122 protein-coding genes and 2 tRNA genes (2 of these 124 only partly in view) are annotated in these 111,286 nt (G+C 58.1%); 46 read left to right on the plus strand and 78 right to left on the minus strand.

The genetic code is table 11. From position 1 onward, the window contains the following. From HUO12_RS04635 to HUO12_RS04665, 7 genes are all read left to right on the plus strand, one after another. Positions 1–212 carry the 3' end of an AAA family ATPase gene (locus tag HUO12_RS04635; protein ID WP_176272487.1) on the plus strand. 973 nt of this gene lie to the left of the window's left edge, so the window shows 212 of its 1,185 coding nt (coding positions 974–1,185); its start codon lies beyond the left edge, outside the window; the stop codon is at positions 210–212. A 6-nt stretch (positions 213–218) separates the two neighbouring features. Beyond that, positions 219–1,616 carry a CpaF family protein gene (locus HUO12_RS04640; RefSeq protein ID WP_232367306.1) on the plus strand — a complete coding sequence of 466 codons (1,398 nt, stop codon included), beginning with the start codon at positions 219–221 and terminating at the stop codon, positions 1,614–1,616. 5 nt (positions 1,617–1,621) lie between these two features. Beyond that, positions 1,622–2,623, plus strand: a complete 1,002-nt coding sequence (locus HUO12_RS04645; protein WP_176272488.1) for a type II secretion system F family protein — start codon at positions 1,622–1,624, stop codon at positions 2,621–2,623. Position 2,624: 1 nt separating this feature from the next. Further along, complete coding sequence (locus HUO12_RS04650; RefSeq protein ID WP_176272489.1) at positions 2,625–3,590, plus strand: type II secretion system F family protein; 966 nt, start codon at positions 2,625–2,627, stop codon at positions 3,588–3,590. Positions 3,591–3,600: 10 nt separating this feature from the next. Then, a complete protein-coding gene (locus HUO12_RS04655; RefSeq protein WP_176272490.1) occupies positions 3,601–4,464 on the plus strand; it encodes a tetratricopeptide repeat protein in 864 nt (287 codons plus the stop codon). A gap of 9 nt (positions 4,465–4,473) precedes the next feature. Further along, entirely contained in the window at positions 4,474–4,944 is a 471-nt protein-coding gene (locus HUO12_RS04660) for an A24 family peptidase (protein WP_176272491.1), read from the plus strand. A gap of 79 nt (positions 4,945–5,023) precedes the next feature. Then, on the plus strand, positions 5,024–5,710 hold the full coding sequence (locus tag HUO12_RS04665; RefSeq protein ID WP_176272492.1) for a hypothetical protein: 687 nt from the start codon (positions 5,024–5,026) through the stop codon (positions 5,708–5,710). On the opposite strand, the gene HUO12_RS04670 is transcribed toward HUO12_RS04665, so the two are convergent. From HUO12_RS04670 to HUO12_RS04695, 6 genes are all read right to left on the minus strand, one after another. Further along, on the minus strand, positions 5,694–6,284 hold the full coding sequence (locus HUO12_RS04670; RefSeq protein ID WP_176272493.1) for a GNAT family N-acetyltransferase: 591 nt from the start codon (positions 6,282–6,284) through the stop codon (positions 5,694–5,696). The two genes, HUO12_RS04665 and HUO12_RS04670, sit on opposite strands and share 17 nt — an antisense overlap. Continuing rightward, on the minus strand, positions 6,236–7,024 hold the full coding sequence (locus HUO12_RS04675; protein WP_176272494.1) for a LysR family transcriptional regulator: 789 nt from the start codon (positions 7,022–7,024) through the stop codon (positions 6,236–6,238). The genes HUO12_RS04670 and HUO12_RS04675 overlap by 49 nt, the downstream gene beginning before the upstream one ends. Before the next feature lie 55 nt (positions 7,025–7,079). Continuing rightward, positions 7,080–7,478 carry a Co2+/Mg2+ efflux protein ApaG gene (gene apaG / locus HUO12_RS04680; RefSeq protein WP_176272495.1) on the minus strand — a complete coding sequence of 133 codons (399 nt, stop codon included), beginning with the start codon at positions 7,476–7,478 and terminating at the stop codon, positions 7,080–7,082. Between the two features lie 156 nt (positions 7,479–7,634). After that, positions 7,635–8,240, minus strand: a complete 606-nt coding sequence (locus HUO12_RS04685; protein ID WP_176272496.1) for a 2-hydroxychromene-2-carboxylate isomerase — start codon at positions 8,238–8,240, stop codon at positions 7,635–7,637. 49 nt (positions 8,241–8,289) lie between these two features. Continuing rightward, entirely contained in the window at positions 8,290–9,495 is a 1,206-nt protein-coding gene (locus HUO12_RS04690) for a trans-sulfuration enzyme family protein (protein ID WP_176272497.1), read from the minus strand. 43 nt (positions 9,496–9,538) lie between these two features. After that, positions 9,539–10,090 carry a TetR/AcrR family transcriptional regulator gene (locus HUO12_RS04695; RefSeq protein ID WP_232367307.1) on the minus strand — a complete coding sequence of 184 codons (552 nt, stop codon included), beginning with the start codon at positions 10,088–10,090 and terminating at the stop codon, positions 9,539–9,541. A 74-nt stretch (positions 10,091–10,164) separates the two neighbouring features. Here HUO12_RS04695 and HUO12_RS04700 point away from each other — a divergent pair, with 74 nt between their 5' ends. Further along, positions 10,165–10,557, plus strand: a complete 393-nt coding sequence (locus tag HUO12_RS04700) for a hypothetical protein (RefSeq protein ID WP_332310369.1) — start codon at positions 10,165–10,167, stop codon at positions 10,555–10,557. A 58-nt stretch (positions 10,558–10,615) separates the two neighbouring features. After that, positions 10,616–11,923 carry a phospholipid carrier-dependent glycosyltransferase gene (locus HUO12_RS04705; protein WP_176272498.1) on the plus strand — a complete coding sequence of 436 codons (1,308 nt, stop codon included), beginning with the start codon at positions 10,616–10,618 and terminating at the stop codon, positions 11,921–11,923. A 9-nt stretch (positions 11,924–11,932) separates the two neighbouring features. Here HUO12_RS04705 and HUO12_RS04710 read toward each other — a convergent pair whose 3' ends face one another. From HUO12_RS04710 to HUO12_RS04735, 6 genes are all read right to left on the minus strand, one after another. Then, a complete protein-coding gene (locus tag HUO12_RS04710; protein ID WP_176272499.1) occupies positions 11,933–13,072 on the minus strand; it encodes a glycosyltransferase family 2 protein in 1,140 nt (379 codons plus the stop codon). 25 nt (positions 13,073–13,097) lie between these two features. Further along, positions 13,098–14,168, minus strand: a complete 1,071-nt coding sequence (leuB, locus tag HUO12_RS04715) for a 3-isopropylmalate dehydrogenase (protein WP_176272500.1) — start codon at positions 14,166–14,168, stop codon at positions 13,098–13,100. 10 nt (positions 14,169–14,178) lie between these two features. Next, on the minus strand, positions 14,179–14,781 hold the full coding sequence (gene recO, locus HUO12_RS04720; protein WP_176272501.1) for a DNA repair protein RecO: 603 nt from the start codon (positions 14,779–14,781) through the stop codon (positions 14,179–14,181). An 18-nt stretch (positions 14,782–14,799) separates the two neighbouring features. Beyond that, a complete protein-coding gene (locus tag HUO12_RS04725) occupies positions 14,800–15,051 on the minus strand; it encodes an accessory factor UbiK family protein (protein ID WP_176272502.1) in 252 nt (83 codons plus the stop codon). A gap of 170 nt (positions 15,052–15,221) precedes the next feature. Beyond that, entirely contained in the window at positions 15,222–15,770 is a 549-nt protein-coding gene (locus HUO12_RS04730; RefSeq protein WP_176272503.1) for a TspO/MBR family protein, read from the minus strand. Positions 15,771–15,898: 128 nt separating this feature from the next. Beyond that, on the minus strand, positions 15,899–16,645 hold the full coding sequence (locus HUO12_RS04735; RefSeq protein WP_176272504.1) for a TlyA family RNA methyltransferase: 747 nt from the start codon (positions 16,643–16,645) through the stop codon (positions 15,899–15,901). A 34-nt stretch (positions 16,646–16,679) separates the two neighbouring features. Between HUO12_RS04735 and HUO12_RS04740 the strand changes: the two genes are divergently transcribed. The 4 genes from HUO12_RS04740 to HUO12_RS04755 all read left to right on the plus strand — a co-directional run bounded on the left by HUO12_RS04740 (position 16,680) and on the right by HUO12_RS04755 (position 20,721). Next, positions 16,680–17,309: a hypothetical protein gene (locus tag HUO12_RS04740; RefSeq protein WP_176272505.1), complete on the plus strand. Its 630-nt coding sequence runs from the start codon at positions 16,680–16,682 to the stop codon at positions 17,307–17,309. Positions 17,310–17,686: 377 nt separating this feature from the next. After that, positions 17,687–18,766: a branched-chain amino acid aminotransferase gene (locus HUO12_RS04745; protein WP_176272506.1), complete on the plus strand. Its 1,080-nt coding sequence runs from the start codon at positions 17,687–17,689 to the stop codon at positions 18,764–18,766. A 367-nt stretch (positions 18,767–19,133) separates the two neighbouring features. Further along, positions 19,134–20,075 carry an oxygen-dependent tRNA uridine(34) hydroxylase TrhO gene (trhO, locus tag HUO12_RS04750; RefSeq protein ID WP_176272507.1) on the plus strand — a complete coding sequence of 314 codons (942 nt, stop codon included), beginning with the start codon at positions 19,134–19,136 and terminating at the stop codon, positions 20,073–20,075. Continuing rightward, entirely contained in the window at positions 20,068–20,721 is a 654-nt protein-coding gene (locus tag HUO12_RS04755; RefSeq protein WP_176272508.1) for a glutathione S-transferase, read from the plus strand. Before trhO ends, HUO12_RS04755 begins: the two co-directional genes overlap by 8 nt. Here the strand turns inward: HUO12_RS04755 and HUO12_RS04760 are convergent. Then, positions 20,718–21,620: a LysR family transcriptional regulator gene (locus tag HUO12_RS04760; protein WP_176272509.1), complete on the minus strand. Its 903-nt coding sequence runs from the start codon at positions 21,618–21,620 to the stop codon at positions 20,718–20,720. The two genes, HUO12_RS04755 and HUO12_RS04760, sit on opposite strands and share 4 nt — an antisense overlap. A 106-nt stretch (positions 21,621–21,726) precedes the next feature. Here HUO12_RS04760 and HUO12_RS04765 point away from each other — a divergent pair, with 106 nt between their 5' ends. The 3 genes from HUO12_RS04765 to HUO12_RS04775 all read left to right on the plus strand — a co-directional run bounded on the left by HUO12_RS04765 (position 21,727) and on the right by HUO12_RS04775 (position 23,542). After that, on the plus strand, positions 21,727–22,440 hold the full coding sequence (locus tag HUO12_RS04765; RefSeq protein ID WP_176272510.1) for a pirin family protein: 714 nt from the start codon (positions 21,727–21,729) through the stop codon (positions 22,438–22,440). A gap of 76 nt (positions 22,441–22,516) precedes the next feature. Beyond that, positions 22,517–23,110 carry an FMN-dependent NADH-azoreductase gene (locus HUO12_RS04770; protein WP_176272511.1) on the plus strand — a complete coding sequence of 198 codons (594 nt, stop codon included), beginning with the start codon at positions 22,517–22,519 and terminating at the stop codon, positions 23,108–23,110. 36 nt (positions 23,111–23,146) lie between these two features. After that, entirely contained in the window at positions 23,147–23,542 is a 396-nt protein-coding gene (locus tag HUO12_RS04775; protein WP_176272512.1) for a DoxX family protein, read from the plus strand. A gap of 212 nt (positions 23,543–23,754) precedes the next feature. Here the strand turns inward: HUO12_RS04775 and HUO12_RS04780 are convergent, their stop codons facing one another. Together HUO12_RS04780 and HUO12_RS04785 are read right to left on the minus strand one after the other, a co-directional pair. Continuing rightward, positions 23,755–23,949: a hypothetical protein gene (locus HUO12_RS04780; protein ID WP_176272513.1), complete on the minus strand. Its 195-nt coding sequence runs from the start codon at positions 23,947–23,949 to the stop codon at positions 23,755–23,757. A 192-nt stretch (positions 23,950–24,141) separates the two neighbouring features. Further along, complete coding sequence (locus HUO12_RS04785) at positions 24,142–26,469, minus strand: NAD(+) synthase (RefSeq protein ID WP_176272514.1); 2,328 nt, start codon at positions 26,467–26,469, stop codon at positions 24,142–24,144. Positions 26,470–26,656: 187 nt separating this feature from the next. On the opposite strand from HUO12_RS04785, the gene yghU reads away from it, so the two are divergent. The 3 genes from yghU (at position 26,657) to HUO12_RS04800 (ending at position 29,098) form a co-directional block, all read left to right on the plus strand. Beyond that, positions 26,657–27,511 (plus strand): glutathione-dependent disulfide-bond oxidoreductase, encoded by an 855-nt coding sequence (gene yghU / locus HUO12_RS04790; protein ID WP_176272515.1) that lies wholly within the window; start codon positions 26,657–26,659, stop codon positions 27,509–27,511. Between the two features lie 72 nt (positions 27,512–27,583). Further along, positions 27,584–28,969: an MFS transporter gene (locus HUO12_RS04795; protein ID WP_176272516.1), complete on the plus strand. Its 1,386-nt coding sequence runs from the start codon at positions 27,584–27,586 to the stop codon at positions 28,967–28,969. A 54-nt stretch (positions 28,970–29,023) separates the two neighbouring features. Then, positions 29,024–29,098, plus strand: a tRNA-Gln gene (locus tag HUO12_RS04800). A 146-nt stretch (positions 29,099–29,244) separates the two neighbouring features. On the opposite strand, the gene HUO12_RS04805 is transcribed toward HUO12_RS04800, so the two are convergent. The 8 genes from HUO12_RS04805 to HUO12_RS04840 form a co-directional block, all read right to left on the minus strand. Beyond that, a complete protein-coding gene (locus HUO12_RS04805; RefSeq protein ID WP_176272517.1) occupies positions 29,245–30,273 on the minus strand; it encodes an acyltransferase family protein in 1,029 nt (342 codons plus the stop codon). Between the two features lie 207 nt (positions 30,274–30,480). Further along, a complete protein-coding gene (locus tag HUO12_RS04810) occupies positions 30,481–31,191 on the minus strand; it encodes a retropepsin-like aspartic protease family protein (RefSeq protein WP_232367309.1) in 711 nt (236 codons plus the stop codon). 9 nt (positions 31,192–31,200) lie between these two features. Beyond that, entirely contained in the window at positions 31,201–32,160 is a 960-nt protein-coding gene (locus tag HUO12_RS04815; RefSeq protein ID WP_176272518.1) for an NAD(P)/FAD-dependent oxidoreductase, read from the minus strand. A 42-nt stretch (positions 32,161–32,202) separates the two neighbouring features. After that, positions 32,203–33,189, minus strand: coding sequence for an L-histidine N(alpha)-methyltransferase (gene egtD, locus HUO12_RS04820; protein WP_176272519.1), 987 nt, complete (start codon positions 33,187–33,189; stop codon positions 32,203–32,205). Next, positions 33,189–34,502: an ergothioneine biosynthesis protein EgtB gene (egtB, locus tag HUO12_RS04825; protein WP_176272520.1), complete on the minus strand. Its 1,314-nt coding sequence runs from the start codon at positions 34,500–34,502 to the stop codon at positions 33,189–33,191. The genes egtD and egtB overlap by 1 nt, the downstream gene beginning before the upstream one ends. An 81-nt stretch (positions 34,503–34,583) precedes the next feature. Further along, positions 34,584–35,681, minus strand: a complete 1,098-nt coding sequence (locus HUO12_RS04830) for a GGDEF domain-containing protein (protein ID WP_176272521.1) — start codon at positions 35,679–35,681, stop codon at positions 34,584–34,586. A 114-nt stretch (positions 35,682–35,795) separates the two neighbouring features. Then, entirely contained in the window at positions 35,796–37,172 is a 1,377-nt protein-coding gene (locus HUO12_RS04835; protein ID WP_176272522.1) for a class II 3-deoxy-7-phosphoheptulonate synthase, read from the minus strand. A 133-nt stretch (positions 37,173–37,305) separates the two neighbouring features. After that, a complete protein-coding gene (locus HUO12_RS04840) occupies positions 37,306–40,263 on the minus strand; it encodes a M16 family metallopeptidase (protein ID WP_176272523.1) in 2,958 nt (985 codons plus the stop codon). A 131-nt stretch (positions 40,264–40,394) separates the two neighbouring features. Between HUO12_RS04840 and HUO12_RS04845 the strand changes: the two genes are divergently transcribed. From HUO12_RS04845 to HUO12_RS04875, 7 genes are all read left to right on the plus strand, one after another. After that, positions 40,395–40,976, plus strand: a complete 582-nt coding sequence (locus HUO12_RS04845) for a NifU family protein (RefSeq protein ID WP_176272524.1) — start codon at positions 40,395–40,397, stop codon at positions 40,974–40,976. A gap of 28 nt (positions 40,977–41,004) precedes the next feature. Next, a complete protein-coding gene (locus HUO12_RS04850; RefSeq protein WP_176272525.1) occupies positions 41,005–41,613 on the plus strand; it encodes a malonic semialdehyde reductase in 609 nt (202 codons plus the stop codon). Positions 41,614–41,651: 38 nt separating this feature from the next. Further along, positions 41,652–42,275: a tRNA (adenosine(37)-N6)-threonylcarbamoyltransferase complex dimerization subunit type 1 TsaB gene (tsaB, locus tag HUO12_RS04855; RefSeq protein WP_176272526.1), complete on the plus strand. Its 624-nt coding sequence runs from the start codon at positions 41,652–41,654 to the stop codon at positions 42,273–42,275. Further along, positions 42,275–42,736 (plus strand): GNAT family N-acetyltransferase, encoded by a 462-nt coding sequence (locus tag HUO12_RS04860; protein ID WP_232367310.1) that lies wholly within the window; start codon positions 42,275–42,277, stop codon positions 42,734–42,736. Before tsaB ends, HUO12_RS04860 begins: the two co-directional genes overlap by 1 nt. A gap of 121 nt (positions 42,737–42,857) precedes the next feature. Next, positions 42,858–43,298 (plus strand): MucR family transcriptional regulator, encoded by a 441-nt coding sequence (locus HUO12_RS04865; protein WP_176274292.1) that lies wholly within the window; start codon positions 42,858–42,860, stop codon positions 43,296–43,298. Between the two features lie 95 nt (positions 43,299–43,393). After that, entirely contained in the window at positions 43,394–43,816 is a 423-nt protein-coding gene (locus HUO12_RS04870; RefSeq protein WP_176272527.1) for a Fur family transcriptional regulator, read from the plus strand. Continuing rightward, the gene (locus HUO12_RS04875) at positions 43,788–44,705 is read left to right on the plus strand and encodes a lysophospholipid acyltransferase family protein (RefSeq protein WP_176272528.1); all 918 of its coding nucleotides are present in this window, start codon (positions 43,788–43,790) and stop codon (positions 44,703–44,705) included. Before HUO12_RS04870 ends, HUO12_RS04875 begins: the two co-directional genes overlap by 29 nt. A 13-nt stretch (positions 44,706–44,718) precedes the next feature. Here the strand turns inward: HUO12_RS04875 and HUO12_RS04880 are convergent, their stop codons facing one another. The 7 genes from HUO12_RS04880 to HUO12_RS04910 all read right to left on the minus strand — a co-directional run bounded on the left by HUO12_RS04880 (position 44,719) and on the right by HUO12_RS04910 (position 50,517). Then, the gene (locus HUO12_RS04880) at positions 44,719–45,603 is read right to left on the minus strand and encodes a LysR substrate-binding domain-containing protein (RefSeq protein WP_176272529.1); all 885 of its coding nucleotides are present in this window, start codon (positions 45,601–45,603) and stop codon (positions 44,719–44,721) included. A gap of 78 nt (positions 45,604–45,681) precedes the next feature. Beyond that, positions 45,682–46,605 carry a hemolysin family protein gene (locus HUO12_RS04885; RefSeq protein WP_176272530.1) on the minus strand — a complete coding sequence of 308 codons (924 nt, stop codon included), beginning with the start codon at positions 46,603–46,605 and terminating at the stop codon, positions 45,682–45,684. A gap of 20 nt (positions 46,606–46,625) precedes the next feature. Continuing rightward, positions 46,626–47,111 carry an rRNA maturation RNase YbeY gene (gene ybeY / locus HUO12_RS04890; protein WP_176272531.1) on the minus strand — a complete coding sequence of 162 codons (486 nt, stop codon included), beginning with the start codon at positions 47,109–47,111 and terminating at the stop codon, positions 46,626–46,628. Beyond that, entirely contained in the window at positions 47,112–48,143 is a 1,032-nt protein-coding gene (locus HUO12_RS04895; RefSeq protein ID WP_176272532.1) for a PhoH family protein, read from the minus strand. It abuts the gene before it with no gap. A gap of 102 nt (positions 48,144–48,245) precedes the next feature. Beyond that, the gene (gene miaB, locus HUO12_RS04900) at positions 48,246–49,589 is read right to left on the minus strand and encodes a tRNA (N6-isopentenyl adenosine(37)-C2)-methylthiotransferase MiaB (protein WP_176272533.1); all 1,344 of its coding nucleotides are present in this window, start codon (positions 49,587–49,589) and stop codon (positions 48,246–48,248) included. 42 nt (positions 49,590–49,631) lie between these two features. After that, positions 49,632–50,027 (minus strand): hypothetical protein, encoded by a 396-nt coding sequence (locus tag HUO12_RS04905; protein ID WP_176272534.1) that lies wholly within the window; start codon positions 50,025–50,027, stop codon positions 49,632–49,634. Between the two features lie 43 nt (positions 50,028–50,070). Then, positions 50,071–50,517, minus strand: coding sequence for a peptidylprolyl isomerase (locus HUO12_RS04910; RefSeq protein WP_176272535.1), 447 nt, complete (start codon positions 50,515–50,517; stop codon positions 50,071–50,073). A gap of 112 nt (positions 50,518–50,629) precedes the next feature. On the opposite strand from HUO12_RS04910, the gene mgtE reads away from it, so the two are divergent. Then, on the plus strand, positions 50,630–52,090 hold the full coding sequence (mgtE, locus tag HUO12_RS04915; protein ID WP_176274293.1) for a magnesium transporter: 1,461 nt from the start codon (positions 50,630–50,632) through the stop codon (positions 52,088–52,090). Positions 52,091–52,121: 31 nt separating this feature from the next. Here mgtE and HUO12_RS04920 read toward each other — a convergent pair whose 3' ends face one another. Beyond that, the gene (locus HUO12_RS04920; RefSeq protein WP_232367311.1) at positions 52,122–53,057 is read right to left on the minus strand and encodes a cyclase family protein; all 936 of its coding nucleotides are present in this window, start codon (positions 53,055–53,057) and stop codon (positions 52,122–52,124) included. A 68-nt stretch (positions 53,058–53,125) separates the two neighbouring features. Here HUO12_RS04920 and HUO12_RS04925 point away from each other — a divergent pair, with 68 nt between their 5' ends. After that, positions 53,126–53,515: a DUF1489 family protein gene (locus HUO12_RS04925; RefSeq protein ID WP_176272536.1), complete on the plus strand. Its 390-nt coding sequence runs from the start codon at positions 53,126–53,128 to the stop codon at positions 53,513–53,515. Between the two features lie 433 nt (positions 53,516–53,948). On the opposite strand, the gene HUO12_RS04930 is transcribed toward HUO12_RS04925, so the two are convergent. From HUO12_RS04930 to HUO12_RS04955, 6 genes are all read right to left on the minus strand, one after another. Beyond that, positions 53,949–54,509, minus strand: a complete 561-nt coding sequence (locus HUO12_RS04930; protein WP_232367312.1) for a nucleotidyltransferase family protein — start codon at positions 54,507–54,509, stop codon at positions 53,949–53,951. Between the two features lie 33 nt (positions 54,510–54,542). Further along, complete coding sequence (locus tag HUO12_RS04935) at positions 54,543–55,094, minus strand: AAA family ATPase (protein ID WP_176272537.1); 552 nt, start codon at positions 55,092–55,094, stop codon at positions 54,543–54,545. A gap of 94 nt (positions 55,095–55,188) precedes the next feature. After that, entirely contained in the window at positions 55,189–55,719 is a 531-nt protein-coding gene (locus HUO12_RS04940) for a DUF7282 domain-containing protein (RefSeq protein WP_176272538.1), read from the minus strand. A gap of 39 nt (positions 55,720–55,758) precedes the next feature. Beyond that, positions 55,759–56,454 (minus strand): DsbA family oxidoreductase, encoded by a 696-nt coding sequence (locus HUO12_RS04945; RefSeq protein WP_176272539.1) that lies wholly within the window; start codon positions 56,452–56,454, stop codon positions 55,759–55,761. Continuing rightward, positions 56,451–57,335 (minus strand): NAD(+) diphosphatase, encoded by an 885-nt coding sequence (gene nudC, locus HUO12_RS04950; protein WP_176272540.1) that lies wholly within the window; start codon positions 57,333–57,335, stop codon positions 56,451–56,453. The genes HUO12_RS04945 and nudC overlap by 4 nt, the downstream gene beginning before the upstream one ends. Before the next feature lie 13 nt (positions 57,336–57,348). Then, entirely contained in the window at positions 57,349–58,656 is a 1,308-nt protein-coding gene (locus tag HUO12_RS04955; protein ID WP_176272541.1) for a serine hydrolase domain-containing protein, read from the minus strand. A 136-nt stretch (positions 58,657–58,792) separates the two neighbouring features. Between HUO12_RS04955 and HUO12_RS04960 the strand changes: the two genes are divergently transcribed. After that, positions 58,793–59,014 (plus strand): hypothetical protein, encoded by a 222-nt coding sequence (locus HUO12_RS04960; protein ID WP_176272542.1) that lies wholly within the window; start codon positions 58,793–58,795, stop codon positions 59,012–59,014. On the opposite strand, the gene HUO12_RS04965 is transcribed toward HUO12_RS04960, so the two are convergent. Beyond that, positions 59,011–60,108, minus strand: a complete 1,098-nt coding sequence (locus tag HUO12_RS04965) for an A/G-specific adenine glycosylase (protein ID WP_176272543.1) — start codon at positions 60,106–60,108, stop codon at positions 59,011–59,013. The two genes, HUO12_RS04960 and HUO12_RS04965, sit on opposite strands and share 4 nt — an antisense overlap. Between HUO12_RS04965 and HUO12_RS04970 the strand changes: the two genes are divergently transcribed. The 4 genes from HUO12_RS04970 (at position 60,090) to HUO12_RS04985 (ending at position 65,657) form a co-directional block, all read left to right on the plus strand. Beyond that, complete coding sequence (locus HUO12_RS04970) at positions 60,090–60,629, plus strand: DUF721 domain-containing protein (RefSeq protein WP_176274296.1); 540 nt, start codon at positions 60,090–60,092, stop codon at positions 60,627–60,629. The two genes, HUO12_RS04965 and HUO12_RS04970, sit on opposite strands and share 19 nt — an antisense overlap. Before the next feature lie 7 nt (positions 60,630–60,636). Continuing rightward, positions 60,637–61,347, plus strand: a complete 711-nt coding sequence (locus HUO12_RS04975) for a thioredoxin domain-containing protein (RefSeq protein WP_176272544.1) — start codon at positions 60,637–60,639, stop codon at positions 61,345–61,347. A 117-nt stretch (positions 61,348–61,464) separates the two neighbouring features. Then, positions 61,465–62,211, plus strand: a complete 747-nt coding sequence (locus HUO12_RS04980) for a thioredoxin domain-containing protein (RefSeq protein ID WP_176272545.1) — start codon at positions 61,465–61,467, stop codon at positions 62,209–62,211. Between the two features lie 29 nt (positions 62,212–62,240). Beyond that, on the plus strand, positions 62,241–65,657 hold the full coding sequence (locus HUO12_RS04985; protein WP_176272546.1) for a chromosome segregation SMC family protein: 3,417 nt from the start codon (positions 62,241–62,243) through the stop codon (positions 65,655–65,657). Positions 65,658–65,706: 49 nt separating this feature from the next. Here the strand turns inward: HUO12_RS04985 and HUO12_RS04990 are convergent, their stop codons facing one another. The 6 genes from HUO12_RS04990 to rpmF form a co-directional block, all read right to left on the minus strand. Next, entirely contained in the window at positions 65,707–66,366 is a 660-nt protein-coding gene (locus HUO12_RS04990) for an NAD(P)H-dependent oxidoreductase (RefSeq protein ID WP_176272547.1), read from the minus strand. 140 nt (positions 66,367–66,506) lie between these two features. Continuing rightward, on the minus strand, positions 66,507–66,902 hold the full coding sequence (locus HUO12_RS04995) for a MerR family transcriptional regulator (RefSeq protein ID WP_176272548.1): 396 nt from the start codon (positions 66,900–66,902) through the stop codon (positions 66,507–66,509). A gap of 3 nt (positions 66,903–66,905) precedes the next feature. Beyond that, entirely contained in the window at positions 66,906–67,196 is a 291-nt protein-coding gene (locus HUO12_RS05000) for an integration host factor subunit alpha (protein ID WP_332310372.1), read from the minus strand. Between the two features lie 124 nt (positions 67,197–67,320). Then, complete coding sequence (locus HUO12_RS05005) at positions 67,321–68,295, minus strand: beta-ketoacyl-ACP synthase III (protein ID WP_176272549.1); 975 nt, start codon at positions 68,293–68,295, stop codon at positions 67,321–67,323. After that, positions 68,292–69,365 (minus strand): phosphate acyltransferase PlsX, encoded by a 1,074-nt coding sequence (gene plsX, locus HUO12_RS05010; RefSeq protein ID WP_176272550.1) that lies wholly within the window; start codon positions 69,363–69,365, stop codon positions 68,292–68,294. The genes HUO12_RS05005 and plsX overlap by 4 nt, the downstream gene beginning before the upstream one ends. Before the next feature lie 31 nt (positions 69,366–69,396). Then, positions 69,397–69,576, minus strand: a complete 180-nt coding sequence (rpmF, locus tag HUO12_RS05015; RefSeq protein WP_086436252.1) for a 50S ribosomal protein L32 — start codon at positions 69,574–69,576, stop codon at positions 69,397–69,399. A 197-nt stretch (positions 69,577–69,773) separates the two neighbouring features. On the opposite strand from rpmF, the gene HUO12_RS05020 reads away from it, so the two are divergent. Then, entirely contained in the window at positions 69,774–70,172 is a 399-nt protein-coding gene (locus HUO12_RS05020) for an MAPEG family protein (protein ID WP_176272551.1), read from the plus strand. 104 nt (positions 70,173–70,276) lie between these two features. Here the strand turns inward: HUO12_RS05020 and HUO12_RS05025 are convergent, their stop codons facing one another. Continuing rightward, positions 70,277–70,918, minus strand: coding sequence for an MBL fold metallo-hydrolase (locus tag HUO12_RS05025; RefSeq protein ID WP_176274298.1), 642 nt, complete (start codon positions 70,916–70,918; stop codon positions 70,277–70,279). A 118-nt stretch (positions 70,919–71,036) separates the two neighbouring features. On the opposite strand from HUO12_RS05025, the gene HUO12_RS05030 reads away from it, so the two are divergent. Beyond that, a complete protein-coding gene (locus HUO12_RS05030) occupies positions 71,037–71,498 on the plus strand; it encodes a GNAT family N-acetyltransferase (RefSeq protein ID WP_176272552.1) in 462 nt (153 codons plus the stop codon). A gap of 48 nt (positions 71,499–71,546) precedes the next feature. On the opposite strand, the gene HUO12_RS05035 is transcribed toward HUO12_RS05030, so the two are convergent. The 3 genes from HUO12_RS05035 to HUO12_RS05045 all read right to left on the minus strand — a co-directional run bounded on the left by HUO12_RS05035 (position 71,547) and on the right by HUO12_RS05045 (position 73,345). Next, the gene (locus HUO12_RS05035) at positions 71,547–72,317 is read right to left on the minus strand and encodes a hypothetical protein (protein WP_176272553.1); all 771 of its coding nucleotides are present in this window, start codon (positions 72,315–72,317) and stop codon (positions 71,547–71,549) included. Positions 72,318–72,347: 30 nt separating this feature from the next. After that, positions 72,348–72,590 carry a hypothetical protein gene (locus HUO12_RS05040; protein WP_176272554.1) on the minus strand — a complete coding sequence of 81 codons (243 nt, stop codon included), beginning with the start codon at positions 72,588–72,590 and terminating at the stop codon, positions 72,348–72,350. Positions 72,591–72,682: 92 nt separating this feature from the next. Then, the gene (locus tag HUO12_RS05045; RefSeq protein WP_176272555.1) at positions 72,683–73,345 is read right to left on the minus strand and encodes a S24 family peptidase; all 663 of its coding nucleotides are present in this window, start codon (positions 73,343–73,345) and stop codon (positions 72,683–72,685) included. Positions 73,346–73,500: 155 nt separating this feature from the next. On the opposite strand from HUO12_RS05045, the gene HUO12_RS05050 reads away from it, so the two are divergent. Next, positions 73,501–73,797, plus strand: a complete 297-nt coding sequence (locus tag HUO12_RS05050) for a hypothetical protein (RefSeq protein ID WP_176271648.1) — start codon at positions 73,501–73,503, stop codon at positions 73,795–73,797. Continuing rightward, positions 73,787–74,146 carry a hypothetical protein gene (locus HUO12_RS05055; RefSeq protein WP_176272556.1) on the plus strand — a complete coding sequence of 120 codons (360 nt, stop codon included), beginning with the start codon at positions 73,787–73,789 and terminating at the stop codon, positions 74,144–74,146. The genes HUO12_RS05050 and HUO12_RS05055 overlap by 11 nt, the downstream gene beginning before the upstream one ends. Here the strand turns inward: HUO12_RS05055 and HUO12_RS05060 are convergent. The 8 genes from HUO12_RS05060 to HUO12_RS05095 all read right to left on the minus strand — a co-directional run bounded on the left by HUO12_RS05060 (position 74,143) and on the right by HUO12_RS05095 (position 82,004). Further along, positions 74,143–75,081 (minus strand): D-2-hydroxyacid dehydrogenase, encoded by a 939-nt coding sequence (locus HUO12_RS05060; protein ID WP_176272557.1) that lies wholly within the window; start codon positions 75,079–75,081, stop codon positions 74,143–74,145. The two genes, HUO12_RS05055 and HUO12_RS05060, sit on opposite strands and share 4 nt — an antisense overlap. Continuing rightward, positions 75,078–76,568 (minus strand): cysteine--tRNA ligase, encoded by a 1,491-nt coding sequence (gene cysS / locus HUO12_RS05065; protein WP_176272558.1) that lies wholly within the window; start codon positions 76,566–76,568, stop codon positions 75,078–75,080. The genes HUO12_RS05060 and cysS overlap by 4 nt, the downstream gene beginning before the upstream one ends. Positions 76,569–76,673: 105 nt before the next feature. Next, entirely contained in the window at positions 76,674–77,312 is a 639-nt protein-coding gene (locus HUO12_RS05070; protein WP_176272559.1) for a hypothetical protein, read from the minus strand. 1 nt (position 77,313) lies between these two features. Continuing rightward, positions 77,314–77,937, minus strand: coding sequence for a hypothetical protein (locus HUO12_RS05075; protein WP_176272560.1), 624 nt, complete (start codon positions 77,935–77,937; stop codon positions 77,314–77,316). Between the two features lie 135 nt (positions 77,938–78,072). Further along, positions 78,073–78,744, minus strand: coding sequence for a nitroreductase (locus tag HUO12_RS05080; protein ID WP_176272561.1), 672 nt, complete (start codon positions 78,742–78,744; stop codon positions 78,073–78,075). Next, complete coding sequence (gene cobT / locus HUO12_RS05085; RefSeq protein ID WP_176272562.1) at positions 78,741–80,576, minus strand: cobaltochelatase subunit CobT; 1,836 nt, start codon at positions 80,574–80,576, stop codon at positions 78,741–78,743. The genes HUO12_RS05080 and cobT overlap by 4 nt, the downstream gene beginning before the upstream one ends. A 19-nt stretch (positions 80,577–80,595) precedes the next feature. Then, positions 80,596–81,249, minus strand: coding sequence for a fructose-6-phosphate aldolase (fsa, locus tag HUO12_RS05090; RefSeq protein ID WP_176272563.1), 654 nt, complete (start codon positions 81,247–81,249; stop codon positions 80,596–80,598). Positions 81,250–81,308: 59 nt separating this feature from the next. Then, positions 81,309–82,004, minus strand: a complete 696-nt coding sequence (locus HUO12_RS05095; RefSeq protein ID WP_176272564.1) for a DUF4197 domain-containing protein — start codon at positions 82,002–82,004, stop codon at positions 81,309–81,311. Positions 82,005–82,059: 55 nt separating this feature from the next. Between HUO12_RS05095 and HUO12_RS05100 the strand changes: the two genes are divergently transcribed. Both HUO12_RS05100 and HUO12_RS05105 read left to right on the plus strand, forming a co-directional pair. Beyond that, positions 82,060–84,225 carry a primosomal protein N' gene (locus HUO12_RS05100; RefSeq protein ID WP_176272565.1) on the plus strand — a complete coding sequence of 722 codons (2,166 nt, stop codon included), beginning with the start codon at positions 82,060–82,062 and terminating at the stop codon, positions 84,223–84,225. A 33-nt stretch (positions 84,226–84,258) separates the two neighbouring features. Continuing rightward, positions 84,259–85,824 (plus strand): cryptochrome/photolyase family protein, encoded by a 1,566-nt coding sequence (locus tag HUO12_RS05105; protein ID WP_176272566.1) that lies wholly within the window; start codon positions 84,259–84,261, stop codon positions 85,822–85,824. On the opposite strand, the gene HUO12_RS05110 is transcribed toward HUO12_RS05105, so the two are convergent. Further along, positions 85,821–86,201, minus strand: a complete 381-nt coding sequence (locus tag HUO12_RS05110; protein ID WP_176272567.1) for a nuclear transport factor 2 family protein — start codon at positions 86,199–86,201, stop codon at positions 85,821–85,823. The two genes, HUO12_RS05105 and HUO12_RS05110, sit on opposite strands and share 4 nt — an antisense overlap. An 89-nt stretch (positions 86,202–86,290) precedes the next feature. On the opposite strand from HUO12_RS05110, the gene HUO12_RS05115 reads away from it, so the two are divergent. Next, positions 86,291–86,923 carry a glutathione S-transferase family protein gene (locus tag HUO12_RS05115; protein WP_176272568.1) on the plus strand — a complete coding sequence of 211 codons (633 nt, stop codon included), beginning with the start codon at positions 86,291–86,293 and terminating at the stop codon, positions 86,921–86,923. Positions 86,924–86,925: 2 nt separating this feature from the next. Here the strand turns inward: HUO12_RS05115 and HUO12_RS05120 are convergent, their stop codons facing one another. The 5 genes from HUO12_RS05120 to HUO12_RS05140 all read right to left on the minus strand — a co-directional run bounded on the left by HUO12_RS05120 (position 86,926) and on the right by HUO12_RS05140 (position 90,029). Next, positions 86,926–87,834 carry a CPBP family intramembrane glutamic endopeptidase gene (locus HUO12_RS05120; RefSeq protein WP_176272569.1) on the minus strand — a complete coding sequence of 303 codons (909 nt, stop codon included), beginning with the start codon at positions 87,832–87,834 and terminating at the stop codon, positions 86,926–86,928. Positions 87,835–87,893: 59 nt separating this feature from the next. Beyond that, positions 87,894–88,520, minus strand: coding sequence for a GTP cyclohydrolase I FolE (folE, locus tag HUO12_RS05125; protein WP_176272570.1), 627 nt, complete (start codon positions 88,518–88,520; stop codon positions 87,894–87,896). Positions 88,521–88,761: 241 nt separating this feature from the next. After that, the gene (locus tag HUO12_RS05130) at positions 88,762–89,268 is read right to left on the minus strand and encodes a hemerythrin domain-containing protein (RefSeq protein WP_176272571.1); all 507 of its coding nucleotides are present in this window, start codon (positions 89,266–89,268) and stop codon (positions 88,762–88,764) included. Between the two features lie 216 nt (positions 89,269–89,484). Continuing rightward, positions 89,485–89,561, minus strand: a tRNA-Arg gene (locus HUO12_RS05135). Between the two features lie 45 nt (positions 89,562–89,606). Further along, the gene (locus HUO12_RS05140) at positions 89,607–90,029 is read right to left on the minus strand and encodes a (deoxy)nucleoside triphosphate pyrophosphohydrolase (RefSeq protein ID WP_269748034.1); all 423 of its coding nucleotides are present in this window, start codon (positions 90,027–90,029) and stop codon (positions 89,607–89,609) included. An 80-nt stretch (positions 90,030–90,109) separates the two neighbouring features. Between HUO12_RS05140 and HUO12_RS05145 the strand changes: the two genes are divergently transcribed. Together HUO12_RS05145 and HUO12_RS05150 are read left to right on the plus strand one after the other, a co-directional pair. Continuing rightward, complete coding sequence (locus HUO12_RS05145) at positions 90,110–90,295, plus strand: Flp family type IVb pilin (RefSeq protein WP_176272572.1); 186 nt, start codon at positions 90,110–90,112, stop codon at positions 90,293–90,295. Between the two features lie 118 nt (positions 90,296–90,413). Next, complete coding sequence (locus tag HUO12_RS05150; RefSeq protein WP_176272573.1) at positions 90,414–90,596, plus strand: Flp family type IVb pilin; 183 nt, start codon at positions 90,414–90,416, stop codon at positions 90,594–90,596. Between the two features lie 105 nt (positions 90,597–90,701). Here the strand turns inward: HUO12_RS05150 and HUO12_RS05155 are convergent, their stop codons facing one another. From HUO12_RS05155 to HUO12_RS05175, 5 genes are all read right to left on the minus strand, one after another. After that, positions 90,702–92,192, minus strand: coding sequence for a M48 family metalloprotease (locus HUO12_RS05155; RefSeq protein ID WP_176272574.1), 1,491 nt, complete (start codon positions 92,190–92,192; stop codon positions 90,702–90,704). Between the two features lie 100 nt (positions 92,193–92,292). After that, a complete protein-coding gene (locus HUO12_RS05160; protein WP_176272575.1) occupies positions 92,293–93,240 on the minus strand; it encodes an acetyl-CoA carboxylase carboxyltransferase subunit alpha in 948 nt (315 codons plus the stop codon). Between the two features lie 10 nt (positions 93,241–93,250). Beyond that, positions 93,251–94,132, minus strand: a complete 882-nt coding sequence (locus HUO12_RS05165) for a tyrosine recombinase (RefSeq protein WP_176272576.1) — start codon at positions 94,130–94,132, stop codon at positions 93,251–93,253. An 18-nt stretch (positions 94,133–94,150) separates the two neighbouring features. Then, complete coding sequence (locus HUO12_RS05170; protein ID WP_232367313.1) at positions 94,151–95,995, minus strand: hypothetical protein; 1,845 nt, start codon at positions 95,993–95,995, stop codon at positions 94,151–94,153. Continuing rightward, complete coding sequence (locus HUO12_RS05175) at positions 95,992–96,180, minus strand: hypothetical protein (protein ID WP_176272577.1); 189 nt, start codon at positions 96,178–96,180, stop codon at positions 95,992–95,994. Before HUO12_RS05175 ends, HUO12_RS05170 begins: the two co-directional genes overlap by 4 nt. A 38-nt stretch (positions 96,181–96,218) precedes the next feature. Here HUO12_RS05175 and HUO12_RS05180 point away from each other — a divergent pair, with 38 nt between their 5' ends. From HUO12_RS05180 to HUO12_RS05190, 3 genes are read left to right on the plus strand one after another with little or no spacing between them, the layout of a single operon-like run. Beyond that, the gene (locus tag HUO12_RS05180; RefSeq protein ID WP_176272578.1) at positions 96,219–96,788 is read left to right on the plus strand and encodes a shikimate kinase; all 570 of its coding nucleotides are present in this window, start codon (positions 96,219–96,221) and stop codon (positions 96,786–96,788) included. Then, positions 96,779–97,882, plus strand: coding sequence for a 3-dehydroquinate synthase (aroB, locus tag HUO12_RS05185; RefSeq protein WP_176272579.1), 1,104 nt, complete (start codon positions 96,779–96,781; stop codon positions 97,880–97,882). Before HUO12_RS05180 ends, aroB begins: the two co-directional genes overlap by 10 nt. Then, entirely contained in the window at positions 97,879–98,649 is a 771-nt protein-coding gene (locus HUO12_RS05190; RefSeq protein WP_176272580.1) for a cyclase family protein, read from the plus strand. Before aroB ends, HUO12_RS05190 begins: the two co-directional genes overlap by 4 nt. Here HUO12_RS05190 and HUO12_RS05195 read toward each other — a convergent pair. Next, a complete protein-coding gene (locus HUO12_RS05195) occupies positions 98,646–99,446 on the minus strand; it encodes a LytTR family DNA-binding domain-containing protein (protein ID WP_176272581.1) in 801 nt (266 codons plus the stop codon). The genes HUO12_RS05190 and HUO12_RS05195 overlap by 4 nt on opposite strands. Positions 99,447–99,512: 66 nt before the next feature. Between HUO12_RS05195 and HUO12_RS05200 the strand changes: the two genes are divergently transcribed. Continuing rightward, entirely contained in the window at positions 99,513–100,304 is a 792-nt protein-coding gene (locus HUO12_RS05200; protein ID WP_176272582.1) for a cupin domain-containing protein, read from the plus strand. Between the two features lie 23 nt (positions 100,305–100,327). Here the strand turns inward: HUO12_RS05200 and HUO12_RS05205 are convergent, their stop codons facing one another. From HUO12_RS05205 to HUO12_RS05250, 10 genes are all read right to left on the minus strand, one after another. Beyond that, positions 100,328–102,364, minus strand: a complete 2,037-nt coding sequence (locus HUO12_RS05205; protein WP_176272583.1) for an acetyl-CoA carboxylase biotin carboxylase subunit — start codon at positions 102,362–102,364, stop codon at positions 100,328–100,330. A gap of 115 nt (positions 102,365–102,479) precedes the next feature. Next, positions 102,480–102,932 (minus strand): hypothetical protein, encoded by a 453-nt coding sequence (locus tag HUO12_RS05210; RefSeq protein ID WP_176272584.1) that lies wholly within the window; start codon positions 102,930–102,932, stop codon positions 102,480–102,482. Positions 102,933–103,060: 128 nt separating this feature from the next. Further along, positions 103,061–104,353, minus strand: a complete 1,293-nt coding sequence (locus HUO12_RS05215; RefSeq protein WP_176272585.1) for an O-acetylhomoserine aminocarboxypropyltransferase — start codon at positions 104,351–104,353, stop codon at positions 103,061–103,063. Continuing rightward, entirely contained in the window at positions 104,350–105,141 is a 792-nt protein-coding gene (locus tag HUO12_RS05220) for a heme-dependent oxidative N-demethylase family protein (RefSeq protein ID WP_176272586.1), read from the minus strand. The genes HUO12_RS05215 and HUO12_RS05220 overlap by 4 nt, the downstream gene beginning before the upstream one ends. Positions 105,142–105,416: 275 nt before the next feature. Continuing rightward, positions 105,417–105,797 carry a hypothetical protein gene (locus tag HUO12_RS05225; protein ID WP_176272587.1) on the minus strand — a complete coding sequence of 127 codons (381 nt, stop codon included), beginning with the start codon at positions 105,795–105,797 and terminating at the stop codon, positions 105,417–105,419. Further along, positions 105,794–108,043 (minus strand): methylmalonyl-CoA mutase, encoded by a 2,250-nt coding sequence (gene scpA, locus HUO12_RS05230; protein ID WP_176272588.1) that lies wholly within the window; start codon positions 108,041–108,043, stop codon positions 105,794–105,796. Before scpA ends, HUO12_RS05225 begins: the two co-directional genes overlap by 4 nt. Positions 108,044–108,151: 108 nt before the next feature. Beyond that, complete coding sequence (gene mce, locus HUO12_RS05235) at positions 108,152–108,586, minus strand: methylmalonyl-CoA epimerase (protein ID WP_176272589.1); 435 nt, start codon at positions 108,584–108,586, stop codon at positions 108,152–108,154. Beyond that, positions 108,583–108,927 (minus strand): hypothetical protein, encoded by a 345-nt coding sequence (locus HUO12_RS05240; RefSeq protein WP_176272590.1) that lies wholly within the window; start codon positions 108,925–108,927, stop codon positions 108,583–108,585. Before HUO12_RS05240 ends, mce begins: the two co-directional genes overlap by 4 nt. Next, complete coding sequence (locus HUO12_RS05245) at positions 108,924–110,456, minus strand: acyl-CoA carboxylase subunit beta (protein WP_176272591.1); 1,533 nt, start codon at positions 110,454–110,456, stop codon at positions 108,924–108,926. Before HUO12_RS05245 ends, HUO12_RS05240 begins: the two co-directional genes overlap by 4 nt. Before the next feature lie 117 nt (positions 110,457–110,573). Further along, positions 110,574–111,286: the 3' portion of an NAD-dependent epimerase/dehydratase family protein gene (locus HUO12_RS05250; protein WP_176272592.1), read on the minus strand. 313 nt of this gene lie beyond the right edge of the window; only the last 713 of its 1,026 coding nucleotides appear in the window; the start codon falls outside the window, past its right edge; it ends in the stop codon at positions 110,574–110,576.

Here is a 111,286-nt window from a genome sequence, read left to right on the forward strand (position 1 = left end):
TCGAGAAGAAACTCTTCAAGACAATCAGCGCGTCTGACGCAGAAGACGCGCTCAAGCACCCGATCCTTGCGACAATTCACGAAGAGGGAGCCCTTCCCCGCACAGCGCAGGATCAAGGCGTTCTGATCAATGCGATCCAGAAACGCAGCAAATTCATGAAAGACATCAACGAGCTGGCTGACCGGTTGATAGAAAAGCTAGCAGAGGAATAAGCAGTCATGTGGAAGATCAAACGTCCTGACGCAGCGCTCCGCGAGGAAACCGCACCGCAGATTTTTGACGGCGAAGAAGACAATTACGAAGCAGAAGTTGTCACCCTTCACCCGCAGATCTCCGAGCGTGAAGGCCATTTACTGCAGATCCGCATGGCGATCCACCAGTCGCTGCTGGACAAAATCAATCTGTCGATGCTCGACAAGCTCCCTGAAGAGCAAATCAAGGCTGAGATCAGCGCGATTGTTCCTGAGCTGCTTGCGACATTCGATTCTCCGCTCAACCGCGAAGAGCGCGCAAACCTCGTTGATGAAGTTCTGGACGAATTGCTCGGGCTTGGGCCTATCGAGCCGCTTCTCAAAGACGAGAGCATCACCGATATTCTCGTGAACGGCGCGGATACCGTGTTTGTCGAGCGCGGCGGTGTGCTTGAGCGTGTCTCAACCCGCTTCCAAGATGAAAAGCACTTGATGCGCATCATCCAGAAGGTTGTGAGCGCGGTCGGCCGCCGGATCGATGAAAGTTCGCCATTCGTCGATGCGCGTCTCAGCGACGGCAGCCGTGTTAACGCGATCATCGCGCCGCTTGCGCTCGATGGGTCGCTTCTCTCCATTCGTAAATTCGCAAAGATCCCGATCAGCATGCAAAAGCTGGTCGATCTGGGCTCCGTGCCTGAGCCCATGGCCGAAGTGCTCCGCGCTGTCGTGAAATCGCGCCGTAACGTGCTGATTTCCGGTGGTACGGGCTCTGGTAAGACGACCATGCTCAACGCGCTTTCGAGCTTTATTGATGAGCGTGAGCGGATCGTAACGATTGAAGACTCTGCGGAACTTCAGCTGCAGCAAAGCCATGTTGCGCGTCTTGAAACGAGGCCGCCGAACATTGAAGGACGCGGCGAAGTCAACCAGCGAGACCTCGTTAAGAACGCTCTGCGTATGCGTCCGGACCGGATCATCGTCGGTGAGGTTCGTGCAGGTGAAGCCTTCGACATGCTTCAAGCGATGAACACCGGCCACGATGGCTCCATGACGACCGTACACGCCAACAATTCGCGCGATTCCTTGAGCCGTGTTGAGCAGATGATCGGTATGAGCGGCATTGATATGCCGGTTCGCGCAGCACGCAATCAGATCGCGTCTGCGATCCACGTCGTAGTGCAGGTCTCTCGCCTCAGCGATGGTCGGCGTAAGGTCACCAGCCTCTCCGAGCTAACCGGCATGGAAGGCGACACCATCACTATGCAGGAGATCTTCCGCTTTAAGATTGAAGGCGTCGATGACAATCGACAGGTTATCGGCCACTTCGAAGCGACTGGTATCAGGCCGAAATTCCTGCTCGATGCGGAAGCGCACGGCATCAAACTGCCTGCGGACCTTTTCCGCCCAGAGACGCGACTGGACTGATCGATATGACCTTAGAGATCACCCGCATCCTCATCATGGTCGCCGTTTTCGCGGCAGTGTTCCTCATCGCTCAGGCTGTTGCGACGAGCTATGCGGCAAACCGCTCTTACCGCGGAGCCGTCAATAAACGTCTGCGCATGATCGGCTCTGGCGAGAACCGCGAGGTTGTCGTCGGCAAGCTCATTAAGAACCGGCCGCGCGACCGTGCAGAACTGCCCGAAGGCGTCGAGGCCTTGATCGCCAAATTCGAGAAGATGGTGTTCGCTGCGGCGGTGCCCTTCTCCGCCGGACAGATCATGGTCTTCATGGCATTGGGCTTCGTGGCCGTCTTCCTGATCGGAGTCCTCTTTTCAGCCGCCAGCGGCGCAGGTGTCGGTATCGGCAGTATTTTTCTGGTTCTGCTATTCGCAGCGGCGGTAACGATCTTCATTCCGTGGCTGGTCATCAGCAGCCTCGCGCAATCGCGCCGTAACAAGATGGAAAAGCAATTCCCAGTTGCACTCGACATCTTCGTTCGCGCGCTTCGTTCAGGCCACCCCATCGCTTCTGCCATCGACTTGCTTACAAAGGAAATGGAAGATCCGATCGGATCGGAGTTCGGCCTCATCAGCGATGAAGTCGCTTATGGTGCAGACTTGATCGGCGCCTTGGAGCATATGGCGGAGCGCTGGGACCTTGAGGACATGCGGATGTTCGTGGTCTCGCTTTCAGTACAAAGCCAGACCGGCGGCAATCTGGCGGAGATCCTTGAGAACATCGCCAAGGTTATTCGAGATAGGCATCAGATGTTCATGAAGGTTCGCGCATTGAGTTCAGAAGGCCGCATGACTGGCTGGATGCTGACCGGCCTTCCTGTAGTCACCTTTGTCATGATCTTCATGATGGCGCCGCAATATTATCTCGATCCCTCTGAAGACCCAATCTTCATTTACAGCGCGATCACGCTGGTCACGATGTATTTCCTGGGTGTCTATGTCATCCGTCGCTTGATCGATCTCAAGGTGTGACATGATTGAACTTGCTTCTTCCAACTGGATCATCCGAGCGCTGCTGCTGGTCGTTATCTTCGGCCTCGTTGCACTTGTCGTATTTGTCATTTCAAACCTGACTTCGCGCAGGCTACAAGTGACGCGCGAGCTTGCTGCAATGTCTTCAGATACGACATCGCCAACCGCTGAATCGCTGACTCGCAAGCGCAATGACGGCGCTTGGGCAAAGCTCGCCAAGCAGATCGAGAATGCAGGACTCAACCTCGGCGATACCGCTGAAACGGAGATTTCCAAGCAGTTGAAGGCCGCTGGCTACATGTCACCGACCGCACCGCGTGTTTACACGCTGGTCCGGCTGCTGATGATCTTTGTCTTCCCGTGTCTGTACTTGCTCGCGGCGTTCAACTCGGCTGAGCCGCCGAGCGTCACGCGCATGTATTTCACTTGCGGGATTCTGATGGTTCTGGGGCTCTATGTCCCTAACCTCTTCATCCGCGCGAAGGCCGAGCGGCGTCGCCAGGAAATCGTCAATGGCTTCCCCGATGCGCTCGACCTCATGTTGGTCTGCGTGGAAGCCGGACTTGGCCTGGAATCTACGCTCGACCGCGTAGGCCGTGAAGTCGTCACCAGCCACCCGCGCATCGCCTCAATGCTCACGCAGACAACCTTGCGTATGCGCGCTGGTGCAACGCGCGAAGATTCCTTGCGCAAGATGGGCGACGAAGCTGGTGTCGATGAAATCCGCTCTTTCTCGACCTTGCTTGTCCAGTCAGACAAACTCGGCACGAGCCTCGCACAAACGCTGCGCGTTTATGCCGCAGAGATGCGCGAAGCGCGCCGTTTACGCGCAGAGGAGAAAGCGCACCGTTTGCCTGTGCTTATCTCGATACCACTGGTACTGTTCATGCTACCATCCATGATTGGCGTGCTGACATTGCCTGCGATTGTCCGCGCTATCCGCGAAATTATGCCGGCACTTTCTTGAGGGGGAAATCATGAAAACTGCATTCCGCATCACAACAATAGCACTGGCCGCCACTGCATTGTCAGGCTGTCAGGGCTTTAACGAGCTGTTCTCCTTCAAACAAACACGTGCTGAAACGCCGGTTGCAATGGCATCGGTTTTCGGCATGGAAGAGCTTGAGCAAGGCCGCGCCGCCCTCAAGGCTGGTCACGTCGCCCGCGCTATTGATCTGTTTCGTTTGGCGGCAATGAACGAGGAGACCGCTCCAGCCGCCTTCAACGGAATGGCTGTTGCGTATACCAAGCTGGGGCGCGCTGATCTTGCGGAACGGTATTTCAACACCGCGATTACGCTGGATTCAAGCAATGCCAAATTCGCGGCTAATCTTGCGCGCTTCTACAGCTCCGATCTGGGTCAAAGCCAGCGCGCGCTCGCGATGCGCGAAGCCGAAGCAAAAGCCAAGCTTGCGTCAGCTGAGAAAGCTGCTGTGTCTCAAGGCCTGCTCAATCAAACTGCATCCGAGCGCAGGCTCGGCGCTGTGACGATCGAAACGGCAAAGCCACTCGCAGTGACGCGCACGGATCGCCGCGAGCTGATGCTTGCGACTAGCAGCAGTGTTGCTGAGAATGGCGGCAATCTCGCTGCAGTATCGTCGCGCAAGACAAGCGCGAAGGGCTCTGGTTCCGACGTCGAGGCAGCGGTTGAAGACGCAACAGCTAACGCTGTCACCAAGAAGCGCAATCCTACAGTTATCAGCATGTTGGGTATCGGCCGTGAGACGACCGGTCGGCCTGCGCGCATCAGTGTTGCAAAGCCTGGTTCGCAAGGCGTGACCCGCCCACGCGCTCGCAATTACCCGGTTCGCGTTGAGCTGACCCGCCGACCCAACAGATAAGGGCTTTCCATGATAGCTGAACTGTTGTGGCCCGCGGGCCTCACACTGCTGCTTGCCATCGGTGCGCTGAGCGACATCAAGGATCGACGCTTGCCCAACTGGCTGTCCTTGCTGCTGTTGATCTATGGCCTCGCGCACGGTTTCTATCTCGACCAATGGGCTGGTTTGGGCTGGCACGGTCTGCACGCGCTCATCGCCTTGCTCGTGGGTATGCCGCTCTTTGCGATGAAGTGGTTCGGTGGAGGCGACGTAAAGTTCTACACCGGAGCCGCTGCATTTTTTGCCGTAAGTGACGGTGTACAAATGCTTTTATGGGTGTCGCTGCTGGGTGTTGCGCTCATGCTTGGCTGGATTGTTTTGCGACGTCTCATCCGCAAAGCGAAAAGCGCTCCAACAGGAAATCACGCTCTGTTTCCCTATGGAGTGGCAATCATGGCAGGTGCAGCCGCACTCGCCTGGTCGAAGTCACCTATTATCTAATTCGGGCTTCGCGCTCCCATTTTCTGACAGAACCGCCAATTGCTTTGCGATTAGCGACTACCGTGGCAATACGTAATGCATGTCGGTGCAGCCACACCTTGCAACGCAGAACTCTGCTCCAGGCCCTTTGATCAAAGGGGCTATATATCTCGTGGCTGCAGTGGCAGGCATAGCCACCGGTTTGGCAGTTTCAGTTGCTTTAACCGGAGGCAAGGCAACGGCCGCAACAACTTCGGAATACCCGCTACGTATTGCTCTTCCTGAAGTGGAGATCATTGCGCCATCAATCGATGTGCAGCGTACCGATAGGCCAAGCTCGGTTATACCTGCTGATGCTCTGGCTGCGCGCACCCCATTGGACAATGCACCGCAATTAAACACCGCTTCTCTCGCAGCGCCCAGTGAACCAATCTCAATCGGACCCGCTGGGATGATGACGCTCGATTATGATCTGGCGCAATTCGCATCAGCCAATCAGGGCGGCGGTACCAGCGATGGCAGCGTCCAAACCAGCATGGCCTTGCAAGTTAACGGGGTTGCGCGCGGCTCGGCTCAGATCCGTGTCGCAGACAGCGCACAGATCCTCATTGCAACAGGCTCGCTTGCGAGCGCAATCGGGGAACAAGCCTCTTCATTGCCCCCTCGCCTGAAAACAGCTTTAGATGATGGCACAGGCTTCCTGCCGTTCTACGAGCTTCGCGCGGCTGGTATCGATGTTCAGTACGACCCAGTGAACGACCGGATAGCGCTTACCCTGCCTGGCTAGACCACTCGCTGCGAAGCAGCGCCCAGTAATACTCATCACACCACCCCAAATGAGTCTTCGCGTTCTTCAGGAAGTGCGCTTCCCGCCGAAAGCCGAGCTTTTCGAGCACGCGGTTAGACGCGATATTGCGAGGGTCTGTGCTGGCTGTGATGCGGTGGTGATCCTCGTCTTCGAACAGGTATTGGACAAGGCGATTGGTGCATTCCGAAGCAATGCCGCCACGCTGGATCTCTTTCACTACGGTGTAGCCAATTTCAGACTGCAGTTCACTCGTGGGAATTGCAACAATGCGCGCGACTAGCGCCCCGCTATCTCGCGACACAGCAGTCCAGCTTCGTCCCTCCCAATCAGGATCGCACAGCCAGTCTGCAAGTGTACCGACATCTTCAAAAGCCGCATCCCAAAGATAACGGCACTGGTCAGGATCAGAAAAAGTCGGGAAAAGCGCTGCAGCATCATCACGAACTAGCGGCCGCATGATGAAGCGCTCGGTCTCAAGCGTGGGAATGGACATGTCGCTTGGCATCAGGCTGTCAATTGCGCGACCAGCGCCTTCACCTTTTTCTGCCGCCATTGAGGCAGCGGAGCGATCAACCAGTAAGCGCGCTGGCTGGGCTCTGGCTCGCCCACAGCAATAAGCTTGCCACTCGCAAGCGCCTCAGCAGCCAACGGCAGCGGCAAAACTGTTTTCCCGAGCCCGGCGAGAGCGGAAGACAAGGCTTGGCCGGGATTGCCAACTTGAACGCTTGCCTGCGCGCCCTCCGGCAGGTTCGCAGTCGGATAGCCGATCCAGGTTTCTGCCGCACCCGGCGCATGAACCGTCACTCGCTCCCCCGGGGCGAGTTGAACACCTTCCAGATCGCCCGGCCCGTCCACGAGCCGTATCGCAATGTCGAGATTGGCTTCAGTAAAATCTGCGTTTTCGTCCGCCACAAGCTGGTATTGAATACCGGCGTTCTCAGCACTGAATGCTGCGAGCTTTGGCGCGAGCCATTGCGCATAGAATTCGCGCGGGGCAGCAATCGTGTACCGATCAGAAGCTTGGCCGGCCTGCATTGCCTGCACGCTTTCTTCAAACCGCAGGAAACCTTCGCGCAACGCATCGAGGCCAGCACAGCCCTCTTCAGTCAGTTCCAGACCTTTGGACGTTCTGCGAAACAGGACTACGCCCAAATGATCTTCCAACGCGCGGATCTGCTGACCCACAGCAGCAGGCGTCACAGCAAGCTCATCGGCGGCCCGCGTAAAGCTGAGATGCCGCGCCGCTGCATCGTAAACGCGCAAAGCATTCAAAGGCAGGTGTGTGCGTTTCATGTCCGCGCGGCTCTAGTGCGCGGTTTCAATCGCTGCAAGCACCGAGAATGTGGTGTCAGTCTGCTGTCGCAGGTGCTGCAAGCGGGAAGAACGGGATCCGGACTTCCAATGGCTCGCCGTCATCGCGGTTGAAGGTGTAGAACCCTTCCATCGAACCATGCGGCGTTGCGAGCGGACACCCGGAGACATAATCATGGCTTTGACCAGGCTCCAGGCGCGGCTGTTCGCCGACAACCCCTTCCCCATCGACATGGCTTACACCGCCTCGTGCGTCGGTAATGCGCCAGTGACGGGTGCGCAGCTTAAGCGCCTCGTGCGAGCCATTTTCAATCCGGATGTGATACACCCAGAACCACTTGCCCGCATCGGGATGGCTCTGCTCAGGCAGGAAGTTGACTGCAACCCGTACAGTCACGCCTTCAGTGGTGGCGGAATGGTCAAACAGCTCTTTCATCAGGTCAAAGGTAGCGATTCATTATTCGCGCTCAAGAGGGTAAAAGCGAATAATCCACTTTGAATTGCGCAGCTGTGACCTGATTGCACACCTTTGATGCGAGCGGTGCAACAATCACGCGCGGAATCTTGACTGAAGAGCCTGGTTGCTTGTTGCTCAGCTTTTAGCGAGTTCTTCGCGGATTTGCTCCAGGCGTTCCTTACCGAAGAACATTTCCTCACCGACCCAGATTGTCGGAATGCCGAAAGCCCCGCGTTCGACCACCTTATCGGTACTTTCCACCAGCTTCTGTTTCACTTCGTCACTACCGGCCCGAGCGATCATGTCACCCGCGTCGAACCCATTCCGGGTGAGAGCTTCTGCAACTGCATCACCATCCGTCACATCGAGGCCTTTCTCCCAGATTTCAGGGAGCATGGCGTCGATGAACTGGACCGCGCGTCCATCCTCGTCCGCGGCCACCAGCAAGCGCTGCAACAGGATTGAATTGAACGGGAATTTGGGATTCATCTTGAAGCGATCGAGCTGATGCTTGGCGATAAAGCGCTGGAACTCCAGCATGCCGTACTCGACCTTGCCCTTCACATCCTTGTCGCGGATCATCGGCGGCGCGTTACCGGTCAAGCGGTGCATCCCCGCAAGGAAAGCGGGTAGAATATCGAGCCCGGTATTGGTCTCGCGCAGCAAGTCTCGCAGCGGGTACCAGATGAGATAGGCATTCGGGCTCACAAAATCGAACACCAGTTCCACACGTTGAGACATTCTATTTCCTCCCCTGTCGCTGCGACTTCGCGACCAGCGGCCCGTTAACTCAAAAGCCGGCTGCTTTTAGCGCCTGGTCCATATCTTCCTTGAGGTCTTCTAGGTCCTCAAGCCCCACATTGATGCGCAGCAAGCCTTCCGTGACGCCCATGTCCGCACGTCCGTCCTCGCTCATCCCGGCATGCGTGCTGCTTGCCGGGTGACACATCAGGCTGCGGGAATCGCCGATATTGTTCGAGATGTCGATGAGCTTAAGCGCATCGAGCAGTGCGAAAGCTTTTTCGCGGCTCCCCACATCAAAAGCAAAAATTGGCCCAGTCGCGCTCATCTGCTGTGTCGCGAGTGCATGGCGCGGGTGGCTTGGCAAACCGGGATGCAACATCTGCGGCACACGCGCCTCGATAAACGTTCCTAACTCGACTGCGCTCGCGCTTTGATGATGCGCGCGCATGGAAAGCGTCTCCAGCCCCTTCAGCACCACCCAGGCATTGAACGGAGCGAGATTCGGTCCGGTATTGCGCTGGAATGGCAGCAAGACTTCATTGATCCACTCCTCGCTCCCGCACACAGCGCCGGCGAGCACTCTGCCCTGCCCGTCCATGAGCTTGGTGGCGGAGTAAGCGACAACATCCGCGCCAAAGTCCATCGGCTTTTGAAGCGCCGCTGTAGCAAATGCATTATCGACGACAGTCGTGATGCCGTGCGCTTTGGCAAGGTCGCAGACATGTCTCAGATCGACGATATCGAGCGTCGGATTGGCAGGGGTTTCAAAGAAAAAGGCCTTGGTATTGGGCTTGATCGCCGCTTCCCATGCCGCATCATCCGCGCTGTCGATAACCGTCGTATCGATCCCCCATTTGGGGAGCAAATTGTCGACAAGCCAGCGGCACGAGCCAAAGGCCGCTTTCGCCGCGACAACATGATCGCCGGTTTCAAGCTGGCAAAGCAATGCGGTTGTCATCGCTGCCATACCGGAGGCTTGCGCCCGGCAAGCCTCTGCTCCTTCCATGAGAGCAATCCGCTCCTCCAGCATCGCAACCGTAGGGTTCTGCAGCCGCGAATAGGTCATGCCGTCAGCTTCACCGGCAAAGCGGTCAGCCACGGTCTGAGCGTTGTCGTAAGTATAGCCCGAGGTGAGGAACAACGCCTCGCTCGTCTCGCCATGTTCGCTGCGCCATGTGCCGCCGCGAACGGCCTGCGTTGCGGGGCGCCAATTGCGGGTCTCAGCCCTGTCGGTTCCGGTCGTCTTTTTCATCTTGAGGCCCGTCTAGGCGGCTCGGATGTATGGAGCAAGAAAGTTAGAGCCCGCTGGCATCGATACCATCATGAGCAATCTTAGCCCTGCCGATTGCGGTCAGCATTTGTGTGCCTTCGATCAGCGTTAGAAGGTACTGCGCCCCACCCTTGGGATCGGGATCGTCCGCGGGCATATGCTCTTCCAGCCAACCTAACAGCCGATCCATTATCGCCTGGGCCGGCTCGCGGTACCCATTGTAGTTCCTCGCGCTTCCGGCAACGATTTCCCACCATAAAGCCAGAAACGGCTCCATCGACGAGTCGCCTGTCATGGCCAGAATTCGTTGCAGACATTCTTCACGGGTTTGTGGGGGCTCGCCTCCAAAACTCTTATCAAGCTCTGCCGCGTAGATCTCTGCGATATATGCGAGCGTATCGGCAATAAGCCGCTCCTTGTTACCGAAATGATAGATCAGCATCCGGTCGCTGGTTTGCGCGGCCTTCGCGAGCGGTCGCAGGCTGGCGGCTTGCAATCCATTATCCAAAACGAATTTTGCGAGTTTGGGCAGCAGGCTTTCACGAGACATTTCAGTGCTTTTCAGCGTTTCGTCCATGTCGCCCTTGTAGCAGTCGCTACATGGCGCTACAAGTGATGTAGCGACTGCTACAAAAAAGGAGGGAACAGATCGTGTCATCTTATGAAATCCTCGCACTGAGCGGCCTTGTGATTACGATGCTGGCGCTTGTGATGATCGTGCTAAGCAAGCAGCAAACTGGCTCGTATCTCCTTGCCTCCATGCTTTCGGCAGGCTTCGGCGCCTACAGCGTTGTCACTGTGTATCGAGAGGGACTGCTGACTGTCTGGACCAACCACACACAGAACCTTTGGGGTATCCAAGTCTGGTGGGATCTGCTGTTCGCAGTTGCTATCGCATTCGTTTTCATCGTCCCGCGGGCACGGCAAGTCGGCATGAGTATACCGGTTTGGGCACTCCTAGTGGCTTCTACCGCCAGCATTGCATTACTCGCCATGATTGCGCGTCTATTCTGGCTTGAGCATCAGCTCGATGCGCCTGAATAGAGCCGAGACAACGCTCCATCTTGCCGAGGCAATAGGACCGCACTAAGCCCTCACAGGCATGGACAACGCGACCACATCAACCGAGGCAAATCAGAGTGATGTGGCCGCGCGCGAACGTGATCCGGTAATGGTCAGCGGCATTCTTGCTGTCGCATTCGCGGCCCTCGCAGCAATCCGCCTGACTGTCCCTGAAAGCTTCTATTTCGATGAAGTGCATTACGTGCCCGCCGCGCGCGAGATGCTCCAAGACGGCGTGTACCGCAATCAAGAGCACCCGATATTTGGCAAGCAAATGATCGCCTTGGGCATGGTGATCTTTGGCGATGGCGCATTGGGCTGGCGAATCATGTCGCTGTTCGCGGGAACACTCGCGCTGTTTGCCAGCATGCGCGCGCTGTGGTTTGCAAGCCAGTCGCGCTTTGCCAGCATCGCCTTCGGGATACTGCTTACGAGCGGGTTTATCCTGTTCGTGCAGTCGCGCATTGCGATGCTGGATATCTTCATGGTGAGCGCTTTGGCCGTCGCTGCGTGGCAATTCGCAGCAGCAATACGCGAACCTGAAAGCGGCCGATGGCGGCTTGCCGTTACCGGTGTCGCGCTCGGTCTTGCGATAGCCAGCAAATGGAACGCGGTCCCGCTTGCGATCCTGCCGGGCCTCGCTTTCCTTGTTGCCCGTATTGCCGCGCACCGGCGCAGGCTCATCATGAGCTCCAGAGGCATTCCTGTGCCGGGCATTTCCCTATGGGAAGCTACAATCTGGTTGGGAGTGATTCCACTCGCTGTCTACGCGGCCACGTTCTTGCCGGTCTGGACAATGAACGGCTCGCCTTTGGCGGCGGGCGGCCTCTTCGCAATGCATGTTCACATGCTCGAGTTGCAAACCCAGATCCTGAAAGCGCACCCCTATCAGAGCACACTTGCCGACTGGATCGTGAACTGGAGGGCGATCTGGTATCTCTATGAGCCGGTCGACGGGACCCAGCGTGGCATCATGCTTATCGGCAATCCGCTGACGATGCTGCTCGGTTTGCCCGCGCTGTTCTGGTGTGCGCTCAGCGGGATTCGCACGAACAACTGGACAAAGCTGGCAGTCGTAGTCGGATATCTCGCGAGCATCAGCCTGTGGGTCTTCGCGGAGAAATCCGTCCAGTTCTACTATCATTACTTTGCGCCGAGCTGCTTTCTGCTCGCCGCGTTATCGCTCGCACTCGACGCCTTGTGGCAAAGCAGCAGGCGCGCCATCGCGGGCGGCGTCCTGCTTGCAAGCATCGCGGTGTTCGCTTGGTTCTATCCGATCCTGTCCGCCGCGCCTCTTGAAGACAAGAGCAGCTTTGGGACTTACACCTGGCTCGATAGCTGGCGCTAAGCCCTGGCCTTAGAAACGGCCCCAGACAAAGCGGCTCGAAAGCGCGTAGTTCCAGACTGAACCAACCAGGATCCCGGCAAGCGCTGCGAAGACCCACAACAGGCCCTGCGATTCAAGGAAAGTTGCAATGGCGACGTTTGCAAAGCCTCCAACAGCGCAGGTCAGACAGAAGCCGATCCAGCCTTTGAACATGGCGCCTGCGCCTTTGATGCGTTGATCGCGGTAAGTCAGCCAATTGTTAAGCAGAAAGTTGAAGCTCATCGCACTGATCACAGCAATGGCCTGGCCAATAGTGAAGGCCTTGTCGAAGACGAACAACACGCTCGCAAGCACAGCCATGTGGACGAGGACGCCCATCGCGCCGACTGTACCGAACAGTGCGAAGCGCGTGGGAATAACCTTGCCGAAGGTCTTGTCGTAAAGCCCTGCCAGAAAATCGAACGCAATCGCACGGTCCAGCTTACTTTCGCCTTCGCGGCGCGCAGAAAAGTTCAAGGGAAATTCCTTCACAGACAGTGTCTCTTCTGAAGTCGCCAGCAGGTCGAGCAGGATCTTGAAACCGATCCCGGACAAACGCGGGACAAGCTGGCGTGCGCGAGCCGATTCCAGCATGAAATAGCCGCTCATCGGATCGCTCAGCTCAACGCCGGTCATCTTGCGCGCGATGGAGTTCGCCATACCGGAGAGCTTCTCGCGCTCGGGCTGCGCCCAGTCTTCCGTGCTCGCACCCGGAGCAAATCGCGAAGCGACTGCCACTTGCGCTTCGCCGCCTTTTAGCGCTGCGAGCATCTTGGGCAGCAAGTTGGGATCGTGTTGGTGGTCTGCGTCCATCACTGCAACAAAGGGAGCAGCGGTCGCGCAAAATCCTTCGATAGCGGCGCTGGCCAGACCTCTGCGTCCGATCCGCTGAATGACGCGCACCCGGCCGTCGGACAAAGCAATGCGACGCGCTTCATCCGCTGTGCCGTCAGCAGAATTATCGTCAACGATCAGCACTTCCCAACCGGAAACACCAAGCGCATTTTCGATACGTTCGACCAAAGGCTCCAGATTGCCCCGCTCGTTCAGAGTGGGTAAAATGATTGCCAGCTCAAGGGCTTGCTCTGCTTTTCGTGCGGCTTCGCTTAGCGTTGACTGCGTCATTTCCATGACAAACGCCATTACGGCGAAAATCTCAAGATGTGGTTACCAGTCTGCTAACCACAGCATCGCCGATTTCGCTTGTTCGAGCGTTGCCGCCCAAGTCCCCGCCGAGCACGCCGTCGACCAGAGCGGAGGCAACTGCAGTTTCAATACGATCCGCTTCCGCGTCGAGACCAAAGGAATGCCGCAGCATCATCGCCGCCGATAGGATTGTTGCCATCGGGTTGGCTTTGCCTTGTCCGGCAATGTCGGGCGCGCTGCCATGGATTGGCTCATACAGGCCAAAAGTTCCGTATTGCGTGGTCCGTTCGCCCAATGAAGCGCTGGCCAGCAAACCAATCGAGCCAACGCACATGCTCGCTTGATCAGACAGAATATCGCCGAACAGATTGCCGGTAAGTACGACGTCGAGCGCGCCTGGAGCCTTCACAAGCTGCATAGCGGCATTGTCGACATACATGTGCTCTAACGCGATATCGGGATACTTAGTCGCCACCTCTTCGACGACTTCCCGCCACAAGCGGCTGGTTTCCAGCACATTGGCCTTGTCGACGCTGGTTACATGCTTGGCGCGCCCCGCTGCCGTCTGGAAAGCGATGTGAGCGATCCTGCGTACTTCATCCTCTGCGTAGTTCATGCGGTCCCAGCCCTCGCGGCGACCATCGGGCAGGATTTCGCGGCTTTTTTCGCCGAAATAGACATCGCCGGTCAGCTCGCGCACGATAACCATGTCGATATCGCGCGCGACATCAGGCTTCAGCGCAGACATGTCCTCCAGGCCGGCAAAGGCTTTCGCAGGGCGCAAATTGGCAAAGAGGCCGAGCTCTTTGCGCAGCCCAAGCACGGCCTGTTCAGGGCGCAAATGCCTCTCGATGTCGTCGCAGGATGGATCACCAACTGCACCAAAGAGAATGGCATCTGATGAACGCGCAAGCTCAAGCGTTTCAGGCGGAAGCGGGTGGCCCTTCGCGCGATAACCGGCAGCGCCAACTTCGCCATGCACCAGCTCGATACCGTCAAGGCCGAGCGCATCGAGCACTTTCAAAGCTTCTGCGGTGACTTCGGTACCGATCCCGTCACCGGGCAGGACTGCTATCTTCATGCGATTTGTCTCACGTCATCATGCGGGCGAGCCGCTCTTCCAGCATTGTCCGCGCCGCCATAACATCGCCGCGCCTGTCAGCAAGCAGGTACTGCGCAAGCGGCCCGCGAAGTTGTTGGACCGCCCCAAGCAAATCTTCGAGTGTGTCGGACACTTCAGGCCGGTCGCTGCCATAGCCAAGCTCTCGCAGGAGCAGACTTTCATAGCCGATCAGCCCCGGAAGCCATTGTCTGGCCGACGGCGCATTGCACAGCGCATCGAGCAGCGCGCCGAGAGCTGAATAAAGCGAAGGATAGGGATTGCGTTCGGGCAGTGCGGTGGCAGTCAGCGCACAAACCCATTGGATCGCCGCTGCAGTAAGGGGCTCGCTGAGCCACGGCCCGCGACTTTCAACCAGTTCGACTTTCAGGAACGGCAGCTGGCTGTGCGAGCGAGCGCGCAGGTCTGCTTCGACAAGATTGCCGGGTATCAAGACAGGGCGGAGCGTCCGCCCTCGCCCGCCAGCAACATAGCCAGCGACCAATCCGTACTCTTCGGTCAGCAGCCGCGCGATGGACGCGGTTTCGCCATGCGCTCTGCTTGCAAGAAGAATGGCAGGCGCGCGCAGCTGCACCGCCTTACCCTACCGCGACTATTTGCTTGCGAGTTTGGCTTCGAGCTCGGCAATCCGCTCAGCCAGCGCTTCGTTCTCTTCGCGTGCTTTGGCAGCCATGGCCTTGACGGTGTCGAACTCTTCACGCGTTACAAAATCCATACCGCCCATCGCTTCTTTCAAGCGGTCGCGCGCGCTCTCGCGAGCTTCGCGCGTCATGCCGGCAAAGGTACCAGCCGCGCTGTTAGCGAGTTTGACGAAATCGGCGATCATTGGGTTCTGACTTTGCATGGTGTTCAAATGGCGATGCAAGGCCGGAATAGCAAGAGGGTTGAAACAATCGGCGAGCGACCAGCGAGCCGCAAGGGTGACAGCCCGCCCGCAGGTGCCCAGCAGCTCAAACTCGTTTCGAGCGGAGGGATCAGCACCGAGGACGCGCGCCCGGATGGGCGTTCGAAATACTAAAGCTCTATACGCTGAGTTTCAGCGGGCCGATCCTGCATGCCACCATCCGGGTTCGCGCGCAGGAACTCGTAATTGAGGAATGTCGCAAACAGCACCCAAGCAAGATAAGGCAGCATAAGGAGCGCAGCCGCGCGGCGCACGCGCCAGAAAGCTATGACCGTCGCGATCAGAAAACCGCAAAGCGTTCCGATCACAATCAAGCCGTTTTCAATGCTCTGCATGCCAAAGAAGGCATAGGTCCAAGAGAGATTGAGGACGAGCTGGATAGCAAAAAGAATCAACGCGATCGCGCGGCCCTTTGCCCCCCATGCAGACGCGACCAGCGCCAGTGCAAAGCCAATCATCACGTAAAGGATCGTCCACACGATCCCGAAGGCCGCTGGTGGCGGAAAAATGTCAGGTTTCACAAGCGAGCGGAACCAGAACGTGTCAGGCGAGCCAGCTTGCCCGCCAAAATATCCCAGCAGCACGATCAGCGGGACTGTAAACAGCGACCACCGCATGAAGCTGGCTCTAAGCTGACCTTTTGAGGCGATGACGTTCATTGAGGCTCCCGCGGGAAATACGATTCGGCAGTTAACCTGTTAGTTGAACGCGCGATACACGGTGCGCAATGGCGCGCCAAATCGCTGTGCCGGATCGGGCCAGAGGAATGTGGAAACTATGGGGATGGTTAGCCGCGCGAGGCGGAAATCAGAAATTCGACATTGCCTTCAGGCCCGGTAATGGGGCTTTGCACGATGCCTTGGATCTTCCATCCAGATTTTTCGAGCCATTCGCGCACTCCGCTGCAAACACGGGAATGAAGTGCAGGATCGCTCACGACACCTTTCTTGCCGACTTCATCACGGCCGACTTCAAATTGAGGCTTGATCAGCGCGACAAGCTGACATTGCGGCGCGGCAAGCTGGAGCGGGCGCTCCAGCACTTTTGCAAGACCGATAAAGCTCGCATCGCACACTACCCAATTGCATGGCTTGTCGATCTGCTGCGCTGTAAGAATACGCGCGCTCGTTTGTTCAAGGACCGTCACGCGCTTATCCTGCCTCATCTTCCAGGCAAGCTGGTTCGTGCCTGAATCAACCGCGAAGACATGAGCCGCCCCGTGCTGCAAAAGCACATCGGTAAAGCCGCCGGTCGAACTTCCGATATCCATTGCAATTGCGCCTGCCGGATCGAGATCGAAATGCTCGATTGCATGGGCAAGCTTGATTCCGCCACGGCTTACCCAAGGATGGTCGCGGCCTCGCACATCTAGCGGAGCATCCTCGGCCAATTGTTGTCCTGGCTTAGCAAGCTTGGTCTCGCCGGAGAACACTAGCCCTGCCATAATCAGAGCCTGCGCACGTGTCCGGCTCTCCGCCAGACCGCGTTCTACAAGCATTTGGTCGATTCGTTGCTTTTCGGGCTTTTTTGCCATGGACGATTAAGGCGTTAGCGCGCATTGATGCTGCATGAAACCAATTGTGTTGCAGTTCACCGGATCGATCGCACTATCTCTTGGCCTTTCCGGCTGCATTCCTGCGGTCGATGCCCCGTCATCTTCGCCGACCTCGTCCACAACAGCGCAGACCGCGGCGACCACACCTGCAGCTCAACCCGCTGCGCAGGTCCCACCGCGTCCGGCTCCAACACCATCGCCGACAGTAGCGCCGGTCACCATGCCTCCGCCCATCATGGAACAGCTTCCAGAGAACTGGATGGATCAACCGCGCGCTCCGGGTGACTGGACGTATGAACGCGAATCGAGCGAGACCTTCGCGCTTTACGGTCAAGGCCGTGAAGACATGCTCGCGATTATTCGCTGCGACTTGCGAACACGCCAGGTCGGCATCGGTATGTTCGGTATGCGAAGCGCCTCTGCGCGCATGCAAATCCACACAGAAACCATGAGCCGAACGCTTGAAGCCACGCAGCGCGAAAGCGCAATGCCGCTGGTTGCCGCTGAAGTCGACGCCAACAACCGCTTGCTCGATGCAATGGCCATCACCAAAGGGAACTTCGCGATGCAAGTTGATGGGGCACGGATTCTCTACCTGCCCGGCTGGGCCGAAGTCACACGCGTTATTGAAGACTGCAGATAGGTGCGGTTGGCTTGCCCATCAGGCGACCCAAGCCACAAACAACTATTCTGACGTGGGATAAGTATTTTTCAAGCCTTGTTTTCGAGCGCGAATCAACCAAATTGAGAAGTGAGTTCAGCGGCGAACGCAGTACTCGGCCCCCCAATGAAACGGCAGGGTCTTGGCTTAATAGCGCGAAAGGAGGTGATCCGATGTCTCATGGTTCAGTAGCGAGGTCGGTGAAGATCCCTACGGAGCATATTCGGTAAATTTCCTTGCCGAGTAAGGCTACGTGAGCGGCACTTCCGGCCGCTGACCATGCAAAGGGCGGTTCTCCTACGGGCGAGAGCCGCCCTTTTCATTTGAACATTCCGCCGGCTCGCATTAACCGCATCCCCATGGAATTCACGCAAATCCCCCATCCCTCGCCGACCCCGGCCGAGGCGCGCGAAGAAGCTCTCAAAACCCCCGGTTTCGGAATGCTGTTTTCTGACCACATGGTCACTATCGACTATGACGAAGCGAAAGGCGGATGGCATTCAGCGAGCGTCGGCCCGCGCGAGGCTTTGAGCCTAGATCCTGCCGCAAGCGTGCTCCACTATGCGCAGGAAATCTTCGAAGGGATGAAAGCCTACAAGCAGGCGGATGGCGGCATTGCTTTGTTCCGTCCGGAGGAGAATGCGAAGCGCTTTAACCGCTCGGCTGATCGGCTCGCCATGCCGAACCTGCCTGAAGAGTTGTTCCTCGAAGCGGTCAAACAACTGGTCGCTATCGACCGTGACTGGTTCCCCAGCGTTGATGGCGGCTCGCTCTATTTGCGCCCCTTCATGATCGCGACTGAGGCTTTTCTCGGCGTGCGGCCTGCCAAGCAATACAAGTTCCTCGTGATCGCCAGCCCTGCAGGAAGCTATTTCAAAGGCGGCGTGAAGCCGGTTTCGATCTGGCAATCCGAATACACCCGCGCGGCCCCCGGCGGCACCGGCGCAGCGAAATGCGGCGGCAATTATGCGGCGAGCCTTGTCCCTACCGGACAGGCCTTTGCCAAGGGGCATGACCAGGTGCTGTTCCTCGACGCGGTCGAGCGCAAATGGATCGAGGAATTGGGCGGCATGAACCTGTTCTTCGTGTTCGACGACGGGCGCGTCATCACGCCTCCGCTGACCGGCACGATCCTACCTGGAATCACACGTGAGAGCCTGATTGCATTACTGCGCGAAGAAGGGCTGACTGTGTCCGAGGAGATGTATTCGATTGACCAGTGGCGCGAAGACTCCGCCTCAGGCAAATTGCTCGAGACTATGGCTTGCGGCACGGCCGCTGTCGTCACGCCGGTCGGAAAAGTCGCAAGCGCCGATGGCGAATTCGAGATCGGCTCAGGCGGACCAGGGCAAATGACCATGAAAATCCGCGAGAAGCTGGTCGGCATTCAGAACGGCACAATCGAAGACACCCATGGCTGGGTGATGAAGCTGGATTGATGGTGAGGCCCAACGGGTACAGGGCTCCTTTTTGGCGCTCGCCGATATTCTTCCTATGCACTGTTTTCGCTGTGCTAGGCAGTGTGTTCTTTTTGATGGACTCCTATTGGCGTCCCACATTCTCAAAGAAGCCAAATGAGATTGAGGGAACAATCATAGGCATTGTGGCCAATGGATTTACGGCCGGATTGACGAGCGAAACACGCCAAACTGTATTTCGGGTGAGACTTCCAGACGGTTCGCTACGACGCGTCAGATCACAGTATTCCGACGTTTCAAGCTGCAAAATTGGCGGAAGAATTCTACTGCTCGAGCAGAAACCTTTTCTAAGGCTCCCACCGGACGCATGTCCAAATGAGAGTTCCCAATGACCTTCCCGTCCATCACTGTCGCGGCGCTCTACCAGTTCACGCCATTTGACGACCTAGAGTCGATCAAGGTACCGTTGCTTGCCCTGTGCGAGAAAGTCGGCACGAAGGGCACGCTCCTGCTCGCGAAGGAAGGGATCAACGGCACCATTGCGGGCGGCGAAAACGCCATCGCGCAAGTGATCGAGCACATTCGAACCCTGCCCGGCTGCGCGGACCTTGAAGTGAAGTATTCGCACGCGAGCGAGATGCCATTCAACCGCATGAAAGTGCGACTGAAGCGCGAAATTGTGACGATGGGCGAGCCCGACATCGACCCCACAGCCAGCGTCGGGCGCTATGTCGACCCGCATGACTGGAACGCGCTGATTTCCGACCCCGACGTAGTCGTGATCGACACACGCAACGACTACGAGGTTGGCGTCGGGACTTTTCAGGGCGCGGTCGACCCGCACACAACCTCTTTCCGCGAATTTCCCGCTTGGTTCCGCGAGCACCGCGAGGAATTGCTCGAAGGGAAAAAGAAAGTCGCAATGTTCTGCACCGGTGGCATTCGTTGCGAGAAGTCCACCAGCTTTCTACGCCAGGAAGGCGTGGACGAGGTCTATCACTTGAAAGGCGGTATTCTTAAGTACCTCGAAGAAGTCCCTGAAAAAGATAGCCTTTGGGAAGGCGACTGCTTCGTGTTCGACGAGCGTGTCACGGTCAAACACGGACTTGAGGAAGGCGATTATTCGCTTTGCTTTGCTTGCCGCCGCCCGGTGACTGAAGAGGACAAAGCCTCCCCCGCATGGGAGGAAGGCGTGAGCTGCCCCTATTGCATCGAGGAGCGCAGCGAAGCGCAGCGCGCGCGCTATGCCGAGAGGCAGCGTCAGCAACAGCTCGCAAAGAAGCGCGGAACCACGCATGTGGGCGCTGAGTTGTCAGAGGAAAATGACTGAAATTCCAATCCTTTATTCCTTCCGCCGGTGCCCCTACGCGATGCGCGCGAGGATGGCACTCTGCAGCGCTCAAATCGCTTGCGAGCTGCGTGAAGTGAAGCTTGCCGACAAGCCCCCGGAACTCCTCCAAGCCTCTGAAAAGGCGACAGTTCCTGTGCTGGTCCTGCCCGATGGAAATGTGCTGGACGAGAGCCTCGACATCATGCGCTGGGCGCTTCAGCAAAACGATCCGGAAGGCTGGCTCACAGGCGATGATAAGTCATTTATAACGCGCAATGACGGCCCGTTTAAGCATCACCTGGACCGCTACAAATACCCGACCCGCTACCCCGAAGAGACCGGTGGAGATGAGGAGGCATTCCGCTTGAGACACAGGGCAGATGGGTATGAGATCTTGCGAGATCTCGACGCAAGGCTCTCAGATCACAAGCAACTTTGCGGAGACAAACGCACGATGGCGGACATCGCGCTTTTTCCGTTTATCCGCCAATTTGCCAACACCGATCGCGGCTGGTTTGATGCTTTAGACCTGCCCAACCTTCAAGCGTGGCTGGAAGGCCACTTGCAATCAGACCTGTTCAAAGCAATCATGCCGAAATATGCCTTCTGGCAAGCGGGCGACGAGCCCGTCCGCTTCGCCGCTTAAGCTGGACACTGCGCTAGCCTTTCGCGCATAGCATCGATCAGCCAGCTTGTGGCAGGGCCAAGCCGCGTGTCGCGCCGCCAAAGGGCCGCAAGCTCGTAAATCGTGCCTGGCTTTTCCGGCAGATCCAGTTCCACCAATTTACCACTCGCGAGATCGTCTAGCACCATAGGACGCGGCATGTTCCCCCAGCCAATGCCTTCCTTGAGCAGAGCATGCTTCGCGCCCAAGTCTCCCAAGCGCCAGGTTTCCGGACTGAGAACGGCGAATTCCCGACCCTCTGTTAGCGAGGATCTATCCGCCAAGACGATCTGCAAATGCTTGCGGCTTTCGCCCGGTGCAATGCCAGGAGCCGCTAATGGATGTTCAGGCGAGGCCACAGGAATAAGTTCGGTTGAGCCTACAACTTGGCGTTCAAGTTGAGGATGGAAACGGATCTCAGGGCCGCTGATCGCCAAGTCTGCTCGGCTCTCCAGAACGCAAGCCGGGACTGCGCCCAATCCTTCAATCTGCAACCGCAAGCCAACGCTTGGAAACATCGCGCGGAATTCTCGCAAGACATCGGCTGTCACGTCCGCCGAAATCATGACATCGACCGCAAGCGAGACTTCGCTTTCCTGCCCCGCATGCAATGACTGCGTCTTCGCGAGCAAGGCATCGGCTCTGTCCGCAACTGCGCGTGCTTCAACCAGCAGCCCTTCGCCGGCTTCCGTCAGAACAGGTTTGCGCGATCCCTCCCGCTCGAACAAAGTCACGCCAAGCTGCGCTTCCATCTGCGCGATGCCATAGCTGATGGCTGAAACCGCCCGCCCCATTGTGCGCGCCGCACCGCCGAAGCTCCCTTCCTCTGCCACCGCTAGGAAGATGCGCAACTGGTCGAGGCTTGGCTCTCCAATCTTCATCGTTCAAATAATCCGAACATTTTGAGACATTTTATCGCACTTATCGGAATGGACAACAAGGCCTATCTCACGTTTCAACAGCAACCCGAAACCGGGAGTGAAACACATGATTGAACTTCGTCCCTTCAACAGCCTTGGCGCAGCCAACCACGGATGGCTCGACGCGCATCACCACTTTTCCTTTGCGAGCTATCATGATCCATCGCGGGTTCACTGGGGCGCGCTGCGGGTCTGGAATGATGACACGATCGCGCCGGGAACCGGCTTTCCCACCCATCCGCATAACGACATGGAAATCATCACCTATGTTCGCAAAGGCGCCATCACGCACCGCGACAGCATGGGCAATGAAGGCCGTACCGAAGCCGGCGATGTCCAGGTGATGAGCGCTGGTAACGGCGTTCAGCATTCGGAATACAATCTGGAAGATGAGGAAACGACGCTCTTCCAGATCTGGATCATCCCTGATGAACGCGGCGGCACCCCAAGCTGGGGCGCGCGTCAGTTTCCCAAGGATGACCGGGCCGGAGCGTTCGTACCGCTCGCCAGCAGCGCTGCCAATGATGACGATGCGCAGGAAGGTGCGCTACCCATCCGCACCGACGCCCGCGTTCTGGGCGCAACTGTGAAGGCGGGCGAGAGGGTCACTTACACGACCCGCGATGCTTCGCGTCACCTTTACCTCGTACCCGCCACCGGCAAGGTCCGGGTGGAGGACGTGGAAGCAAACGCTCGTGACGGCGTCGCAATCACTCAGCGCGATAGCGTGACCATCACTGCGCTGGAAGACAGCGAGCTGGTGCTCGTCGACGCAGCCTGAGACCCCTCGGGGCCGCCTCTGTCCCCCCAATCGGGCGGCCCCACCCCTCTCTCAAACGCATAGAAGGAATTTCCCCATGTCTACTGTCCTGCACATCACCGCCTCCATCCGCAGCGAAGAGTCCGTTTCGCGGAACCTCAGCTCGACAATCGTCGACGGTCTGCGCGACAAGTTCGGCGCGGATGTCATCACCCGCAATCTGTCAGCGAATGATTTGCCCTATGTCTCTGCAGAACGCTTTGCCGCTAATGGCACTCCGCCCGCTGAGCGCACGGCCGAACAACAGCAACTCGCCGCCATTGCAGATGAACTGATCGAAGAGCTGCAGCGTGCAGACACCATCGTGATGGGCATTCCGATCTACAATTTCGGCGTCCCAGCAACGGTCAAAGCCTGGGCCGATCTGGTTGCGCGTGCAGGCACAACGTTTAAATACACTGAGAACGGTCCTGTCGGCTTGCTTGAAGGCAAGAAAGTCTATCTCGCGGTCGCATCAGGCGGCACAGCTGTCGGAAGCGAGATCGACTTCATGACCCCATGGCTGAAGCAGTTCCTTGGCTTCCTCGGCCTCACCGATGTCGAGATAGTGGCGGCTGACGGAATTATGGGCGCTGGTGGCGAAGAGAAAATCGCTGAAGCCAACGCCGAAGCAGAGCGGCTGGCGGCGTAGTCGCTGCCGCCGAACAGGTTTACAAAGGAACTTCGAATGACGAATGAAAACAATACAGTGCAGGATAGCGTTGCACTTGTAGCCCGCCTTCTTCTTGCGACTCTCTTCATCCTCGCGGGCGTGAACAAGATTGGCGGAATGGAAGGAACGGTCGGCTATATCGCCTCGGTTGGCCTGCCCTTCCCCGAGCTGGTTTACTTCGGCACTGTTGCTCTTGAAATCGGTGCGGGCCTGCTGCTCGCCATCGGCTTCAAGGCCCGCTACGCAGCCGGAGCGCTCGGCATCTTCAGCTTGCTGACGGCCATCATCTTTCACAACGACTTTGCACAGCAGAGCGAAGTCACCGCCTTATTGAAGAATTTCGCGATCGGCGGAGGGATGCTTGCAGTCGCTGCCTTCGGACCGGGCCGCTTCAGCCTAGATCGCGGTTAAGCTTCTCGATCCCTTGGAAGTCTGAGCAAGTGCCGGGGAGCCTTAGCCGCTCTCCGGCCCAATTTGTGCCGGCTCGTAAGTTATCAGGGCGCTCGTGGACAGGGCAAACATCTAGTCGTCGGGCCCGTTTCCAATGCTGCGCTGTTCGCTCATCGACACCTGATCATTGAGGACCCCATTGCGGAACTCGATCTCCCGCACTTCATCAGCGCTCAGTCGTCCTGTGCGTAGCGTTCTGCGAGATCGCCAACCAGGCCGTTCTGACGCCGCAAGCCGCGTGCATCGCGGCGGGAGATAGCGTCACTGGCGCGTGCATCATCAATCCGGTCATCGATGTGGGTGAGTTCTCGCGAGATGGCGACAGCATTGGGATCAATGGGTATAGGTGCAGCTTGAGCAGGCTCCATGCCTGTCGTTGAAAGAACCGGCGCCGAGGCGAACCCCTGCCCACCGATATTTGCACAAGCTGAAACTACAGTGCAGCAACCAACCAGAAACAGAGCGCGCTTCATCATGTAATTCCTCGCTTCAGCCGAAACGAAGTTGTGCGAAGAAGTGACTGAATAGGTGGTGAATTACATCAGCCTTCCGCTGACACGCTAGGCTTTGGGCACATTGCGTTCAAGCTCATCCAGCCACAAGTCAGCAACCGCATCGGAGGGCGCGCGCCAGTCGCCGCGCGGGGACAGCGCCCCGCCCGCGCTCACTTTAGGCCCGTTGGGCAAAGCGCTACGCTTGAACTGGCTGAAGCCGAAGAAACGCTTGAGGAAGTTTTCCAGCCATTTCGAGATCGTCGCGAGGTCATATTCGTTCTTGGCTTCGTCAGGAAAGTCGATTGGCCATTGCCCTGCGCTTGCATCTTTCCACGCGTGATAAGCGAGGAATGCGACATGGCTCGGCTTCTGTCCCCAGCGGATGATGTGGTGCAAGAAAAAGTCATTGAGCTCGTAAGGTCCGATAATGTCCTGCGTGCTCTGAATCTTCCCGTCCGCACCTGCGGGCACAAGTTCAGGGCTGATTTCAGTGTCGAGCACATCGGCAAGGACCGCATCGACGCCTTTGTCGAACTGCCCGGTCGCGATCGTCCAGCGGATGAGATACTGGATAAGCGTTTTCGGCACGCCTGCATTGACACCGTAATGGCTCATGTGATCACCAACGCCGTAAGTGCACCAGCCCAGCGCCAGCTCTGACAGATCGCCTGTGCCGACCACCCATCCGCCGTGCTGGCCCGCCAGCCGGAAGAGATAGTCCGTGCGAAGGCCTGCCTGCACATTCTCGAATGTCACGTCATAGACAGGCTCGCCATCCGCGAAGGCATGCCCGATATTCTTCAGCATCGTGCGCGCTGTGGGGCGAATGTCGATTTCTTCCGCTGTTGTTCCAAAGGCTTCCATCAAGCGCCAAGCGTTTGACTTAGTCCCTTCCGACGTCGCGAAGCCCGGCATGGTGTAGGCGCGGATATCGCTGCGCGGTCGTGCAAGCCGGTCCATCGCTTTAGCGGCAACGATCAGCGCATGGGTGCTGTCGAGCCCGCCGGAGATACCGATGGTGAGGCATTTGGGCCTGGTCGCCTGAATACGCCGCATGAGCGCATCGACCTGAATGTTGAAAGCTTCGTAGCAATCCTCGTCGAGCTTCTCGCGCCGGTTGGGCACGAAAGGAAAGCGCCGGATCGCGCGCTCCAGCCCGATATCTCCGCCTTGCGGCTGATGGTCGAACATGATGTTACGATAGCTGTCTTCGGGACGCCCCGCTGCCTCTGCCGCATCATTCCAAGTCTGCATGCGCAGACGTTCGGCGAGCAAGCGCGGCGTATCGATATCCGCCACGCAAAGCTCAGGATGCAGATCGAAGCGCGTGCTTTCCGCCATCAGATCGCCAAGCTCGTAGATCATGCCCTGCCCGTCCCAAGCTAGATCCGTGGTGCTCTCGCCATGACCGCTGGCGGAATAGGCATAGGCGCAGATAGAACGAGCGGAACTTGCGCGGCAAAGCATGTGCCTCTCATCAGACTTGCCAATCGTGATGTTGGACGCCGACGGGTTCAGCAGGATCGTCGCGCCGGCGAGCGCCGCTTTGGTGCCGGGCGGCTCCGGCGCCCAGACATCCTCGCAAATCTCTATCCCGAACGTGAATCCGGGCTGGCCCCTTGCAAAGAAAATCAGGTCCGTTCCGAATGGGACGTCCTCGCCCGCAACCGTCATAGTCAGGCCAATGCAATTGCGGCCATGCGCAAAGTACCGCTTCTCGTAATATTCGCGGTAATTGGGCAGGAAGCTCTTTGGCACGACGCCAAGGATCGCTCCGCGTGCGATCGCAACCGCGCAATTGTAGATCCGGCCACTGCGGCGCAGCGGTGCGCCTATGACAAGCACCGGAGCAAGTCTGCAGCTTTCTTCAACGATACGCGCGAGCTGCTCTTCCACTGCATCGAGCAAGGCCGTCTGCAAATGCAGGTCATCAAGCGCGTAGGAGGACAGCGACAATTCGGGATAGAGCAGCAGATCGACATGACGCTCCTGAGCGACTTTCGCCTGTTCGAGTATCCCTTTGGCATTATACACGACATCGGCGGTGCGCACTCGCGGGGTGCTGGTCGCGACACGGACAAAGCCATGCTTGTGAATATCGAAGAAGGCTTGCGAAGGATCGCCCCTCCTCTTGCCAGTAACTGTTCGCTTAGGTGATGCCTCGGCATCCACCTCCTTGGAGGGCGTAACCCAATCTTTTGGCTCGCAAATTCCGAGGTTAGCCAAGCGTTGCTGTACCGGTGCGCGCGCAACCTTACCCTTCGCTTCCCAGCCATAGACTGTGCGGCTTGGCCATGGCTTGGGATAACCATATTGCGCGCCAAACTCCTCTGCCGATAGTGGGGGATCCTGCGCTTCACGCCAGGTGCGAATTTTCAGTCCAGCCTTATGCATACTCCGGCAGTATCCTAAAGGGATACCAAGCGCAAGTCCATTTCGCGAGGCAGACAAAGCGCCCGTTTGCTCCGCCAAAGCAATCCTTGCTCATCCAAATCGGGCTATTGCTCTTGTGCCCGTAACCACCAGACGCCACTTAGCGAACACGTCAAGCGAGCCCAAAGAGACAAGGAGCCTGCCCAGTATGTCTGACACAACCTACACCCCGCCCAAAGTCTGGACCCCCGAGAATGACGAGGCGGGACGCTTTACCGGCATCAACCGCCCGACCGCGGGCGCGCGCACCGAGAAGGAATTGCCCGTCGGCGACAATCCGTTCCAGCTCTATTCGCTCGCGACGCCCAACGGCGTCAAAGTGACGATCATGCTGGAAGAGCTCATCGAAGCCGGTCACACCGGTGCTGAATATGACGCCTACACGATCAACATCATGGATCAGGACCAGTTCACCAGCGGCTTTGTTGGCATCAACCCTAACTCCAAGATCCCGGCCCTAGTCGACCGCAGCGGCGACACGCCTATCCGCGTATTCGAATCGGGCGCAATCCTGATGCACCTCGCTGAAAAGTTCGGCGTCTTTCTGCCGACCGATCCTGCTGCCCGCGCTGAGACGCTGAGCTGGCTGTTCTGGCAAGTCGGCAGCGCGCCATTCATCGGCGGCGGCTTCGGCCACTTCTACGCCTACGCACCGGAGAAGTACGAATACCCCATCAACCGTTATTCCATGGAAACCAAGCGGCTGTTCGATGTGGCTGACCAACGCCTTGCAGAAACACGCTTCCTTGCAGGCGAGGATTACACCATTGCGGATATGGCAGCATTCCCGTGGCTTGCACCATTCACCACCGGCCAGATGTACAATGACGCCAACACCTTCCTGTCGATTGACGAATACACAAACGTGAAGCGCTGGGTCGACGAGATCATGGAACGTCCCGGTGTACGCCGCGGCCGGATCGTCAACAAGACATGGGGCGAAGACGACGAGAAACTGATTGAACGTCACTCACCGGCAGACTTTGAAGGCAAGAAGTATTAAAGACCTTGGACGAGCAACCCCCTCACGCCACAATGCAGCGGAACTCCTTCGCCACGCAAAGGTAGCCTAAGCATGCAACCAGACCCATCCGAGCCCGTCAAACTGCGCGAGAAGCTCGGCTATGGTGTGGGGGATTTGGCCTCTGGCCTGATCCTTCCCTTTTTCGGTTATTACCTGCTTTATTACTTCGTCGATCTGGGCGGGCTCGCGCCTGCCGCGATCGGACTGATGTTGCTCGTCACAAAACTGATCGATGCCGTAACCGATCCGATGATGGGAGCGATATCCGATCGCACCCGCACACGTTGGGGACGCTACAGGCCATATCTCCTGTTCGGGCCGATCCCGCTCGCGCTCAGCATTGTGTTGATCTTCAACGCGCCGGACGATTGGGGCGACACTGCCCTGCTCGCATGGGCCTATGCGACATATTCGCTGTCGATGCTCGCTTTCACAGCGGTCAATGTCCCTTATGGCGGGCTGCTAGGCGTCATTTCCCCCTCCTCGAAAGTCCGCGCCAATGTGACCGGCTTTCGTATGTTCTTTTCAGCCGCCGGCGGCATTCTGTTCGGCGCGCTCGGCACAACGCTGGTCCGCGAGCTAGGCGGCGGAGACGAGAAGCTCGGTATATTGCTCACGATCAGCTGCATTGGCGCAGTGTCGGTCGCATGCTTGCTGATTACCTTTGCGACAACCAAAGAGCGTATTCCGCCTGCTGAAACGAATGGTTCGATAGCAGGAGATTTGAGTGTGCTGGTGCGGACAGGTCCCTGGATCGCTGTCGCCATTGCCGCGATCCTCGGCGTGACAGCCATCGCTTCACGCGCAGGCAGCGCGCCGTTCTTCTTCCGCTATGTTGCAGGCGATGACGGAACGCCGGTTTTCCTGTTCCTCGATCGGCCTGCCCTGTTCCTGACATCGCTCGCGATTGGCCAGGTCAGCGGTGTGATCATCGGCATTTTTCTCCAGCGGTGGTTTGAGAAGTCGCATTTGCTGATTTCCGCTGGGTTGCTGAAGTCAGTCATGATCGCAGCCTTCTGTTTCCTGCCGCTCGATGCGGTCTGGACACAGACAGCAGTGCAATATGGTGTCGGGATCGGATTTGGCATGCTGATGGTGCTGAGCTTTGCGATGTTCACGGATATCGCCGAATTCATCGACTGGAAATCGAACCGACAGATGACAGCGCTGGTGATCGCCGCATCCGTTTTCGGCGTAAAAGCCGGCATCGGGTTTGGATCGGCGATACCCGGCTTCGTCCTTGGACTGACCGGCTTCGTGACGGACCAGGCGCAATCGGAAAGCGCGCTAATGGGAATCCAGCTCGCGTTTGCGATCATTCCGGCTGCGATCATGATACCCGCCGCAATGGCGCTGGGATTCTACAGCATCAACAAGCGCACAATTGCGCAAATTGAAGAGGATTTGTCGGCTAGACGCACTCCTACACGAATTTAGGTGCACAAGGCCCTTCACATCCGCGCCCAAGGCGCTATATCCGCGCGCTCTTGCTGGGGTGTAGCCAAGCGGTAAGGCACCGGTTTTTGGTACCGGCATGCGCAGGTTCGAATCCTGCCACCCCAGCCATTAATTCTCAAACCAACATGCATTTAGGATCGACCCTGCTAGCCTTAGCGATGGCAGGTTTGGAAGCGGAGCGCCTTGACGCGCGCACGTCCAAAGAACATTCCTGCGAGCCTGGCCATTTCCACGAAGGTAAAGCCAGTTGAAGCTCAGGCGTTTGCCCTGCCTGCCGATCTGCTTGTAACTTCGGTGTTTCGCATCTTGCGCCGCCGACGGAAGTAATTCGTGACCGGGCGTTCCACGATCCAATAGCTGATGACACCGCCGATAATGCCGCCTATAATCGCCAACACAAAGCCCGGCAGAGAAGGCAATCCAAGTTTGCTGACGATCATTGCAGCAATTGATACGGCCAGCCCGTGCCACAAATAGACCGAATAACTCGCATCACCCAGAAGTTCGAGACCGGGGATGACGCGTGGCTCTCTCTGCGTTTCTAGCGCGAGAACTCCGGCAAGCATCAGAACCGCCGGTATGCCGTAAAGGAGGCTACGCGGCAAATCCCAGGGCGCAAAGGAGGCCGCGATAAACAGGATGGCACCCAACAGTAGTGTCGGATAGGCAGGCAGCCGGTTCCAACCAGTCTGCATGATCCAGGCGAGACCGATCCAAGCACCGAATACAAATTCGAGAATTATACTGTCCGAATAGAATGCCAGCGCGGGCGACGCGACGCCCGTCAGCGGCGCAATGACCACGAGGCTAACGAGGATTACGGAGAGCAAAATCACTCTCAACATCGCACCGCGAACGAACAGAAGCGCGGCGAAGATAGTGTAGAAAAACATCTCGTAGTTGAGGGTCCAGCCCGGGATTAGCACCGGCCAGGTCTGGTCAATCACGGGAGATGGTGCGGGCAAGAACAAATAAGACGCAATCGTATGCCACCATTCAAGCCGCATATTCGGGAATAGCCCGGCAAGGCCGCCTACGACCATGACGCTGGTGGCAAGCCAGTAAATTGGCACAATTCGCTGAATGCGATCCTGAACAAACCTCTCCGGTCGCGTTTCATCGTTAGTTATGGCAACCATCAGAAACCCACTGAGGACAAAGAACAGATCGACGCCGTAGGCGCCTGCGGCAAAGGGATAGCCAAACCGCTCACCAGCGTGGAAGATCAGAACGCCTGTCGCAGCAACTGCGCGAAGATATTGTATTGTAACAAGTTTACGCATGACGGTTATCGCGAGTTGCTGCCCCTCATTCCCCGGATAGCAACGCTTATCCTCTAAGCTGCGTACAAGTGAAAGGCCGCACAGGCCACACTGTCTCAAAATGCGTCGCACAACAGGGCATAGTCTTACCAGTAAGGGAGTAATTTGGCGCGATAATGCCTACGCCGGATACTTGCAGAACGGGCTGCAGCCTCTCCCCGGCTTTCCCTACTTTTGCACAGTAAGCGGCTCTTGCGGGTTGTTGGGCACGAGGATCATCGTGTTGCCTTCCACTCTCCACGAGGCGAGCCGTGTAAGCAGGTTCATCCCGATGACATTGGTGTCGCCAAGCGTTGGCGCAATGACCACATCGAGGCCACGTGCCGCGACATTGCCGAACCGGATTTCATCAGCTGTCGCAAGTTGCGCCGCAACAGGTCCGTTTGCGGTTCCAACGGTCACAGGAAGCCCGCCTCGACGCGGTTCAAGCCCTGCGCGCTGAGCCAATCCGCTCGACACAGCGGTTAGCGTCGCACCTGTATCGACAAGGAAATTGGCTGGCGCCCCATTGAGCTCTGCGCGCAGCCAGAAATGACCATCTCGAGCCAGCGGGATGCGCGTTTCCCCGCCCTCGACCACTTGCTCCGGCAAGCCGATCTGAGGAACAGCGACTTCCAGCCTTGGGTCAAGCCGCGACAATTGCAACACAACCACCACCAGAATACCGACCAATGCCAGCGTGCTGCCCGTGCGGATGAAGCCGCCGAAGCGAACACCTCTGCGTGCCATCACAGCGCCGATCCACCCGATCAGGACCGCTGCAAGCGCGGCTATGAGCAATTCGGAACGCGGGATCGCAGCGATCGCCGCTGCTACGTTGTTCCAGAGGTTCTCGATGCTCATGAGCTCAATATAGGAATGCTGGGCGGCAGCGTCCATGGAGTGGAGCTATTTGGCTCCTAGCACCGCGTTTGCAAGCGCTGCACCGGAGAGCCATGCGCCTTCAACGCGCGGGCTATGCAGCCAATCACCGGCAAGGCCAATGCTCTGGCTGTCATCCCAGATCGCCCCTTGCGAATTCTCCACAACAGGCATGGCATATCGCCAGCGATGCGCCGTCAGGTAATCAGGTTTTTGCGACGCGGCGCCGGTTTGGTTGAAGAAACCGGCAAGCAGAATGTCGGCCGCGTCCTCTTTCTCCAATTCGAGCAGCTCTTGCGATTTTTCCGGAGACGCATGGATGACCCAGCTCTCACCGCCTTTGCGCGAAGGCTTGGCCCCATTGCGGGCAGCCCAGGAAATCGGGCCATCTTCGCTGCGAATAGTGTCCGGCAGACTGTTCAGCGGCTTGTCGAAATGCGCGAGCACTGCCCAACACGGCAAAGAGCGAGTTGCGCGCGCTTGCGCAGCCAATTGCGGCGCCGCGTCTTTGAGCAACTCCGCGACCTGCTCTGGCGGGATGGCGACCAGCAGCTTGGCGCAATTATATTGCTCGCCAGCTACGCTCACTCGCCAACCTTCACCGTTATATTCGGCAGCTTCGACCCGCGCGCCCCAAATCACATCGAGCTGTTCTGCCATATGTTTGATCGGGCCGTTCATCCCCGGCGTTCCGACCCATGCATCATCGCCTGCAACAAGCCATCGCGCAGCAGCGCCCGCCTCTGCCCATATCGCGACAGCTTCGCGAAAAGCGGGATCGCGCGCAGTGAAATATTGCGCGCCGTGATCGAAGTGAAGCTGGCCTTCTGGCAGATCAGCCCGCCGCGTCGCCATGCGGCCGCCCGGCCCGCGCCCTTTGTCGAACAGCCGCACGCTCAGGCCAGCGGTTTGCAAAGCGCTCGCGCAGGAAAGTCCAGCCATGCCTGCGCCGATTATGATGATGTCAGTTGAATTGCTCGCGTTCATGATGCGCTCAACGCCTCGAACGCGAGCAGGTTTCCGCAGAACTCAGGGAGCGTTACGCGCGATACTCGCTTTCGCAAGGATCAGCGAGAAGCGTTCCTTCTTATCCAGCCAACGGGTCACCGGAGTCCACCCTCCAGCCAGCAGCAATGTGTTCGCGCTGCGCCGGTCGAACTTGTGGCTGTTTTCGGTATGAATTGTCTCACCAGCAGCCATCTCGAATGCCACGCCGGAAACTTCGAAAGCCAGCGCCTTCTGCGCCACCAGATGCATTTCGACGCGGGCATAGTCGTCGTTCCAGCGCGCTTCATGGCGAAGCTCGTCAACCGGAATAGTCCCATCCAACTCACGATTGATCCGGCGCGCCAGATTGAGGTTGAATTCCGCCGTTACGCCAGCCGCATCGTCATAGGCGGCTTCAAGCACATCGACCGGTTTGATGAGGTCCATCCCGATGAGAAGTTGCGACTTCTCGCCAAGCGTCGCGCGCATCGTCCGCAGCAAGTCCACCGCAGTGCGCGGCACCATATTACCAATCGTAGAGCCTGGGAAAAAGCCGAGTTTCGGAAACTCAGCAATCTCGCCTGGCAATTCGACCTGCCGCATGAAATCGGCTTCAACAGGATAAACAGGAAGGCCGGGAAACTTAGCTCTCAAATCTTCAGCGGCAGCGCGTAGAAAATCGCCTGAAATATCAAGCGGTACATAGGCCGCAGGACTAATTGCGTCGAGGAGCAGCGGCGTCTTCACAGAGCTGCCAGAGCCAAATTCGACAACCGCGCGCCCCGGACCGATCTGATCGGCAAAGGTCCCTGCCCGCTCAGTCAGGATCTGTGTCTCTGCCCGTGTCGGATAATACTCCGCCAACTGCGTGATATCTTCAAACAGCTGTGAACCCGCGTCATCGTATAGCCACCGCGCAGGGATAGCCTTCTGCTGCTGGCGCAGGCCAGCCAGAACGTCCGCGCGGAATGCACGGTCCACGCCATCCGCATCCAGATCAACCAGTTTCATGCCTTTGGCTTGTGCCATTACGTGTCCTTTGCGAGCCTCAGGCCAGTGAACTGCCAACGCTGATGCGGGTAAAAGAAATTGCGATAGGACGCCCGTGAGTGGCCGCGAACCGTCGCACAGCTTGCCCCTTTCAAGACGAACTGCCCGCTCATGAACTTGCCATTATATTCGCCCACTGCACCTGATGCAGGCTCGAACCGCGGATAGGGCAAATAGGCAGAGCGAGTGAATTGCCAGCAATCGCCGAACAGCCCTTCGCTTGCCTGTGGCAATGGCGGAGCAGCCGCATCAAGCTGATTGCCTTCCGATGGTTCGTGTGCTGGCGCGAGGCTCGTGCTGTCCTGACCACGAGCGATTGCTTCCCATTCGAATTCCGTTGGCAAGCGCTTTCCGCTCCACGTCGCGAACGCATCGGCTTCAAAATAGGAGACGTGCGTTACCGGCGCGTCCGGGAAGCGCGCTTGCAGTCCTTGATGGGTGAAATGCGCGTCGCCCTCCCAGTAAAGCGGTGCGGCTATTTCGTTCTCGCCCACCGATGCCCAGCCATCTGACAGCCAGAGCCGCGCATCCCGATACCCGCCATCGTCGATAAATTCTTGCCATTCCCGATTGGTGACAAGCCGCTTTGCGAGCGCAAATGGTTCCAGCAGCACACGATGCTGCGGGCCTTCGTTGTCGAATGCGAAACCAACCCCGTCATGACCGATCAGCGCAATCCCGCCGGGATGCTGATACCAGCCTTCCTCCTGAGGACCCCGCATAGTCGGCACTCCACCCCAGATCGCTGGGCGACAAGGGTTTTGGAAAAGAGCGTGCTTGATATCGGTCAGCAACAACTCGATGTGCTGCTGCTCATGCGCGATGCCAAGCGCAATGAGATCGCGAAGATCCTCGCGCTCCAGCAAGGCTTCCATCGCCGCATCCACATGATGCCGCCAAGCGACTATCTCATCGAGCGTCGGGCGGGACAGCATCCCGCGAGAAAAACGCGCGATCCGCTCGCCTTCAGCCTCGTAATAGGAGTTGAAGAGAAACGGATATTGCTCGTTGAAAAGAGTGTAATCAGCTGCGTGGTCGCGCAGCAGGAATGTTTCCCAAAACCACGTCGTATGCGCTAAATGCCATTTGGCAGGTGACGCATCTTCCATGGACTGGATAGTTGCATCGGCATCGCTCAATGGGGCTACAAGTGCTTCTGAAAGAGCGCGTGTCTTCGCAAACTCTTGAGCGAGCTGATGCGGTTCATGAACTGAATGACGCGCGAGCCTGTCGGGCACGGAAATTCTCCTTCCAGCTTCCGACCTTGCGTCAGGCTCATGCCGGAAAGGCATTTGAATTGAAAGGGAATGCGCGAAATATTTTACACGGAGGCCCGACAGGCCAGATTGACATTCCAGCGCAAATTCGAAGCGCTAAGCCGCCATGCGCACTGCATTTCGCCCGCTATTCTTCGCTTCGTAAAGAGCCTCATCCGCACGCGCGAACAGCGACAGTCCGGTATCGCCTTCATCGGCTGTCACACAGCCTATGCTGATCGTAACCGGAGGGACAGACGCCATGGCACTTCCCAGCGCGATCGCCTTTCTCAAGCGTTCGCTGATGACTTGAACGAAATTCCGGTCCGCGCCGGAAACGATCCAGACAAACTCTTCGCCGCCAATTCTCCCGACAACATCGCCTTCGCGGGCCTGTTCGTTGGCGATACGCGCAATGCGTTTGAGCACTGCATCGCCAGCCAGGTGGCCGTGCTCGTCATTGACGCGCTTAAAGTGATCGACGTCGAACAGGACCAGCGATAAGGGCGCACCTGTGTCGCTCTGGTCGGAAAGCATCCGGTCCAACTCGTTCATAACATAGCGGCGGTTTGCCAGATTAGTCAGCGGATCACGATTGGCTTCGTCGCGCGCGTGACGCGCCTCTGCCATGGCGATACGTTGAGAACGCTGCAGACGTTCTTCGCGTTCAACAAGGTGCGTTACATCAAGGAACACCGCGAAAATCCGCGGCGCCCCGCTTTGTTCATGGCGCATCCGCGTCATCCGCATCTGGAGGAAACGTTCGGTCTGATCGAGCCCATGAACTTTCAGCTCAGCTGAGATGATGCGGTCATGCCTGCTCGCTTTGCGGGCAAGCGCCACGAGATCGATATGGTTCGCTTCAAGAAGAGTTTCCGCGTCCCCCTCTTGGAACGGCTCATTATCATCAACGCCGAACAGATCTCTTAGACCGCGCGACCATTCCTGGCGCTGTTCGGCGGGGCAATATTGCCAGACACCAAAATCACCGAGTTCCTCTGTCATGCGCAGGACGCGAGAGAGATTGCCAAACTGCTCGCGTCGACGGCGCAAAAGTGCGTTCTTGCGGTCGATTACTCGCCCGAGGCGCGCCGTCTGGAAGGTCTGGAATGCGGCAAAAGTGATCGCTGCCCAAAACAAGCTGAGCATGATCTCATTGGCAAAGGCATTCCATGTTTCCATCTCGCGGCCCGGGTTCGCTTTCTTGCGCTCCAAAAAACTCTAAACAGAGCATTAGGCACAAATCGTCACGATAAAGGCGCGCGGGCGCAGGGATGGCTCCCTAGAACCGGGAAAGAACGGAATTAACGATACTATCCGAGCTGGCGTTTAAGCGGCGTCAGCAGCGCGGCGCTCAACAACCTCATCATTGAGCATTTCCGCTAGCAGGAATGCAAGCTCAAGCGATTGCGCTGCATTTAACCGCGGGTCGCAATGCGTGTGATAGCGATCACCCAGCGCATCGTCTGTGATTGCCACAGCACCGCCTACGCATTCGGTCACATCCTGTCCGGTCATCTCGATATGAATGCCGCCAGGGTGCGTACCTTCCGCGCGATGAACAGCAAAGAAGCCCTTCACTTCAGTGAGGATGCGATCGAACGGCCGCGTTTTATATCCGCTATCTGATTTGATCACATTGCCGTGCATCGGATCGCAGCTCCACACGACGGGGTGCCCTTCGTTTTTGACAGCGCGCACGAGACGCGGAAGGCCTTCTTCAACCTTGTCATGACCGAAGCGGCTGATGAGCGTCATGCGGCCTGCTTCACGTGCAGGATTGAGAGTATCGAGCAGACGCAGCAGATCATCGGTTTCAAGGCTAGGGCCGCACTTCATCCCAAGCGGATTGCTTATTCCGCGAGCGAATTCGACGTGTGCGCTGCCGGGAAAGCGGGTGCGATCCCCGATCCAAACCATATGCGCGCTTGTGTCATACCAGTCGCCGGTCAGCGAATCCTGACGCGTCAGAGCTTGCTCATAGGGCAGTAGAAGCGCTTCATGGCTGGTGTAAAAGCTTGTACCTTGTAACTGGGGGACAGACGCAGGATCGATTCCGCACGCTTCCATGAAGTCCAGCGCTTCACCAATCCGGTCTGCTGTTTCGGCGAATCTCTCTGACCAAGGAGAGCGGCCCATAAAATCAAGCGTCCACTGGTGCACTCGCCTGAGTGTGGCATAGCCGCCCCCCGCAAATGCGCGCAGGAGGTTGAGCGTCGCTGCCGCTTGCGAATAGGCCTTGACCATGCGCATCGGGTCATTGCGTCGCTGCTCGGGATCAAAATCGATCCCGTTGATGTTGTCGCCGAAATAGCTCGGCAAAGTCACATCGCCCTTGGTTTCCGTCGCCGAACTGCGCGGCTTCGCGAATTGCCCTGCCATCCGGCCGACCTTCACAACCGGACGCTTGCTGGCGAACGTCATAACGACAGCCATCTGCAGCAATACGCGGAAGGTATCCCGAATATTGTTCGGATGAAACTCAGCGAAGCTTTCCGCACAGTCGCCGCCTTGGAGCAGAAAGGCATGTCCGTTTGCAACGTCTGCAAGATCTGCTTTCAGCGCGCGCGCTTCACCTGCAAAAACAAGCGGGGGATAGGCCGCAAGCGTGGCTTCGGCTTCGGCGAGCTCGTTCGCATCTTCATACACGGGCAAGTGCCGCGCTTCGTGCGATTTCCAGCCTTCAGGATTCCAGTCTTGAGCCACATCGAATCTCGTTCTTCGGTTTGCTATGCAGTGTTAATCGGTGCGCGCGCCTACACGGCCTGCGGTAGAAATGCAAAGCCGCAGCGCTCAATCCGCAAATAATATTTCAAGCCGCTGTGATCGCCAAATCCGCTTATCTTCCCATCATGGCAGGCGCTGAACGCACTGGAATGCGGTTTTCCGGCACACCCTCTGCCAATGTCTGGCCTTCAGGAATGATAGCCAGTTTGAAGCCCGGCCTTGCTGCAAGATAACGCTGCGCGAGTATTTGCATGATCCTTGGCGTGGTGTTGGAGTAATCACCAAGCAGGGTCGGCATGGCTGTCACACGCCGGCGATCAAAGCTCGCACCTTGCAAGTTGAACAGCCAGAAGCCGTGGCCGGTTGTCGCGCGGCTGATCAGATTGCGAAGCGGCTCCGTCACGCGGTTGATCTCGTCCGCTTCAACCGGCTGAGTGGCGAGGTCATTCGCAATCCGGTTTGCTTCAGCAAAAAACACCGGGACATCCTCGGGCTGCAACTGAGCGATCGCCAAGATCTTCCCGCCGCTATTCAGATCAACCGGCCAGTCGGATATGACTTGCGGCGCATAGCTTGCCCCTGCCCGCTCGCGCATGGCGTCCATCAAGCGATTGTTGAACAGCTGAGCGAGGATTTCAATCTGGCGCGACTCCCTAATCCGCTCCATGCCGCCCCCGGTCGGCCACGCAATTGCTACGGCAGCTTGATTGGCATCGCCGCGGTGGGTCAGTACCTGGGTGTCAGCATCGGCTCCCGGGAATTCGGGCACACGCATGGCCACCTCTGTCGCGATCCCTTGGCGCGGCGGCAATGCGCCAAACGTCTTGCGCAGCGCCTCGACGGTTGCATCCCTGTCGATGTCGCCGAAGACCATGACTTCCAACGGACCTTGCGAGAGCAGCGGCTCCCACACTTCGCGGAAACCCTCAGGCGTGACCTGATCCATCATAGCCGGGTCAGGGGTCGCGAAGCGCGGATCGTTTGATGTCAGGAAGTATTCCAGATCGCGATTGAGAACCCCGCCGGGGCTCGTCGCATACGTATCATAAGCAAGCTTTGCCGCAGCCTTAGCGCGGAGCACCGGATTCTCATCCCAACGCGGCATGCCCAGCTTCGCTGCAAACAAGTAGAGCTGGTCTGCAACGTCAGCAGAGCGCGTTTGTGCAGTGAAGCTGAATACCGCGTCTTCGATGGCAAAGTCGAAGCCCATCTTTCGGCCAGTCGCCAACCGGTCGAGCTCTTCTTGGCCAAGCTCGCCCAATCCGGAGCTTACCAGCGCCATTTCGCCCAATGCGACGTAAGGCGCATCTTCCGGCCCGAACGCACGATAGCCAGAGCCAAAGCGAACTTTCACCGTCACGCGGCCCGGCTCGTCGGCTGTGGTCCACAATACGGAGCGCACTCCATTGGCGAAATGCACGCGCTCGATGTCGAGCAGACCAAGTGGCTCGTCGAGCACAATTTCGCCCGGCTCACCAAGTGGAGGCAGCTCATCGAAGGAGATCGTCTTGGCGGCCAGCCGCGCGCTGGAATCAGGCGCAACATCGCGCGCCATCGCCATACGCAGAGCGGCTTCGCTCGCATTGTCGGCCTTGGGCGTAACTAGCACGCCGCGGATGACATCGCCTTCGAACAGTTTGCGCGTGCGGGTGAGCACTTCTTCCGGCGTGAAGCGGGTGCGCATGTTGCGGAACACGTCAAGCACGGTCTGCGGAGAGGCGACAGTCTCGCGAATGTCGACGGCTTGCACCAATTGATCGGCCACGCTTGATCCGGAGAGCACAGCCGCCTGTTCAACTTCACTGGCAAACGCGATGTCGAATTCTGCAACCTCGCGGTCGATCTCCTCCTGTGTAGGCGCAGCGCTCAATGCATCGGCTATCACACTGCGAACATCATCAAGCGCAGCTTCCCAGTCCTCGCCCAATGGCGCGAAGCTGACAAAGGTCGCATCGGTTGAGCGCGAGACATCGTCCTGGCTGACTTGGGCATACAGATAGGACCCGCCGCCGCGTGCTCGCGCTTCCAGCCGTCTATTGATGATCGCTTGTCCGATTGCATCGAGAAGCAGGCCTTCGTTGTAGACAATGGTATCCTGAACTGGCCGCCATGGACGCATGACCGCGTAAGTCAGCGTACGCGGCAAGTCCGGCTCGACAACCACGGCCATCTCGCCAATCGGATTGGCCGGGTCTGCGCCCGCAGGCGCAACCGGATCGCCGAAATCCGGTGCTGGTTCGCGAACGCCCTTGCCTTCCCAATCGCCAAACCATTGTTCGACTAGTCGCGCGAGCTCGACAGGATCGGCATCTCCTGCGATCACGATCACTGTGTTTTCAGGTCGATACCAGCGATTATAGAACGCTTGGACGGTCTTGTCTCTCGCAGCACTGAGGGTCTCATCAATCCCGATAGGGTTACGTTCCGCCAGCCGTTGACCGGCAAACAGCGTCCGCCGCGTTGCGTCATTGACGCGTTGGCCAGCACCGCCACGCTCTCGCTTTTCAGCCATGACGATAGGCACTTCTGCATCGACATTGGCTTGGCTCAAAACTGGCTCGCGGATCATGCCCGAAAGTAGCTTGAAGCTCTCTTCAAGCTTTGCGCGCGTTACGCCGGGTAGATCAAGCTTGTAGACTGTGTGCGTAGGGCTGGTTTCCGCATTGGTATCGCTGCCGAACGTCGCGCCGAGCCGCTGCCAGGTCGGGATCGCTTCAGCAGGTCCGAGATATTTGCTTTCACGGAAAAGCAAATGCTCCAGCAAGTGCGCATAGCCTTGTTCGCTGTCTTGCTCGTGCAATGAGCCAGCATCAACCCTTACCCGGATGGAAACTTGACCGGGCGGCACGCCGTTTCTGCGCACAGCGTAACGCAGCCCGTTTTCCATCTCGCCGAATAGCCATTCCTTGTCCTGCGGGACATCGCTGCCTTCATAAAGCCAGGGCGTTTTTTCACCTGTCTGAAGGCTGGCGGGTGCTGTGGGAACAGCGGTCTCTTGCGCCGAAGCAGCAACAGCAATCGGAACAGCGAGAACGGAAAGAGCGCAGAGCGCGCGAAAAATCGATTTCATGGTTGCAAATATAGGGCGCGAAGGTCTGAAGGGATAGTGAACGCGGCCGCTTTTTTGCCGAGGGCTCGGCTGATCGCAAATTCCGTCGCGTTCACCTTGTCGGCATGCGCTTCGCCTCCTACATCTGGTTCATGTTTATCGAGACAGAAACCACTCCGAACCCCGCTAGCTTGAAATTCCTGCCGGGCCGCGAAGTCATGACCGGCGGAACGCGCGAATTCGCGACTCCAGAAGCGGCAGAAGCAAGCCCGTTGGCGCAAGCGATTTTCGACACTGGAGAAGTTGTGAATGTCTTCTTTGGTGGTGATTTCGTCTCAGTCACAGCAGCGCCCGGAGTCAATTGGTCAGACTTGAAGCCGCAGGTCGTTGCGATCCTGCTCGACCACTTCGTTTCTGAAGCACCACTGTTTGCAGGCGGTGACGCCTCGGGCATAGCGGTTCCTGCTGATGACACCGCACTGATGGTTGAAGAAGACCCAGCAGACGCAGACATCGTCAGCCAGATAAATGAATTGTTGGAATCTCGCGTGCGCCCAGCGGTTGCAGGCGATGGAGGCGACATCGCCTATCGCGGGTTCAAGGACGGGATTGTCTATCTCACCCTGCAAGGCGCATGCTCCGGCTGCCCGTCGTCGACCGCGACATTGAAGCACGGGATCGAAGGTCTGTTGAAACATTATGTCCCGGAGGTTGTTGAAGTCAGAGCAGCCTGACTATTCGAAAAAGACTCTCGGGGACTTCATGACCAAACAATTCCACGACCACACACTTTCTTCCGACGCGCTCGACCAGATTTTCAACGAAGCGCGCACTTACAACGATTGGCTGGACAAGCCTGTTTCGGATGAGCAGCTCCACGCCATTTGGGACCTGACCAAGATGGCGCCGACCTCTGCCAATATGCAGCCGGCGCGGATTGTCTGGGTGAAATCGGAAGAGCAGAAAGCAAAGCTCGCTGAGTGTGCGTCAGATGGAAACAAGGACAAGATCAAGGCGGCGCCTGTCACCGCAATCATCGGCTACGATATCGACTTCCACGAGGAGCTGCCTTGGCTGTTCCCGCATACCGACGCGAAAAGCTGGTTTGAAGGCGATGAAGAAGGTCGCAAGGAAGGCGCATTCCGCAACTCGTCTTTGCAGGGAGCATATCTGATCCTTGCTGCACGCGCTGTTGGTCTCGATTGCGGACCTATGTCCGGCTTTGACGCGGACAAAGTCAACGCGACATTCTTTGCTGACGAACCGCGTCACCGCGTCAATTTCATCTGTTCCATCGGCTATGGCGATCCGGACAGCATCTTTGACCGCTCCCCTCGCCCCGACTTTGACAAGTTCAACCGCATAATCTGACTTGCGAGCTATGATTTGGTCAGGCAGTGCGCTTGGCCATGCGAACGCTCGCCATCGAGACCGCCACAGAGGCTTGTTCCGTCGCCTTGTTCGACGGATCGATGATCATCGGCGAGTATCATGAAATGCTCGGTCGCGGCCATGCGGAGCGTTTGATCCCGGCGATTGCGGGGCTTCCTGACAAAGGCCGTGCGGAGCGTATTCTCGTATCGCTGGGGCCGGGAAGCTTTACCGGCGTGCGCATCGGTATTGCTGCAGCAAGAGCGCTAGGCTTTGCCTGGAATGCCGAAGTGCTCGGTTACCCAACCTTGGCGCTTGTCGCCGCTCGCTCATGGCAACCTGATCCGCGGCCGGTGACAGTCTGCATGCATGCAGGACACGGCGAATGGTTCGTCCAGAATTTTGCGAATAGCGTTCGCGCAGAGGATGGGGTTCGATCGCTTTCGCCCGATGCGGCCAAACGGGCTTGCAGGCACGATGTCATCGCAGGCAATCGCGCGCAGGCTCTTTCCGACATGTTCGAGGACAAGAAGCTCGTGCTCGATCTATTGCCCGATTCGCGCAAGACTTACCTGCTTCACGAGACGCAGCTGTCGAGCGATCTCACACCGATCTACGGCCGCGCGCCCGATGCGAAGCTCCCCGCAGGCGCTCAAAAGTAATGGATCAAGTCGATCACATCATGGCGATCATGGAAGTCGCGTTCGATCCGCAATGGGGTGAAGCGTGGAACCGCAGGCAAGTAAGCGATGCCCTGGTCATGCCTCACACACATGCAATCTTGCTCGCAAATGACCACGCAATCTGGTCTGGAAAAGGCGATGCTCCTGTGGGCTTTGTCATGAGCCGTCATGCAGCTGATGAAGAGGAGTTGCTGCTTATTGGCGTTGTCCCGGAAGCACGCGGCAAAGGCATCGGCAAAGCTCTGATCAAAGCGCTGTTCGAGCATGCCTCAGCGCGCGGAATGGCCAAGGTTTTTCTCGAAATGCGCAGCAACAATCCAGCTGAACATCTCTATCGGCGAATGGGTTTTGAACCCATTGGACAGCGGAGTGACTATTACCGGCTGGCCAACGGTGGCCGAATGGATGCCATTACATTCGCTCGTATGCTTGATACTTGAGCGCGCAAGTATTTAGGCCGGGCCATACGCAGTCGCCTGCCTTGCATTACATAACTGACAGGTTCATGGCTTGCTGATCACGGCAAAAGCCGGATCAAAAGAAAAAAGATGCGAGGAACTCATGAGCGATATCGAACTCGAAATGAAAGAGACTTTGATTACTTTGACCTCTGATATTGTTGCAGCTCACGTCAGCAACAATGCAATCGAGGTCGATGAAGTCCCCACACTGATTGGCAATGTCTTCAACGCGTTGGCCAATCTCGGCGACAATGAAGGACCTGCAGAAGCGCGGCCAGAACCTGCGGTTTCCGTCAGAGCATCTGTCAAAAAAGACCACATCGTTTGTCTGGATTGCGGCAAGAAGATGAAGATGCTCAAACGGCATTTGTCGACAGAGCATGATATGACCCCCGAGCAGTACCGCGCGCGTTGGGAGCTGAGCACAGATTACCCGATTGTCGCGCCCAACTATGCCGAAACACGCCGGGACCTGGCGAAAAAGATCGGCTTGGGCCGACTACCGGGTCAAAAACGGGGTAGACGCAAAAAGACGGCATAAAGGCCCAGTCCGCGTCGTCATTATGGGCACTGCCCTTGAGTGCGGCGGCCTGCCGGATTAAGGACTACCGAGTGCTATGGAAGTCGGAGGTTTGATTGACCCAGCGGATTGACCTTGAACAACTGTGTGCCGACAAGGGCCTTCGCATCACCGAGCAACGCCGTGTGATCGCAAAGGTCCTCTCCGACAGCGACGACCATCCAGATGTCGAACTGGTACACAAACGCGCTTCAGCGGTAGATTCGGGTATTTCCATTGCGACAGTCTATCGGACGGTGAGGTTGTTCGAAGAAGCTGGCATCCTTGATCGACACGATTTTGGTGACGGGCGAGCGCGCTATGAAGCCGCACCAGAAGCGCATCATGACCACTTGATCGACGTTGAGACAGGCAAGGTCGTAGAATTTGTCGATCCCGAGCTTGAAGCCTTGCAACGGGTGATTGCCGAGAAGCTAGGCTACCGCCTAGTCGATCACCGGATGGAGCTATATGGCGTCCGCCTCGACCGAAAAGATTAGTGACAAGGCCCGGCGTCGGGCCGAGAAATATGGTCGCAAACGGATGGCTGCGATGCGGGGTGAAAATGTCCCGCTCACAGTAACAGGCTGGGTTCGTTTTCTTACGCGCACTCTTGGCATTCTGGCGCTGCTTATCGTCTTTGTGCCGCTGCATTATGCCTATCGCATCTTTGCCTATGGCTCCCCATTCCCCATGTTGTTCCTGCGTTACACCGCGCGGATAGTTGGCGCGCGTGTAAGGATCATCGGAACACCCCTCAGGCGCGATGTATTCTTCATCTCCAACCACTTGTCCTGGGTGGACATCCTCGCTTCAGCGGGCGCCAGTGGAACAGCCTTCGTCGCTAAGCAGGAATTGTCGCAAGTTCCTGTTATCGGGTGGCTTTGCCGCTTGAACCGGACGGTATTCGTGAAACGCGAGCACCGGATGGGCGTGGCGGAGCAGATTAACGCTCTAAGAGAAGCCTTGGAAGACAATTGGTCAGTGACTGTCTTCCCTGAAGGCACGGTGACGGATGGGCATTCCTTGCTGCCATTCAAGAGCTCAATGCTATCTGTGCTTGAGCCGCCGCCAGCAGGTGTGATGGTGCAGCCGGTCATGCTCGATTATGGCGAGAACGCAGCAGAGATTGGCTGGGTGGGCGATGAGAACGGCCTGCACAATGCGAAGCGGATCATGGCACGCAAAGGTACTTTTGAGCTCCGGATCAATTATCTCGAGCCCTTCAGCCCGGAAGTCTATCGCGGGCGCAAAGCCATTGCTGCAAAGGCCCGTGAGGAGATCGAAGCAGCGCTGGTCGCGGCACTGGGAAAACCCCTGCGCGACTTCCAGCATACGGTTGAAGCGATCCGTTACACCGCGCCGGAAGAAAACTTCCCGTTAGAGTAACGCTTCGGGCAGCCTACAGTCCCGCCCTTACCAGCCAGTCATGGAACAAGCGCACTGGGCGCAGCTCAAGCGCGGTCGGTTTGCAAACGAACCAGTAACTGTAAGGGCTTTCCACTTCGAGCCCAAAGAGGTTGGTCAAACGGTTGTCCTCTGACCTGCGCAAATGGTCGTCATGCATGATCGCAATGCCCAGACCTTGCGCTGCGGCCTCCAGCATCAACTGACCGGAGTCGTAGTGATCGATCGCTGCCGGATCCAAGTCCTCACAATCAAGCGCGCGTTTCCATGCTTCAAAGCTGGCGGGCAATTCGTTGTGAATAAGGAAGGTCTGCTTGGCGAGCATTTCCTTATCCAGCTCTGAACCAAGCTTGGTTGCGACTTCCTGGCTCGCGATGGCGTGGACCATATTATGATCGAGCCGGACAGCGTGAAGATTGGTGTTTGGCCCTTGCGACAAGATGATCGCGGCATCAAGCGTATCGCCAACGCGATCCTCTAAATGCGGTCCGGTGTCTATATCGATGTGCAGCAGCGGATGACGCTTGCGAAGCTCCCCAAGGCGCGGGAACAGACGCTGGCTGCCAAACAGCGGCAAAACGCCGAGCCTCAGGCGCAAGAGCGAGATATTGTCCGACTGGTTCTCAACCGCCCGCGCGAGCGCTTCGAGATGCGGGTTAACAGCCTCGTAAAACGCCTGCCCTTCATCGGTGAGCTGCATTGATTGGCGGGCGCGAGTGAAGAGCTTTTTGCCGACAAATTCTTCCAAGTTCGCGATCCGGCGCGACAATGCAGACGGGCTGAGCCCAATCTCCTCAGCGGCGGCGCGAGCTGAACCCAGCCGGACAGTTCGCATGAAGGCTTCAAGAGCACGAAGGGGCGGAAGGCGACGTGATGGCATATGTTTTCTTACCTCTCATTCGAACTACGCATGAGAGGCCAAAAAAGATGCAAAAAAATGCACCAAACTCGCAAAAATTCAGGTGTTACTTGCAGCTTCTGCGTTGATTGGAGCGTGCAATCGCAAGCGTTTCACATGCGTTTCATCGCCTGCTGTGACTTCAATTCGCCAGCCGCTTTCATGTTCCACAATCGTACCCACAGGCGGAACCTGTTCAGCGAGGACGAAGGTCAGACCGCCGAGCGTGTCGACCGACTCCGCGACTTCAGCAAGGCGAGGATCGACTTGTTCCGCGATGTCATCAAGTTCAGCGCGCGCATCCACATCCCACTGCCCATCACCAATCGGTACAATCAGCAACTCAGGCGCTTCGTCATGCTCGTCTTCTATCTCGCCGACAATTTCCTCGACCAGATCCTCAATCGTGATGATTCCGTCTGTGCCGGAAAACTCATCCAGTACGATCGCCAAGTGAACCCGGCGGGCGCGCATGTCAGCTAGCACGTCCAATGCTCCGCGAGCCTGCGGCACATAGAGCGGCTGGCGCATCAGCGTAGTCCAATCACGCGGCGGCTCTTGCTTCTCAGCGAGAAAGGGAAAGACATCCTTGATGTGGATCATACCGATCACTTCATCCAAGGTTTCGCGATAGACCGGCATGCGCGAATGGCCATGCTCCGAGAATGCCGCAATCAGCTCATCCCAGCTTGAGGACGTTGGCACCGCGATGATCTCACCGCGCGGCACAGCAACATCATCTGCATCATGCTCGCTGAAGTGTAGCAGGTTGCGAAGCATCTGACGTTCGACAGGCGAAAGGTCGCCATTGTCAGGCGTCGCGACATCTTCGTCGCTGTTCTCGTCCTCATGTTCGTCAATTGCTTCTTCGAGCTGCGCGCGCAAAGAACGGTCGCTGCCGCCCAGCTTCAAAACTTTTCGCAAGGCGGGCAAAAGCCCGCTTCTACTCTCCGCGTCTCCCGCGGCGGATGGGGAATCGGGCATGGCCCTCTATGATGCTCCTATCAAGTGCGGTCTCCATATGGGTCCGCAATACCCAGTTTTGCAAGGGCCGTTATCTCCAGCGCTTCCATCGCTGCGGCCTGCGCATCGGTTTCGACGTGGTCGTGCCCTGCGAGATGGAGGAGACCGTGGACGATCAGATGGGAAGCATGGTTAGCGAGCGTGATACCTTTATCCGCCGCTTCGCTTGCGCAGGTTTCATGAGCCAGTGCGATGTCGCCAAGCATGACGGGCGGGCCATCCGGCGCAAGCTCACTCAACTCCTCAGCAGTCAGCATCGGAAAGCTCAGGACATTTGTAGGCTTGTCGCGCTTGCGCCATTCGCGGTTCAGTTCATGGACCTCAGTGTCGGTTGTGAACAGGATACTGACGATCAGCCTCTCATTGGCCAGAGACAGTTTAACCACAGCTGCCGCCTCGGCGGCTTTTCCGGCTAGCTCTTCCCAGTCCGCATCGGGCCAAGCTTCGATGTCAATGTCGAGCTGCACTTACGCAGCAGGCCCCTCATACGCCTCGACGATCCGGCCCACGATCGGGTGGCGAACCACGTCGGCTGCAGTGAAGCGGATCGTGCCGAAGCCCTCGACATCCTCCAGCTTGCCCACCGCATCAGCGAGACCACTCATGTGGTCGCCGCCGGGAATATCGACCTGTTTAGGGTCGCCGCAGATTACCATACGGCTGTTCTGGCCAAAGCGGGTAAGGAACATCTTCATCTGCTCGCGCGTGGTGTTCTGAGCTTCGTCCAGGATCACAAATGCATCGGCGAGCGTGCGTCCGCGCATGAACGCAATCGGAGCGATCTCGATTTCACCTGAGGCTATACGTCGTTCGACCTGCTCGGGCGGCATGCAATCATAGAGCGCGTCATAAAGCGGGCGCAGATAGGGATCGACCTTGTCTTTCATGTCACCCGGCAGGAAGCCGAGCTTCTCGCCCGCTTCGACTGCCGGACGCGACAGGATCAAGCGCTGCACGCTACCTGTGATGAGCTGGCTGACAGCTTGAGCGACTGCGAGATAGGTCTTGCCGGTTCCCGCCGGCCCTAAAGCAAAGATGATGTCATCACGCGCGAGAGAGCGCATATAGATCGCTTGCATCGCGCTTCGCGGAACGATGGTCTTGCGGCGCGTACGGATCATGATCGGTGGCGCGCCTTTGTCCGCATTTACTATGCCATCGAGCGTCGGTTCGTTCGACATGCCGATGATCGCTTCAATTGCGCCGGCGTCCAAGTCCTCACCGCGCGCGAGCCGGTCATACATGCCCTGCAGCACTTCCCGCGCGGTCGCGACCGCATCTTCCGGCCCTTCAATCTCGATCTTGTCGCCGCGCGCGGAGATGAACACGCCCAAGCGGTTTTCCACCTGCACGAGGTTTGCATCGAATTGTCCGAAGAGAAGTCCCAGCAGCGACTGGTTCTCGAAACTTAGCTCTACACGAGCGCGGCGCACTTCGCGCATCGGGACGGGATCAGGTGAAAGTACCGGATCGGATGTCTTGGTCGGTCTACGGCCCATGCAGCTCCTTTAAGGGCGTTTCAGCGAGTCGATATATGCAGAATGTGGTGCTCGCCGCCGATTTAGGCAAGTGAGGGTCTTCCACGCAGTCGTGGATAGCGATCATGCCGTCGCAATCTCGCGCATCTGGCCGCGCAGCGAGTTCGGCCCTCCATCGACCAGATCGACGGTCACGAGATCGCCAATGTCCGCGTCGCCTTCGAACCATACGGATTGCAGCCAAGGCGATTTGCCGAGCCATTGTCCATCAAACTTGCCCTTGCGCTCGATCAGGACTTCGCATGTCTTGCCGACGCTCGCCTGGTTGAAAGCGTGCTGATCGCGGTTCAAGCGCTCCTGCAATCGTTGGAGCCGCTCGTCCATCACTTTCTTGGGGATCTGATCGTCCATGGTCGCAGCGGGTGTTCCGGGACGCGGGCTATATTTGAAGCTGTAGGCCTGCGCGTAACGAACCTCGTCCACCAGCGCGAGCGTCTCTTCAAACTCGGCCTCGGTCTCGCCGGGAAAACCGACAATGAAATCGCCGGAAAAGGCGATGTCGGGCCGTGCCTTGCGCACATCTTCAAGCACCCGCAGGTAGCTCTCTGCAGTGTGATTGCGGTTCATGGCCTTCAGCACACGGTCGCTACCTGACTGCACCGGCAAGTGCAGGTAAGGCATCAGTTTTTCAACTTCGCCATGTGACGCTACCAGGCCTTTAGTAAAATCGTTCGGATGGCTCGTCGTGTAACGAATTCGCTTTATTTCCGGTAGTTTGGCGAGTTCTCTTATCAAACCATCCAGGCCAATTGTGTGACCTTTCAAATCCTCGCCGGACCACGCATTGACGTTCTGGCCGAGCAGGGTGATTTCCTTTGCCCCGCGCTCGATCAAGCGGTTCGCTTCAGTCAGCAGATCGGCGAAGGGGCGAGAGATTTCAGCACCTCGTGTGTAAGGCACCACGCAATAGGTGCAGAACTTGTCGCACCCTTCCTGCACCGTCAGGAAAGCGGTAGGAAACCGCTTCTTGCGCTGCGGTAAGATGTCAAACTTCGCAATCGCGGGCATGTCCGTATCGGTTGAGCGTTTGCCCTCCACCGCTCTGTCGAGCATGTCGGGTAGCCGGTGATAGGCCTGCGGGCCAACCACCATAGAGACCGCCGGCGCGCGCTTCATAATCTCTTCGCCCTCGGCCTGTGCCACGCAACCCGCAACAGCGATCATCGGCGCTTTCTTCTGCGTCTTGCCTTTGGTCAGACGGCCAATGTCGGAATAGATTTTCTCCGCTGCCTTCTCGCGAATGTGGCACGTGTTGAGCACCACCAGATCGGCATCCTCGCCCTCAGGCGCTTCAGTGATGCCCTTCTCGGCAAGCAGCTCAGCCATGCGCTCGCCATCATAGACGTTCATCTGACAGCCGAAGCTCTTGACCCTGTAGGTCTTGGGAGGGGTTGTAACGGGTTTCATGATTGGCGGGCGTTTAGCGGGAAGTTGTCAGGTGTTCAATCGTCACGAAAGGGTTGCCGCCCTCTGCAAATCCTTCTCGCGGCCAAAGCGCTGGAGGATCGCGATCAGCTCTGCCTTTTCGGGAACATGAAGTGTGGTTTCATCCGATTTCACCGCAATGCGCGTTTGCGGCTCAACCGGTTCCCATCGATCATCGACCCGAAGCTTGAGCCCCGTCATGAATTCGACTTCGAGCGCAGGTTCACTCCACAGTCCAAACAGATCAGAGGTGAACATCTTCTTGGACGTGTCTGGCGTGTTCGCGAGCGGAAGGCGCTGATACAACGCCTCCAGATCACGACGCGAAGTGATCACATCAATATCTGCGATCTTCCCTGGATCACCGCCATGCAGAGCGACCGCCGCGCTGCCGATAATCCACCATGGATCTCGCGCCATGGCCATTTCCTTGGCCACGAGCGCGAGAGTGGACTGGAAAGGATCAGCCAACCGTCGCTTTCACGATCTTGCCAGGGCTTGCCGGTGGCTCTCCGGTTGGAAGCGCGTCGATGTGCTCCATGCCGCTCTCAACCTGGCCCCAGACAGTGTATTGCCCGTCTAGGAAATGCGCATCGTCGAAGCAGATGAAGAACTGGCTGTTCGCGCTGTCCGGAACTTGCGTGCGCGCCATCGAACAGGTGCCGCGAGTGTGCGGCTCTGCGTTGAATTCGGCTTTCAGGTCCGGCTTGTCGCTGCCGCCCATGCCTGTGCCCGTCGGATCACCGCCCTGCGCCATGAAACCGGGGATCACGCGGTGGAACACCACGCCGTCATAGAAACCTTCCTTCGCAAGCTCGGTAATGCGCTCGACATGGCCGGGTGCAAGGTCAGGACGCAGCTTGATGACAACGTCGCCGGAATCGAGAGTGAAAGTCAGTGTTTCGGCCATGGGGTAAATCTCCGTTTGAATTTGGCGCCGCTATAAAGGTTTGCGGGGCTAAGTCACCCCTGCCCTTGCCGCCGGTCTTGCTTTTGGTGCGATGCGGCGTAGACCTCTCGCCATGGCCGAGGACAATCGCCTTTCCGAAGACGACGTGATGCTGGCAGACGCGCCGGTTCAGACTGAATCGGAAGAGCTCGCCAAGCCCGATGACCGTATCGATGACGAGCGGCATGACGAGGAAAACCGCCTCAAGCCCGAATACATCCGTAGCGTCCGCGATGCGCTGGAAGCGCGCGACAACAATGCGGTTTATGACATTGTCGAACCGCTTCACCCGGCAGACATTGCCGACTTGCTGGAGCTGCTCGAGCGCGATGAGCGTGCGCGGCTAGCTGCGTCGATCACTGACCTGATGAGTTCCGACGTAATTGCCGAACTCAATGACTTCGTGCGCGAAGAGATGATGGAAGCGCTGGAACCGGAAGCGGTCGCGACCATTGTCGAACAGCTTGAGACCGATGACGCGGTTCAGTTGATCGAGGATCTTGACGAAGACGACCAGCAGGCCGTCCTCGCAGAAGTCGAAGCCGAAGATCGTGTCGCGATCGAAAGCGCGCTTGCTTATCCGGAGGAGACTGCCGGCCGCTTGATGAACCGCGAGTTTGTCGCGGTACCGGAGCATCTCACCGTGGGTGATCTGATTGATTATCTGCGCGAGGAAGGCGATCTCGCGAACGAGTTTTACGAAGTCTTCGTAGTCGATCACATGCATCGCCCTGTCGGAACGTGCGCCTTGAACTGGATCCTGACGACCCCGCGCGCGATCAAGCTCACTGATGTGATGAAGCGCGACCAGACGCTGATCCCCGCGACGATGGATCAGGAAGAGCTCGGCCTGATGTTCGAGAAGTATGCGCTTATCTCCGCAGCGGTGGTAGACGAAAGCGGGCGCCTTGTCGGGCAGATGACGGTTGACGATGTCCTCCACATCATCGCGGAAGAGGCTGGCGAAGACGCGCTGCTGCTCTCAGGCGCAGGCGATGGCGACATCAACGAACCGATCCGCGAGGCCTATGGCAGCCGCGTGCGCTGGCTGATCGCGAACCTCGGCACGGCGCTTGTCGGAAGCGCTATCATCGCGGCCTTCGGTGCGGCAATCGAGAAGCTCGTCGCGCTCGCTGTCCTCATGCCGATCGTTGCGAGCATTGGCGGCAATGCGGGGACGCAGACGATGGCAGTTGCCGTGCGCGCGATTGCGACCAACCAGCTGACGCGTGCGAATACCTGGCGGATCGTGTGGAAGGAACTGCGCGTGGCGCTCCTCAACGGCGTCACTATCGCAGTGCTGATCGGCATCGGGACCGCTGCGATCTTCACACCTCAGCTCGGAGTGGTGATCGCGCTCGCAATGGTCATCAACATTATCGTATCCGGTATGGCAGGCGTGCTGGTACCGGTGATTTTCGAGCGCCTTAAGCAAGACCCGGCAGTTGCCTCGTCTGTGTTCGTGACTATGATCACGGACTCGATGGGCTTCTTCGCCTTCCTCGGATTGGCGGTCGCATCTGGGTTGGCTTAAGGCTTTTTTGACGACTGTGGCCACCCGCAGACTAACGAATAGCGACCGGGTTGATTACCGCTTGCACGGAGCCTGCAAATCTCGGCTGCCCCAGCACGAAGAAAAACTCATAAGCCTCATCCTCAGCCAATTGCGCCGTGTTCATCGTCTCGAGGATGTAAATCCCGTGATCGACCAGCAGCGACTGGTGGACGGGAAATACGATGTCATCTTCAAACGCCATGGTTTCGAGCGCTGCGCTGTCCGCTCCAATCGCAACCACACCCAATCCGGCAAGGTATTCCGACCCGTCGAAATTGATGCCCGGCTGCTGGGCGATGTAGGCCTCGGCATCTTCGTCCGCCATACTCATCCAGCCGGTGTGGAACAGCACCACATCACCCGCCTGGATGGTCACGCCTTGCGCGGAAGCGGCGGCTTTGATGTCTTCGCTGCCGAAGCCCTGCAAAGGTGCCAGCCGCTCGACCCCGAAATGCTTGGCCATGTCGAGCATGACCCCGCGCGTTGCGATGGGCGGGACATGCTCCGTGCCGAGCTGTTTGAGACCATCCTCTGCGAAAATCTCCTCCGCCGTCAGACCGCCATAATGCACACCGTCGCGCCCAATATGGCCCAGCCCGTCAAGCTGGCTCCCAATCCCGACATGCGTGACCAGCCGGTCATCATGCATAGTGACCTTGTTCGCGCCCAGCGGATCGCCACCGCTGAATGTCTCGATGGAGTAGCTGCGACCCGGCCACGGAACACTGTCCGGCCCTGTAATCACGCCCAGCGCATAGGTCTTGCCCTCTGTGACGAGACCAGCCGCACGCGCAGTCATGTCCGGCGTGATCGTGGTGACTTTGCCGAGCGTCGGATCAGCCTCGCCTACTGCAACCGGTGTTTCGCCTTGCTCGGCTTGCGAGCACGCCATCAATGTCAACGCGAGTACGCTCGCTCCGATTGCCCGATATGTCATAAAGCTCATCCCCAATTCCTTTCGCATAAAAGCCCTATTGGACTTGAATCTGCGGCCCCGTGTGCCAGATCATACCCATGCCGCTCCATTTGACCAAGATCGCGTTCGGCGCGCAGAGCTTTGATGATATCGAGAGCTGGTACGCAGGGCGGCGCAGCCCGTTTCTCACCACCAAATATCGTCCGACAAAATGGGAGGAGTGCATCGGCGGCTCGCTCTACTGGATCCACCAGCACAATATCGTCGCGCGCTCGACCATTCTGGGCTTCAGCCAGACCGATAGCGGGCGCTGGCTGATAGAGCTTGAGCCGAAGCTTGTCCGTGTCCATCCGAAGCCCAAGCGCGCGCATCAGGGCTGGCGCTATTTGAAAGGCGAGCCTCCGCGCGATCTGGAAGAAGGCGAGGATATTGGCGATGTGCTGCCAGGAAAGCTGGCGGGCAAACTGCAGAACCTTGGTCTGATTTAGTCCTCATAATCTGGCGCAATCGCGCAATTTTCTTTCCCAACAATCTTGACACAATTGACACCTGTCAACTTCGCTAAAACGGCCTCAAACCCGCATAAATCTGCCGTTCTTGGCCTTTCCAACAAAGTTGACACTTTTCCTATTTTTTGAAAACTCATGAGCGCGCTCTTTACCCTACCCATGGAAGAGATCGGCGGTGTGAAAGAGCGCTGCGTTGGTAGCGCTCAGCGACGATGTAGGAAATGTGCCTTAGCCCTCTCCCCTTGAGGGGAGAGGGTTGGGAGAGGGGTCCACTGCGCTTGATGGCTTTGAAACCCCCTCTCAACTCCGACTAGGCGCTAACGCGCCAAGCCTGCGTATCTCTCCCCCGTGCGGGGGAGAGAGATGATGTTGCCTACCCTGGGATGACGGGAATTGGGGTGGTAAGCGGACCTTAGGTCACTCCGCGGTGAAGCATTGGCCAGTTTTCAAACCATGCCTTCTTTTGAATTCTTTCCTCAAAGATCGACCGCTTCTGAACGTCGAACTTTGTCGTTGGACGGATGACCAGGTGGAACAGGTCGTCCAACCCCAATGGGCTTGCAATTTCACATCCGTCTGAGCCGATGCGCCTTGCCGCAACGGCTGTCGCTGTCTCCGGCCAGTGGCGCATGGCCTCAGTCGCACATAGGTAGGGTGCATCACAGTTGCGAACGTGCATTCTAGCTTGATTCTTGACTGACCAATCAATCGAAGGCTCGGTAGCACGTAGCGCTTCTTCAATAGCACGGTCACGAGCCGGGTCGGAACAACTCTGGTCAAACCAAATGACGTCCACATCCCCAGAAATCGGGCTTTCGGAGCGACCGTGGAGAGCGTCCCAAACCGCATTTCTCACAAATCCGGCGGCAATCCAGCAATCAGGAAGCTCAAGATCGGCAACAACGCCTAGCAAGTGCCAACGAATTGCGTCGGCTCGGAGGACTACAGCAACTTGCCCGACGTAATCCATCATAAGAGTGTCCCCGATCACAACCAAAATGGTCGGCTAAGCGAAGAGCCGTCGGAGCTCTGCTCTAGCATGGTCAACCAGGGCATCAATGTCGGTTAAGTCGCTGGTCTCGATCGTGACAACAGGAAAAGCTCCAAGTGGCCCCAGCGAAGATAGCTCATCAAACTGCCTTGCCACAGTATCATACCTAGAAGGATCGTTGTGACCAGCGTGGCGTTTCCGTTCGAAAAACCTCTTTTGAGCGATAGCTGGATCGCATCTGCAATGAAGCTCGACGACCCTCGATTGCAACTCGGCAACCCAAGTTGTCGGGGTCCCATACGACACCTTCTGATCCGTTGGTCGCCAGAATGAGACCAGCACAGCGCATGATTGAGCATTCGCGCATTCTTCAAATCGGACGTCACTCTTGCGGCTCAATTTTTGCCGAAGAGCCATGTCCACATCGTCAAACTTCTCGAACTCAGCCTCGAGAAATTGGTCTTTGTCTAGAAACGGCCAGCAAATGGCCTCAGCAAGTTTCTTTCCAATTGCTGTCTTACCTGATGCAGGCAAGCCCGAGACAAGCACAAATCCATTCTGCTTCATGACCTAGATATCGCAGAATCAGCGTCGCCTGAGAAGTCCGTAATTGGGTCGTTAGCGGACCTTCGCAACCACACCGTGGTCACTGGGACCTGCTCTACTCCGGCAGAGTGATCATATGCGCGATCATGCGCGTGCCTTCGAACACCGCCGTGTCCTCGACATTGATCCCGTCCTCGACAAACACGAAGTCGAACACGCCATCCTCATTCGCATCGCTATGGAGCATAACGATGTATTGGCTGCCAGCGTCCGCCGGGTGATGCATCCGGATCGACACTTCCTCGTTCCGACCTGCCTCTAGCCGCGCAAACCCGGACACGATGTCGCCGTTCGGGCGGCCGTCAATAATCGGATGCAGGACAATCCAGCCTGCTTTCTCGATCACCACTTCATCGAAAGTGAGCGAGGTTGAGTTAGTTCGCATGACGGAGGAGTCCGCGCCGTCCATCCGCTTACTGGTGACAGCCATCGCGTCATCATGGCGCGTCATGCCTTCGATCTGGATCGCATTGCGCTCGCCATTGCCCATGGTGATTTGCGGACGTTCAGCCGCTTCCTGCGCCGTCGCAACGCCTGAAACCATTGCGAGTGACAATCCCGCAGCCACAAAGTTCTTGATACTCATCGTGCCCTCTCCCGAAGCTATTCTCAGACCAGGTTCGCCTTACTCTGCAGCGGCCTCTTTCTCCGCTACGCGTCGAAGGGCATTCACATAGACCTCCGGCGCCTGCGCCCCCGGGATCATGAACTTGCCGTTCACGACCATCGCTGGCACGCCGGAGATGTTCATATCCCATGCCTGCCGCTCTTCCGCGATGACGCGGGCGAGCAAAGCCTCGTCCTCAAGCGCAGCCTTGGCGGCTTCGCGATGTAAGCCGACCGATGCAGCGATATCGAGCAGCACTTCGCGGTCCGAAACATTGCGACGCTCGTTGAAATGCGCCTTGAAGAGCGCGAGCTTGAGCGCGGTTTGCACTTGCGGGCCGGCCTGTTCCAGCGCGAAAGCCAGCAACATATGGGCCTCGCGCGTGTTCCACATCATCGCGGGCCGATCCGGATCATCGCCTTCATAGGTGAGCGAGACGCCTGCCTTGTCCGCAATATCCTTCATCTGCGCGCGGATGGCTGCACGTTCCTCGTCAGAGCGCTGATATTTCTTGGCGAGATGCGCGTCCTGCTCTTCGCCTTCTTCCGCCATGTTGGGATTGAGTTCGAAGGGCCGCCAGCGCAGTTCAGCCTTAACTTCGCCATCGAGCTCCGTCAGCGCCTTTGTCAGCTGGCCATAACCGATCAGGCACCACGGGCACATGACATCGGAAAAGATGTCGATCGTCATGGCTTGCGGGATTTGAGCGCTCATTGATCGATCCACCACTGCATCAGAGTATGAGCAATAGCATGGCGCGGCGGCGCACGGAACGGGCCGTTACCGGCAAGTGCGGCGGTCACATCTTCACGCGTGAACCATTCGATCTCTGCCATTTCGGTGTAGTCGATGGTGAGCGCGTCGTCATCCGTATGGCTGTGGCAACCGATCATCAGCTGGCTTGGGAATGGCCAGGGCTGGCTCGCGATATAGGACACATCGCGTGCCCGCACGCCCGATTCCTCGAACACTTCGCGCGCGACGGCTTCTTCGATGGTTTCGCCGGGCTCAACAAAACCCGCCAGCGCGGAAAAGCTGCCTTCCGGCCAACCTTTACCGCGCCCAAGCATCAGCTTACCGTCATATTCGACCAGCATGATCGTAACCGGGTCCGTGCGCGGAAAATGCTGCGCCCCGCAATTGCTGCAGGAACGCTGCCAGCCGCCTTTCGCGATTGCAGTGGGCGAGCCGCATTGTGCGCAAAAGCGATGCCTCGCATGCCAGTCAACAATGCTGCGCGCGCCGCCATAAAGCGCGAGATCGCCCGACTCCAATGTCGCCATCAGTGACCACAATTGCGGGTTCGCCATGCGCGGGCTGGCATCGCCTTGCTGCGGAACCGCGGCAAAGCACGCCCTTTCGCCCCCGTCGCTGCGGTCAATGCCGAGGAATACCAGCTCGGCATCTTCAGCCGCATCGGCGAGCGTGCCCCAAGCGAGCCGCCCGTGATCATCCATTGCAGGCATGAGCCCCTCAAGCGCGAGCAGACGCGCTTTCCAGTTCATCAATGCGCCAAGCGCTTCCTTGTCTGCGCGCGTGTTGTCCGCCCGGTCGAGCGGCGAACCGGAAAAGGCGAGCGGCGTCTTCGAACTCATGAGCTATCGCCGCTCAGAGACCTGAAATGCCGGCGATATCGGCCTGGATCGCAGCAATGAATTCATCGCGCATTGCGTAGGTTTCCGGCGGCATATACTGCGTGTAGAGCCCGATCCGCATGTCGGAGCCGTAGTCGATGGTGGAGAGCGTACCCGCTGCCCCACCCCAGCCGAATTGCTCGCCCAGAACGCGCCCGCCAGCGCCATGGCCCTGACCTGCGATCCAGCTGCCCGTTGTATCGACGGCTTCAGGCACAAGGTTCGACGTCCCCACGCGCACAGCCAGCTCGCCCATCACGCGCTTGCCGCCAAGCTTGCCGTAACCCAGCAGCATGCGTTGAAAGCGGTCATAGTCTTTCGGCGAAGACACAAGGCCGCCGCCGCCCGCCGGTATGCTTGGCTCGTCTGTAAAGATCGAGCTTGTGCCGCCATCGACCGGCAGCGGGATGCCCGCCGCGATACCGTAATTGGTCGTCAGTCGGTCCGTCTCGCTGCTGGGCACAGTGAAGTACGTACTCTCCATCCCGCATGGCTCGAAGATGCGGTCTTGCAGGAAGCTCTCAAAGCTTTGCCCTGATGCGACTTCAATGACTCGTCCGAGCAGGTCGATGCTGGCGGAGTAACTCCATTTCGTACCCGGCTGCGCGATCAATGGCAGCGTCGCGAGACGATCAGCCCACACCTCGAGATTGGGCGCGGGAGTGACTTCTGGCAGGCCGGGGATCGGGAAGCGGCTGACGCGACCGCCGACAAGGCCGTTTTCTGCATAGGCAGCAACCAGCGGGCTTGCTTCACCGATGATATAGCCAATGCCTGCTGTATGCGTGAGCAGATGCCGGATCGTGATCGGGCGCTCCGCAGGCACGGTGTTGTCGAGCGAGCCCTTGGGATCTGTCAGAACGCGCATATTCGCGAAGGAAGGCAGTGTCTCCGCGAGCGGCTGGTCCAGCCCCAGCTTGCCTTCATCAACCAGCATCATCGTCGCCATGCCGGTCACCGGCTTGGTCATCGAATAGATGCGGAAGAGCGTATTCTCATCTACACGAGTGGAGCTGCCGAAAGAGAGTGCGCCGCCGCCGACAGTGTGCGCGTGGTCTTCCTGACCTGTGCCAAGTGTAACCAACAGGCTCGCAACCTTGTTCTGGCTGAGATAGCGGTTCACCATCGCCGCAATATTCGGGAAGCTATCGCTGACATCGTGCGCCATTGCCAACTGCCCGAGCGGCAAGCCCGCGAGTCCCGCACCCGCTGCCATATAGGCGGTCGAGCGTAGTAGCGAACGACGGGAAAGCTCTATATCATCGAAGCTGCGAAATGCCATGAAGGTCCTCTCTTGAAACTGTTTGCGCGTCCTTGCTTGATGGAGGGCGCAGGGTCAATCGGGTGAGACACTGCCTCTGCAAAAAATGTGATGAACGGGACTTGTCTAAAAGAGGTGTAGTACTCATATAAGACACATGTTGAATGTTCTCTCTATCCTCATCGGTATCCTCTCGCTCGTGATCGTGATTCCGGCCACGATTCCTCTTCTTGGCGCACTCAACTGGCTGGCCTTGCCGTTGATTGTGATCGGCATTGTTGTCGGTCAGCTGTCTTCGAGCGATGGTGGACGCAATTTCTGCCTGATCGTGGGCTTGATTGCCGTTGTACGCCTGATGCTTGGCGGCGGGATCCTCTAATCCTTCGCTAGAGCAAGCCGAGCTGCCTTGGCAAAGAGCGTTGGAAGACCTGCGTCCTCGATCCGAGCAATGGGCCACCACCCACCCTCGCCTTCCGGCAGGTGATCGCCAGAATAATGCACCACGCTCAGCGTGAGAGCCGCGTGCGTAAAAACGTGAGAGACGGCACCAAGTGGCTCCCATTCTCCTTTGAGTGGCGCTTCACCTGAGCCGTCTTCGCGCGCGCTCCAGCCATCGTCGGGCAGTGCGCGCATTCCGCCCAGCATGCCTGTTCCTTGCCGGGTGACGAGCCATACTTCGCGGCGCTTCCCTTCTCCGCGCTCGATCCAGAAAGCGGTCCCTTTGCGCTGAGGCTTGGCTTTCTTCGGCAGTTTGACCGGCAGAGACTCCGCGATGCCATTCGCCCTCGAAAGACAATCCTCCAACAGCGGGCACAGCAAGCACTTCGGCGCGCGCGTAGTGCATATCTGGCTGCCGAGATCCATCATGGCTTGCGCGAAATCGCCTGCGCGTTCGTTAGGCGTAATGCTGTCGGCTCTCTCGCGGATAGCCTTTCGGGCGGAAGGCAAAGGCTCTTCAATCGCAAACAGCCGAGAGACCAAACGCTCGACATTGGCGTCGACCACCACGGCGCGCTCTCCAAACGCAATCGCGGCGATCGCAGCCGCTGTATAGGCACCGAGCCCCGGCAGCTTCAGCAGCTCCGCTTCAGTGCGAGGGAAACCGCCCAGCTGAGCCACTTCCCGCGCACATTTTGCGAGGTTGCGCGCCCGCGAATAATAACCAAGCCCTGCCCATGCGCTCATGATCTCGGCATCTTCGGCTTCGGCCAGCGCTTCGACTGTTGGCCACGTCTCGACGAATCTTGCAAAATACGGCTTCACCGCCGCGACTGTGGTCTGCTGCAGCATGACTTCAGACAGCCACACGCGGTATGGCCAGTCAGGATCGTCCGGCACTGGCAAGCCCGGCGGATTGCGCCACGGTAAATCGCGCGCATGCTGGTCATACCAGTGGAGCAGTTTTGCAGAGACAGTAGCGGCCACGCGCCGCCTATGGCATGACGTTTGACGCAATGGAACGTGACAAGCCATCCAAATCCACCAAAGGCAAGAAAACCGCCAGAGCTTGGCAACGCCCGCGCGGTGGCAGCCCGAAGCCGATCGGCGAGCTCATGCCGCAAATCGGACGAACAGCGTTCCGGCGCTTTGGCTTTGTGCAGTCCAATGTCGTCACACGCTGGCCGGAGATTGTTGGCCCCGCGCATGCCAGGGTCTGCGCACCCGAAGCGATCCGCTTTCCTCCCGGCGAGAAATCCGAAGGGATCTTGCAGCTGGTCGTTACCCCCGCTCATGCCCCTTTGATCCAGCAAGTGATTCCGGAAATCATGGAGCGCGTGAACCGCTTTTTCGGCTATAATGCGGTGGCGCGGGTCAAGCTGCGGCAAGGTGAGGTTAAGCCGCCATCTGCTGAGGAAAAACCCAAGGCGCCGCCTTCGCTCAAGCCCATCCCGATGGAATTGGGGGACAGTTTGCGCGATATTGGCGATCCGGAACTGCGCACGGTGCTGGAATCGCTCGCGCGCTCCATGGGTGACGAGACGAAAAAGGACTAAACAGCAAGTGAAACCAATCAAGCTGGCATTGGCTGTGGCGGCGATGGTGCTTGCCCCGGTTGCTTCTGCGCAAAGCGGTGGAGGCAATTGGAACCTCACCGTTGATGAAGATCAGGTCAGCCACCGCATCGGTAACCCCAATGCGAAAGTGAAACTGACAGAATATGTCAGCTACACGTGCTCGACTTGCGCCCTGTTTGCAAAGCAAGGCGATCCGGTGCTGGAAATCGCCTATGTCGGGTCAGGTCAGGTCCAGCTGGAAATCCGCCAGTTCATCCGCAATCCGATTGATCTGGCGATTTCGCTGATGACGCATTGCGGCGCGCCTCAAAAATTCAAGCAGAACCACGCGGCGTTCATGCTGAGCCAGAATATGTGGATCGCGCCGCTCAATAGGCCTACGCAATCGCAAGTCACTCGCTGGACGCAGCCGGGCGCAGCCAGCCGCCGCAACATCGCCAATGACTTCGGATTTTATAACATTATGAGGCAGCGCGGCTATCGCATTACCGATGTCGACAAATGCTTGAATGACGAGACCAAGGCTCAGGCTTTTGCCGCCGCGACGCAGGCTGATGCACAACGTTTGCAGATCGAGGGCACACCGACATTTGCTATCAATGGTCGCAAAGTTGATGTCGCGCCCGCATGGAGCGCCCTGCAGCCAGAGCTGGATAAAGCGCTCGCAAGCAAAGAATCGTCTCAAAACGGGCTTTAAAGCGGTATTTGGCGCAAACCCTTGTGGAAAGGCTGTGAGTGTAGGTATCGCTCCTGCTTCACCCCCCACTCCCCTTAGGCTACTCCTATCTGTTCATATTCGAGGATTGCATCTGTTATGACACTTGCTCGCACCTTCAAATTCGCACTGGCTGGCGCTGCTTCGCTCGCTCTTGTCGCTTGCGGCACTGAAACCGATGAGGGCGGGATCGCAGAAGGCGATCCGATTGCTGCCATCCCCGCACCTGAAGGCACGGAATGGCGCGATATGGTGACGGTCACCGACGCGGATGGCTATCTCGTCGGCAATCCCGATGCGCCCATCAAGCTGATCGAGTACGGCTCGCTCACCTGCGGAGCGTGTGCGAATTTCTCCATGACCGGCGTCGAGCCGCTCAAAGAAAAATATGTGAGCAGCGGCGTAGTGAGCTTTGAGCTGCGCAATCAGATTCATAACGGCATCGATCTGGTGATGGCGCGCATGGTGCGCTGTAGCTCGCCAGAAGCGTTCCACCCTCTTGCTGATCAGGTCTGGGCCAATCTCGGCGCGATCCTGCAGCAGGCGCAGCAAAACCCGGCAGCGCTCGAAGCGGCGATGCAGCTGCCAGAGAATGAGCGTTTCGTCCGTATCGCTGAGAATACCGGCCTCCTCGATTTCTTCGCTGCGCGCGGCCTCAGCGCTGACCAGGCACGCACTTGCCTTGCGGATGCGGAAAGCGTTCAAGCCATTGCAGAGCGCTCTGACACGCAATCCGCTGAGCTTGGCGTAACGGGCACGCCGACATTCTTCATCAACGGCAACAAGGTCGACGCGAATAACTGGAACGCGCTTGAGCCGCTGCTGCAACGGGCAGGCGCTCGCTAAGAGCAGCTTGAAGGGGAGGACGCGCAAGAATGCAAATCAAGAAGCTCAAGCTCAGCGGCTTCAAGAGCTTCGTTGAACCTGCCGAATTGCGAGTTGAACCCGGCCTGACCGGAGTCGTCGGCCCGAATGGCTGCGGCAAATCTAACCTTTTGGAAGCGATCCGTTGGGTCATGGGCGAGAATTCGCCCAAATCCATGCGTTCAGGCGGGATGGAAGATGTCATCTTTGCCGGCACCGAAGCGCGCCCTCCGCGCGACTTTGCCGAAGTTGTCCTGCAAGCCGCGGATAGCGATGGTGAAGAGCTTGAAGTCATGCGGCGGATCGAGCGCGGTGCGGGCAGCGCATACCGCGTAAACGGCCGCGATGTGCGAGCGAAGGACGTAGCGCTGACCTTTGCTGATGCAGCCACCGGTGCACATTCACCCGCGCTGGTCAGCCAAGGCAAGATCGCTCAGGTAATTGCGGCTAAACCGGCAGAACGGCGGCAGATGCTGGAAGAAGCAGCCGGGATCGCCGGACTTCACGTGCGCCGCAAAGATGCGGAAAGCAAACTGCGCTCAACGGAGAAAAACCTCGAGCGGCTCGAAGACCTTATGGCGGGTCTGGACTCGCAGATGTCGTCCTTGCGGCGGCAAGCAAAGCAGGCCGAGCGCTATGGCAAGCTAACCGAGCAGATCCAGCTGGCTGAGGCCCGCCTGCTCTATGCGCGCTGGCGCGATGCGGCCGCCGCAGCAGATGCGGCGCGCGCGGAAGCCAAGGCTGCGGATGAACGTGTGGCGACCGCTCAAACGGCTGTGGCAGAAGCGCACAAGGCGCAGCGCGAAGCGTCAGAAAAGCTCTCCGAAGCGCGCGAGGAGCAAGCCGACCGCCGCGATGATGCGAGCGCGCATGGTCACCGTATGGCCGCGCTGACAGAGAAGCTCGAAGCAGCCGAGCAGCGCCTTGGTGACCTCAAGCGCCAGCAGATCCGGCTCGAAGAAGACCGGACCGATGCCGACCGCATGACGAAGGATGCGGCAGAAGCGCTTGCCCGGCTTGACCGCGATTTGCAGGCCAGCATTGCCGCGCTGGGGAGCGACGAGGCCGGACGCCCGGCCCTGCTCGCCAAGTCCGAAGATGCCGAACGCGCCAGCCGGACAGCGGAACTCGCCTTTGCGAAAGCGACGGCAGACCAAGCGGGTGTGGAAGCCGAATGGCGGGTCGTCGAAGCGGAGATCAGCCAGGCCAAAGCCCGACTCGATCGTTTGGCAGCGGAAAACGAGCGCCAGCGGGCGCAGCGCGCCGACATCCCGAGCGCTGACGAAGCGGAGCGCGCAGTTGCAGAGGCCAAGCAGGCAGTCAGCGATGCGCAATCGACGCTCGAGAAGCTCCGGGCCGAGCTTGACGCCAATCAAGCGCGCAAAGTAGAATTGCAGAGTGCGCGCGACAATGCGGCTTCCGAACTCGCAACCGCGAAGGCAGAGCTAGCCGGGATCGAACGCGAATATCAGGCTTTGGTACGCGACCGGGACAATCGCGCTCGCCAACGCGAACAGCGCAAGGGCCGCGCCATTGCTTTGGATGGTGTGAAGCCAAAGCTTGGCTACGAACGCGCGGTTGCCGCCGTGTTGGGCCGCGATGCGAAGTCACCACTAGGCGCTGCCGACGGAGATGGCCGCTTCTGGACGGGAAGCGCCGCCCCCACGCCTGTCGCTGACAGCCTGCTGTCACAACTCACCACATGCCCTGACGAGTTACGCGCCCGCCTGAGCCAAGTGCACGTCGCTGAGAGCGATGATGGACGCGCGCTCAAGCCCGGCGAATGGCTCGTCACTAATGATGGCCGCTTGCGCCGCTGGGACGGCTTCGTTGCCTTTGGTGAAGGTGCAGCCGAGGCCGCTAGGCTTGAAGCGGAGAATCGCTTGGCAGAGCTGGAAAAGCAATTGCCGGCGCTGCGCGATACGGTTGACGCTAAAACCGCCAGGCAAACCTCAATCCAGGACGAATATCAGCAGCTGGCCAGCGGCTTGATTGCGCAGGAACGCGCTATTACCGAAGCGAGTGAAGCCGAGCGTCAGGCGTTGCGCGCGCTCGATACGGCAGAAGGCGCACTCGAGCGCAATGCAGCGCGCCTCACGGAACTGGACGCGGCTGCCAAGGATTTGGCCGCGCAGCGCGAGCAAGCCGAAGCGGAGCACAAAGCGGCAGAGGCCAAGCTCGCTGAACTTCCTGCCCCCGATGCCGGCCGCGCCAGCGTTGATGCCGCACAAGCCCGCCATGAAGCTGCACGTTCTGCCTTGCAGGCTGCCGCAGCGGAACTTGCAGCGCACGATCAAGGGCTCGCTGTGACACGCGAACGGGTGGCCGCTCAGCGCGCGGACAAGTCCAATTGGGAAGCGCGTTCCGGCGATGCGACGCGGCGTATGGCGGAAACCGCGCGGCGGCTCGAGGAAATCGAAGAAGAGCGCGCAGTCATCGCCGCCAAGCCCGAAGGCTTGATGAAAGAGATAGAGCAAGGCGACACAATGCGCGCCAAGCTCACTGCGGAACTGACCGCGGCAGACGAAGCGGTGCGGCAAGCGAGCGAGGTTTCGCAAGCAGCCGAGCGCACTTTGGCAGATGCGACCGAGCGTTTGGCCGGAGCGCGTGAGGGCCGTGCGGATTTGGCCGCGCGCGCAGAGAACTCCGAGGCACGACGCGGGGAAATGGCGCGCATTTCAGGCGAGCGCTTCCAATGCCCTCCCCCGATGCTGGCCGAACGCTTCAGCTTCGAAATCGAAGACGTGCGAGATCACGGTGCAGAATCGGAAGAGCTCGAGCGCCTGACCGCCAGCCGCGAGCGGATCGGTCCGGTGAACCTCGTCGCTGCGGAAGAACTGAAGAAGATCGAAGAAGAGCATGGCGCGAATGCCACCGAGCAGGCTGAACTGGCCGAAGCGGTCAACCGCTTGCGCGGCTCGATCGGCAATCTCAACCGCGAAGGACGCGAGCGTCTGCGCGCCGCATTCGAGGAAGTGGATGGCCATTTCCGCGTACTATTCACGCGGCTGTTTGAAGGCGGTCAGGCGCATCTTGCGCTCATCGACAGCGATGATCCGCTGGAAGCTGGCTTGGAAATTTATGCGCAGCCACCGGGCAAACGATTGCAGTCGCTTTCGCTGCTATCAGGCGGTGAGCAGGCGCTGACCGCGACCGCGTTGATCTTTGCGCTGTTCCTCACCAATCCCGCACCGATCTGTGTGCTCGACGAAGTCGACGCGCCGCTGGACGATGCCAATATCGAACGTTTCTGCGACCTGCTTGATTCCATGGTGAGCGAGACCAACACCCGCTACCTGATCGTGACGCACAACGCCGTCACGATGAGCCGCATGCACCGCCTGTTCGGGGTGACGATGGCGGAAAAAGGCATCTCTCGCCTGGTCAGCGTGGACCTGGGCGAAGCGGAGCTGATGGCGGCGGAGTGATCTTACGTCCGATTGTGGGATGAAAATCGGACGTTTAGCGAACTTTCCATTATTGGTCCAAACGGGAAGCCGGAGTCTCACTCTTTCGATTGAGGAAGCTCTCAAGACGAGGTTGCTTGCTCTCTTGAGACGCAATTCGGATTGATCGAGCCATCCGTTTGATCTGCTTTTCCCACTTGCGAGCATGCTTTTCTGCGTTTCCATGCTTGATAGGACCGCAAGCGAGGAATCGCACTGGCTTGAAACCGCAGAAACCGAGGATCTGGCGCTTCCATCTTTTGATTAATGCATTGCCGTAATTAAGACGCAGGAAGAGAGGCGGCGTGTCCATAGTTGCGATCACATCGGCAGAGCGGCCTTCCATGAGCTTATCCCACCAAGGATCGTCAGAATGATATGCAAACGCGAAGCCGGGCAAAAGTAAGCGGTCGAGTAAGCCTTTGAGTTCGGCAGGCTCGCTTCCCCACCACATTGGAAAGCTGACCACCAAGTGATCGCACTCATCAAGTTCCCTGGCCAGCCTAGCAACATCCGGCTCCCACTCTACGCGTTTGGCATATCCAAACCGCAAGATCGGAGAGAAATCCATATCACGGACGGCAACCCTGCTAACGTCCGCGCCTTGCGGCAGAGAGTCCTCGTACTGCTGGAGCAGATGAGATGAAAACCGTCCTTCGTCAGGATGACCATCAAGTAGAAGTACGCGCATATGAATAGAAATCCCGACTGTTACCGAGCCAGCATAAATCTGGAGAATGAAGAATCGAGCGTCAATGCTCGCTGGGGAAACGGATCAGCATTCGATGTCAGCAAGCGTGTCGTCAGCGGACACTAGGGTTGTGAAGAAATCTAGCCCTTCAGCGTCGCGGCCAGCTGATTTCTGATCGATTTCAGCTTAGGCAGCAGATCCGCCTCAGCGTCCGAGCTTTTCGAGCCATGCGTGAAGAATACGCCGCGTTCTTCCGAAGCCGGATCAGTTTTGTCCGCTCGCCCTTCGCGAATAGCGGTTTTCGCGCCTTTCAGCGTGTAGCCTTCACCGTTCACCAGCCGGTTGATTGTATCGAGCAGCGAGACATCCGACGGACGATAATAACGCCGTCCGCCGCTGCGTTTAAGAGGCTTGAGCATGGGGAAATGCTGCTCCCAATAGCGCAGCACATGCGGCTTGATCCCAAGCGCATCGCTCACTTCCCCAATTGTCCTGAGAGCCCCCTCCTCTTTGCCATCCTGGAAGGTGCTGGTCATTCGTCAGCTCGCCTTCGCGATCCGGTCTTTCAAGAGCTGGCTTGCTCTGAAAGTCATCACGCGGCGCGGCGTGATCGGCACTTCAACGCCGGTCTTGGGATTGCGCCCCACCCGTTCGCGCTTGTCTCGCAAGATAAAGCTACCAAAGCCGGAGATCTTCACATTCTCGCCGCCTTCTAGAGCTTCACCCATCTTGTTGAGGATAGCTTCGACGAGATCGAGAGATTCTGCACGTGAGAGGCCCATCTTGCGATTGATCGTCTCAGCCAAATCCGCGCGTGTAAGTGTGCTCACAGAACCCTACTCCCTAAATCCGGTTTACGACCCCGATAATGCGGAGAGGTTACTAAAATTGATCAATCACTTCAATGTCGAAGACGTACAAGTGGTGGAAGGATATTAACCATTCACCGAAACTTTAGAGGCGGATGAGACTTGCCCCCCAGGTAAATCCGCCGCCCATCGCTTCGAACATAACGAGCTGTCCGGGCCGTATCCGCCCTTCACGCCGCGCGGTATCGAAAGCGAGCGGCACGGACGCAGCCGAGGTGTTGGCATGCCGGTCGACCGTTACGACCACCTTATCCTCTGAAATCCCTAGTTTCTTTGCCGTCGCATCGAGGATGCGTTTGTTGGCCTGATGCGGCACGATCCAGTCGATTTCATCGCTGCCGATCTCTGCGTCTGCGATGACTTCGCGCAGAACCTCTGACAGGTTGACTACGGCATGGCGGAAGACTTCGCGCCCCTTCATGCGCAGATGACCGACGGTTTGCGTTGTGGATGGACCGCCATCGACATAGAGCAAGTCGTGTTGGGCACCATCCGCATGCAGTCGGCTTGCAAGGATTCCGGAGCGAGTCGCACTGGCATCCTGCGCTTCAAGGACCACTGCGCCTGCTCCGTCGCCGAAGAGCACGCAAGTGGTGCGGTCTTCCCAGTCGAGAATGCGGCTGAAGGTCTCAGCGCCGATTACCAATGCACGCTTGGCCATCCCTGTGCGCAGCATCGCGTCCGCTGTGGTCAAGGCATAGAGGAAGCCGGAACAAACAGCGGCAACATCGAATGCAATTCCGCCATGACAACCGAGCGCATGCTGGACTTTTGTTGCCGTCGCAGGGAAAGTGTTGTCCGGCGTTGCTGTCGCCAAAACGATCAGGTCTATCGCGCTTGCATCGACACCTGCATCTTCTAGCGCAGCGCGTGAGGCCTCGGTCGCGAGAGTTGCTGTCGTTTCGCCTTCACCAGCAATGTAGCGCTGACGAATGCCGGTCCGCTCGACGATCCATTCGTCAGACGTATCGACGCGCTCTGCCAGCTCTGCATTTGTGACACATTGCTTTGGAAGCGCCGATCCGCTCCCGAGGATTACCGAGCGGAGCGGAGCGCTCACGCGTCGCTCTCCATGTCACCGTTTCCATTCGCTGGCGTTTCGCGCAAGCGAGCTTCGCCGAGTTCCGCCAGATCCTGCGCAATCCGTCCGGTAATCTCGTTCTCCAGCAGGCTCGCTGCGACAGCAACCGCATTGGCAACGCCTGCTGCATTGGCGCTACCGTGGCTTTTTACTACGACGCCGTTGAGACCAAGGAAGACCGCACCGTTGTGGTTGTTGGGATCCAAGTGGTGCTTGAGCAACTCTGTCGCCGGGCGCGAGACAAGGAAACCGATCTTGGAACGCAGCGAGCTGGTGAACGCGTTGCGCAGCAAGTCCGTGACGAACCGCGCAGCACCTTCGATTGCCTTGAGAGCGATATTGCCGGAAAATCCATCCGTCACGACGACATCCACTTCGCCGCGGTTGATCTTGTCGCTTTCGACAAAGCCGTCGAATTTCATCGAAAGACCGGTTGCCGCTTGCAAGGTCGCAGCGGCATCGCGCAGGCTGTCCGTACCCTTGATCTCTTCCGTACCGATATTGAGGAGCCGCACGCGCGGGCTCTCAATGCCTGTAACGATCCGCGAATAGGCCGCGCCCATAATCGCAAATTGCACTAGGTTGCGCGCATCCGCCTCTGTATTGGCGCCAAGGTCGAGCATGACCACATCGTGCTCTTCAAGCGTCGGCATGACCGCCGCGAGCGCCGGGCGATCAATGCCCGGCATGGTACGCAAAGCCAGCTTGCTCATCGCCATCAGCGCGCCTGTATTGCCAGCCGATACAGCAGCACCGGCATCACCTTGCTTCACGGCATTGACCGCGAGACCCATGCTGGTCGTCTTGGCACGGCGAAGCGCGCGGCTGGGCAACTCATCGCCGCCAACCACGTCATCGCAATGCAGGATTTCCGATGCCCCGCGCATATTCGGGTGATCGTCGAGCGCGGCCTTGATGCGCGTCTCGTCACCCACTAGCAGGAATTGGAACTTGTCGTGGCGACGGCGCGCTTCGGCAGCGCCTTCGACCATTACGCGCACGCCTTCATCGCCGCCCATCGCATCAACAGCGATACGCGGCAGGCTCATGTGCGTTTCTCCGACTTAGACACAGGTGGTCTTAGAGACCGACCGCAACGACCTCGCGACCGTTGTAGAAGCCACAGTGCGGGCACAGATTGTGCGGGCGCTTAAGCTCCCCACAATTGTTGCACTCGTGAAAAGCTTCCACTTTCAACGAATCGTGCGCGCGGCGATTACCACGGCGGTGAGGCGATACTTTTCTCTTTGGGACAGCCATGGCGGCACCTAATCCTCAAATAAATCTGCAATTTGTGAACCGCCCTAAGGCAAGGACTGTCTTCGCACAAGTTTTGCAAGCGCGTCAGCAGGCCCGGCTATGGCGGGAAAGCGCGCGCTATAGCGGAAAATCGCAAGGTTGCAACCCACTGCGCACACCCCTAGCAAAAGGCTCGACAACGGAGGTGAATCGCATTCATGCTTACTTTACTGCCAGTGACACTGACCGCGGCTGCTGCGGCGGCTATTCTCAACGTGTGGCTGATGATCCGTATTGGCGCCATACGCCGAGCGGAGAATATCTCTGTTGGTGATGAGGACAACGAGAATCTGATCCGTCGGATGCGCGCTCAGGCAAACTTCGTGGAAAGCACGCCCTTCGTGCTGATCCTGATCGCAGCAATAGAGATTTCGGGCCGCGGCGAGCCATGGCTCGCATGGGTGGCCGGCATCTACATGCTGGGACGCGTAGCGCATGCATTTGGCATGGATGGTGGCAGCCTTCAGATGGGCCGGATGATCGGTACGCTGACGACAATGCTGGCGCTGCTGGGTCTTGCGATTGTCGCTGTGTTGATCAGCGTCGGGGTGATGTAAATTTCCACGTCATTGCGAACGCAGCGAAGCAATCCAGATCAGCACGCGATAGACTCTGGATTGCAGCGGCATATCTTCGAGCTGCCTCGCAATGGCAGTTGTCGTTAACCCAAAACCCTATCGCTCACAAATGCATTCGTCTGGCGTTCTTGCCCGAACGTGCTGGTCGGGCCGTGGCCGGGAATGAAAGTCACATCATTGCCAAGCGGCCAGAGCTTCTGTGTGATCGCATCGATCAGGTCCTGATGGTTGCCCATCGGGAAATCGGTGCGGCCAATGCTCCCCTGGAACAGCACATCACCGACAATTGCGAAGCGTGACGGTTCATGGAAGAACACGACATGGCCCGGCGTGTGGCCGGGGCAATGGATCACGTCGAGCTCCAGCTCGCCGACAGTCACCTTATCGCCATCAACCAGCCAGCGATCCGGCTCGAAAACCTTGCCATTGATGCCGTAACGCGCTCCGTCTTCATCCAGCCGCGAAATCCAGAAACGGTCATCCTCATGCGGACCTTCGATCGGTACGCCCAGCTCTTCAGCGAGGATACCCGCCTGCCCGCAATGGTCGATATGGCCATGCGTGATGAGGATCTTCTCCAGCTCCACCCCGGTCTTTTCCAGCCCAAGCTTCAACCGGTCGAGATCACCGCCCGGATCGGTCAGCGCGCCCTTGTTTGTCTTCGTGCACCAGATCAGCGAGCAATTCTGCTGAAGCGGCGTCACGGGAATGATCGCAGCTTTCATCGGTGGTATTTGGGGCGTGGTGTTTGGAGAGGCCTCGGTCATGCTGTGTCAGATGGCGCGACTTGCGCCAGATTACAACAGGCGAGATTTTCGCGGCTCTCAGTGCTAAAGCCAGCGTATGAGCAGGCTCACCATCCGCGACGCAACCGAGCAAGACCTGCCCTATATTGTGGGTCTGATCGACAGCGACGCTGTCTCGGCCAAACGCGATCCAGCAATGCCGGCAGACGAGGCCGATCAGCGCGAGGGTTTTGATGCCATTGCAGGCGACCCAAATCATCGCCTGCTGATTGCTGAGGTAGAAGGCAAGCCTGTCGGGAGCTTCCAGTTGAGCTATATTCCCGGCGTCTCGCGCCAAGGCGCGTGGCGCGGCCAGATCGAATCCGTGCGCGTCCATCCCGACCACCAGAGCAAAGGGATCGGCGGCGCAATGTTGGAATGGGCGGTCGAGGAATGTCGCAAACGCGGCTGCGGGCTAGTGCAGCTCACAAGCGACACAACCCGCGAAGATGCGCACCGCTTCTACGAGCGGCTAGGATTCAAACCGACACATACAGGCTTCAAACTGAAGCTGCGGTAAGTGCCGACGTTGCAATGTCCGGTTACGACCCAATTGCGGACGCCTTGACTACCTTGAGGCTCGAGCCAGTTTGCGCTTAGCTTTCCTTGCAAACTCAGAGAAATTGGCTTCGATTGCTAGACCGATCTCTTGGCTGACTTCCGCAGGGTCTTCCCCCTCCTCAATTGGGAATACAGTAAGCTTGTTGCCGCCGTCGGAACGGAACCGAACATCCCAGACGTCCTGGTTACTATACTTGCGAAAGTCGAAGTAGGTCGAAAATCGATCTCCCCAGAAAACATCCTCGATGAGATCGTTGAAGCGAATGTGCAGCTCGTAATAGCATCGCGCATCGGAAGCTGCTCTGCGTTCCTTGCGCTTTTTTGTCACTTTGTCGGTTTCAAGGTCCGAATGCCGATAGATCACGGTGTCGGCTGGCAAGCCAAGACTCTCAAGCGGGTCTGCGCGATCTAGCGCCGCAAACTGCAATTCTGGGCCGACAAGCTCCTTAAACTGGGCATCAACCCCTTCTGCATCGAAACCGGGAAACAGCACTCCCATTCGGAATGGCAACGATGCGAAATGCTCGGTTGGCCAGATGTGAAGTTCGCAAAGCGGTTCGACTGCTTCTAGCGAGGGGGCTTCTTGAGCCAACGCTGTTGAGGAAACCCCTCCTATCCATGCAAATAATACCAGCGATAGTCGGCTTACTGTCTTCATGCTCCCCCCCAAGCAGTAATTGGTGTTCCCGGGTTGCTTACACTTCGTCATATCGACTTTGCAATGAACCACCTGCTCACCGGTTCTAGCTGAGTGCTCAATCAGTTGGCTGCTTTCCACCCCAAAAGCTGAAGTTGAACTCTCAAGCCCTCACCACCGTTTCAACTTGCGAAAACGGCCCTTTTTGTCGCGGCGGTATTCCAGCTTTGGAGGGACTGCATTAGCCCAGGACCAGAAGCGCCGTAGCCGCGAGCGCAGGCCGCGAGGTTTGGCTTCGCTGCTAGCCAGGTGCTCCTCATCCGATCCCGCAAGCGCCCAGGTCATCATGACGCCAATGGCGATGGCTGCTGCAACGAGCAGAAACAGGAGAGAGACAAGGATCAATGTAAGCATGAGAGGATCTTACGGGTGTTTGCGTAGGTTATATAACAGGTAAGCGCGCGCAAAATTGGTCAAAGACGACATGTCCACATGCGGGACTTCGGCTAGAGCCGCCCACCTTTCCATACGACGCGGCCGATAATCTCGATGTCGTCCGCGCTCACTTCAATCGGCGGGTACGCCAGGTTCTGGCTGAGCAGTGCGAGCCGCCCTGCCCCAGCGCTTGCAACGCGCTTCACCATCAGGCTGTCATTCAACCGAACGACATGCACGCCGTCACGGAATGGCCGCACAGTGCGATCGACGAGGATTTCATCGCCATCGCGCAGCAGCGGTTCCATACTGTCACCTTCGACAGTGATCGCGGAAAGCTGTGCTGCCTCCAGCCCCTGCTCGCGCAGCCATTGCTGTGAGAAGCGGAAGGTGTCGAATGCCTCTTCATTGTCCGGCACAGCGCCGGGGCCAGCCGATGCACCAATGTCGAGCCGCGGGATTTCCACCCATGCAGAACGGATACTACGAGGCGCAGCGTAGGATTTTTCCTTAATATCCTGTAAAGGCGCACCCAACTCTGCCTCCGGCACGCCGAAGAACTCCGCCAGCTTCCCGCGGTCCTGCTCTTCAAGCTTGCGCGGGCTGCCTTTCGTAATGAACTGCTGGAGATAGCTCGTATTTCTGCCGATCATCGCTGACAAAGATGCAAGGCTCGCCCCGCTCTCCTGCGCCAACTCACGCAGCCTTGCGCGCTCTTCTGATAGTTCAGCCATGAACCCTACCTCACTTTAACCATTAAATTTCCTATAGCATAGGATTTTTCCTAGACAAGTAGGAATTGAGTTGGAACAAATGCGGAACACCTGATGATTCGAAAGCGATTCGCAATCGGACACGGGTTGGTCGAAACCATACTTGAGGGGCAATCATGCTGATCCGCACTGTCGAACAATTCCTCCGCAAACACGATATGGCCGCCACCAAATTCGGGCGCCTTGCCGCTCACGATCCGCGCTTTGTGCTCGATCTTCGCATGGGCCGTATTCCACGCCCGGGCACAGAGAAACGCGTGCGCCAGTGGATGGAAGACTATTCCCCTGACCGTGTTCCCCCGGCGTTCGATGCAAAGACCGCCGGCACAATGGGCTACGAAGTCAAAGGCTATGCTGCCCCTGCCCTTGCGGGTCGCACCAAAGTGCAAGGAGCCTTTGCTCATGCACATTGATATCCCTGAAACGAAGGCAAAGCGGTATCGCGCACGCAAGACGCTGGGCGACCGGGTGCGTGAAGCGTTGCTCTTGGTTGCGGGTTCTGAAGCCAATCTCCTCACCCATGAGGAGACGCCTTGGGCCTCGATTACTTTTGCTGGAACGCGGCACGAGCTGACCGTCGAGTTCAACGGGATAGCAGCGTGCAAAGCGGGTGAGCGTTTTATCGCTACTCTGCCCGATCATGAATTCACCATCCCCAACATGCTGGTGGCCGATGCAACCATCAGCGAAGTGGAATCGAGCTACACGCCGGAACCGCGCATGGTTGTCACTGCGACGCTGCTACTGCTCGAGGAAGCCTAATACCCCAGCTTCGGATCGAAGATCGGCGCGACAGGCTCACCTTTCAGATAGCGGTCGAGGTTCTCAAGAAACCGCTCGGCAGACCGGATGAACATCTTATCTTGCGCGCGGCCGGACAAATGCATTGTGATATGCGCATTGTCGAGCGCCCATAGCGGGTCTTCAGGCGGCAGTGGCTCAGGCGTGGTCACATCCAGAAACGCGCCACCGATCTTCTTGGCTTGCAGCGCTTCGACAAGCGCGGGTTGATCGACCACGGCGCCGCGCGCTATGTTCACCAGCACCGCATCTGAATTCATCGCCGCAAGCTCATCCGCCCCGATCATGCTATCGGTTTCAGGCGTTGCGGGTACAGCGAGGATCACCCAGTCAAAGTCGCCGAGCTTCTCGCGCCATTGATCGGGCGTTAGTACGCCTTCGCCCGCTGTGCGCCGCACGACAGTCACGTCGACATCGAAGGATTCCAATCGCGGCTTGATGAGCTTGCCAATCGCACCATAGCCTAAGAGCAGCGCCTTGCTGCCTGCCAGCTCGCGCTTTCCCGGGCTGTCCTGCAACCATTCCTTGCGGTCTTGTGCGCGGACCACATCGCGATACCCCTTCGCGATGTTGAGCATCCCCATCACGACATATTCGGCAATGGTAATCGCATTGATCCCCGCGCCATTGGTCACTGTAATGTCGCGCTCGATCAGGACATCCATCGGAAGGAAGTCGAGCCCTGCATAGATGGAATTGAGCCATTTGAGACTGGTCGCAGCCCGCAGGGTGTCTGCCATCGCGTCCTGCTCGTACATGTCGAACCAGCCGATTTCAGCGTCCGGCACGACTTGCAGCGCCTCTTCCTTCGTCATGAACCAGCGCACGTCCAGGTTCTTGGGCAAGCGCGGTTCAAGCAGCGGACGGATCAGGCCGGAGATTGCGAGGATTGTCATAATTTCCACTCCCATCCCAGCGGATCGCCGTCCATCACCTCGACTCCCCTCGCAGCGAGTTCATCACGCAAAGCATCGGACGTTGTGAAGTCTTTCTCTGCCCGCGCGGCCTTGCGGCGGGCAAGCGCATCTTCGATCTCTGCTTCTTTAATCTCGGCCGACTTCGGACGGAGGCGCAAGTCCTCACGCTGCAGTTCCAGCAGATCGAGACCAAGCACTGCGTCCATATAGGCAACGACAGCATGCTTCATCGCAGCATCCACTTTCTTTGCCGCAAGCACATCTTCCAGCGCGGTGATCGCCACGGCTGTGTTCAAGTCGTCGGCCATTGCCTCGTTGAATTTCGCAATCGAAGGCGCGAGTTTGGGATGCTGGAATTCCTCAACCGGCGGCAGGCGTTGGCCTTGTTCAGCACCCTTAACCGACTCAGTCAACCGCTCTGCTGCCATCACCATGCGCTTCAAGCGGGTCAGTGCAGCCGTCAGACCTTCCCAGGTAAATTCCAGCTCGCTGCGATAATGCGCTTGCAAGCACATCATCCGATAGCTGAGCGGATGGTAGCCTTTGTCGATCAGCAATTGGAGGCGCAAGAACTCGCCTGCGCTCTTCGACATCTTGCCGCTGCGCTCAACAAGGAAGTTGTTGTGCATCCAGATCTTTGCGCCTGAATTGGTCGCCTCCGACAATCCGCCGCAGCCGCAAAAAGCTTGGTTCTGAGCAATCTCGTTCGGGTGGTGAATTTCGCGGTGGTCGATCCCGCCCGTGTGAATGTCGAAGGGAAAACCGAGCAGCTTTTCGCCCATGACCGAGCATTCCAGATGCCAGCCCGGAGCGCCTTTGCCCCAAGGCGAATCCCATTCCATCTGACGGGTTTCGCCCCCGGGTGTCTTGCGCCAGATCGCGAAGTCCGCCGCGTTGCGCTTGCCTTCAACTGTATCGATCCGGCCTTCGCCTTCCTCGGTCACTGCGCGCGCCAGCCGCCCGTAATCGTCGACCGTTGTCACATCGAAATAAAGGCCGCTCTCAAGCTCATAGCAATGCTTGTCCGCGATGCTTTTCGCGAATTGCAGCATCTCCTCAATGTAATCTGTTGCGACCGACCATTTCGCTGGCTGGCGGATATTGAGTGCCTTCACATCGTCCCAATAGGCCTCGGTATAGTGCCTCGCGATGTCCCAGATGGACTGCGCCTTTTCAGCGGCCATCTTCTCCATCTTGTCTTCGCCTTCATCCGCATCATCGGTGAGGTGACCGACATCTGTGATGTTGATGATGTGCGTGAGCTTGTAGCCGCGCCAGCTGAGCGTGCGGCCAAGCACATCCGCGAAGACATAGGCCCGCATGTTGCCGATATGGGGGTAATTGTAGACCGTTGGACCGCAGGTGTAGACGCGCGCTTCGCCTGCATGGACGGGCTGGAATGGCTCCAGCTGGCGGGTCAACGAATTGAACAGGTGCAATTCGGTAATCGGCGATTGGTCGGTCATTATGCGGAGCGCTTTGCGGGTGCGAGCGCGTGCGGTCAAGCATAAGAAAAGGCGGCTCCGCCATCTGGTAGAGCCGCCTCTTTCTGGTTTTCAGTTAGGCCGAGCTTACTGCGCTGCAGCGAGATCAGTCGAGCGCAACGCGCCTTCGCCCATATCATCGTCATCGACGAGCTTCAGGTTCTCACCCTTCTCGACAAATTCCGCAGCATCGCTGGGTGAAAGGTCCGGACGACCCGACATGAAGCCCATCTTGATGCGGCATTCAACGAACTGCGTTTCGCCTTCTTCAACCAGCAGCGTGATCGCGTCTTTCTTCTCGTTCTTGACCCAGTAATCCTGCTTGCCTGGCTCAGCTGCGACAATCACATATTTACCAGCGCCAAGCGACGAGATCTTGGTCTTGTCCTTCTTAGTGCCCTGATTGATCGTGCAGCCCATCGCAAAGCCCATGCGGGTCGAGCGATAGAATACGATCTGGCCTTTGCCTTCCGGTGGCAGCGGAATAAAATGCGGAGAGCCTTCCGGTGTGTGATTGGCGGGGCCGGCTGGTTCTTCCATCACAGCTTCAGCGGCATCTTCCATCGCTTCGGCCGCGCCTGCCATGGCTTCGCCCACATCGGTCATAGCCTCTTCCGCAGCTTCGACCGCTTCTTCAGCCTGAGCTTCCTGATAGGCAAGCGCCGGTCCCGTCAGGCCAAGCGCAAGCGCTGCCGCACCCGTCATCGACAATGTCTTGAAATTCATACTACGTCCCTTCCCTGCAATCAGCCGCCTCGGCATCATCTGCTTGAGGCAGCAAAATCTCTGTGTCTTCTGCAAGCTTTGCGCCTGCCAGCGTTCCTTCAGCAACATCGACATTCTTGCCGCGCACGAGGAACCCAACGGGTCCTGTCGCGATCGCAAGCCCGGTTTGCGCTTTGCCGGATAAACCAAGCTTCAAGCTGCGCAGCGGAATGCGCTGTTCGCCAAAGTCTATGTAATTCGCGGTCAGGATGAGCTCGCCGCCTGCCCCGCTGCCGCCCGCTTTCTTGGCATGGATCACTTCCCCCAGCCCCTGTGTTCCGGCGGGGATGACCTCTACTCCCTCTGCCATGACCGGCTCTGTGACCGTGATCGGGAAAGTGTCACCGGTGTTGCTGGTTTTGCTGCCTTGAGCTGCGTCGATGCTGATGTAAACCGGTGTCAGCTTGGGGAGCGTGACAAGGCGCGACTGCGGCTTTTCGCAAGTGTCTTCGACCGCTTCGGCTTGGGTCACATCTCCGGCCTCGCCGGATTGAATGGCGGTTTCAGCGTCCGCTTCCTGCGCGCTCAATGAAGCAGCGCTCGCCAAAGCAATCAGCACGATGCACGCAATCGTCGGCCCATCCATAGACCTCAAAAAGCTCTTCATGTGAGAGTTTCGACCCCTGTAACGACGCTCTTGAGGCGCCTTCCCATCCCTGCGCACAGTTTAGCAGCCTCGCAAAGGCGCACAAGAGCTAAGTAACTGGGGTCTAACGGGCTCCTACCACCCCTCCCAGCGTATGCTTTCGCTGATGTCTGCGCGCGGCACGTCGAACTGGTTGACTGAAGCATCGGGATCGCGATGGCCGATCGCAACACCGCAAAAGAAGATATGATCTTCCGGGATTTCGACCACTTCGCGGATTTGCGGCGAGTAAACCGCCCAAGCCTCCTGGAAACAGGTGTCGAGCCCTTCCTCGCGCAGCAGCAGGCCAATCGTCTGGAGCCACATGCCGATATCCGACCATTGCGGCGGGCCCATATATTTGGGCGTGTGGATCAACATGAGGACAGGCGCGCCAAACGCGCGGAAGTTCTCTGCAAACCACATCAGCCGCTTCATTTTGTCTTCGCGCGGAATGCCGAGCGCTTCGTACAGCGCTTCGCCCACGCCAAAGCGGCGCGCCTCATATTCGCCGTCGAGCTCAGGCGGATAGATGTTGTATTCTGGCGCATGAACGTCGCGCCCTTTGGGGAATTCCTTGGCAACTCGCGTAAAGAGCTTCTGCATCGGCTCGCCAGTCAGAACCACCGCGTTCCACGGCTGGGTGTTGCCACCAGATGGCGAACGCTGCGCTTTCTTGAGCACGCGGGTCAGGACCTCGCGATCAACCGGCTGGTCGGTGAAACTGCGGACAGAGCGTCGGGTGGCTACAGCATCGGATACGTTCATCTGCGACCTCGTTTTTCGTCCTCAAACAGCTCCGCAAGCTGTTCCATGATGGTGCCGCCAAGTTGCTCCACATCCATGATCGTCACCGCGCGGCGATAATACCGCGTCACATCGTGGCCAATGCCAATTGCGACCAGTTGCACCGGGGAATAGCGCTCAATCCATTCGATCACCTTGCGCAAATGCGCTTCGAGATAACCTGCGGAATTCACGCTAAGCGTTGAATCGTCGACCGGTGCGCCGTCCGAAATCACCATCATGATGCGCCGATCTTCCTTGCGGGCAACAATGCGGTTGTGCGCCCACATCAGCGCTTCACCGTCAATATTTTCTTTCAGCAGGCCTTCGCGCATCATCAGGCCGAGATTGCGGCGCGCGCGGCGCCATGGCTCATCGGCCTTCTTGTAGACGATGTGGCGCAGGTCATTGAGACGGCCAGGTTCAGGCGGCTTGCCATCGGCAAGCCATGCTTCGCGGCTCTGTCCGCCCTTCCATGCACGCGTCGTAAAGCCGAGAATCTCGACCTTTACGCCGCAGCGTTCCAATGTCCGCGCGAGAATATCCGCGCTGATCGCTGCAATGCTGATCGGCCGGCCCCGCATTGAACCCGAATTGTCGATGAGCAGCGTGACAATCGTATCGCGAAATTCGACATCGCGCTCGGTCTTGTATGCAAGCGCAGTGCCCGGCGAGACAATCACGCGCGGCAAGCGCGCCGCATCGACAATCCCGTCCTCCTGGTCGAAATCCCAACTGCGGTTCTGCTGAGCCATCAACCGCCGCTGCAAACGGTTGGCGAGCCGCGTGACGACGCCTTGCAAGCCTGTCAGCTGGCTATCAAGATAGGCGCGCAGCCGGTCGAGCTCTTCGGCATCGCACAGCTCCGTCGCGCCGACTTCCTCGTCGAAACGCTCAGTGTAGGCCTTGTAGTCCAGGCCATCAGGAATATCGCCTTGCGGGCGATTGGGCCGCGCAGGCATGGTCGCCGCATCGCCTTCATCGCCTGGCTCGCCGACGGCCATCTCATCGTCAGCGGACATTTCTGTCTCGCCTTCCGCATCACCTTCACCTTCCGCCATTTCGCCAGCCATCTCGGCTGCCTGCGGATCGCCATCGCCGGCGTTCTCGTCGTCGCCCTCGCTCTCGTCAGGACCCTCTTCGTCCTCGCCTTCATCTTCGCTTTCACCTTCATCAGGTGCGTCGGTGGGTTGAGTGAGATCCAAATGCTCAAGCAAATCGAGAGCGAGCCGCTGAAATGCGGATTGATCGTCGAGACTGTCAGCCAGCGCAGCGATATCACCGCCGGTTTTCGCCGCGATCTCTTGACGAACCAGCTCCAACCCTGAGCGCGCGGCTTCAGGTGAAGCCTCACCCGTCAGTTGCTCGCGCAGCAGCAGCGAGAGCGCAGTCTGCAAAGGCACATCGCTTGCCTTTGTCGCGCGCGTAATCGCATCGCTCGCCAGCCGCATATCGAGCGCTGCGCCGAGGTTCTCTTTAACACCGCCATATTCCTGCGCGCCAATGGCTTCGTAGCGCACTTGCTCGATTGCATCGTAACACGCACGCGCAGTCGCTTCAGGCGGCGCGCCCTTGCTGTGCAGCGCAGCGTTGTGATGGAGTAGTTTGAGCGAGAAACTGTCCGCAAAGCCGCGCGCTTCGGCCACCTGCTCTTCCGGCAGGTTGCGCCCCGGCAGCGGAACGCGGAAATGCTTGCCCGCCGAGGAAGGCGCGTCCGCGCTCCAGGCCACCTCGACATCAGCTTCGCGCGCAATCGCGCGGCTCGCGCCAGTCAGCGCGTGCTTGAGCTTATCAAGAGGCGTTTCTTCAGACATTAGGTGGGATCAATGACGGTTAGATAATGCTCTGGCCAGTCTTTTCCCAGTCTTTGAGGAAGCCTTCGATGCCTTTGTCGGTCAGCACATGATTGAAAAGCTGCTTGATGACTTTCGGCGGTGCGGTCATGACATCCGCACCGATCAGCGCGCTTTCCAGCACATGTGTGACGTGCCGAACCGATGCCACAAGGATCTCGGTATCGAACAGATAGTTGTCGTAGATCGTTTTGATGTCCTCGATCAGCTCCATGCCGTTGAAGCCGTTATCATCATGCCGTCCGACAAATGGCGAGATAAAAGTCGCGCCCGCTTTCGCCGCGAGAAGCGCTTGATTGGCAGAAAAGCAAAGCGTCACATTGACCATCGTCCCGTCACTGGTGAGCGCCTTGCAGGTCTTGAGGCCGTCAATCGTGAGCGGCACCTTGATGCAGACATTGTCCGCGATCTTGCGCAGGACTTCAGCCTCTTTCATCATCGCCTCGTGATCGAGCGCGACCACTTCTGCGCTGACCGGCCCATCGACGATATCGCAAATTTCCTTTGTGACTTCCATGAAGTCACGACCTGATTTCGCGATCAGCGAAGGATTGGTCGTAACGCCATCGAGCAAGCCTGTCGCAGCCAGCTCCTTGATGTCGTCAAGTTCAGCAGTGTCAGCAAAGAATTTCATGGATAAGCGCTCCCGGGAATCGATTCCCGGTTAGCATTACCCAAGCATGGCCTGCGCGGCTAGAGCGCGGCGCCGGCTCCAAACACGCCAATCAACAGCGGATCGTTGGTCGAGCGCGGATCTCGGCGGATCGCCTCTTCCTCAAAGCCAATCTCTGTCCAGATCGCATCGTTGACGTTGCCTGCCAGCCGCTGAGCGATCACGCCCACATCAGTGCCGGTCAGCCCATTGATGAGCTGTGCCACCAGCGGATCGGAAGCGACTTCTATCGCCCGGCCAAGCTCGGGGACCATCGCTTCGATGAGCTGTCCGCCCATCTCACCTTGTAGGAATGCGGTTGCAGCCCGCGGTCCGCCTCTCACCAACGCCTCGGCATTTTCAATCCCGATCACGCGCACGGCATCTGCAACCAGAGGCGCGGCGCGGTAGGAGCCTTCGATCGCGATATCCGCAAACGCCTCGTTCAGGCGATCCTTGAACAGCGCGGAGGTGAGAATATCGGACAGCACATCACCGCGCGTGCCGAGCAGACTGGACAATCCAACTTTGGCAACTTGATCGTCCCAGAACCCGTCCGCCGCCGTAAGGCGCGCGAACGCATTTTCGCTTGAGACAGTCAACAACCGCCGTATCGCTTCGGTAAGGCTGAAGCCCGGGAGGCTTTGACAGGCAGGCAAGGCGAGCACAGTCGTTCCTGCCAACAGTCCGGCCATGACTTTACGGCGCGACGCAGTTTCGTTCAAAATTCCGGACATTTCCAATCTCCTCACCTTGTCGGGCCTAGCATGCCGCGCCCATATTGTCAGTCACATGAACCGCATCCGTGTCCTCGTTTTCAATGCTGCTTTAGGCGCGCTCGATTACCGCGTGCCGGATGGCGTAGCAGCGCCTCCGGGCTCGGTTGTGATCGCACCGCTTGGACCACGCCAGATTACCGGGATTGCTTGGGAGCCTGAGAAGCTTCCCGCCAAGGAGGTGCCCGCGGCAAAGCTGCGTCCGATCCTCGAGGTGCTGCCAGTACCGCCGCTTTCTGCGCCTTTGCGACGACTGATCGAATGGACCGCAGACTACTATCTCGCGCCGCTTAGCGCGGTCGCACGGATGGTCATTTCTTCAGGCGGCGCGCTCAAGGGCCCTGCAACAATGACCGAATACCGGCTGACGGGTGAGCTGCCGGATCGGATGACACCGCAAAGAAAGCAGGCGCTTGATGCGCTCATCGGCGAGCAAGCGACCATCCGCGAACTCGCCGGCATCGCAGGCGTGTCGGAAGGCGTGTTGCGCGGAATGGTGGGCGCTGGGCTGATCGAACCAGTCTCCGTCGCGATTGACCGTCCCTTCCCGCCTGCTGATCCCGATCACGATCAGCCAGAGCTTTCGTCCGATCAACGCGAAGTTGCGGACAGGCTGGTGGAAGCGGTCAAAGCCAAACAGTTTGCGCCTTTCCTGCTCGATGGTGTGACAGGTTCGGGCAAGACCGAAACCTATTTCGAGCCTGTTGCCGAAGCAATCCGTATGGGCCGCCAGGTTCTGGTGCTGCTGCCTGAAATCGCGCTTACCGAAAACTTCCTCAACCGGTTTGAAAGGCGCTTCGGCGCCCAACCAGTGTTGTGGCATAGCTCGCTCAAGTCGACCGAGCGGCGGCGGGCATGGCGTGCGATATCGGAAGGGACTGCGCAAGTGGTGGTCGGCGCGCGTTCTGCGCTGTTCCTACCCTACAAGAACCTCGGGCTGGTCGTGGTCGACGAGGCCCACGAAGTCAGCTTCAAGCAAGATGATGGCGTGCGTTATAATGCCCGAGATGTCTCTGTAATGCGCGCGCGATTTGAAGGCTTCCCGGTCGTCCTTGCCAGTGCGACCCCAGCCCTTGAAAGCCTCCAAATGGCGGAAAGCGGCATTTACGAAAAGCTCGACCTGCCAAGCCGGTTTGGCGGTGCGCAACTGCCGCATATCGACACTATAGACCTCACCGAGGAGCCGCCCGAACGACAGCGCTGGCTTGCCCCTCGGCTTGTCGCGGCGCTGGAGGATCGCCTCGCGAAAAGCGAGCAGTCGCTGCTCTATCTCAACCGACGCGGTTATGCGCCGCTGACGCTTTGCCGCAATTGCGGGTTCCGCTTCAAATGCAAAAGCTGCAGTGCATGGCTGGTCGAGCACCGGCTGTCGCAAAGACTGGCCTGCCACCATTGCGGGCATGAGGAAACGCCGCCTGAGACCTGCCCTGAATGTGGCGAGCCTGATTGCCTTGTCGCCTGCGGTCCTGGCGTGGAGCGGATCGCGGACGAGGTACGCGAGCTCTTTCCAGAAGCGCGCATCGCAGTCGCGACGTCAGACACGCTCGGATCGCCTGAACGCGCGGCGCAATTCATCGCCGAGGCGGAAAGCGGCGCGGTCGATGTTATTGTAGGCACGCAGCTGGTCACGAAAGGCTTTCACTTCCCCGAATTGACCTTGGTCGGAGTGGTCGACGCCGATCTCGGCCTGGAGGGCGGCGATTTGCGCGCTGGCGAGCGCACCTATCAGCAAGTTTCGCAAGCCGCGGGACGTGCCGGACGCGGAGCGAAGCCCGGCGAAGTCTTGATCCAGACACGCCACCCCGAAGCCGCCGTCATAGCTGCGCTGGCCAATGGCGACCGCGATGCGTTCTACGCCGCCGAAACCGAAGCAAGACGTCATGCAGGCGCGCCGCCTTTCGGTCGCTGGGCTGCGATTATCATTTCGTCAGAGGATGACACAGAAGCACGCCAGGCTGCTGCTCGCTTGGGTGATGCCCGGCCTTTCCATGATGACCTGATGATACTCGGCCCGGCCCCTGCCCCGCTAGCGCTGCTGCGCGGCCGCTATCGCTATCGCTTTCTTGCTAATGCTCGGCGGAGCGTCGAATTACAAAAGATCCTTGCCGACTGGCTCGCGGGCCAGAATTTCCCACCCGGCGTGCGGGTGGGCGTAGATATCGATCCGTACAGTTTCGTTTGAGGCACTAATCACTGGCTCGCTCATTGATCGGGCATGGCCAAAAGCAATCCCATCCTTGTCCCCATTCTCGGCGATCAGCTGACCCGCAACCTTGCCAGCCTGCGTGGGCGGACCAAGGACGACACGGTCATTCTGATGATGGAAGTCTGGGACGAAGCGACCTACGTCAAACATCATAAGCAAAAGATCACGCTGATTTTCTCTGCGATGCGCCACTTTGCAGCCGAGCTGGAAGAGGCTGGCTGGCAGGTGGACTATGTCAAGCTGACTGACGAGGACAATGCGGGCAGTTTCACCGGCGAAGTTGCGCGCGCTGTCGAAAGACATGATCCCCGTGCAATCCATGTGGTCGAAGCGAGCGAATGGCGCGTTCAGCAGTCAATCGAGGAATGGCCGGACAAGTTCGCATGCGAAGTCGAAATCCTGCCAGATGACCGTTTCTTATGCAGCCACGCCGAGTTCAACGAATGGGCCGATGGCCGCAAGCATCTGACGATGGAGCATTTCTATCGGGAGATGCGCAAGAAGACCGGTCTGCTGATGCGCGGTGATGGCAAGCCCGTTGGCGGCGAATGGAACCTCGACAAGGAAAACCGCGAGCCGCCGAAGGGTGAAATGGATGCGCCGGAACGCGCTAAGTTCGAACCAGATCAGATCACGCGTGAAGTGATCGAACTCGTCGAAAGCCAGTTTGGCGATCACTTTGGATCGCTCGAGCGCTTCGAATGGCCGGTCACCCGCGAGGAGGCCGAGGAAGCCGCAGACGCCTTCTTCGCCGAGCGGATCGAAAAGTTCGGTCCCTATCAGGATGCAATGGTTCACGGGTCTGACGACCTTTACCACTCCATGCTTTCAACCAGCATCAATTGCGGCCTGCTCGACCCGCTTGAACTGTGCCAGCGAGCGCAGCAAGCCTACGAAGACGACAAGGCGCCGCTCAACTCCGTCGAAGGCTTCATCCGCCAGATCATTGGCTGGCGCGAGTATATTCGCGGCTTCTATTGGTATTTCATGCCAGATCTTGAAAGCCGCAACGCACTCAATGCGCAGCGCGGCTTGCCTGAATTCTACTGGACCGGTGAGACCGACATGCGCTGCATGGCGGACTGCATTCGCTCAACCCATGAGAACGCGCACGCACACCATATCCAGCGCTTGATGGTGCTCGGCAATTTCGCGCTACTGGCCGGAATCAATCCGCGCGAAGTGCAGGACTGGTATCTTGCTGTCTATGCCGATGCCTATGACTGGGTCGAGATGCCCAATGTAGTCGGCATGATCCTCTATGCCGAGGGCGGCAAGCTTGCGACAAAGCCCTATGCGGCATCGGGCAATTACATCAACAAGATGAGCGATTACTGCAAGGAATGCAGCTACTCTGTCAGCAAGAAAACCGGCGACGGTGCCTGCCCCTTCAACCCGCTCTACTGGCACTTCATGGATCGTCATCGCGACCGGCTGGAAAGCAATCACAGGATCGGGCGAATCTATGCCACCTGGGACCGGATGGGCGATGAAAAGAAGCAGGATTATCTGACAAGTGCGGAGGAATTCCTCGACTCTCTCACCCCTGCGGCAAGCGGTTGGGCCCGTGATTAGCGCGCGCCAAGAGCTTTCAGCAGACCTGCTGCGCCAGCTGTATCGACATATTCGCGCAAGACCGTGATCCGGTCATCTTTGACCTCCCCGACAACGCAGACCATCAAGTCAAGCTCGCTGCCATCGGGCAAGGTGCCGCGCACCCGGTGCTCTTCGACAAAGCCGGTGTCCGTCGCTGTTCGCACTGTTTCTTCATAGCGAAAATCAGGCACGAGCGCTTTTACGGCCGCTGAGAATTGCAACAGACTATCGCGATCCATGGCTGGACCACCGTTTTGCGAGCCGCGGAAGCTGTCCGCGCAACAAGCCTTTGCGCCCTCAACATCACCCTGCGCCACAGCGGCGAAGAATTTCTCGGCAAGATCAATGGCTGTCATGCCGCGATCCTACGGCGCAACAATTCGCTCGACAAGCCGCCTGCCGCCCGCAATGGCTAAACCGAGCTACAATCTGGGAGCCTTCGATCATGCTGACTGTCCATCACCTTCGCATTTCCCAATCGGAACGCATTGTCTGGCTGTGCGAGGAACTGGGCCTTGAGTACGAATTGAAGCTCTATAATCGGGATCCAGAATCGCGCCTCGCTCCACCAGAGTTGAAAGCCATCCACCCGATGGAAATCGCTCCGGTCATTCAGGACGGCGATCTGGTTCTCGGCGAGAGCGGCGCGATCATGGATTACATCGTCGGCAAATATGCGCCGGACACAGAGCTGGTCCCTGGTCCTAACAGTCCCGACTTTGCGCGGCATTTGTATTGGTATCACTTTGCCAATGCGACGCTCATGACCAATGGCATGATGATGATCGCGGTGAACGCGGTCGAGGCCGAAATGCCGCCGCCCCTCATGAAGCGCGTGACGAACGCGTGGTCACATATTGAGACAGCGCTTGGCGAAGCAAACTATTTTGGTGGAGCGAGCTTTACGACGGCGGACATCATGCTTGGGTTCTCGCTAACCACTGCGCGCGCCTTCAACGATATGAGCGTCGATCACATGCCCAATCTCAAGGCCTGGCTCAAACGGATCGGTGCGCGCGACGCTTACCAGCGCGCTATGGCCAAAGCAGAACCGGGATTTCCGCCTAAGCTCGATTGATTTCAGTTGGCGTCCGCGAGTGCAGCTTCGCGAGCGAGCCTGCGCCTAACCCACCAGGGCCGCATCAGCTCGCCTTTGCGGATAGCCGCGACGAGGATCACGACGCCAACGAACACGGTCATGAACAGTCCCACCAGTGACGCTTCTAATCCGAACGCACCGCCAGAAATCAGTTCTGCCCCGGTCGGCTGGGTATCCAGAATGCCGTCAACATCGTTGCCTGACACAGGCACATCCCACACGAAGCCCTGAGTGACGTTCCAGCCGAAATGAATTCCTATCGGGAGCCAGAGCGAGCGTGTGAGCATGTATGCGCCGCCCAACAGTATTCCGGCACCAGCTGCAATCGACAGCGAACTCAAAAGCGTCGCATTGTCATTCGCTGCATGACCAAAACCGAAAAAGGCCGACGTCAGGACAAGCGCAAACCAGCTGCCGCCGAACTCTTCAAGGTAACGGAAGAATATCCCTCGAAAGATGACTTCTTCGACAAATCCGGCCTGTAATCCAGCGAGGAAAAGCAGGGATATCCATGAGGTCATCCCTCCCCAGCCCAAAACTTCGTAGCCGCCCAGCACGTAAACGATCGCAAAGATCAAGCTCATCAAGCCGGCAGCGCCAAGCGTCCCAAGCGCCAGATCTTTCGGAGCCTCTCCCCAAACCAGATCGTCCCGTCCGAGCTCACCCAAATGCGTGATCACATACTTGCAGAGCAGGATTGAGAGGACCGTTATAACGACAGCGCCGATAGCTCGCGCGTGAAGCGGTTCCATTCCATCGAGCAATGCTTGTAACCCGTACCCGGTCGCGAACAGTACGCCACCCATGATCAGAGTGGCGACAATCAGCGCGATCAGCGGAAAGTCCCAAATAGCACGCCAGAGCGGTTTGTTTTGTGATGCCCCATCCATCACCGCGTCCTATCATAGGATCGTGGCGCCACAAGACGGCTATGTGGATAGATTCTTGCTCAGCCGAAGCCCATCAAGCTCATCACTTCCTTGCGGCTGCGATGATCTTCGAGGAAGCAGCCCATCATGCGGCTGGTGAGCATCTCCACTTCGTGAACTTTCACACCGCGGCCAGTCATGCAGCCGTGCTCGGCTGAGATCACGACGGCAACACCACGCGGTTCGAGATGGTCCCAAATACACTCGGCAACCTCAGCGGTCAGGCGCTCTTGCACCTGAAGCCGGTTGGCAAAGCCGTGGAGCACGCGTGCGAGCTTGGAAATGCCGACGATCTTTTTGTCCGGCAGATAGGCGATATGCGCCTTGCCAGTGATCGGCGCCATGTGGTGCTCGCAATGTGACTGGAAAGGAATGTCTTTCAGCAGTACGATCTCGTCATAGCCGCCGACTTCCTCAAAAATCCGACTGAGGTGGATCGACGGATCTTCCTGATTGCCTGAGCAATACTCAAGCCAGGCGCGACCAACGCGCTTCGGAGTGTCGAGCAAACCTTCACGGGTCGGATCATCGCCGGCCCACCGGATCAAGGTGCGGATAGCTTCTTGTACATCTTCGGGCACGTCAGGTTTGTTCAAGGGATTCTCCGGATCAAACTCATTATGATCATGCACGTTCATGTAGTTCATGGCTATCGCTTTCCTGCTGCCTGCGCACCGCGTAAATCACTACTGTGGTTCGGGAGCGCATTTTAGACTTTGCGGGGCAGAGTTGAGCCCACGCTTTTTCGTGAATCCCGCGTTAAGAACCGCCCAAGGGTGAATGCGTTCCAACAAGTCACTGCACAATCACGAAAAAAGCCCGGACCACCATGTCTTGTGGTGCACCGGGCCTCTTAACTAGTGAGCTTCAGAGCTCAGATCTCTCGCCTTATTCCTTGGCATCGTCTGCCGCTTCTGGCGTGACTTCCGCCTCAGCCTTTTCCTTCGCCTTCCGCTTCTCGAATACTTTGGTCATGTGCCGCGTGTCTTCGTCGGTCATATGTTCGGCGAAATCGGGGAAGTGATCCTCTTCCTCTTCCTCGATGTGGTGACGATAGCGGTGCGCGAATTCCTTGAACTTCTGCAGCCATGCGCTTGAGGACATGTCCGTCGCGGCGAGATCATTGAGCATTTCGTCCAATTCCTGGTGCTCGGCCACTGAGTGGCGCGTCTCATCCGTCGTTGGCGGCTTGCGCATCATTGTGGAATACACGGCCTGCTCTTCTGCAGCGGCGTGACCCTTTAGCTCCTTGGTGAGCTGGGTGAAAAGCGTCTTGCGCTTTTCGCTTTCGCCGGTCGTTTCAGCGATCCTGTCCAGCAAGTCGCGATGCTGGTCATGGTCTTCTTTCAGTCGGTCAAAAATCTTTGGTGTCGTCTGCTCTGCTTGAGCGGTCATGGTGTCTCCTTGATTTTTCTTACATAAATTCAATGACTCAACATGAATTCGGTTCCGAAAAACCTGCTGACAACTGGTATTCGAGTAGAGCGATACGCGGAGACGAAGAGTGCATTTGCCAATATATCTTTGTCGGCATCCACCCTCACAGGGCTTATCCGACAGGCCGATGACCCAAGCAAAAAAGGGACCGACCCGAAGGCCGATCCCTTTTTATGGCGCGCCAGGAAGGATTCGAACCTCCGGCCGCCTGATTCGTAGTCAGGTACTCTATCCAGCTGAGCTACTGGCGCGCGTAGAGCGGCGCTATTAGAAGCAGCCGACAAACTTGGCAACACCTAACCGCTGTGTTTTTGCGCAAGGCTTTCCAGCAAGACCCCATCAAGCGGCGGCTTGGGCAAGTCTCGCATCTGGTTTAAGCTGAACCAATCAATGGATCCGCCTTCTTGCGGATCGGGCGTACCGGTCCAGCGCATGCAAGTGTAAAGCTGAATGACAATTGCGGGCTGCGCGCCATCAGATGGCGCCTCAGCCTTGCCCGCAAGCGCGAGATCCGCTGGCTGGATCACAATCGCCAGCTCCTCATTCAACTCACGAATCAGTGCAATTTCAGGGGTTTCGTCCGATTCGACTTTGCCTCCAGGAAACTCCCACAGCCCGCCATGATGCTTTCCAGAAGGTCTTCGATGCATCAGCCAAAGCCCCGATTCCGCCCGTAACGCGCCCGCAACCACAAGCATCTCTGTCGGGATTTTTTCCAACTTTGTGGCTCCTCTCAACACTTTCTTAACGCGCTCAGCCGAAAAGCAGTTTCATCAGGAACGTATCAACAGGTGATTCCATGAAACTGAGCAAGACCCTGAAACAGTTTGTCCGCGATGAACGTGGCGGAACTGCGATTGAATATGGCCTGATAGCCAGCCTTGTTGTGATCGCTTCTATTGGAGCGTTCGATGCTGTGGCCAACGAGAACAACGGTCTTTGGGCCGTGGTTGAACGTGAAGTCACAGAGAACATGGGCGATTAAGCAATTAGAAAGGGTCCGATTTAGGAATTTCTCAATTGCTGCGGGTTAGACCGCAAATGTCTGTTCCGGAATATTTGGAATGGACACGGGTACCGAAGACTGAACTTGGAGACTTATAATGACTTTCATCAAGAAGCTTTACGCTGACGAGCAGGGTGCAACTGCAATCGAATACGGCCTTATCGCTGCTCTGATCGCTGTTGCTGCGATCACTGCAATGGGCAGCCTCGGTGACGAGCTGAGCACCACCTTCTCGACCGTTGCTACGGAAATGGGTGACGCGAACACTGTTACGCCGTAATTTTCGGCTTAACGTCACGCTTAAAAGACGGCGGGGTCCCACGGGACCTCGCCGTTTTTATTTGTGCGCTTGAGATAGTGAGCGCTTGATATACCCATACGCGCCTCAGCGTGCGCGAACGACCAGCTTCACTTTCTGTCCGGCGCGCAACTGATCGGAAGAGCTCAATCCATTGAGCACCCGGAAGCGCGCTTCCTGCGCATCGTCATATGCCATTCGCCGCGCTAGACCCGATACAGTGTCGCCGCTTCTGACAGTCACAACATCAATCGCGCGCGGAATAACTGCAGCCGCTTCGCTGGAACTGACCCGGCGCATCGAATTAAACATCGAAGAAAACGTCCCAGAACGACCTGCAGGTGTGATCGTCATAAAGTGATAGGCACGGTCAGGTGCAAATTCATAAGCAAACACAACCACATCAACCTGGCTGTTGCCATTGTTTACCCGCGCCGTACCGTAAGCCGCGGGTAGCCCATTGACGGTTGTGCGCTGCAAATCGCTCGGCGCCAACTGCCTTTCTTGACCACCGAGTGCGGTGAATTGTTCACGCACATAGCGTGACAGATCACCGCTGTAAGGAGCGAGCGTGAGTTGTGCGCGTCCCGCTTGCCCCTGAATTGAGACGGCACGCGTCCCATTGACCATGTAGAACCCTTGCGGGGCGCTAAAAGCGAAACGCAATTCAGGATGAATGAAGGTGTTGCCTTCAATCACACCTTGCTCGGGATCATCGCCATAGAGAAGGCCATCGATCCGCGTGAGGAAAGTGTCACGATTGGTCACACCCGTGCCAAGCGGCTGAGCTTTCTGCAAAGCGGTCTGCACGCGGCTCGCCGGATCAGGGTGAGTCGAAGCCCACTCCGGTACGGTCGCGTTTCCGCGTCCCATCAATTGCGCATCGAGGCTGTTTTGTGCAGCAAGACTCGACAATACCGTGCCCATTGCCCGTGGATCGTAGCCAGCCGAATCGAGATATTGGATACCAAGATCATCTGCCTGTAGTTCTTGCGAGCGCGAAAAGCGCAAAGTCAGCAATTGCGAGCCCTGCAGAAATCCCCGCGTCAGAGTATCGCCAAGACCGCTGTTCCCTAGCAGAACGCCAGACAGGATGGCTCCCGCAGCGCCCAGGATCGAATTGCGCTGCGCCGCTTGCTGACGGCGTTGCGAGTGACGCGCAGCGACATGAGCAACCTCGTGCCCCAGGACGCCGGCAAGTTCTGCCTCATTATTCATAAGACCGACCAGCTGCCTGGTCGTGTAGATATAGCCGCCGGGGATAGCGAAAGCGTTGTTCACTGAACTGTTGAGCAAGGAGACTGTGAAACTTTCCTGCGCGTTGCCCAGCCCTGACCGTACAGCAATATTCTTGCCGACGCTCTCAACATAGGCCGCTTGAGGACCGGACATCGCACCACCGAATTCCGCCAAAAGCTGCGGATGGTACTCCGCGCCTTGAGCAGCCTCGCTTTCGGTAATGGGTGTCGACGTGCTGGGCACCTCACCACCCATACAGCCCGTCAAAGCGAGAGCGATTGGCGCAACCGCAGCCAATGTGAGTGATTTCTTCGAAAGCGGCTTTTGGCGTTGCTTCATTGAGGCCTCTCCTGCCTGATTTGGCAGCGTCCACCCACGCTGCGCTCTGTGATCAAAGCGCAGTGTAGCCATGCAAACACCATTCCTGCAATATCAAGGGCTAAGAAGCGCCAATCTGAAGGAACCGCTCCTCGCGTTGACGACGCAGTTTGTCGATGGAAAGGCCATCGAGCTTGCTCAATTCTTCATGGATGGCCGCAGCGAGCGATTTGGCCGCTTTCTCATGATCGCGATGGGCACCGCCGACCGGCTCCGCGACAATGCGGTCGATCACTCCCAAACGCTTGAGCTGCTTAGCTGTAACGCGCATTGCTTCGGCTGCGTCCGGCGCTTTTTCTGCTGTACGCCAGAGAATCGAAGCACAGCCTTCAGGCGAAATAACCGAGTAAACGGCGTGTTCCAACATAAGCACGCGTTCTGCACTGGCGAGCGCGACTGCTCCACCTGATCCGCCCTCGCCTACAATCGTTGCGACCATAGGCACTGGCAGCGCGAGACAGGCTTCGGTTGAGCGAGCAATAGCTTCTGCCTGGCCGCGCTCTTCGGCTTCTACGCCCGGGAATGCGCCAGAGGTGTCGACCAAGGTCACCACCGGCAGTGCAAAGCGCCCAGCCAGGTCCATCAGACGGATCGCTTTGCGATAACCTTCCGGCTTACCCATCCCGAAATTGTGCTTCAGCCGGGACTCGGTGTCATGGCCTTTTTCATGACCGATCAAGACGACCTTGCGGCCATTCAGGCGCGCAAAACCACCAAGGATAGCGTCGTCGTCGCCATAGTAGCGATCGCCGCCCAGCGGGACGAAATCCTCGAACGCATGCTCGACGAAATCGCGAAAATGCGGGCGCTGTGGATGACGCGCGACCTGAGTCTTCTGCCAAGGCGTGAGAGAAGCGTAGGTGCTTGAGAGCAAGTCAGCGCTCTTTTTCTCAAGCCGTTTCAGCTCTTTAGTGATGTCGACCTCGTCGCCTTCTGCAGCAGAACGCAGTTCTGCAATCCGCTCTTCAAGCTGCGCGACCGGTTTCTCGAATTCGAGATAGGAAATCATGCAAGTTGCGCTAGTCGGATGTGCGCGTCTGGGCAAGAGGATGCCGTGCATTCACCAGTGCAACAAGTCGCGCGGCATCCACATGCGTATAGATCTGAGTGGTCGCGATATCCGCATGACCAAGCAACGTCTGCAGCACACGCAGGTCTGCTCCGCCTTCGAGCAAATGCGTTGCGAAGGCGTGGCGCAGCACATGCGGACTGATGCGTTCAGGCGCGATATCAGCCCGTGCGGCAAGCTCTTTCAACATCTGGAAAAGGCGCACCCGGCTGAGATGTTTCGCGCGCGACGGAAACAGAAACGGCGAATCCGGCTGATCGCGTACCGCCAGCCATCGCGAAAGCGCATCGCGCGCCCGCTCACTCACCGGGACCATGCGTGCCTGCCCGCCCTTGCCTGTCACGGTGAGAAAGGGGGCGTCACGCGGTACAGCGGAAAGTGGCAATGAAACCAACTCGGTAGCGCGCAATCCTGAGCCGTAGAGCAATTCCAGCAATGCGAGCATGCGCACTGGCGCCGAACGCTCGCTCGCTGCTTCATCCTCTGCACGCTCGAACAGCCGCTCGATTTCCTCATGGCTGAGGATCTTTGGCAGGGGACGGCGCGCGACAGGCTTTGGCAAGGCGCCGGACGGATCGTCCTTGCGCCAGTTCTCTTCCATCGCAAAACCGAAGAATTGGCGCAGAGCGCTCGACTTGCGCTGAACTGTAGATGGGGCGAGACCGGACCAGATAGACGAGAGACGAGCGACTTTATCGCGAGATACCGTGTCCAAATCGCCGATGGCTTCTTCAGCGCCATCGAGATCACGGCGATAGGCTGCGAGCGTGTTGGCCGAAGCACCACGCTCCGCTGCCAGCATGTCCAGAAAAGCATCGGTTGCGACAGACATATCTGCCCGCCTTTCGCCTTAACCGCGTGCGATCGATTCAGCGGCAATCATCCGCGCTTCTGCCGAAAGGCCAACCCGGTTCAGCGCTGATACGATATGGTAGAGGTGCAGCGGCGTCATCTTGTCCCAGCCCTCGCCTTGCATACCGAGGCCCGCCAGCATCGCGACAAGCGTCGGGTTGTCGACAGCTGCTGCCTTCGTGATCATCAGTGTCCAGGCATTCTGCCGGCCAAGATCAAGTTCGATGCGGTCTGTAAAGTCAGCCAAGTCTTCTTGATCGATCCGGCCAAGCGCTGACAGCGAAGCCAGCAAAAACGCGGACCGCCGGTAGTCTTCGCTACCGTCATCGTCGATAAACCCGTCAACTGCTTCGCGCTGCATGACAACCGTGCCCGGCCTCGCTAGCGCCAGCATTGCGCCTGCAGCACTTTCAGCAGGAACCACACTCGCCCACGTCATTGCATCTCGATCGAGGCCCGCCGTAAGCATGGAGGCGACCAGCGCATCGGCTGCATCCGCATACGCCTCTGATGGTGCAAACCGCGCCGCTGCAAAGGCGGTCAGGACATAACGACCGTAGTCGTTGGCCGCGTCTCCGCCCCAGACTTTTTGCATCGCAGCAAGACGCTCGGCAGCAGAAGCCGCGACATAGGCGTTTCGCAGGGTCACTGCGCGCTCTGCAGCTTCACCTTCGCTCCGGTCGTCAGCATAAATCTGGCTGTAAAGATCGACCATCGCAGTGGACGAGATAATTCCGTCACGCGCCGCTCTGTCCGCCCCTTCGGCCCGCAGATCAAGCGGCAGCATCGCCCCCGTTGCCCAAAGCCGCTGATAGTATGGCCCTGCACTTTCGAGCAGCGCGTCTGGCAAAGGCTCTCCAACTGCATTGGCAAGCGCGAACCGCCATGGATTGAGCTCGGAAACCTCTTCCCATTCGATGTCCACCGCACGCCGACCATTACCCGCCGCGCCCGCATAGCGCTGTGCGAGAAGCACATCGATCCGCTCGTTATCTTCAGAACGAAGCGCGCGATCGAGCTGAGAACTCGCCCGCGTGCCTTCGCCCGCATAGGCATTGCAGATCGCCTGAAGCATTGACCAGCGCGCATCACCTTCGCGCGATCCCTGCAAGCGCACCGCCGGGCAAGCGCCCACAATATCGGCCGTGGCGACATAGGCTTCCAATGCCGCATCGGTCAGCGCTTCATCCCAATTTCCGGTATCGACATCCTGCACCAGCGCGCGGGCGGCAGCATATTCGCCCATCGCATTAAGACTGCTCGCTCTTAACGCGGCAAACTCGACCGGGTTCATACCGTCGGGTGCTGCCAGCCTGCTCGCCAAAGCGCGGCGCATAAGGATGTGCCCCCAACGCGAAACCAGCGGTCCATCGGCACCTTTGAGGATAGCGCGGACCAATGAAGCGGGTTGCCTCGCAAGTCCGGCAGTCGGCAAGCCGCCTTCGCTCGCGTCAATGACACCGACCTGCCCCATACCCCGCCGCGCTGCTGGCGGAATGTCATAGCTTGGCGTCAGCCCGAGCAGCTGGTCCAGCTCATCGCTCGACATTGCTTCCAGCTCTTCAATGCTGGGAATGCTGGACATGTCGATATCGCCCAAGCTCGGGATAGCAGGCGCGCTCGGGATTGGCTGCACAACGGGTCCGGAAACCGTCGGAGCCGCAGGATCGGTTGTAGCCGGAGCTTGGGTTGGTTGCGCAGTAGGCGTGGGCGTCGGTGCCGGGTCATCAAAGCCAGGAGGCAAAAGCGATTCCGGTGCGTCCTGCGCGAGCGCAATGCCAGCACCCAGAGCAAGCGTTGCTGCGGCAGTCAAACCCAAATATTTCGCCGACATTCGGCTCATTGTGTGCCCTCCGGCAATTCCACTGGCTCGCTAATCGGGCGCAGCGGTTCCTCACCGCCATCGATATAGGCGACCACAACGAGGATGCTCAAGAGGACAAGCAGCCAAACGACAATTCGAGTGCGCAATCGCCCACTAGGAGGCGTGCCTTCCATTGGCAGAATGCGGTTTTGCTTACGCGCCATATTGCGCCCGCCCTACCCCATCTCTAGGCAGAACGGCAATGAGTGATGAAGCGAGTTCTCTCGATCCTGCACGGATTGCCGACATTGCGAAACGGCTGGACCGGCCAGTTGTGCTGGTCGGGCTCATGGGGGTCGGGAAATCGACGGTCGGACGGCGGCTCGCAAACGCCGTGTCACGCGACTTTGTGGACGCGGATGAAGCGATTGAAGAGGCCGCTCAGCGCTCCGTCAGCGAGATATTCGAAGAATTTGGCGAAGCCTATTTCCGCGACGGAGAGCGCCGTGTCATCGCACGGCTAGTTGAGGAGGGGACCGGGGTGATCGCGACTGGTGGCGGAGCATTCGTCGATGCAGAGACCCGCGCGCTTATCCTCGATAGCGCCATTGCGGTCTGGATCGATGCTGAACTGGAAACACTTGTTGAGCGCACCGGCCGAAGGAACACACGCCCGCTTTTGCGGAATGGCGATCCGGCTGAGATATTGGGACGTCTGCTGACAGAGCGGCGCCCGCATTATTCGCAAGCGCAGGTTCGGGTAGTCAGTTGTGACGGCCCGCATATGCGCACTGTCGATGCAATTCTGGAGGAACTCGACACATGGCTGTGATCCCTGTGGCCTTGGCAGGCCGCGAATATGAGGTGCGGATCGCGCGCGGGCTGATCGAACAGCTTGGCAAAGAAGCAGGCAGTTTCCTGCGCAAGAAGACTGTCCCGATTGTCACTGACTCCAATGTCGCGGCATTCTGGCGACGCGCCGTGGAAGACGCTCTGGAGGACGCAGGTCACATCGCCAGCTGGCATGTCGTAGACCCCGGTGAAGGCGCTAAGAGCTGGCAAGGATTGGAGGCGCTCACCGACTGGATGCTCGCAGAAGGAATCGAGCGCGGCGACCATGTGATTGCTCTCGGTGGCGGCGTCGTCGGTGATTTGACCGGGTTTGCTTGCGCGATCCTCAAGCGCGGCTGCGGCTTTGTCCAAATCCCTACAACTCTGCTCGCACAGGTCGATTCCAGTGTTGGCGGGAAGACAGCGATCAATACCGGCGCAGGCAAGAATCTGATCGGCGCGTTTCATCAGCCTTCACTGGTGCTCGCCGATCTGTCGCTATTGGAGACCCTCCCGGCACGCGAAATGCGAGCAGGCTATGCCGAAGTGCTCAAATATGGTGTGCTTGGTGATGCAGATTTCTTCGCTTGGCTGGAAAGCATGGGGCCGCGCGTACTTGGACGCGATCCGGAAGCGCTGGAAATGGCGGTAGCCAGCAGTGTTGCTGCCAAAGCAAGGATCGTGGCCGAAGACGAGCGCGAGACGACTGGCGTTCGCGCTCTGCTCAATCTTGGACACACATTCGGTCATTCGCTGGAGGCACAGACAGGTTTTTCTGATCGGCTCCTTCACGGAGAAGCTGTCGCGCTCGGCATGGTGCTCGCAGCACGCTATTCGGCGCGGCGCGGAGAGATTTCCAGCGAGGACGCTGAGCGGGTTGCTCGTGCGGTGGCAGGAGCGCAGCTGCCATCTGAAGTTTCCGAATTGGGATTGAATTGCGGTGGTCATACGCTTGCGGACCATATGCTGCACGACAAGAAAATGGATGTTGGCACGCTGCCTTTCATTCTCCTGCGCAGCATTGGCGAGGCCTATCTGGCCAAGGATGTTGAATTGGCGGACATAGCCGCTTTCCTCGATGAGCAGTTGGTATGACCCGCTTTATCGATCTGTCCATCCCGATCACCAATGACGTGGTCTCTGACCCGGAAGTGATGCGGCCCAAAGTCACTTACATGACTCATGAAAGCACGTGGGAGCAGATCGCGATGTTCTTCCCGGGGCTCGAGAAAGATGACCTGCCGGACGGCGAAGGCTGGGCGGTCGAGATGCTGGAACTGTCCACGCATAACGGCACGCATATGGATGCGCCGTGGCATTACCATTCGACGACGAATGAAGGCGCCAGCCCTGCGCCCAGCATTGATGAAGCGCCGCTCGACAGGTTCTATCGTCCGGGCGTGAAACTCGATTTTTCACACTTGCCGCATGGCCACGTAGTCACTGCAGCAGAGCTCGAAGATGCGTTCGCGAAGATCGACTATGAACTACAGCCGCTCGACATTGTGCTGATCCAGTCAGGAGCGGTCTACGGCACAGAAAACTTCACTGACCAAGGCGTAGGGCTCGGCGCAGAGGCAACGCTCTGGCTAACCGAGCGCGGCGTCGAAGTGGTCGGTACCGACGCGTGGAGCTGGGATGCACCCTTCAGCCACACCGCCAAACGCTGGGCGGAGACGCGCGATCCATCGATCATCTGGGAAGGCCACAAGGCAGGCCGCATTAGGCCTTATTACCAGATAGAGAAGCTCACAAATCTGGCCGCGCTTCCGGATCACGGCTTTATGCTCAGCTGCTTCCCGATAAAGATTGAACGCGCCAGTGCGGGATGGATCCGCGCGGTCGCGATGGTCGAGGACTAAAGCCAGCCTGCTTCACGCAGTTCTTTTGCGCGGGTGCGGCTGACTGGAACCTCCTGTCCGCCAGCTAGCTCCAGGACGACCTTGCCGTCTTTCCGCGTATCTCGTGCGACTGCATCACGCGCCACCCACCAGCTGCGATGCACTTGCGCACCTTGAACCGTGCCTGTCTCCGCAATCGCATCGCCGAGCCGCATCAAAACCATCTCCGAGCCGAGATCGGTGTGCACGCGAATATAATGCCCTTCGGCTTCGATGGCCTGCAACTTCGCGCTTCGTAGAGCTGGCGGCAAGCGTTCCATCAGCGAGCTGGTTTGAGGCAATCGGGAACTCGTCTCGCCTGATTCTGCGAGCATGCGGCCAAGCCCTATTCGTAAACCCACGAAGGCAAGACTGATGATCAGCGAATTAGCGAAATGGATGGGGATCATTGATAGCGGCGCCCACCCGCCGAGCGAGTTTGCGATATAAGCCACCGGCGTCATCGCTGCCGCCAAGGACACCGAGAATATTGCGAGCCAGCGCCACACCGGCGAAAGCGAAAACCGCGCTCTCAGCAAAACTGCTTCAATCCCGATCGCAAGCAGGACTGCGACCGCAAACAGACTACCCCAGAAGATCAGCCGCGTCGTCAAATCCAATTGATAGCTGTTCACTGCGCCCAAAAAGGCCAGCAGCAAGCAAAGCAGCGCCGTTGCTATCGGCCAAGCGAGCCAAGGACGCGCCACAACCCATGCATTTCGCGCTTCGTGAACGGTCGAACCGCGCATTTCATGCATCGCTTCAGCCGTTTCATTCATAATCGCTAGGCATCCTTATCTGGCGGAGCAATTTGACCATCACACCCCTAAGAAAGGACTGACTTGATGGCAAATTCCCTCGCCTTACTCGCGCTCGCACAGGCTGCAACGTTGACAGTATCAACCCCAGCTCTCGCACAGAAATGGCAGAATATCGAACCCGAAGCGGCCGTGACGCATCGCGCTACGCTGGAGCGATTTGTAGCGGACTATTCCAAGGACCCCATGGCGGAACCTGTGCGGTTTGGTCTCGAGGTCGAAGGACACCGCTTCCATGTTGAGCCGGTCGAAGATGGCTTTGAACTGCGCAATGGCTTTGGCGGGCATGAGCTATTCTATTTCACTATGAGCCGCGAAACGCTCAACCTGCTCGATCAAGGCGTGTGGAATGGCCTTACGGCTATGGCAGCGGCAACGTCCGCGGATATTACACCGCTCGATGTCTTGCATACCGAAGGTTTCGAAGAACCGGTCGACTACACTGAAATCACCCGCAGGCTGATAGGCCATTTCTGGTCGCGCGGGCTTCCCGAAGTGACCAATTTCGGCATCGCGCATGCGCGGGTTGTCCACGGTGCGCCGGCCACCGCACTCTACTATGACAAGGACTTCCGCAGCGCCGTCTATGAAATTCCGGCAGGCCTGGGCCGCGAGCAAGCACCCACCATGCAAGTGCCCTTCCCGCGCATGATCATCCTCATCAAAGGCGCTGCCGAAGGCGAGATGAACGGCAATCCCTTCACTGCCAAGGCAGGACAAATGCTGTTCTCACCACCCAACATCCCTGTCACATTTTGGAATGCTAGCGATGAAGAGCCAATGTCCTTCGTCTGGCTGATGTGGGGCGATGGCGCCTGAGCGATATTGTAATGGTCCTGGAGCTATTCGAGCTCCAGGATCACCGCATCGACAGCAAGGCTATCGCCTTCGGCCGCATTGACCTTGGTCACAACCGTCTGCTTTTCAGCGCGCAGGATGTTTTCCATCTTCATTGCTTCAACCGTTGCGAGCGGTTGTCCGGGCTGGACTTCATCGCCTTCGCCGACATGCAGCTTCACGAGCAAGCCCGGCATCGGACAAATGAGCATCTTGGAAAGGTCCGGCGGCTCTTTCTCGATCATGTGTCCGGCGAGATGTGCAATGCGCCGAGGCAGGATTCGCAGCTCATGGCTGGCCCCTCGCGTGGTGATGACATAGCCGGTGCGGGTAGGCGCAAGCTGGATCGTCATCGCTTCGCCTTCGAGCTCGACGTCCACCATCACATCGCCGGGGGTGTAATCGAAGCTGACGTCCACTGCTTGACCGTCAACCAGAATGGCCTCTTCAACAATCTGCACTTCGTAATGCTTCGCGGTTTCCTCGGTCGCCCCGAGCCGCACCGCCCAATCGCCTGGCGCGTACATCTCGCCTGCTAGCTGTTGATCAACGCGGCGCGCACGGTCGGCATCTGCAGTGGCGATCACTCCGCCAATCGCGGCAAGCCCGCGTCTGAGTTCAGCGGAGGCTGCCGCGCCATCAAACCCTTCGGGATATTCCTCCGCGATAAAGCCTGTCGTCAGTTCGCCTGAGCGAAAGCGCGGATGCTGCATGATAGCGCTGAGGAAATCGACATTGTGGCCCAATCCCCTGATGCGGAATGCATCGAGCGCTTTCACTTGAAGATCTGCTGCCTCATCGCGTGTTTTGCCCCACGTGATCAACTTTGCGATCATCGGATCGTAATAGATCGAGACCTCGCCACCTTCGTAAACACCATCGTCGACGCGAACGCCGTCTACGCCGCGGCGGCCATTGGCCGCTCCATCATCGGTCCAGCCCTCGATTGTCGGCTGGTATTCAACCAGGCGCCCGGTTGATGGCAGGAAACCGCGATAGGGGTCCTCTGCATAGACGCGGTTTTCGATCGACCAGCCATCGATCCCGATATCGTCCTGTGTCAGTTCAAGCTTCTCACCCGCTGCAACGCGGATCATCTGCTCGACCAGATCAACGCCGGTGATGGCTTCTGTCACCGGATGTTCGACCTGCAGTCGCGTGTTCATTTCAAGGAAGTAGAAGGATTCTCCGGTCTTGTCGGCGCCCGACACGATCAGCTCCACAGTGCCAGCCGAGTGATAGTCAACCGCTTGTGACAGCGCGACGCATTGTTCGCCCATAGCCTTGCGCATCTTTGGTGTTACGAATGGCGAAGGCGCTTCCTCGACAACTTTCTGATGGCGACGCTGGATCGAGCATTCGCGCTCGTTCAGATAGAGCACATTGCCGTGCTTATCGCCGAGGATCTGGATCTCGATATGGCGCGGGTCTTCAATGAATTTCTCGATGAAGACGCGGTCATCGCCGAAGGAGTTGAGCCCCTCGCGCTTGGTGGCTTCAAACCCCTCGCGAACGTCGGTTTCGGAATAAGCGAGCCGCATGCCTTTGCCCCCGCCACCGGCGCTGGCTTTCATCATCACCGGATAGCCGATGTCATTGCTGATTTCGACCGCGTGGTCGGTGTCCTTGATCTCGCCAACAAAGCCGGGGACGACATTCACGCCTGCTTTCTTCGCGAGCTTCTTGGACTCGATCTTGTCGCCCATCGCGGCAATCGCGCCAGCAGGCGGGCCGATGAATGCGATATTCTCTTTTTCAAGCGCTTCGACAAAGCTCGCACGCTCTGACAGAAAGCCATAACCGGGATGCACAGCCTCCGCCCCGGTCTGTTTGCAGGCTTCGATAATCTTGTCCGCGATCAGATAGCTTTCCGCTGCAGGCGCCGGACCAATATGCACCGCTTCATCCGCCATCTTCACAAACGGCGCGCGTGCATCAGCATCGGAGTAGACCGCAACCGTCGCGATACCCATACGGCGGGCGGTCTTGATCACACGGCAAGCGATTTCACCGCGATTGGCGATCAGGATCTTGGAAAACAAATCGGGCCTCCGAAAGTGGCTAAAGCGCTATTGCCTATGCCGCTCTCGGAGGCCCCGATCAAGTGACCATACAGCTATCCCTGTTCGACAGCCGGACAAGTTGCTTTCCTTTGCGTCATTCAGCCTTTGGTGGATGGTCGATATGTCCGATGTGACGTTCCTCGACTGCAATCAGCGACTGGAACTCGGCATGGATTTCCTTGGCCTTTTCCTCGCCGCCAACTTGCTTGGCAAACTCCACATCCCACGGATCAGGTTCGCCAGTCGGCTGATAAGCCATGCTCTGAATGCCGTCTTTCATCTTGAAAGCGACGATTGAATTCCATTCGCCGGTGTTCATGTGGAGATCGATCACGTCATCGCTGCCCAGCGCCGCATCGACTTTCTCATACATGTCGATGATCTCGTGCGCGCGATCGCCTTTGCCGTGCTTCCACTTGATCATGCTGATGCGATACCAAGTAACCTCCGCCAGCTTTCGCTCGGCCTTCTCGTGATCGTCCGCGATCGCTGGAGCAGCAGTCAAGGTCAGGCCGAAAGCGGCCGTTGCCAGCAGAAATTTACGCATAGTGTTAGTCCCCCTGTCTTGAGTGTTCACTCGCGACCCGGTGCGACCCCTTGCGTAACAAATCGAAGGCTAGACCTGCTTGGCGGCTAATGCATTGTAAGTTCGCGACACCTTGTAGAAACGCGCCATCAAGCCAAAGCAGCAAGCGCCTGAGCCAGATCAGCCTTGATGTCGTCAATATGCTCGATCCCGACAGAAACGCGCACCACATCCAGGCCAGCGCCAGCGGATGCGAGCTCCTCTTCTGACAGCTGGCTATGCGTCGTCGATGCCGGATGGATGATCAGCGAACGCGTATCACCAATATTCGCCAAGTGGCTGAACAGGTTGACTTTTGATACAAGCTTCACACCCGCATCATATCCATCCTTGAGGCCAAAAGTGAACACTGCGCCGCCATGCCCGCCGAGATATTTCTGCGCGAGCGCGTTGTAGGGATCATCGCTCAGGCCAGCATAGCTTACCCACGCGACTTGCGGTTGCTCCTTAAGCCATTCGGCCAGCACCATTGCATTGGCGCAATGCTTTTCCATCCGCAGATGCAGCGTTTCCATACCAGTGAGCGCAAGGAAAGCATTCATCGGCGCCATGGCTGGGCCAAGGTCGCGCAGGCCAAGGACCCGGCACCCGATGATGAACGCTATCGGGCCGATTGGCTCCAGCGCATCGGCCAGCACTGCACCATGATAGGAACCATTGGGCTGCGTCAGGGAAGGGTATTTGTCGCCTTGCGCTTTCCAGTCGAAATTGCCGCTATCGACGATCATACCGCCAATTGCATTGCCATGGCCGTTGAGGAATTTGGTGGTCGAATGCACCACGATATCTGCACCATGTTCGAACGGACGGCACAGCGCTGGCGTTGCCATGGTGTTGTCGACGATCAGCGGAACGCCGCCCGCATGCGCTGCTTCGGCAATCGCCTGGATATCGCTGACCACACCGCCGGGGTTCGCAAGGCTTTCGATAAATACGACGCGCGTCTTGTCATCCATGGCAGCAGCGACATTCGCCGGGTCATCCGCATCGACAAAGCGGGTTTCCCATCCAAATTTCTTGAATGCCTCGCCCATCTGGTTGAGCGATCCGCCATAGAGCTTCTTCGCCGCCACGATGTTGCAGCCGGGCTCCATTAGCGTGTGGAACGCGATCAGCTGCGCGGCGTGACCGGACGCCACACCCAGCGCCCCGACGCCCCCTTCGAGCGCGGCGATCTTCTTCTCCAGCGCATCGTTGGTGGGGTTCATGATGCGGGTGTAGATGTTCCCGAATTCCTTCAGCGAGAACAGGTTCGCCGCGTGCTCCGCATCGTTGAACACGTAACTCGCGGTCTGATAAATCGGGGTGATCCGCGCATTGGTCGCAGGATCAGGCTCGCAGCCAGCATGGACGGTGAGAGTTTCGGGGCGAAGGTCAGTCATCTGGCGGTCCTCTCGTGATAGCGTAGCAAGGCGACAGCATAGTGCGGCGCGCCGCGGCGGTCACCCTCCCCAGCGAGGAGATTTTCGATTGCGCTGGCAAGCATGGCTTGGTTCGCCTGCGACAGCTCGCCATAGGGCGTGACGTAAACGCCGATGCCGAACAGGATTGCGCCCGCTTCAGGCAAGCGTCGCAAGGTCTGGCGTTCAGATCGCACGAACAGGGATTCGCCAGCATTGTCTGAGGTAACGTGGGCAAAGGCCTGTTCGGGCGGCTTGTCAGCGATCCACTTTCGCTCTCCGGTCGGCGCGATGAACCAGTTGCAGCGGCCATAGATCGCGCCTGCTTTCAGCGTTGCCATGAACCGATCGACGCCGGTTGCAAGCTGCTCTTCATAGCCGGCGATAGGCGCATGGAGCGCGCGCAAGGGCAGCCCGATCTTGTCCTTGGGATGCCAGTCAGTCGGCCAGGCCACCGCGGCACCGACCAAGCGGTATTGGTCATCACCGGGCGTCTGTGTGAGCAAGCACATGTCTTCGTGATGGGCTTTCGCGGCTTCCATGAGACCGCCCTCGATACCCAGCATGCTCGCGAGTTCCGCACCGGGCACTTCGCCTTCCGGAGTAAGCTGAACGCCTTCAGGATAATCCGCAAAGCCTGCTTCGCGCGCGGCCAGATCAGGCTCGGGCTGCAACCACTCGTCTTCTGAAAGCTTGGTAAGCCCCATCCGCAATTGCCCACCGCCCCGAGCTTTGGGCAGCAATGCATCAACGGAGAATCCGAAGGTCATTTTTACGCAGTCAATCGCGACTGACTAGCCAAGCGGCAGCAATCGCAACCACCAGCGATACAATTGGGACGGTAGGGAACAGGTTCTCCTGTATCCATGAGCGATCACCGCACTGGTATTCTGGAAGATGGCAATGGTCAGTGGCGTTCATCCAAATGGCCACCAAATTCACGAATGTCAGGATAGCTCCAAGGACGAAACAGCCCAGCCTTCTGGGCTTCCGTTCGGAATAGGTCACTGCGCTGCCTCGCGGCTCCAGTCGGTGCGGGTTCGGGTCAAAGAAGTGTCTCGAGAAGAAATACCGAGAGGAAGGCGCCGATGCCCATGCCGAAGCCAGTTGATGCCAGCTTTCGGTAGATCGTTATTTTTCTTGCCCGCTTTTCTCCCGAGGCCCTCTCTTCCGCAAGCTCGACCATTCCGGAGAAGGCCCCGATACCTCCCAATGCTAGCAGTCCCACAATTACTGCCAGCGCCAAAGGTTTCATACTGACAATATCTTCAGACACGATCGTCATGATCCCGCCCAGACTGACCAGTGTCAAAGTGGTCATGTGCTTGAATAAATCATAGGTGTTGTCATCGGATGACTGTCTGAAGATTGTCTCGGCTTCGCTTTGCTGCGGAGCGCTCTCTTCTGGATTGACGATTTTTTTCACGCGCTCATGGTCTCCATATCCTCGTCAGCTGGCGGCATGTTATGACCTAGCAGCGTCAAGATGTCTGCTGCGCATTCGACCACGTTGGAGCCGGGACCATAGATGCCCTGCACCCCTGCCTCGCGCAGGAAGTCATAATCCGTTGCCGGGATCACCCCGCCTGCGGTCACCTTGATATCTGGCCGACCTGCGTCGCGGAGGATCGAGATCAGCTCCGGGATCAGTGTCTTGTGGCCAGCGGCGAGCGAGCTTGCGCCGACAACATCGACCTGTTTCTGCAAGGCAAGCGCAGCCGCTTCCTTCGGCGTCTGGAACAGCGGTCCTGAGATCACTTCAAAGCCCATGTCAGAGAAAGCACTCGCGATCACATTTGCGCCGCGATCATGCCCATCCTGCCCCATCTTGGCGACAAGGATACGCGGCTTGCGCTCCAGCCGCCGTGCGACGGCTTCGACGCCATCGGTCACTTGCTTCCAGCGCCGGTCAAACTCGTAAGCGGTCTTGTAGACCCCGCTCACCGGCTTGGGCGTGGCGTCATGACGGCCGAAGACTTCCTCCATGGCGGAAGAGATTTCGCCCAGTGTTGCATCATGGCGCGCGGCCTCGACCGCGCGGGCGAGCAGGTTCGTCTCGCCAGCCTTGCGCAGCTCTTCCAACTTTGACGGCGGGAGCGGAATGCCGTTTTCATCGCGGCCCGTTGCAAGCGCTTCATTGACCGCGCTGCCATCAGCGGCTGCCGCTTCGCGCAGAGCCGCAAGCGCTGACTGACAGGCTTCCTCGTCGCGCCCGACCTTGACCTCTGCAATGCGCGCGATCTGCCCTTCGCGCACCTTGTGGTTGTCAATGTCGAGCGTCTCGATCGGGTCTTCCTTGTCCTTGCGGTACTTATTGACCCCGACGATCACTGTCTCGCCTTTGTCCACCGCAGTCTGCTTTTCTGCCGCCGCGCGCTCGATTGCCGCCTTGGGCGCGCCGGTATCGACATAGGCGGTCATGCCGCCGGCTTCATCGACTTCGGCGATCAGTTTCTCCGCTTCTTCGACCAAAGTCGCTGTCAAAGCCTCAATGTAATGCGATCCGCCCAGCGGATCGACCACGTTGCAGATGCCGCTCTCTTCCTGAAGGACCAATTGCGTGTTGCGCGCAATGCGGGCGGAAAAATCGGTCGGCAAAGCAATCGCTTCATCGAGCGCATTGGTGTGGAGCGACTGCGTCCCGCCCAATGTCGCGGCCATGGCTTCCACCGTCGTTCGGATGACGTTGTTATAGGGGTCCTGCTCCTGCAAGCTCACGCCGCTCGTCTGGCAGTGCGTGCGCAGCATCTTTGAACGCTCTGACTTCGCGCCGAGATCGTCCATCACGCGGTACCACAGCGTGCGCGCGGCGCGCAGCTTGGCGATCTCCATGAAGAAGTTCATGCCGATGCCGAAGAAGAAGGACAGGCGCCCCGCAAAGGCATCGATATCGAGACCCGTCGCCATCGCGCGCTTTGCGTATTCCTTGCCGTCCGCAATGGTGAAGGCAAGCTCCTGTACCGCTGTCGCGCCCGCCTCGTGCATGTGATAGCCCGAAATCGAAATGCTGTTGAATTTCGGCATGTTGGCGCTGGTATATGCGATAATGTCCGAAATGATCCGCATGCTCGGCTCAGGCGGATAGATGTACGTGTTGCGGACCATGAATTCTTTGAGAATGTCGTTCTGAATGGTCCCGGAAAGCTTCTCGACCGGCACGCCCTGCCGCTCGCCTGCGACGATGAAGAACGCCATCACCGGGATCACTGCCCCGTTCATGGTCATAGAGACGCTCATCTGGTCGAGCGGTATCTGGTCGAACAGGATCTCCATGTCCTTGACCGTGTCGATGGCAACGCCTGCCTTGCCGACATCGCCGACCACGCGCGGGTGATCGGAATCGTAACCACGGTGCGTGGCGAGATCGAAAGCGACCGACAGACCCTTCTGGCCCGCCGCGAGATTCCGGCGATAGAAAGCGTTCGATTCCTCCGCGGTGGAGAAGCCCGCATATTGGCGGATCGTCCACGGGCGACCCGCATACATGCTCGCCTTCACCCCGCGGGTGAACGGCGCAAAACCGGGGAGACCCGGATCGAAATCCGCATGATCCTCTGCGGTATAGAGCGGCTTGATCGCGAAACCCTCTGGCGTGTTCCAGGTGAGGTCGCGGCCCTTGGACTCCTTGTCCGCCAGCGCTTTCCAATCTTCGGGGGTTGGTGTGTCGGTCATAATTCTATTCTACCTCAATTCGTCATCCCCGCGAAGGCGGGGACCCAGCGCGGAGCCACCTCGGCAGCATTCTGGGTTCCCGCCTTCGCGGGAATGACAAACAAGCAATCAATGCCCTTCCTTGGGCGTTTCCAATATCTCAGTCAGTATACCGCCCATATCCTTGGGATGGACGAAGAAAATGGGGGTGCCATGCGCGCCGATGCGGGTCGGGCCGAGCACGCGCTTGCCTTGCGATTCGAATTCCGCACGCGCGGCTTCGATATCCGACACTTCAAAGCAAACGTGATGCTGCCCGCCGGACGGGTTCTTGGCAAGGAATGCACTGACAGCGGTCTCGTCATTCAGCGGCTGGATCAGCTCCATCTGAGTCCCGTCCATGCCCGAGTGGGTCGGCGTATCGACGAAGATGATGTTGAGCCCGTCTTGCGGCACATCCGCAGTGTGGAAGCTCGTCGCGCCCATGACATCGCGCCAGAACGCGACCGCTTCGTCCATGTCCGGCACGACAACGCCGATGTGATTGAGTCTACCGAGTTTCATTTCTTGCCCTCCGCGAGCAATTGAGTTTGATCAGGCATCAGAATCAGCGACAGCACACCAACAACCGCGAAAGCAACTCCCACCAGGAAATACAAAACCTTCTCCCAAGGCTGATACGAGTCAGGCAGTTTTCGCACTGCAAGGAGACCCTTACCGGCGACTAATATGCAAACAGCCCCTTGAACGCCCAAGGCCCATGTTGGCATGGGAATGAAAAAGAACTCGAATATCTCGCTTTCCGCGCGGACCTTCCAGAGTCGGAACGCAAATTCCACCGCAATGTACAGACTGATTGCCCACAGGAGGCCTTTCTCACCTCGGTTGTCGGTTTCTTCGCTCACAGCGGAATGTTGTCATGCTTCTTCCACGGGTTCTCGAGCTGCTTGGTGCGCAGCTTGCGAAGCCCCAAGGCAATCCGTTTGCGGGTCGAGTGCGGGTAGATCACCTCGTCGATATAGCCGCGCTGCGCTGCCACAAACGGGTTCGCAAAGCGGTCCTCATATTCCTTGGTTTTCTCCGCGATCTTGTCCGGATCGTCGCGATCCTGCCGGAAGATGATCTCCACCGCGCCCTTCGCCCCCATCACCGCGATCTCAGCCGTCGGCCAGGCGTAGTTGAGGTCCCCGCGAAGGTGCTTTGACGCCATCACGTCATACGCGCCGCCATAGGCCTTGCGGGTAATGACAGTGATCTTGGGCACAGTCGCTTCGGCATAGGCAAACAGCAGCTTTGCGCCGTGCTTGATGATGCCGTTATGCTCCTGATCGGTGCCGGGCAGGAAGCCGGGCACATCGACGAAGGTCAAGATCGGAATCTCGAACGCATCGCAGAAACGCACGAAGCGCGCGGCTTTCTTCGAGGAGTTGATGTCGAGCACACCGGCAAGCACCATTGGCTGGTTCGCGACCACGCCAACCGTGCGCCCCTCGATCCGCCCGAAACCGCAGATTATATTCCCTGCATGCGCTGGCTGGACTTCGAAGAAATCGCCTTCGTCCAATGTCTTACGAATGACTTCGTGCATGTCGTAGGGCTGGTTCGCATTGTCGGGTATGAGCGTGTCCAGGCTCTCTTCCATGCGGTCCCACGGGTCGCTGGTCGGACGCTCCGGCACAGGCTCGCGATTGGAGAGCGGCAGGAAGTCGAAGAAAGCGCGCGTCGCCATCAGCGCTTCGATGTCGTTCTCGAAAGCGATATCCGCAACGCTGGTCTTAGTCGTGTGCGTGACCGCCCCGCCCAGCTCTTCCTGCGTCACGGTTTCGTTGGTGACAGTCTTCACCACGTCAGGGCCCGTTACGAACATGTAGGAGCTGTCCTTCACCATGAAGATGAAGTCGGTCATGGCTGGGGAGTACACCGCCCCGCCCGCGCATGGCCCCATGATCACGCTGATCTGCGGGACGACACCCGATGCGAGCACGTTCTGCTGGAACACCTCGGCATATCCGCCCAGCGATGCGACGCCTTCCTGAATACGCGCGCCGCCGCTGTCGTTGAGACCGATCACCGGAGCGCCGACCTTCATCGCGGTTTCCATCACCTTGCAGATTTTCTCCGCATGGCGTTTCGAGAGCGAACCACCAAACACGGTGAAATCCTGGCTGAAAACATAGACCAATCGGCCATTGATCGTGCCGGAGCCAGTGACTACGCCATCGCCTGGAATCTTCTGGTCCTGCATGCCGAAATCGACGCAGTCATGCTCGACATAGGCATCAAGCTCTTCGAAGCTGCCTTCGTCGAGCAGCACGTCCAGCCGTTCGCGCGCGGTCAGCTTGCCCTTGGCGTGCTGCGCGTCGATCCGCGTTTGTCCGCCACCCATCTTAGCAGCTTCGCGGCGGTGTTCCATTTCAGCGATATTTGCGGACATTGAGGCCCCTAATTCTGTGACAACGTATGCGCATAAGCGCCTAGCCAGCGTTAGGCCGTAGCGTCAATGTCACAATCCGCTCTGACGAGGCGAAACCTGCGATTATTCGAAGACCGGTCAGAGCTTGACCGCGCCGACTTCAATCAGGCTTTTGGCGCAGTCGACGATGGATTCCGCCTCATCGCGAGTTTTCCAGCCGAGCCGCTTTTCCGCATGGCTCGCATCGACATTGCGGCGTTTGCCAAGCTCGCTTTTGATCGAGCGGACGCCGGAATTGAAGATACTGAGTATGCCTACCATCCAGTTTGGCATCCGCTTGGTCGGCACTTTCCTGGTGTGTTCGGCAGGCAAACGTGCCTTCAAGATCTCAGCGATTTCGAGCATGTTGTAGAACTTGCCCGCGGCAAGGAAACGCTCGCCAGCAAGTCCGGGCTCTTCCAGACATTTAACGTGCAATTCCGCACAATCGCGCGTGTCGACTATTGCAAAGCCCAAGTCAGGAGCCATTGGGACCGAGCCATCGAGCAATTGCTTGACCGCTTCAACTGAAGGACTGAAATCGGGATCATCGACCGGGCCGAGCACCATGGACGGATTGACGGAAACAAATTCCATATCGCCGCCTTCTGAATCCATCCAGTCGCGGGCTGCGCGTTCCGCGATGGTCTTGGATTTCACGTAAGGATAAACGTCCGGATGCGTAATGTCCGTCCAGTCACTTTCATCGACTGTGTAGATCTTCTCGTTTCGCCCGTAAGCGACCGCCGCCATCGAGCTTGTCTGGACAAAACGCTGAACGCCAGCGGCCTTTGCAAAACGAAGCGCGCGCA

This window comes from Altererythrobacter lutimaris (assembly GCF_013371495.1).
GTDB classification, from domain to species: Bacteria; Pseudomonadota; Alphaproteobacteria; order Sphingomonadales; family Sphingomonadaceae; genus Erythrobacter; species Erythrobacter lutimaris_A.

Coding starts and splice junctions, on each gene's coding strand:
- HUO12_RS04895 (WP_176272532.1), bottom strand. CDS start 48,143: ATGGGCCGTAGACCGACCAAGACATCCGATCCGGTACTTTCACCTGAT.
- HUO12_RS05145 (WP_176272572.1), top strand. CDS start 90,110: ATGAAACTGAGCAAGACCCTGAAACAGTTTGTCCGCGATGAACGTGGC.
- HUO12_RS05080 (WP_176272561.1), bottom strand. CDS start 78,744: ATGAACGTATCCGATGCTGTAGCCACCCGACGCTCTGTCCGCAGTTTC.
- HUO12_RS04655 (WP_176272490.1), top strand. CDS start 3,601: ATGAAAACTGCATTCCGCATCACAACAATAGCACTGGCCGCCACTGCA.
- HUO12_RS05100 (WP_176272565.1), top strand. CDS start 82,060: ATGAACCGCATCCGTGTCCTCGTTTTCAATGCTGCTTTAGGCGCGCTC.
- HUO12_RS04990 (WP_176272547.1), bottom strand. CDS start 66,366: ATGCGCGTACTTCTACTTGATGGTCATCCTGACGAAGGACGGTTTTCA.
- HUO12_RS05075 (WP_176272560.1), bottom strand. CDS start 77,937: ATGGATGGGCCGACGATTGCGTGCATCGTGCTGATTGCTTTGGCGAGC.
- HUO12_RS04880 (WP_176272529.1), bottom strand. CDS start 45,603: ATGCCATCACGTCGCCTTCCGCCCCTTCGTGCTCTTGAAGCCTTCATG.
- HUO12_RS05165 (WP_176272576.1), bottom strand. CDS start 94,132: ATGTCTGTCGCAACCGATGCTTTTCTGGACATGCTGGCAGCGGAGCGT.
- HUO12_RS05210 (WP_176272584.1), bottom strand. CDS start 102,932: ATGCGTAAATTTCTGCTGGCAACGGCCGCTTTCGGCCTGACCTTGACT.
- HUO12_RS05220 (WP_176272586.1), bottom strand. CDS start 105,141: ATGACCTTCGGATTCTCCGTTGATGCATTGCTGCCCAAAGCTCGGGGC.
- HUO12_RS04745 (WP_176272506.1), top strand. CDS start 17,687: ATGGAATTCACGCAAATCCCCCATCCCTCGCCGACCCCGGCCGAGGCG.
- HUO12_RS05095 (WP_176272564.1), bottom strand. CDS start 82,004: ATGTCCGGAATTTTGAACGAAACTGCGTCGCGCCGTAAAGTCATGGCC.
- rpmF (WP_086436252.1), bottom strand. CDS start 69,576: ATGGCTGTCCCAAAGAGAAAAGTATCGCCTCACCGCCGTGGTAATCGC.
- HUO12_RS04725 (WP_176272502.1), bottom strand. CDS start 15,051: ATGCAAAGTCAGAACCCAATGATCGCCGATTTCGTCAAACTCGCTAAC.
- HUO12_RS05195 (WP_176272581.1), bottom strand. CDS start 99,446: ATGAATGAAACGGCTGAAGCGATGCATGAAATGCGCGGTTCGACCGTT.
- HUO12_RS04985 (WP_176272546.1), top strand. CDS start 62,241: ATGCAAATCAAGAAGCTCAAGCTCAGCGGCTTCAAGAGCTTCGTTGAA.
- HUO12_RS04810 (WP_232367309.1), bottom strand. CDS start 31,191: ATGGACGCTGCCGCCCAGCATTCCTATATTGAGCTCATGAGCATCGAG.
- HUO12_RS04765 (WP_176272510.1), top strand. CDS start 21,727: ATGATTGAACTTCGTCCCTTCAACAGCCTTGGCGCAGCCAACCACGGA.
- HUO12_RS05190 (WP_176272580.1), top strand. CDS start 97,879: ATGACCCGCTTTATCGATCTGTCCATCCCGATCACCAATGACGTGGTC.
- HUO12_RS05120 (WP_176272569.1), bottom strand. CDS start 87,834: ATGGATGGGGCATCACAAAACAAACCGCTCTGGCGTGCTATTTGGGAC.
- HUO12_RS04710 (WP_176272499.1), bottom strand. CDS start 13,072: ATGGAAATGACGCAGTCAACGCTAAGCGAAGCCGCACGAAAAGCAGAG.
- HUO12_RS05030 (WP_176272552.1), top strand. CDS start 71,037: ATGAGCAGGCTCACCATCCGCGACGCAACCGAGCAAGACCTGCCCTAT.
- HUO12_RS04875 (WP_176272528.1), top strand. CDS start 43,788: ATGGCGTCCGCCTCGACCGAAAAGATTAGTGACAAGGCCCGGCGTCGG.
- HUO12_RS05110 (WP_176272567.1), bottom strand. CDS start 86,201: ATGACAGCCATTGATCTTGCCGAGAAATTCTTCGCCGCTGTGGCGCAG.
- HUO12_RS05055 (WP_176272556.1), top strand. CDS start 73,787: ATGCACATTGATATCCCTGAAACGAAGGCAAAGCGGTATCGCGCACGC.
- HUO12_RS04905 (WP_176272534.1), bottom strand. CDS start 50,027: ATGGCGCGAGATCCATGGTGGATTATCGGCAGCGCGGCGGTCGCTCTG.
- HUO12_RS04845 (WP_176272524.1), top strand. CDS start 40,395: ATGTTTATCGAGACAGAAACCACTCCGAACCCCGCTAGCTTGAAATTC.
- HUO12_RS04955 (WP_176272541.1), bottom strand. CDS start 58,656: ATGGCATTTCGCAGCTTCGATGATATAGAGCTTTCCCGTCGTTCGCTA.
- HUO12_RS04945 (WP_176272539.1), bottom strand. CDS start 56,454: ATGAGCGCTCAAATCCCGCAAGCCATGACGATCGACATCTTTTCCGAT.
- trhO (WP_176272507.1), top strand. CDS start 19,134: ATGACCTTCCCGTCCATCACTGTCGCGGCGCTCTACCAGTTCACGCCA.
- plsX (WP_176272550.1), bottom strand. CDS start 69,365: ATGAGCCTGCCGCGTATCGCTGTTGATGCGATGGGCGGCGATGAAGGC.
- cobT (WP_176272562.1), bottom strand. CDS start 80,576: ATGTCTGAAGAAACGCCTCTTGATAAGCTCAAGCACGCGCTGACTGGC.
- HUO12_RS04860 (WP_232367310.1), top strand. CDS start 42,275: ATGGATCAAGTCGATCACATCATGGCGATCATGGAAGTCGCGTTCGAT.
- HUO12_RS05115 (WP_176272568.1), top strand. CDS start 86,291: ATGCTGACTGTCCATCACCTTCGCATTTCCCAATCGGAACGCATTGTC.
- HUO12_RS04740 (WP_176272505.1), top strand. CDS start 16,680: ATGAAACCAATTGTGTTGCAGTTCACCGGATCGATCGCACTATCTCTT.
- HUO12_RS04690 (WP_176272497.1), bottom strand. CDS start 9,495: ATGAAAAAGACGACCGGAACCGACAGGGCTGAGACCCGCAATTGGCGC.
- HUO12_RS05160 (WP_176272575.1), bottom strand. CDS start 93,240: ATGATTTCCTATCTCGAATTCGAGAAACCGGTCGCGCAGCTTGAAGAG.
- HUO12_RS05050 (WP_176271648.1), top strand. CDS start 73,501: ATGCTGATCCGCACTGTCGAACAATTCCTCCGCAAACACGATATGGCC.
- HUO12_RS04910 (WP_176272535.1), bottom strand. CDS start 50,517: ATGGCCGAAACACTGACTTTCACTCTCGATTCCGGCGACGTTGTCATC.
- egtD (WP_176272519.1), bottom strand. CDS start 33,189: ATGGCACAAGCCAAAGGCATGAAACTGGTTGATCTGGATGCGGATGGC.
- HUO12_RS04935 (WP_176272537.1), bottom strand. CDS start 55,094: ATGAAGCAGAATGGATTTGTGCTTGTCTCGGGCTTGCCTGCATCAGGT.
- HUO12_RS04795 (WP_176272516.1), top strand. CDS start 27,584: ATGCAACCAGACCCATCCGAGCCCGTCAAACTGCGCGAGAAGCTCGGC.
- HUO12_RS04840 (WP_176272523.1), bottom strand. CDS start 40,263: ATGAAATCGATTTTTCGCGCGCTCTGCGCTCTTTCCGTTCTCGCTGTT.
- HUO12_RS04675 (WP_176272494.1), bottom strand. CDS start 7,024: ATGAAACGCACACACCTGCCTTTGAATGCTTTGCGCGTTTACGATGCA.
- HUO12_RS04755 (WP_176272508.1), top strand. CDS start 20,068: ATGACTGAAATTCCAATCCTTTATTCCTTCCGCCGGTGCCCCTACGCG.
- HUO12_RS04930 (WP_232367312.1), bottom strand. CDS start 54,509: ATGATGGATTACGTCGGGCAAGTTGCTGTAGTCCTCCGAGCCGACGCA.
- HUO12_RS05105 (WP_176272566.1), top strand. CDS start 84,259: ATGGCCAAAAGCAATCCCATCCTTGTCCCCATTCTCGGCGATCAGCTG.
- folE (WP_176272570.1), bottom strand. CDS start 88,520: ATGAACTACATGAACGTGCATGATCATAATGAGTTTGATCCGGAGAAT.
- HUO12_RS04920 (WP_232367311.1), bottom strand. CDS start 53,057: ATGAGCTTTATGACATATCGGGCAATCGGAGCGAGCGTACTCGCGTTG.
- HUO12_RS05045 (WP_176272555.1), bottom strand. CDS start 73,345: ATGGCTGAACTATCAGAAGAGCGCGCAAGGCTGCGTGAGTTGGCGCAG.
- HUO12_RS05130 (WP_176272571.1), bottom strand. CDS start 89,268: ATGACCGCTCAAGCAGAGCAGACGACACCAAAGATTTTTGACCGACTG.
- HUO12_RS04940 (WP_176272538.1), bottom strand. CDS start 55,719: ATGAGTATCAAGAACTTTGTGGCTGCGGGATTGTCACTCGCAATGGTT.
- HUO12_RS04645 (WP_176272488.1), top strand. CDS start 1,622: ATGACCTTAGAGATCACCCGCATCCTCATCATGGTCGCCGTTTTCGCG.
- HUO12_RS04965 (WP_176272543.1), bottom strand. CDS start 60,108: ATGGCTTGTCACGTTCCATTGCGTCAAACGTCATGCCATAGGCGGCGC.
- tsaB (WP_176272526.1), top strand. CDS start 41,652: ATGCGAACGCTCGCCATCGAGACCGCCACAGAGGCTTGTTCCGTCGCC.
- scpA (WP_176272588.1), bottom strand. CDS start 108,043: ATGACCGACACACCAACCCCCGAAGATTGGAAAGCGCTGGCGGACAAG.
- HUO12_RS04925 (WP_176272536.1), top strand. CDS start 53,126: ATGCCGCTCCATTTGACCAAGATCGCGTTCGGCGCGCAGAGCTTTGAT.
- HUO12_RS04735 (WP_176272504.1), bottom strand. CDS start 16,645: ATGGCAAAAAAGCCCGAAAAGCAACGAATCGACCAAATGCTTGTAGAA.
- HUO12_RS05200 (WP_176272582.1), top strand. CDS start 99,513: ATGGCAAATTCCCTCGCCTTACTCGCGCTCGCACAGGCTGCAACGTTG.
- fsa (WP_176272563.1), bottom strand. CDS start 81,249: ATGAAATTCTTTGCTGACACTGCTGAACTTGACGACATCAAGGAGCTG.
- HUO12_RS05150 (WP_176272573.1), top strand. CDS start 90,414: ATGACTTTCATCAAGAAGCTTTACGCTGACGAGCAGGGTGCAACTGCA.
- HUO12_RS04850 (WP_176272525.1), top strand. CDS start 41,005: ATGACCAAACAATTCCACGACCACACACTTTCTTCCGACGCGCTCGAC.
- egtB (WP_176272520.1), bottom strand. CDS start 34,502: ATGCCTTTCCGGCATGAGCCTGACGCAAGGTCGGAAGCTGGAAGGAGA.
- HUO12_RS04805 (WP_176272517.1), bottom strand. CDS start 30,273: ATGCGTAAACTTGTTACAATACAATATCTTCGCGCAGTTGCTGCGACA.
- nudC (WP_176272540.1), bottom strand. CDS start 57,335: ATGAGTTCGAAGACGCCGCTCGCCTTTTCCGGTTCGCCGCTCGACCGG.
- HUO12_RS04770 (WP_176272511.1), top strand. CDS start 22,517: ATGTCTACTGTCCTGCACATCACCGCCTCCATCCGCAGCGAAGAGTCC.
- HUO12_RS05245 (WP_176272591.1), bottom strand. CDS start 110,456: ATGTCCGCAAATATCGCTGAAATGGAACACCGCCGCGAAGCTGCTAAG.
- HUO12_RS04815 (WP_176272518.1), bottom strand. CDS start 32,160: ATGAACGCGAGCAATTCAACTGACATCATCATAATCGGCGCAGGCATG.
- cysS (WP_176272558.1), bottom strand. CDS start 76,568: ATGACCGACCAATCGCCGATTACCGAATTGCACCTGTTCAATTCGTTG.
- HUO12_RS04650 (WP_176272489.1), top strand. CDS start 2,625: ATGATTGAACTTGCTTCTTCCAACTGGATCATCCGAGCGCTGCTGCTG.
- HUO12_RS05170 (WP_232367313.1), bottom strand. CDS start 95,995: ATGAGCCGAATGTCGGCGAAATATTTGGGTTTGACTGCCGCAGCAACG.
- HUO12_RS04695 (WP_232367307.1), bottom strand. CDS start 10,090: ATGGACGAAACGCTGAAAAGCACTGAAATGTCTCGTGAAAGCCTGCTG.
- mgtE (WP_176274293.1), top strand. CDS start 50,630: ATGGCCGAGGACAATCGCCTTTCCGAAGACGACGTGATGCTGGCAGAC.
- HUO12_RS04865 (WP_176274292.1), top strand. CDS start 42,858: ATGAGCGATATCGAACTCGAAATGAAAGAGACTTTGATTACTTTGACC.
- HUO12_RS04760 (WP_176272509.1), bottom strand. CDS start 21,620: ATGAAGATTGGAGAGCCAAGCCTCGACCAGTTGCGCATCTTCCTAGCG.
- aroB (WP_176272579.1), top strand. CDS start 96,779: ATGGCTGTGATCCCTGTGGCCTTGGCAGGCCGCGAATATGAGGTGCGG.
- HUO12_RS04685 (WP_176272496.1), bottom strand. CDS start 8,240: ATGTCTCAACGTGTGGAACTGGTGTTCGATTTTGTGAGCCCGAATGCC.
- HUO12_RS04640 (WP_232367306.1), top strand. CDS start 219: ATGTGGAAGATCAAACGTCCTGACGCAGCGCTCCGCGAGGAAACCGCA.
- apaG (WP_176272495.1), bottom strand. CDS start 7,478: ATGAAAGAGCTGTTTGACCATTCCGCCACCACTGAAGGCGTGACTGTA.
- leuB (WP_176272500.1), bottom strand. CDS start 14,168: ATGAAGATAGCAGTCCTGCCCGGTGACGGGATCGGTACCGAAGTCACC.
- yghU (WP_176272515.1), top strand. CDS start 26,657: ATGTCTGACACAACCTACACCCCGCCCAAAGTCTGGACCCCCGAGAAT.
- HUO12_RS05155 (WP_176272574.1), bottom strand. CDS start 92,192: ATGAAGCAACGCCAAAAGCCGCTTTCGAAGAAATCACTCACATTGGCT.
- HUO12_RS04780 (WP_176272513.1), bottom strand. CDS start 23,949: ATGGAGCCTGCTCAAGCTGCACCTATACCCATTGATCCCAATGCTGTC.
- HUO12_RS04670 (WP_176272493.1), bottom strand. CDS start 6,284: ATGGCGGCAGAAAAAGGTGAAGGCGCTGGTCGCGCAATTGACAGCCTG.
- HUO12_RS04665 (WP_176272492.1), top strand. CDS start 5,024: ATGTCGGTGCAGCCACACCTTGCAACGCAGAACTCTGCTCCAGGCCCT.
- HUO12_RS05025 (WP_176274298.1), bottom strand. CDS start 70,918: ATGAAAGCTGCGATCATTCCCGTGACGCCGCTTCAGCAGAATTGCTCG.
- HUO12_RS05020 (WP_176272551.1), top strand. CDS start 69,774: ATGCTTACTTTACTGCCAGTGACACTGACCGCGGCTGCTGCGGCGGCT.
- mce (WP_176272589.1), bottom strand. CDS start 108,586: ATGAAACTCGGTAGACTCAATCACATCGGCGTTGTCGTGCCGGACATG.
- HUO12_RS04775 (WP_176272512.1), top strand. CDS start 23,147: ATGACGAATGAAAACAATACAGTGCAGGATAGCGTTGCACTTGTAGCC.
- miaB (WP_176272533.1), bottom strand. CDS start 49,589: ATGAAACCCGTTACAACCCCTCCCAAGACCTACAGGGTCAAGAGCTTC.
- HUO12_RS04970 (WP_176274296.1), top strand. CDS start 60,090: ATGGAACGTGACAAGCCATCCAAATCCACCAAAGGCAAGAAAACCGCC.
- HUO12_RS05215 (WP_176272585.1), bottom strand. CDS start 104,353: ATGACTGACCTTCGCCCCGAAACTCTCACCGTCCATGCTGGCTGCGAG.
- HUO12_RS05175 (WP_176272577.1), bottom strand. CDS start 96,180: ATGGCGCGTAAGCAAAACCGCATTCTGCCAATGGAAGGCACGCCTCCT.
- HUO12_RS04660 (WP_176272491.1), top strand. CDS start 4,474: ATGATAGCTGAACTGTTGTGGCCCGCGGGCCTCACACTGCTGCTTGCC.
- HUO12_RS05070 (WP_176272559.1), bottom strand. CDS start 77,312: ATGAATTTCAAGACATTGTCGATGACGGGTGCGGCAGCGCTTGCGCTT.
- HUO12_RS05180 (WP_176272578.1), top strand. CDS start 96,219: ATGAGTGATGAAGCGAGTTCTCTCGATCCTGCACGGATTGCCGACATT.
- HUO12_RS04960 (WP_176272542.1), top strand. CDS start 58,793: ATGTTGAATGTTCTCTCTATCCTCATCGGTATCCTCTCGCTCGTGATC.
- HUO12_RS04730 (WP_176272503.1), bottom strand. CDS start 15,770: ATGAACGTCATCGCCTCAAAAGGTCAGCTTAGAGCCAGCTTCATGCGG.
- HUO12_RS05060 (WP_176272557.1), bottom strand. CDS start 75,081: ATGACAATCCTCGCAATCTCCGGCCTGATCCGTCCGCTGCTTGAACCG.
- HUO12_RS04785 (WP_176272514.1), bottom strand. CDS start 26,469: ATGCATAAGGCTGGACTGAAAATTCGCACCTGGCGTGAAGCGCAGGAT.
- HUO12_RS04885 (WP_176272530.1), bottom strand. CDS start 46,605: ATGCCCGATTCCCCATCCGCCGCGGGAGACGCGGAGAGTAGAAGCGGG.
- HUO12_RS04705 (WP_176272498.1), top strand. CDS start 10,616: ATGGACAACGCGACCACATCAACCGAGGCAAATCAGAGTGATGTGGCC.
- HUO12_RS05040 (WP_176272554.1), bottom strand. CDS start 72,590: ATGCTTACATTGATCCTTGTCTCTCTCCTGTTTCTGCTCGTTGCAGCA.
- HUO12_RS04995 (WP_176272548.1), bottom strand. CDS start 66,902: ATGACCAGCACCTTCCAGGATGGCAAAGAGGAGGGGGCTCTCAGGACA.
- HUO12_RS04980 (WP_176272545.1), top strand. CDS start 61,465: ATGACACTTGCTCGCACCTTCAAATTCGCACTGGCTGGCGCTGCTTCG.